The 114,659-nt window shown below is 58.3% G+C and carries 102 protein-coding genes and 1 tRNA gene (1 of these 103 running past the window's edge); 54 read left to right on the top strand and 49 right to left on the bottom strand.

Features of this window, described 5'->3' with window-relative positions; translation table 11 throughout:
* On the top strand, nt 1-499 hold the 3' portion of the coding sequence (locus ACN0VH_RS14475) for a LysR family transcriptional regulator (protein WP_278922638.1). The gene continues 383 nt to the left of window position 1, outside the view; 499 of the gene's 882 nt are visible here — the last part of the coding sequence; its start codon lies off the left edge, out of view; the stop codon is at nt 497-499.
* An 85-nt stretch (nt 500-584) separates the two neighbouring features.
* On the opposite strand, the gene ACN0VH_RS14470 is transcribed toward ACN0VH_RS14475, so the two are convergent.
* Entirely contained in the window at nt 585-1,541 is a 957-nt protein-coding gene (locus tag ACN0VH_RS14470; protein WP_417700991.1) for an NADPH:quinone oxidoreductase family protein, read from the bottom strand.
* Nucleotides 1,542-1,889: 348 nt separating this feature from the next.
* On the opposite strand from ACN0VH_RS14470, the gene ACN0VH_RS14465 reads away from it, so the two are divergent.
* The 3 genes from ACN0VH_RS14465 to ACN0VH_RS14455 all read left to right on the top strand — a co-directional run bounded on the left by ACN0VH_RS14465 (nt 1,890) and on the right by ACN0VH_RS14455 (nt 4,815).
* Nucleotides 1,890-2,258, top strand: a complete 369-nt coding sequence (locus tag ACN0VH_RS14465; protein WP_278922636.1) for a helix-turn-helix domain-containing protein — start codon at nt 1,890-1,892, stop codon at nt 2,256-2,258.
* 247 nt (nt 2,259-2,505) lie between these two features.
* Nucleotides 2,506-3,309, top strand: a complete 804-nt coding sequence (gene hisN, locus ACN0VH_RS14460; RefSeq protein WP_278922635.1) for a histidinol-phosphatase — start codon at nt 2,506-2,508, stop codon at nt 3,307-3,309.
* A gap of 138 nt (nt 3,310-3,447) precedes the next feature.
* Nucleotides 3,448-4,815, top strand: coding sequence for an 8-oxoguanine deaminase (locus tag ACN0VH_RS14455; protein ID WP_278922634.1), 1,368 nt, complete (start codon nt 3,448-3,450; stop codon nt 4,813-4,815).
* Between the two features lie 94 nt (nt 4,816-4,909).
* Here ACN0VH_RS14455 and guaD read toward each other — a convergent pair whose 3' ends face one another.
* Nucleotides 4,910-6,196, bottom strand: a complete 1,287-nt coding sequence (gene guaD, locus ACN0VH_RS14450) for a guanine deaminase (protein WP_417700990.1) — start codon at nt 6,194-6,196, stop codon at nt 4,910-4,912.
* Between the two features lie 138 nt (nt 6,197-6,334).
* Between guaD and mgtE the strand changes: the two genes are divergently transcribed.
* The 4 genes from mgtE (at nt 6,335) to ACN0VH_RS14430 (ending at nt 11,262) form a co-directional block, all read left to right on the top strand.
* A complete protein-coding gene (gene mgtE / locus ACN0VH_RS14445) occupies nt 6,335-7,726 on the top strand; it encodes a magnesium transporter (RefSeq protein WP_278922632.1) in 1,392 nt (463 codons plus the stop codon).
* Nucleotides 7,727-7,736: 10 nt separating this feature from the next.
* Entirely contained in the window at nt 7,737-8,312 is a 576-nt protein-coding gene (locus tag ACN0VH_RS14440) for a 5-formyltetrahydrofolate cyclo-ligase (RefSeq protein ID WP_278922631.1), read from the top strand.
* A gap of 120 nt (nt 8,313-8,432) precedes the next feature.
* Nucleotides 8,433-9,251 carry a TIGR00282 family metallophosphoesterase gene (locus ACN0VH_RS14435; protein WP_278922630.1) on the top strand — a complete coding sequence of 273 codons (819 nt, stop codon included), beginning with the start codon at nt 8,433-8,435 and terminating at the stop codon, nt 9,249-9,251.
* Nucleotides 9,252-9,465: 214 nt separating this feature from the next.
* Nucleotides 9,466-11,262: an SLC13 family permease gene (locus ACN0VH_RS14430; protein ID WP_417700989.1), complete on the top strand. Its 1,797-nt coding sequence runs from the start codon at nt 9,466-9,468 to the stop codon at nt 11,260-11,262.
* A gap of 273 nt (nt 11,263-11,535) precedes the next feature.
* Here ACN0VH_RS14430 and ACN0VH_RS14425 read toward each other — a convergent pair whose 3' ends face one another.
* A complete protein-coding gene (locus ACN0VH_RS14425) occupies nt 11,536-13,206 on the bottom strand; it encodes an FAD-binding dehydrogenase (RefSeq protein WP_417700988.1) in 1,671 nt (556 codons plus the stop codon).
* A gap of 115 nt (nt 13,207-13,321) precedes the next feature.
* A complete protein-coding gene (locus ACN0VH_RS14420) occupies nt 13,322-15,097 on the bottom strand; it encodes an SLC13 family permease (protein ID WP_417700987.1) in 1,776 nt (591 codons plus the stop codon).
* A gap of 227 nt (nt 15,098-15,324) precedes the next feature.
* Between ACN0VH_RS14420 and ACN0VH_RS14415 the strand changes: the two genes are divergently transcribed.
* Nucleotides 15,325-16,065: a YebC/PmpR family DNA-binding transcriptional regulator gene (locus ACN0VH_RS14415; protein WP_278922626.1), complete on the top strand. Its 741-nt coding sequence runs from the start codon at nt 15,325-15,327 to the stop codon at nt 16,063-16,065.
* A 69-nt stretch (nt 16,066-16,134) separates the two neighbouring features.
* Here ACN0VH_RS14415 and ACN0VH_RS14410 read toward each other — a convergent pair whose 3' ends face one another.
* The 3 genes from ACN0VH_RS14410 to ACN0VH_RS14400 are packed head-to-tail and all read right to left on the bottom strand — an operon-like array spanning nt 16,135 to nt 18,642.
* Nucleotides 16,135-16,983 (bottom strand): COG3904 family protein, encoded by an 849-nt coding sequence (locus ACN0VH_RS14410; protein ID WP_417700986.1) that lies wholly within the window; start codon nt 16,981-16,983, stop codon nt 16,135-16,137.
* Between the two features lie 32 nt (nt 16,984-17,015).
* Nucleotides 17,016-17,708 (bottom strand): nitroreductase family protein, encoded by a 693-nt coding sequence (locus ACN0VH_RS14405; protein ID WP_417700985.1) that lies wholly within the window; start codon nt 17,706-17,708, stop codon nt 17,016-17,018.
* A gap of 40 nt (nt 17,709-17,748) precedes the next feature.
* Nucleotides 17,749-18,642 (bottom strand): LysR family transcriptional regulator ArgP, encoded by an 894-nt coding sequence (locus ACN0VH_RS14400; protein ID WP_417700984.1) that lies wholly within the window; start codon nt 18,640-18,642, stop codon nt 17,749-17,751.
* 171 nt (nt 18,643-18,813) lie between these two features.
* On the opposite strand from ACN0VH_RS14400, the gene ACN0VH_RS14395 reads away from it, so the two are divergent.
* Entirely contained in the window at nt 18,814-19,419 is a 606-nt protein-coding gene (locus tag ACN0VH_RS14395) for a LysE/ArgO family amino acid transporter (protein ID WP_278922677.1), read from the top strand.
* A gap of 113 nt (nt 19,420-19,532) precedes the next feature.
* Nucleotides 19,533-20,453, top strand: a complete 921-nt coding sequence (locus ACN0VH_RS14390; RefSeq protein ID WP_417700983.1) for a DMT family transporter — start codon at nt 19,533-19,535, stop codon at nt 20,451-20,453.
* Nucleotides 20,454-20,536: 83 nt separating this feature from the next.
* On the opposite strand, the gene betI is transcribed toward ACN0VH_RS14390, so the two are convergent.
* Complete coding sequence (gene betI, locus ACN0VH_RS14385; protein WP_278922621.1) at nt 20,537-21,112, bottom strand: choline-binding transcriptional repressor BetI; 576 nt, start codon at nt 21,110-21,112, stop codon at nt 20,537-20,539.
* Nucleotides 21,113-21,398: 286 nt separating this feature from the next.
* On the opposite strand from betI, the gene betC reads away from it, so the two are divergent.
* The 4 genes from betC to ACN0VH_RS14365 all read left to right on the top strand — a co-directional run bounded on the left by betC (nt 21,399) and on the right by ACN0VH_RS14365 (nt 26,673).
* The gene (gene betC, locus ACN0VH_RS14380) at nt 21,399-22,907 is read left to right on the top strand and encodes a choline-sulfatase (RefSeq protein WP_417700982.1); all 1,509 of its coding nucleotides are present in this window, start codon (nt 21,399-21,401) and stop codon (nt 22,905-22,907) included.
* A gap of 62 nt (nt 22,908-22,969) precedes the next feature.
* A complete protein-coding gene (gene betB / locus ACN0VH_RS14375) occupies nt 22,970-24,427 on the top strand; it encodes a betaine-aldehyde dehydrogenase (RefSeq protein ID WP_417700981.1) in 1,458 nt (485 codons plus the stop codon).
* Nucleotides 24,428-24,636: 209 nt separating this feature from the next.
* Complete coding sequence (betA, locus tag ACN0VH_RS14370; protein WP_417700980.1) at nt 24,637-26,292, top strand: choline dehydrogenase; 1,656 nt, start codon at nt 24,637-24,639, stop codon at nt 26,290-26,292.
* Nucleotides 26,293-26,433: 141 nt separating this feature from the next.
* Nucleotides 26,434-26,673 carry an HP1242/YdcH family protein gene (locus ACN0VH_RS14365; RefSeq protein WP_278922617.1) on the top strand — a complete coding sequence of 80 codons (240 nt, stop codon included), beginning with the start codon at nt 26,434-26,436 and terminating at the stop codon, nt 26,671-26,673.
* Nucleotides 26,674-26,807: 134 nt separating this feature from the next.
* Here ACN0VH_RS14365 and ACN0VH_RS14360 read toward each other — a convergent pair whose 3' ends face one another.
* From ACN0VH_RS14360 to ACN0VH_RS14350, 3 genes are all read right to left on the bottom strand, one after another.
* Nucleotides 26,808-28,196 carry a helix-turn-helix domain-containing protein gene (locus ACN0VH_RS14360; protein WP_278922616.1) on the bottom strand — a complete coding sequence of 463 codons (1,389 nt, stop codon included), beginning with the start codon at nt 28,194-28,196 and terminating at the stop codon, nt 26,808-26,810.
* 161 nt (nt 28,197-28,357) lie between these two features.
* Nucleotides 28,358-29,566, bottom strand: coding sequence for a multidrug effflux MFS transporter (locus ACN0VH_RS14355; protein ID WP_417700979.1), 1,209 nt, complete (start codon nt 29,564-29,566; stop codon nt 28,358-28,360).
* 48 nt (nt 29,567-29,614) lie between these two features.
* Nucleotides 29,615-30,931, bottom strand: a complete 1,317-nt coding sequence (locus ACN0VH_RS14350) for a M10 family metallopeptidase (RefSeq protein WP_417700978.1) — start codon at nt 30,929-30,931, stop codon at nt 29,615-29,617.
* Between the two features lie 240 nt (nt 30,932-31,171).
* Here ACN0VH_RS14350 and ACN0VH_RS14345 point away from each other — a divergent pair, with 240 nt between their 5' ends.
* The 8 genes from ACN0VH_RS14345 (at nt 31,172) to ACN0VH_RS14310 (ending at nt 37,948) form a co-directional block, all read left to right on the top strand.
* Nucleotides 31,172-32,704: an acyl-CoA carboxylase subunit beta gene (locus tag ACN0VH_RS14345; protein WP_232404396.1), complete on the top strand. Its 1,533-nt coding sequence runs from the start codon at nt 31,172-31,174 to the stop codon at nt 32,702-32,704.
* A gap of 12 nt (nt 32,705-32,716) precedes the next feature.
* On the top strand, nt 32,717-33,139 hold the full coding sequence (locus ACN0VH_RS14340; RefSeq protein ID WP_417700977.1) for a hypothetical protein: 423 nt from the start codon (nt 32,717-32,719) through the stop codon (nt 33,137-33,139).
* 95 nt (nt 33,140-33,234) lie between these two features.
* Nucleotides 33,235-33,717 (top strand): DUF6497 family protein, encoded by a 483-nt coding sequence (locus ACN0VH_RS14335; RefSeq protein WP_417700976.1) that lies wholly within the window; start codon nt 33,235-33,237, stop codon nt 33,715-33,717.
* A gap of 214 nt (nt 33,718-33,931) precedes the next feature.
* Nucleotides 33,932-34,072, top strand: coding sequence for a hypothetical protein (locus tag ACN0VH_RS14330; protein WP_417700975.1), 141 nt, complete (start codon nt 33,932-33,934; stop codon nt 34,070-34,072).
* Nucleotides 34,073-34,141: 69 nt separating this feature from the next.
* Nucleotides 34,142-34,498 (top strand): hypothetical protein, encoded by a 357-nt coding sequence (locus ACN0VH_RS14325; RefSeq protein WP_278922610.1) that lies wholly within the window; start codon nt 34,142-34,144, stop codon nt 34,496-34,498.
* Nucleotides 34,499-34,775: 277 nt separating this feature from the next.
* The gene (locus tag ACN0VH_RS14320; RefSeq protein ID WP_278922609.1) at nt 34,776-34,979 is read left to right on the top strand and encodes a hypothetical protein; all 204 of its coding nucleotides are present in this window, start codon (nt 34,776-34,778) and stop codon (nt 34,977-34,979) included.
* Between the two features lie 140 nt (nt 34,980-35,119).
* Nucleotides 35,120-37,171, top strand: coding sequence for an acetyl-CoA carboxylase biotin carboxylase subunit (locus ACN0VH_RS14315; protein ID WP_278922608.1), 2,052 nt, complete (start codon nt 35,120-35,122; stop codon nt 37,169-37,171).
* A 276-nt stretch (nt 37,172-37,447) separates the two neighbouring features.
* Nucleotides 37,448-37,948 carry a hypothetical protein gene (locus ACN0VH_RS14310; protein ID WP_417700974.1) on the top strand — a complete coding sequence of 167 codons (501 nt, stop codon included), beginning with the start codon at nt 37,448-37,450 and terminating at the stop codon, nt 37,946-37,948.
* 4 nt (nt 37,949-37,952) lie between these two features.
* On the opposite strand, the gene ACN0VH_RS14305 is transcribed toward ACN0VH_RS14310, so the two are convergent.
* Nucleotides 37,953-38,399, bottom strand: a complete 447-nt coding sequence (locus tag ACN0VH_RS14305) for a DUF4174 domain-containing protein (protein ID WP_417700973.1) — start codon at nt 38,397-38,399, stop codon at nt 37,953-37,955.
* A gap of 180 nt (nt 38,400-38,579) precedes the next feature.
* Here ACN0VH_RS14305 and ACN0VH_RS14300 point away from each other — a divergent pair, with 180 nt between their 5' ends.
* On the top strand, nt 38,580-39,530 hold the full coding sequence (locus tag ACN0VH_RS14300) for a hypothetical protein (RefSeq protein WP_417700972.1): 951 nt from the start codon (nt 38,580-38,582) through the stop codon (nt 39,528-39,530).
* Nucleotides 39,478-41,622: a methylmalonyl-CoA mutase gene (gene scpA, locus ACN0VH_RS14295; protein WP_417700971.1), complete on the top strand. Its 2,145-nt coding sequence runs from the start codon at nt 39,478-39,480 to the stop codon at nt 41,620-41,622. The genes ACN0VH_RS14300 and scpA overlap by 53 nt, the downstream gene beginning before the upstream one ends.
* Before the next feature lie 116 nt (nt 41,623-41,738).
* Here scpA and ACN0VH_RS14290 read toward each other — a convergent pair whose 3' ends face one another.
* Nucleotides 41,739-42,191, bottom strand: coding sequence for a hypothetical protein (locus ACN0VH_RS14290; RefSeq protein WP_417700970.1), 453 nt, complete (start codon nt 42,189-42,191; stop codon nt 41,739-41,741).
* Between ACN0VH_RS14290 and ACN0VH_RS14285 the strand changes: the two genes are divergently transcribed.
* The 5 genes from ACN0VH_RS14285 to ACN0VH_RS14265 are packed head-to-tail and all read left to right on the top strand — an operon-like array spanning nt 42,190 to nt 45,232.
* Nucleotides 42,190-42,441 (top strand): hypothetical protein, encoded by a 252-nt coding sequence (locus tag ACN0VH_RS14285; RefSeq protein ID WP_417700969.1) that lies wholly within the window; start codon nt 42,190-42,192, stop codon nt 42,439-42,441. The genes ACN0VH_RS14290 and ACN0VH_RS14285 overlap by 2 nt on opposite strands.
* A 29-nt stretch (nt 42,442-42,470) precedes the next feature.
* Nucleotides 42,471-43,073: a VOC family protein gene (locus tag ACN0VH_RS14280; protein ID WP_417700968.1), complete on the top strand. Its 603-nt coding sequence runs from the start codon at nt 42,471-42,473 to the stop codon at nt 43,071-43,073.
* Between the two features lie 48 nt (nt 43,074-43,121).
* Complete coding sequence (locus ACN0VH_RS14275; RefSeq protein WP_278922601.1) at nt 43,122-43,820, top strand: molecular chaperone DjiA; 699 nt, start codon at nt 43,122-43,124, stop codon at nt 43,818-43,820.
* Nucleotides 43,801-44,796, top strand: a complete 996-nt coding sequence (locus tag ACN0VH_RS14270) for an endonuclease/exonuclease/phosphatase family protein (protein ID WP_278922600.1) — start codon at nt 43,801-43,803, stop codon at nt 44,794-44,796. Before ACN0VH_RS14275 ends, ACN0VH_RS14270 begins: the two co-directional genes overlap by 20 nt.
* Nucleotides 44,797-44,827: 31 nt before the next feature.
* On the top strand, nt 44,828-45,232 hold the full coding sequence (locus ACN0VH_RS14265) for a hypothetical protein (RefSeq protein WP_278922599.1): 405 nt from the start codon (nt 44,828-44,830) through the stop codon (nt 45,230-45,232).
* Between the two features lie 45 nt (nt 45,233-45,277).
* Here the strand turns inward: ACN0VH_RS14265 and ACN0VH_RS14260 are convergent, their stop codons facing one another.
* Genes ACN0VH_RS14260 through ACN0VH_RS14250 form a run of 3 tightly spaced genes read right to left on the bottom strand, consistent with a single transcriptional unit; the run spans nt 45,278 to nt 48,698 of the window.
* A complete protein-coding gene (locus ACN0VH_RS14260) occupies nt 45,278-46,822 on the bottom strand; it encodes a Ppx/GppA family phosphatase (protein WP_417700967.1) in 1,545 nt (514 codons plus the stop codon).
* 57 nt (nt 46,823-46,879) lie between these two features.
* Nucleotides 46,880-47,599, bottom strand: a complete 720-nt coding sequence (locus tag ACN0VH_RS14255) for a P-loop NTPase family protein (RefSeq protein WP_278922597.1) — start codon at nt 47,597-47,599, stop codon at nt 46,880-46,882.
* Between the two features lies 1 nt (nt 47,600).
* A complete protein-coding gene (locus tag ACN0VH_RS14250; RefSeq protein WP_278922596.1) occupies nt 47,601-48,698 on the bottom strand; it encodes an AI-2E family transporter in 1,098 nt (365 codons plus the stop codon).
* A gap of 263 nt (nt 48,699-48,961) precedes the next feature.
* Here ACN0VH_RS14250 and proS point away from each other — a divergent pair, with 263 nt between their 5' ends.
* Complete coding sequence (proS, locus tag ACN0VH_RS14245; RefSeq protein WP_417700966.1) at nt 48,962-50,317, top strand: proline--tRNA ligase; 1,356 nt, start codon at nt 48,962-48,964, stop codon at nt 50,315-50,317.
* Between the two features lie 139 nt (nt 50,318-50,456).
* Here proS and hemN read toward each other — a convergent pair whose 3' ends face one another.
* Nucleotides 50,457-51,812, bottom strand: coding sequence for an oxygen-independent coproporphyrinogen III oxidase (hemN, locus tag ACN0VH_RS14240; protein WP_417700965.1), 1,356 nt, complete (start codon nt 51,810-51,812; stop codon nt 50,457-50,459).
* A gap of 229 nt (nt 51,813-52,041) precedes the next feature.
* Between hemN and ACN0VH_RS14235 the strand changes: the two genes are divergently transcribed.
* Nucleotides 52,042-52,128, top strand: a tRNA-Leu gene (locus ACN0VH_RS14235).
* 406 nt (nt 52,129-52,534) lie between these two features.
* Here ACN0VH_RS14235 and ACN0VH_RS14230 read toward each other — a convergent pair.
* From ACN0VH_RS14230 to ACN0VH_RS14220, 3 genes are all read right to left on the bottom strand, one after another.
* On the bottom strand, nt 52,535-53,962 hold the full coding sequence (locus tag ACN0VH_RS14230; RefSeq protein ID WP_278922593.1) for an FAD-binding oxidoreductase: 1,428 nt from the start codon (nt 53,960-53,962) through the stop codon (nt 52,535-52,537).
* A gap of 116 nt (nt 53,963-54,078) precedes the next feature.
* Nucleotides 54,079-54,336, bottom strand: a complete 258-nt coding sequence (locus ACN0VH_RS14225) for a DUF4242 domain-containing protein (protein ID WP_278922592.1) — start codon at nt 54,334-54,336, stop codon at nt 54,079-54,081.
* 28 nt (nt 54,337-54,364) lie between these two features.
* The gene (locus ACN0VH_RS14220) at nt 54,365-57,868 is read right to left on the bottom strand and encodes an ATP-binding protein (RefSeq protein WP_417700964.1); all 3,504 of its coding nucleotides are present in this window, start codon (nt 57,866-57,868) and stop codon (nt 54,365-54,367) included.
* Between the two features lie 311 nt (nt 57,869-58,179).
* On the opposite strand from ACN0VH_RS14220, the gene ACN0VH_RS14215 reads away from it, so the two are divergent.
* The 6 genes from ACN0VH_RS14215 to ACN0VH_RS14190 all read left to right on the top strand — a co-directional run bounded on the left by ACN0VH_RS14215 (nt 58,180) and on the right by ACN0VH_RS14190 (nt 61,767).
* A complete protein-coding gene (locus ACN0VH_RS14215; RefSeq protein ID WP_417700963.1) occupies nt 58,180-58,383 on the top strand; it encodes a hypothetical protein in 204 nt (67 codons plus the stop codon).
* 51 nt (nt 58,384-58,434) lie between these two features.
* On the top strand, nt 58,435-58,746 hold the full coding sequence (locus ACN0VH_RS14210; RefSeq protein WP_417700962.1) for a hypothetical protein: 312 nt from the start codon (nt 58,435-58,437) through the stop codon (nt 58,744-58,746).
* Entirely contained in the window at nt 58,743-59,606 is an 864-nt protein-coding gene (locus tag ACN0VH_RS14205) for a hypothetical protein (RefSeq protein ID WP_417700961.1), read from the top strand. The genes ACN0VH_RS14210 and ACN0VH_RS14205 overlap by 4 nt, the downstream gene beginning before the upstream one ends.
* 139 nt (nt 59,607-59,745) lie before the next feature.
* On the top strand, nt 59,746-59,997 hold the full coding sequence (locus ACN0VH_RS14200) for a helix-turn-helix transcriptional regulator (RefSeq protein WP_417700960.1): 252 nt from the start codon (nt 59,746-59,748) through the stop codon (nt 59,995-59,997).
* A gap of 1 nt (nt 59,998) precedes the next feature.
* Complete coding sequence (locus tag ACN0VH_RS14195; protein WP_417700959.1) at nt 59,999-61,300, top strand: type II toxin-antitoxin system HipA family toxin; 1,302 nt, start codon at nt 59,999-60,001, stop codon at nt 61,298-61,300.
* Between the two features lie 269 nt (nt 61,301-61,569).
* On the top strand, nt 61,570-61,767 hold the full coding sequence (locus tag ACN0VH_RS14190) for a hypothetical protein (RefSeq protein WP_417700958.1): 198 nt from the start codon (nt 61,570-61,572) through the stop codon (nt 61,765-61,767).
* A 62-nt stretch (nt 61,768-61,829) separates the two neighbouring features.
* Here the strand turns inward: ACN0VH_RS14190 and ACN0VH_RS14185 are convergent, their stop codons facing one another.
* The 12 genes from ACN0VH_RS14185 to ACN0VH_RS14130 form a co-directional block, all read right to left on the bottom strand.
* Nucleotides 61,830-62,018: a hypothetical protein gene (locus ACN0VH_RS14185; protein ID WP_417700957.1), complete on the bottom strand. Its 189-nt coding sequence runs from the start codon at nt 62,016-62,018 to the stop codon at nt 61,830-61,832.
* On the bottom strand, nt 62,018-63,103 hold the full coding sequence (locus tag ACN0VH_RS14180) for a GmrSD restriction endonuclease domain-containing protein (RefSeq protein WP_417700956.1): 1,086 nt from the start codon (nt 63,101-63,103) through the stop codon (nt 62,018-62,020). The genes ACN0VH_RS14185 and ACN0VH_RS14180 overlap by 1 nt, the downstream gene beginning before the upstream one ends.
* Nucleotides 63,104-63,292: 189 nt before the next feature.
* Nucleotides 63,293-65,368 (bottom strand): BREX system Lon protease-like protein BrxL, encoded by a 2,076-nt coding sequence (gene brxL / locus ACN0VH_RS14175; protein WP_417700955.1) that lies wholly within the window; start codon nt 65,366-65,368, stop codon nt 63,293-63,295.
* 9 nt (nt 65,369-65,377) lie between these two features.
* The gene (gene pglZ / locus ACN0VH_RS14170; RefSeq protein WP_417700954.1) at nt 65,378-67,873 is read right to left on the bottom strand and encodes a BREX-1 system phosphatase PglZ type A; all 2,496 of its coding nucleotides are present in this window, start codon (nt 67,871-67,873) and stop codon (nt 65,378-65,380) included.
* Nucleotides 67,870-71,370, bottom strand: coding sequence for a BREX-1 system adenine-specific DNA-methyltransferase PglX (gene pglX / locus ACN0VH_RS14165; RefSeq protein WP_417700953.1), 3,501 nt, complete (start codon nt 71,368-71,370; stop codon nt 67,870-67,872). Before pglX (ACN0VH_RS14165) ends, pglZ begins: the two co-directional genes overlap by 4 nt.
* Entirely contained in the window at nt 71,370-74,915 is a 3,546-nt protein-coding gene (gene pglX, locus ACN0VH_RS14160; protein WP_417700952.1) for a BREX-1 system adenine-specific DNA-methyltransferase PglX, read from the bottom strand. The genes pglX (ACN0VH_RS14165) and pglX (ACN0VH_RS14160) overlap by 1 nt, the downstream gene beginning before the upstream one ends.
* The gene (locus tag ACN0VH_RS14155; protein WP_417700951.1) at nt 74,915-75,466 is read right to left on the bottom strand and encodes a hypothetical protein; all 552 of its coding nucleotides are present in this window, start codon (nt 75,464-75,466) and stop codon (nt 74,915-74,917) included. Before ACN0VH_RS14155 ends, pglX (ACN0VH_RS14160) begins: the two co-directional genes overlap by 1 nt.
* Entirely contained in the window at nt 75,463-76,653 is a 1,191-nt protein-coding gene (locus ACN0VH_RS14150; RefSeq protein WP_417700950.1) for an AAA family ATPase, read from the bottom strand. The genes ACN0VH_RS14155 and ACN0VH_RS14150 overlap by 4 nt, the downstream gene beginning before the upstream one ends.
* Nucleotides 76,653-80,171: a BREX system P-loop protein BrxC gene (brxC, locus tag ACN0VH_RS14145; RefSeq protein WP_417700949.1), complete on the bottom strand. Its 3,519-nt coding sequence runs from the start codon at nt 80,169-80,171 to the stop codon at nt 76,653-76,655. The genes ACN0VH_RS14150 and brxC overlap by 1 nt, the downstream gene beginning before the upstream one ends.
* A 4-nt stretch (nt 80,172-80,175) precedes the next feature.
* Nucleotides 80,176-80,778, bottom strand: a complete 603-nt coding sequence (locus tag ACN0VH_RS14140; RefSeq protein ID WP_416536967.1) for a DUF1788 domain-containing protein — start codon at nt 80,776-80,778, stop codon at nt 80,176-80,178.
* A 1-nt stretch (nt 80,779) separates the two neighbouring features.
* A complete protein-coding gene (locus ACN0VH_RS14135; protein ID WP_417700948.1) occupies nt 80,780-81,394 on the bottom strand; it encodes a DUF1819 family protein in 615 nt (204 codons plus the stop codon).
* Nucleotides 81,391-82,263 (bottom strand): BrxR family transcriptional regulator, encoded by an 873-nt coding sequence (locus ACN0VH_RS14130; RefSeq protein ID WP_416536965.1) that lies wholly within the window; start codon nt 82,261-82,263, stop codon nt 81,391-81,393. Before ACN0VH_RS14130 ends, ACN0VH_RS14135 begins: the two co-directional genes overlap by 4 nt.
* A gap of 570 nt (nt 82,264-82,833) precedes the next feature.
* Here ACN0VH_RS14130 and ACN0VH_RS14125 point away from each other — a divergent pair.
* The 9 genes from ACN0VH_RS14125 to ACN0VH_RS14085 all read left to right on the top strand — a co-directional run bounded on the left by ACN0VH_RS14125 (nt 82,834) and on the right by ACN0VH_RS14085 (nt 95,204).
* Nucleotides 82,834-83,712, top strand: coding sequence for an ArdC family protein (locus ACN0VH_RS14125; protein WP_416536964.1), 879 nt, complete (start codon nt 82,834-82,836; stop codon nt 83,710-83,712).
* Between the two features lie 625 nt (nt 83,713-84,337).
* A complete protein-coding gene (locus ACN0VH_RS14120) occupies nt 84,338-84,646 on the top strand; it encodes a hypothetical protein (RefSeq protein WP_416536963.1) in 309 nt (102 codons plus the stop codon).
* Complete coding sequence (locus ACN0VH_RS14115) at nt 84,643-84,846, top strand: hypothetical protein (protein WP_416536962.1); 204 nt, start codon at nt 84,643-84,645, stop codon at nt 84,844-84,846. Before ACN0VH_RS14120 ends, ACN0VH_RS14115 begins: the two co-directional genes overlap by 4 nt.
* Entirely contained in the window at nt 84,843-85,067 is a 225-nt protein-coding gene (locus ACN0VH_RS14110) for a hypothetical protein (protein ID WP_416536961.1), read from the top strand. The genes ACN0VH_RS14115 and ACN0VH_RS14110 overlap by 4 nt, the downstream gene beginning before the upstream one ends.
* Entirely contained in the window at nt 85,054-85,335 is a 282-nt protein-coding gene (locus tag ACN0VH_RS14105) for a hypothetical protein (protein ID WP_416536960.1), read from the top strand. Before ACN0VH_RS14110 ends, ACN0VH_RS14105 begins: the two co-directional genes overlap by 14 nt.
* 174 nt (nt 85,336-85,509) lie before the next feature.
* Entirely contained in the window at nt 85,510-86,100 is a 591-nt protein-coding gene (locus ACN0VH_RS14100) for a hypothetical protein (protein WP_417700947.1), read from the top strand.
* Nucleotides 86,087-87,895 carry a relaxase/mobilization nuclease domain-containing protein gene (locus ACN0VH_RS14095; RefSeq protein ID WP_417700946.1) on the top strand — a complete coding sequence of 603 codons (1,809 nt, stop codon included), beginning with the start codon at nt 86,087-86,089 and terminating at the stop codon, nt 87,893-87,895. Before ACN0VH_RS14100 ends, ACN0VH_RS14095 begins: the two co-directional genes overlap by 14 nt.
* Entirely contained in the window at nt 87,888-89,780 is a 1,893-nt protein-coding gene (locus tag ACN0VH_RS14090; RefSeq protein WP_417700945.1) for a type IV secretory system conjugative DNA transfer family protein, read from the top strand. Before ACN0VH_RS14095 ends, ACN0VH_RS14090 begins: the two co-directional genes overlap by 8 nt.
* Nucleotides 89,781-90,044: 264 nt before the next feature.
* Nucleotides 90,045-95,204, top strand: a complete 5,160-nt coding sequence (locus ACN0VH_RS14085; RefSeq protein WP_417700944.1) for an NACHT domain-containing protein — start codon at nt 90,045-90,047, stop codon at nt 95,202-95,204.
* Nucleotides 95,205-95,298: 94 nt separating this feature from the next.
* On the opposite strand, the gene ACN0VH_RS14080 is transcribed toward ACN0VH_RS14085, so the two are convergent.
* The 3 genes from ACN0VH_RS14080 to ACN0VH_RS14070 form a co-directional block, all read right to left on the bottom strand.
* Nucleotides 95,299-96,036: a hypothetical protein gene (locus ACN0VH_RS14080; protein WP_303704452.1), complete on the bottom strand. Its 738-nt coding sequence runs from the start codon at nt 96,034-96,036 to the stop codon at nt 95,299-95,301.
* On the bottom strand, nt 96,037-97,305 hold the full coding sequence (locus tag ACN0VH_RS14075) for a phospholipase D family protein (protein WP_303704453.1): 1,269 nt from the start codon (nt 97,303-97,305) through the stop codon (nt 96,037-96,039).
* Between the two features lie 208 nt (nt 97,306-97,513).
* Nucleotides 97,514-98,485, bottom strand: coding sequence for an HNH endonuclease signature motif containing protein (locus tag ACN0VH_RS14070; protein WP_417700943.1), 972 nt, complete (start codon nt 98,483-98,485; stop codon nt 97,514-97,516).
* Between the two features lie 264 nt (nt 98,486-98,749).
* Here ACN0VH_RS14070 and ACN0VH_RS14065 point away from each other — a divergent pair, with 264 nt between their 5' ends.
* On the top strand, nt 98,750-99,619 hold the full coding sequence (locus ACN0VH_RS14065; protein ID WP_417700942.1) for an OST-HTH/LOTUS domain-containing protein: 870 nt from the start codon (nt 98,750-98,752) through the stop codon (nt 99,617-99,619).
* Nucleotides 99,620-99,724: 105 nt separating this feature from the next.
* On the opposite strand, the gene ACN0VH_RS14060 is transcribed toward ACN0VH_RS14065, so the two are convergent.
* From ACN0VH_RS14060 to ACN0VH_RS14000, 13 genes are all read right to left on the bottom strand, one after another.
* The gene (locus ACN0VH_RS14060; RefSeq protein ID WP_417700941.1) at nt 99,725-100,723 is read right to left on the bottom strand and encodes a TrbL/VirB6 family protein; all 999 of its coding nucleotides are present in this window, start codon (nt 100,721-100,723) and stop codon (nt 99,725-99,727) included.
* Between the two features lie 20 nt (nt 100,724-100,743).
* A complete protein-coding gene (locus ACN0VH_RS14055; RefSeq protein WP_417700940.1) occupies nt 100,744-100,920 on the bottom strand; it encodes a DUF4177 domain-containing protein in 177 nt (58 codons plus the stop codon).
* A complete protein-coding gene (locus tag ACN0VH_RS14050; RefSeq protein WP_417700939.1) occupies nt 100,913-101,908 on the bottom strand; it encodes an ATPase, T2SS/T4P/T4SS family in 996 nt (331 codons plus the stop codon). Before ACN0VH_RS14050 ends, ACN0VH_RS14055 begins: the two co-directional genes overlap by 8 nt.
* A 2-nt stretch (nt 101,909-101,910) precedes the next feature.
* Nucleotides 101,911-103,227, bottom strand: coding sequence for a TraB/TrbI/VirB10 family type IV secretion system protein (locus ACN0VH_RS14045; protein ID WP_417700938.1), 1,317 nt, complete (start codon nt 103,225-103,227; stop codon nt 101,911-101,913).
* Nucleotides 103,220-103,915, bottom strand: a complete 696-nt coding sequence (locus tag ACN0VH_RS14040) for a TrbG/VirB9 family P-type conjugative transfer protein (RefSeq protein WP_417700937.1) — start codon at nt 103,913-103,915, stop codon at nt 103,220-103,222. Before ACN0VH_RS14040 ends, ACN0VH_RS14045 begins: the two co-directional genes overlap by 8 nt.
* A gap of 3 nt (nt 103,916-103,918) precedes the next feature.
* On the bottom strand, nt 103,919-104,569 hold the full coding sequence (locus ACN0VH_RS14035; protein ID WP_417700936.1) for a VirB8 family type IV secretion system protein: 651 nt from the start codon (nt 104,567-104,569) through the stop codon (nt 103,919-103,921).
* 4 nt (nt 104,570-104,573) lie between these two features.
* Nucleotides 104,574-105,353, bottom strand: coding sequence for a type IV secretion system protein (locus tag ACN0VH_RS14030; RefSeq protein WP_417700935.1), 780 nt, complete (start codon nt 105,351-105,353; stop codon nt 104,574-104,576).
* A complete protein-coding gene (locus tag ACN0VH_RS14025; protein WP_417701024.1) occupies nt 105,350-106,444 on the bottom strand; it encodes a lytic transglycosylase domain-containing protein in 1,095 nt (364 codons plus the stop codon). The genes ACN0VH_RS14030 and ACN0VH_RS14025 overlap by 4 nt, the downstream gene beginning before the upstream one ends.
* Nucleotides 106,445-106,641: 197 nt before the next feature.
* Nucleotides 106,642-109,008, bottom strand: a complete 2,367-nt coding sequence (locus ACN0VH_RS14020; protein ID WP_417700934.1) for a VirB4 family type IV secretion/conjugal transfer ATPase — start codon at nt 109,006-109,008, stop codon at nt 106,642-106,644.
* Nucleotides 108,998-109,276, bottom strand: a complete 279-nt coding sequence (locus tag ACN0VH_RS14015) for a VirB3 family type IV secretion system protein (protein ID WP_024096577.1) — start codon at nt 109,274-109,276, stop codon at nt 108,998-109,000. Before ACN0VH_RS14015 ends, ACN0VH_RS14020 begins: the two co-directional genes overlap by 11 nt.
* Before the next feature lie 7 nt (nt 109,277-109,283).
* A complete protein-coding gene (locus ACN0VH_RS14010; RefSeq protein ID WP_417700933.1) occupies nt 109,284-109,574 on the bottom strand; it encodes a TrbC/VirB2 family type IV secretion system protein in 291 nt (96 codons plus the stop codon).
* Nucleotides 109,574-110,152: a lytic transglycosylase domain-containing protein gene (locus ACN0VH_RS14005; RefSeq protein WP_417700932.1), complete on the bottom strand. Its 579-nt coding sequence runs from the start codon at nt 110,150-110,152 to the stop codon at nt 109,574-109,576. Before ACN0VH_RS14005 ends, ACN0VH_RS14010 begins: the two co-directional genes overlap by 1 nt.
* A gap of 64 nt (nt 110,153-110,216) precedes the next feature.
* Nucleotides 110,217-110,543, bottom strand: coding sequence for a hypothetical protein (locus ACN0VH_RS14000; protein WP_417700931.1), 327 nt, complete (start codon nt 110,541-110,543; stop codon nt 110,217-110,219).
* 163 nt (nt 110,544-110,706) lie between these two features.
* Here ACN0VH_RS14000 and ACN0VH_RS13995 point away from each other — a divergent pair, with 163 nt between their 5' ends.
* The gene (locus ACN0VH_RS13995) at nt 110,707-110,994 is read left to right on the top strand and encodes a hypothetical protein (protein WP_417700930.1); all 288 of its coding nucleotides are present in this window, start codon (nt 110,707-110,709) and stop codon (nt 110,992-110,994) included.
* A gap of 163 nt (nt 110,995-111,157) precedes the next feature.
* Here ACN0VH_RS13995 and ACN0VH_RS13990 read toward each other — a convergent pair whose 3' ends face one another.
* Nucleotides 111,158-111,577 carry a MerR family transcriptional regulator gene (locus tag ACN0VH_RS13990; RefSeq protein WP_203240508.1) on the bottom strand — a complete coding sequence of 140 codons (420 nt, stop codon included), beginning with the start codon at nt 111,575-111,577 and terminating at the stop codon, nt 111,158-111,160.
* Nucleotides 111,578-111,651: 74 nt separating this feature from the next.
* On the opposite strand from ACN0VH_RS13990, the gene ACN0VH_RS13985 reads away from it, so the two are divergent.
* The 5 genes from ACN0VH_RS13985 to merA are packed head-to-tail and all read left to right on the top strand — an operon-like array spanning nt 111,652 to nt 114,271.
* Nucleotides 111,652-112,056, top strand: a complete 405-nt coding sequence (locus ACN0VH_RS13985) for a mercuric transporter MerT family protein (RefSeq protein ID WP_417700929.1) — start codon at nt 111,652-111,654, stop codon at nt 112,054-112,056.
* An 11-nt stretch (nt 112,057-112,067) separates the two neighbouring features.
* Nucleotides 112,068-112,364: a cation transporter gene (locus ACN0VH_RS13980; protein ID WP_417700928.1), complete on the top strand. Its 297-nt coding sequence runs from the start codon at nt 112,068-112,070 to the stop codon at nt 112,362-112,364.
* Nucleotides 112,288-112,635 (top strand): hypothetical protein, encoded by a 348-nt coding sequence (locus ACN0VH_RS20880; protein WP_490362987.1) that lies wholly within the window; start codon nt 112,288-112,290, stop codon nt 112,633-112,635. The genes ACN0VH_RS13980 and ACN0VH_RS20880 overlap by 77 nt, the downstream gene beginning before the upstream one ends.
* Nucleotides 112,616-112,819, top strand: a complete 204-nt coding sequence (gene merF, locus ACN0VH_RS13975; RefSeq protein WP_348493588.1) for a mercury resistance system transport protein MerF — start codon at nt 112,616-112,618, stop codon at nt 112,817-112,819. The genes ACN0VH_RS20880 and merF overlap by 20 nt, the downstream gene beginning before the upstream one ends.
* 18 nt (nt 112,820-112,837) lie before the next feature.
* Entirely contained in the window at nt 112,838-114,271 is a 1,434-nt protein-coding gene (gene merA / locus ACN0VH_RS13970; RefSeq protein ID WP_417700927.1) for a mercury(II) reductase, read from the top strand.
* The last annotated feature ends 388 nt before the right edge of the window (nt 114,272-114,659 follow it).

Genomic DNA, 114,659 nt, shown 5'->3' with positions numbered 1-114,659 from the left:
CTCGAATACCCGGGATCTGAAGGCGGGTTTTGCCAAGGGCACCTATGATTTGATCCTGACCACCGAAAGCGGCGCTGGCGCTGACGGCGAAACGATCCACGAGATGCCGCTGCGCTGGGTCGGGGCGCCAAATGGGTCCGCCTGGCGGCAGCACCCGCTGCGGCTGGGGTTTTGCCGCGCCTGTATCTTCCGGCCGGTAGCCACGGCCAGGCTGGACCAGGCGGGGCTTGAATGGGACATGGCGGTGGATAGTGAATCTGATCGCACGGTCGAGGCGACGATCAGCGCGGATCTCGCCGTTGGGGTTTTGCTTGAAGGTACCATTCCCAGCCATCAGGAAGCCATCGAGCACGGTGGTGCCCTGCCAGATCTGCCGGTGCAGCATATCAACCTCTATGGGGCTGACAGTGTGCGTGCGGGCTTTGTCGAGGATCTGGCGCGGATTATTCGCCAGGGCTATGCCGCCCTGCGCCGCAGCCCGCTGCGTGCCGCAAGCTAGCAATGCCGGGGCGGGGCCCCTCTGGCTGTGCTGCTTAGCACTGGCCTGTGCAGACAGAGGGGCCGTGCCAGGCCGTGTCGGGGCGTTACGGGGTGATCACCACCTTGCCCGTAGAGGCGCGGCTGCGCAGAAGCTCCAGCCCTTCGGCCACACGCTCTAGCGGCAGGACATGGCTGATATGGGGGCGGATACGCCCGGCGCTGTGCCAATCCATCAGGGTGGTCAGCGCGCGGCGGATCACCTCGGGGTGGGACTTCATGTAGCCGCCAATATAGAACCCGATCACAGTCAGGTTCTTGACCAGCAGGTGATTGGCAGGAATTTGCGGCACCTCGCCACTTGCAAAGCCGATGGGCAGCAGACGGCCACCTGGGTTGGTGGCGCGAAAGGCTTCGGTCCAGACATCGCCGCCCACCGCATCATAAACCACGTCGGCACCTCCCAGCGATTTTACCGCCTGGCGCAGGTCTTCCCTGGCATCAATCAGGTGGTCAGCCCCGGCGGCCTCGGCGATTTGAAGTTTACCCGTTCCGCGTGCATGGGCGATGACACGCGCCCCCATCAACTTGCCTATTTCCACTGCCGTCAGCCCGACGCCACCAGCGGCGCCGGTCACCAAGAGCGTCTCTCCTGGCTGCAAGCGGGCACAGTGGTCCAGGGCCACCTGACTGGTGCCATATGCGATCTGAAATGCGGCGGCATCTTCGAAAGACATGCTGTCCGGGATCACCAGGACGCGAGCGGCATCAAACACCCCTTCCTGGGCCAATCCGCCCTGACCGCCAAATACCGCAACGCGGTCGCCGGGGGTAAGATGCTGCACGGCCTCGCCACACTGCAGAACCTCACCTGCGGCCTCTAGACCTGGGGTGAAGGGCGGCTTTGGTGTGTCTTGGTATGTGCCCTTTTGCATTAGCAAATCTGCAAAGTTCAATCCGCAGGCGCGAATTCTGATCTTCACCTCGTGGGGCGCTGGGGCTGGGCTGGGGATTTCTTCTAGAACGGGAGAGCCATCAAAGGATCTGATGCGATAGGCCTGCATATTTCTGTCCACCTCTGCTTTGGGTCAGGTGATTCGCATCAAAACCTGATGCTGAAATGTCATTTTTTGCACCTCACTATTTATGGGGAGCCATATTTGGCTAGTCAAAAGTATATAGGGCACCATCAAAATGATAGGTGAATTCATACATTTGCTGCGTTGCAATGCGATGGGGAGAGGTGTCAGGCTTGTGTTCAACTGCGAAGGTCTTACAGTTAGAGCAGAGGTTGAGCTCTGATCGTGATAGTTGAGTACATCTGCGGCAGGCTGGCAAATGACGTATCCAGCAACGAAGGTGTCATGGCTATACCCGGGCAGGGGTTATATTGATTAACTAGGAGATAGCGAATGGCTCATCCTGTAGACGTACATGTAGGCAAGCGGATCCGCCACCGTAGATGGCTGATCGGCAAGACACAACAGCAACTGGCCGAACAGGTCGGCATCAAGTTCCAGCAAATCCAGAAATATGAAACCGGTGCAAACCGCGTCAGCGCCTCGCGGCTCTGGGATATTTCGGATGCGATGGGGGTTCCGGTCAGCTTCTTCTTCGAAGGACTGGAAGAAGAGGGCAAGACAGGGGTAAGCTCCTCTGTGCCGGATGATCTGATGGGCGATAAAGAAGCGCTCGATCTGGTGCGCTCTTACTATGCGATCCCGGAAAATCAGCGCCGCCGTCTGTTTGAACTGGCCCGCGTACTAAGCGACGCTGCCTGATCCCACCGGCCAGGCCGATGCCTGCTGGCCCGGCCTGTGCCTTTGCGTGTTCTGTCCCGCGGTGGGCGGCACCCCGTGTCACTGGCGGCGACAGAAGGCGCAAGCTGCGCTTTAGATCCAAGGCGGCGCTGACGGCGAAACGATGATTTCCCTTGAACCGGAGCTGCGAGAGTGGCACCGGTTTTTCCATGCGGATTTCAAGGGGCCGCGCGGTCTAACGCGCGGTCCAAATGGTTCAGGTGAAAAAATGACACAGACAGCTTTGAATGACATGCAGGTGGCCCATCACCTGGCCGAGGCAGCCCGCGCGGTGATCCTGCCCTATTTCCGCCAGAGCAACCTGGGCGCAGAGAACAAGCTGAGTGAGGGCTTTGACCCCGTCACCATTGCGGACCGTGCCGCCGAAGAGGCAATGCGGGCGGTTCTGGCCAAGCTGCGTCCAGAAGATGGCATCCTGGGAGAAGAGTTCCCCCCGGTGGCGGGGCGGTCGGGGCGCACCTGGGTGCTGGATCCGATTGATGGCACGCGTGGTTTCATCAGCGGTACCCCAACCTGGGGGGTGCTGATTGCCCTTTCTGATGCGACGGGGCCTATTCTGGGTGTCATTGATCAGCCCTACACCGCAGAGCGCTTTTCCGGTGGGCCCGACCTGGCCGAGATGTCCGGACCGCAGGGCATCAAGCCGCTGAAATGCCGCGATCAGCAACAGCTAGAACAGGCTATCCTGTTCACCACCTTCCCCGAAGTGGGCACAACAGAGGAAGGCGCGGCCTTTGGCCGGGTGTCACAGGCGGCAAAGCTGACGCGCTATGGCATGGATTGCTATGCCTATGCGCTTTTGGCGGCGGGGCAGATTGATCTGGTGATCGAGGCAGGTCTGAATCCCTATGACATTCACGCCCCCATTGCTGTGATCAAGGCGGCCGGCGGTATTGTCACCAATTGGCAGGGCGGGCCAGCCCATGACGGCGGGCAGGTTCTGGCTGCCGCAACCCCGGCACTGCATGCGCAGGCGCTGCAGCTGTTGCAGGCGCAGCCTATGCCAGCATAGTCGGTAGCTGGGCCTGGGGTCTTGATCGGGGGCGGCCATCTGGAGTAAAAGCCTAAAACAGGTCGAGTCCTTTGCCCGTTCTCTGTCGACCCATTGCACCTCCATGAACCGAGTCGGGCCTAAATGGAGTGTGCTGTGATGGGTGAAATTCTCATTGAAAATGCCGATACCGTTCTGACAATGGACGATGACGACAGGGTGTTGCAAAACGCCGATGTGCTGATCCGTGATGGCCAGATTGCGGCCCTGGGCCATGGCCTGCGGCGGGGGGCGGACACTTCCGGGTTGTCACCGCACTGTCAGGTGGTCTCGGGCGTGGGCTGCGTGGTGACGCCGGGGTTGGTCAACACCCACCACCATCTGTACCAGAACCTCACCCGTGCGGTGCCGGGGGCGCAGGATGCGCTGCTTTTTGGCTGGCTGCAGCGGCTCTATCCGATCTGGAGCCGCTTTGGCCCGGAGGAGATGTTTGTTTCCGCCCAGCTGGGGCTGGTCGAGCTGGCGCTGTCTGGCTGCACGCTCAGCTCGGATCATCTTTATCTTTATCCCAATGGGGCGCGGCTGGAAGATACCATCCATGCCGCCGCCGAGGTTGGTCTGCGCTTTCACCCCACCCGCGGTGCGATGAGCATTGGTGAAAGCAGCGGTGGGCTGCCGCCGGATCATCTGGTCGAAGACGAGGCCGCCATTCTGGAGGATATGATCCGGGTGGTGGATGGCTTTCATGATCCCGCCGAGGGGGCGATGTGCCGGGTGGGGCTGGCGCCATGTTCGCCCTTTTCGGTCAGCCGCGATCTGATGCGTGACACCGCCTTGTTGGCCCGCGACAAGCGGGTGATGCTGCACACCCATCTGGCGGAAAACGACGAGGATATTGCCTATAGCGAGGCTCAGTTTGGCTGTCGTCCGGGGCAATATGCCGAAGATCTCGGCTGGACCGGCCCGGATGTCTGGCATGCCCATTGCGTCAAGCTGAACCCGGTTGAGATTGACCTGTTCGCCCGCAGTCGCACCGGCGTGGCGCATTGCCCCTGTTCCAATTGCCGTCTTGGATCGGGCATCGCGCCAGTGCGGCAGATGCGGGACGCCGGGGTGCCTGTCGGATTGGGGGTGGATGGCTCTGCCAGCAACGATATGGCCAATCTGATGGGTGAGGCCCGCCAGACCCTGTTGCTGCAGCGAGTGTCACAGGGTGCCGACGCGATGAGCGCCTATGAAGCGCTGCAGATCGCCACGCGTGGCGGGGCCGATGTGCTTGGGAGACCGGATTGTGGCCGTCTGGCGGTGGCGAAACGCGCGGATATTGCCATCTGGGATACCACGGGTGTCGAGGCAAGCGGCAGTTGGGATCCGGCAGCGCTGCTGCTGGCGGGGGCAAGCCAGGTCAAACATCTGTTTGTCGAAGGACGGCAGGTGATCCGGGACGGGGCTGTCACCAGCCTGGATCTGCCGCAGCTGCTGCAACGCCACCACGGCCTGGCACAGCGCCTGATGCAGGGCGGCTAAGGCTCTGTCCGGGCGGTGGTGGGGCAGGGGGCGCGGCCCAAGCCCCCCCTTGCCCAAGCCGGGGAAGGATAGGCGCGGCACTACCTGGGGCGTGTTACTGGCGTTGCCCGTTGATCCAGACCTCTGCGATGGCACGGTCATCGCCCATCATGATGGTGGGAAACAGTGCCTCCCACAGGTCGGCGGCGCAGGCGCTGCGCTGGGCAATGGCCGGGGTCGAGGCCAGATCCAGCACCACCAGGTCTGCCTCCATGTCGGCGGCGATATTGCCGATCTTGTCCTGCATCCGCATCGCCCTGGCAGAGCCCTGGGTGGCCAGCCAGATCAGTTGGGCAGCATGCAGTGGATGGCCGCGCAGCTGGCCGACTTCATAGGCGGCCGCCATGGTGCGCAGCATCGAAAAGCTGGATCCGCCGCCGGTGTCGGTGGCCAGACCAATCCGGTGGCCATCAGCCATCAGCCCCTGCATGTCAAACAGGCCAGAGCCAATGAATGTATTTGAGGTGGGGCAATGCACCAGGCCTGCATCCAGCTCGCGCAGCCGGTGGCGCTCACGCTCTTCCAGGTGGATGGCATGCCCGTAGAGGCCGCGCGCACCCAGCAGGCCAAAGGCTTCATAGGTATCAAGATAGTCGCGCGCCTGTGGGAACAGCGTCTTGACCCATTCGATTTCGTCCAGCTGTTCGCTTAGGTGGGTCTGCATTAGGCAGGTGGGATGTTCGGCCCAAAGCGCGCCAAGGGCGGCCAGTTGATCGGGCGTCGAGGTGGGGGAAAAGCGCGGCGTGATAGCATATTCGATCCGGTCCACCCCGTGCCAGCGTTCGATCAAGGCCTTGCTGTCATCATATGCTGACTGGGGCGTGTCGCGCAGCCCGTCAGGCGCATTGCGATCCATGCAGGTCTTGCCGGCAACCACCCGCTGACCACGCGCCTGGGCGGCGGTGAAAAATGCATTTACGCTCTCTGGGTGGATGGTGGCAAAACTGCAGACAGTGGTGGTGCCATTGGCGGCAGAAAGATCAAGGTAACGCTCAGAGATTTCCTGCGCATAGGCGGCATCGCCAAAGCGCATTTCTTCGGGAAAGGTATAGGTGTTGAGCCAGTCGATCAGCCGTTTGCCCCAGCTGGCGATCATGGCGGTCTGTGGGTAATGCACATGGGCGTCAACAAAGCCCGCGACAATCAGCTTGTCACCGTGGTCGATCACCCCGGCCTCTGGCAGCAGCGCCTGCATCTGTTCAAATGTTCCGGTGCCGACCACCTTGCCCTGTGAAATGGCCAGCGCGGCACAGATCTGCGTCGCCTCTTCTGGGTGGGGCACCGTAAAGGGCGAACCGGTAAAGGACAGCACGTGTCCGCGTAGGATAAATTCGCTCACCATTTTGGGGCCGTCCTTTTTCTTGCCAAATCGCGGCGCTGAGGATAGGCGCGCCAAAGGTTCCGGTAAATTGTCTTATTGTCATTGTTTTCTGGTAACTGCTTCTACTATTTTGCAACCAATCTTGGCAAAGGGCAGCATATGAGCACCAGCGACGATATCCAGCGCACCGAACAAAGTGGCGATGACGGTTATCTGCTGGATCGCAAGCTGGTCGCCCAGATCCTCTTTGCGGTGGATCGCAATGACAAACAGGGCTTGGCCGATCTGCTGGAGCATCTGCATGCGGCGGATATTGCCGACCTTCTGGAACAGATCAACACCCATGATCGCGCCCGCCTGATCCGGCTCTATGGGCGCGAGTTCGACGGTGAAATCCTGTCGGAACTGGACGAGAGCATCCGCGAAGAGGTGATTTCCATCCTGAACCCGGCGGTTCTGGCCGACGCGGTGCGCGAGCTGGAAACCGATGATGTGGTCGACCTGCTGGAGGATCTGGAAGAGCCGCAGCAGGGAGTCATCCTGGATGCGCTGGAAGAGTCTGACCGGGCGGCGGTTGAACAATCTCTCAGCTTTCCGGAAAATTCCGCCGGGCGGTTGATGCAGCGTGAGGTGGTGCTGGCGCCAGAGCATTGGAACGTCGGGCAAGCCATTGATTACATGCGCGAGTCTGACAACTTGCCGGAGCAGTTTTACCATGTGGTGCTGGTTGATCCGCGCCTGCATCCGATTGGCAATGTGACGCTGGGCCGGATCATGGGCGCGCATCGTACGACGCCGCTCAGCGATCTGGTCGAAGAGAGCTTTCAGGTGATCCCGGCGGATCAGGACGAGGAAGATGTCGCCTATGCCTTTAATCAATACCACCTGATTTCCGCCCCGGTGGTCGACAGCGAAGGGCGCTTGGCGGGGGTCATCACCATTGATGACGCCATGGCGGTGCTGGATGAAGGACACGAAGAAGATATTCTGCGTCTCGCCGGGGTGAGCGACGAAAGCTCGCTCTCGGATCGGGTGATCGAAACCACCAAACGCCGTTTTCCCTGGCTGGCAGTCAATCTGGTGACAGCGATCCTGGCCTCGGCGGTGATTGCGCAGTTCGAGGTGACAATTGCCAGTTTTGTCGCCCTTGCGGTGCTGATGCCGATTGTCGCCTCCATGGGGGGCAATGCGGGGACGCAGTCGCTGACCGTGGCGGTGCGGGCGATGGCCACGCGCGATCTGACCGGATCCAACGTCTGGCGGGTGATCCGACGCGAAGCCTTGGTCGGGCTGGTCAATGGCGTGATCTTTGCGGTTGTCATGGGGCTGGTGGGAGCGCTTTGGTTTGGCTCTGCGGGGTTGGGCGCGGTACTGGCTGCCGCAATGGTGATCAATCTGGTCGTGGCTGGACTGGCGGGAACGGTGGTTCCCATTCTACTGGACAAGTTGGGAATTGACCCGGCGCTGGCCTCTGGGGCCTTTGTGACCACCGTGACCGATGTGGTTGGCTTCTTTGCCTTTTTGGGTCTGGCCGCCTGGGTCCTTCTGTAGGAGAGAGCAGATGAGCAAGGCAGGCGAAAACCTGGCAGAGATCAAGGCAGCGGCGCGCAAAGCGGCCTTTGCCCGCCGAAAAGAGGCCTTTGATCTTTGCATCCCCGGCGCCGCCGGCCGTCTGTCCGAAGTTCTTGCAGGCTATCGCGGTGTGCCACTGTCGGGGTTCCTGCCGATCCGCACCGAAATCGACCCTTTGCCTGCCATGGCAGAGGCTGCCGCCCACGGGCTGGTTGGCGTGCCGGTCATTCAGGGCAAGGCACAGCCGCTGAAATTCAGCCGCTGGCAGCCAGATGCGCCGCTGCGTGAGGGGCCGTTTGGTGCCTCGGTTCCGGTGGTGGATGACTATTTCGAACCGGAAATACTGATTGTGCCGCTGGTGGCCTTTGATGCCCGTGGCGGGCGGCTGGGATATGGCGGGGGGTTTTATGATCGCACGCTGGAGCAGTTGCGCGCCAAGCGACCGACCCTGGCCATTGGTTTTGCCTTTGATGCCCAGGAGGCCACCGATCTGCCGCTGGAGGCAACGGATCAACCGCTGGATATGGTGGTAACGCAAAGCCGGGTCTTGCAGTTCATCGGCTAAATGCAGCGTCCGTCCGCAAAATTGGAACCGCAGCAGCCAACTGTGGCTCTGTTGCGAAAAAATTCATCTGATCGGTGCCGGGGCCTTGTCCTGCCGGGGCGCAGGCCCTAGGACAGAAAAATGCGAATTTTGTTTCTAGGCGATGTGATGGGCCGCGCCGGGCGCCGTGCTATCACCGAAAACCTGCCGCGGCTGCGTCAGGACTGGCGGCTCGACTTTGTCGTGGTCAATGGCGAAAATGCGTCTAACGGCATGGGGCTGAGCGGCGATCACGCAAAGCTGTTGCTTGATGCAGGGGCCGATTGCCTGACGCTGGGCGATCATGCCTTTGACCAAAAGGACATGCTGCAGTTCATCGAGAAAGAGCCGCGTATAATCCGGCCTCTGAACTTTGCCAAGGGTGCGCCGGGGCGCGGCTATCGGCTGTTTGACGCCACTGGTGGCCGCAAGGTTCTGGTGACACAGGCGCTGGGCCAGGTCTTCATGAAACGCGCCTTTGATGACCCTTTTGGCGCCGTCGAGGCGGTGCTGAAATCGCATCCGCGCGGCGGGCTGGCGCAGGCCGTTATCGTTGATATGCACTGCGAAGCCACCTCTGAAAAAATGGCCATGGGGCATTTCTGCAATGGTCGCGCCTCCTTGGTGGTGGGCACCCATACCCATGTGCCGACGGGGGATGCGCAGATCCTGTCCGATGGCACGGGCTATCTGACCGATGCGGGCATGTGCGGCGATTATAATTCCGTGATCGGCATGGAAAAAACTGAACCCATGCGCCGTTTCCTGACCGGCATGCCCAAGAGCCGCTTTACCCCGGCCGAGGGCGAAGCCACCCTGTCTGGGGCCTTGGTGGTGACCGATGATCGCACCGGTGCCACAAAAGAAATCCACATGGTGCGCAATGGCGGCCTGTTGCAGCCCGCCGGGCCAGAGGCCTGATCGTGCCGGTAGGGTGCTGGGCGAAAGAAATTCTTTTTCAGCCCGTGCCCTGCTATATCGCGTCCCTTTTTTCCGCCGCACAAGGGCTGCTGCCCGTCGCAGCCCTTGCCCCATCTTTTAGGATGAGGGAAACTTGGCGCTGGCAGGCGTTCACGGCTGAGGGAAATACTGCAAGACAAGACCCTGCCAAAGAAATTTGGGACTGTCGACACCTATGGATCTGATCAAATTTTCCCAGACCGTCAGCCTGTCTCAGAACGGCAGTGCGATGCTTGCCCTGGTCATCGTGGGGCTGATGTTTGTGGCATTTGTGCGCGAAATCTACCCAACCGAGGTGGTCGCCATGGCCGGCGTCTCGTTGATGCTGATCACCGGCGTTCTTCCCTATGACAGTGCCGTTTCCGTGCTGTCAAACCCGGCCCCCTGGACCATTGCGGCGATGTTTATCATCATGGGGGCATTGGTGCGTACCGGGGCGCTGGATGCCTTTACCGCAAGGGCACGCAAACAGGCAGAGGTGAACCCGAAACGCGCCATTGCCATGCTGATGGTTTTTGTGGTCGCAGCCTCTGCCGTGGTGTCCAATACGCCAGTTGTCGTGGTGATGATCCCGGTATTTGTGCAGATCTCGCGCACCCTGGGAATTTCCGCCTCCAAGATGTTGATCCCGCTGAGCTATGCGGCGATCCTGGGTGGCACGCTGACCTTGATTGGTACCTCGACCAACCTGCTTGTGGACGGGGTTGCACGGGCGCAGGGGCTGGCACCGTTCTCGATATTTGAGGTCACTCCACTGGGGATCGTGCTGGTCATCTGGGGCATGATCTATCTGCGCTATATCTCGCCCCGGCTGCTGCCGGATCGTGACAGCATGGCGATGCTGCTGAGCGATCGATCAAAGATGAAGTTTTTCACTGAAGCGGTGATCCCGCCGGAAAGCAACCTGATTGGCCGTGAAGTCACCGGGGTGCAGCTGTTCAAGCGACCGGGTGTGCGATTGATCGATCTGGTGCGCGGCGATATCTCGCTGCGGCGCAATCTCAAAGGGGTTGAATTGCAGGTTGGGGATCGCGTGGTCTTGCGGACCGAAATGACCGAACTGCTAAGCCTGCAGGCGAACAAAGAGCTGAAGCGGGTAGATCAGGTTTCTGCGGTGGAAACCAAAACCGTCGAGGTGCTGGTCACGCCGGGTTGCCGCCTGGTTGGGCGGTCATTGGGGGCGATGCGCCTGCGTCGGCGCTATGGCGTCTATGTGCTGGCGGTGCATCGTCGGAACCAGAACATCGGCGTGCAGCTGGATGATCTGGTGGTGCGGGTGGGCGACACCCTGCTGCTTGAAGGCACGCCAGGGGATATTCAGCGACTGGCGGTGGATATGGACATGGCGGATGTCTCGCAGCCGACCCAGCGGGCCTATCGGCGTGGCCATGCGCCGCTGGCGATTGCTGGTCTCTTGTCCATCGTGATTCTGGCGGCATTTGGGGTTGCGCCCATTCTGCTGTTGTCGGTGGTGGTGGTGGCCATGGTTTTGATCACCCGCTGTATTGATGCGGATGAGGCCTTTTCCTTTGTTGACGGCCAGCTTTTGGCGCTGATCTTTTCCATGCTGGCGATTGGTGCCGCCCTGGAAAGCTCTGGTGCGGTTCGCCTGATTGCCGAAGCAATTGCCCCGGCGCTGACTGGCTTGCCGCCCTTTGTACTGGTCTGGGCTATTTATCTTCTGACCTCGGTCTTGACCGAATTGGTGTCAAATAATGCGGTGGCGGTGGTGGTCACGCCGATTGCGGTGGGGCTGGCCCAGGCGATTGGTGTTGATCCGCGCCCACTGGTGGTGGCCGTGATGGTGGCAGCGTCGGCGTCTTTTGCCACGCCGATTGGCTATCAGACAAATATGCTGGTCTATGGTCCGGGCGGGTATAAGTTCACCGATTTCCTGCGCGTCGGCATCCCGCTGAACCTAAGTGTCGGGCTCCTGGCTTCGGTAATTATTCCCTTTCTCTGGCCGCTATAGGCCACGTTGAGCGGCGGGCTATGCGGGCGGAATGTCGCCAAGGTGCGGGCCCCTTGATGAAACCTTCACGTTCCACCCTATATCATAAGGGTAAGCAGGACGATGGAGGACATTTTGATGAGTTTCAGACATGGGTTTCTAGTTTTTCTTTTCACCGCAGCATCAGGTATTGCACTGATGTCTCTGGTGCTCTCCTGACGTGGAGACAGGCCAATAGTCCCGGCTGACTCCTGTCTTTGACGGGGTATTGTGCCGGGCGTTTGCTATCGTGGTTCAGGCGATCAGCCTGGACCGGCCCGCCTGGCGCCCGGAAAAGAGGCAGCCGCCCAGGAAGGTCCCTTCCAAGGCATTGTAACCGTGATAGCCACCACCGCCAAAGCCGGCTGCCTCTCCGATTGCGAAAAGGCCCGGCACTGGGCTGCCATCTGCCCCCACCATCTGGCTGTCCAGATTGGTCTGCAATCCACCCAGAGTTTTGCGTGTCAGAATGTTGAGCCGTACGGCAATCAGCGGGCCATTTTGGCGATCCAGGATGCGATGAGGCTTGGCGGTGCGGATCAACCGATCGCCGCGATAGTTGCGGGCTGCATTCATCGCAATCACCTGGGCGTCCTTTGCAAAGGGGTTGTCGACCTGCGCATCGCGCGCCTCGATCTGGCGGCGCAGGTGGGTCTCGTCCAGTGGCAGATCTGCAATCCGGTTCATGCCCGCCACCAGATCGGCCAGATCATCGGCCACCACAAAATCTTCGCCATGTTTCTTGAAGGCCTCAACCGGGGCCGGGGCCTGCCCGCGCGCAAGCAGGCGCGCGCGGATGACCTCGCGCCATTTACCAGAGGTGAGGTCCGGGTTTTGTTCCGACCCGGACAGAGCGAATTCCTTCTCAATGATCTTTTGGCTAAGGATGAACCAGCTGTAATCATGGCCGGTTTTCAGGATTTCTTTCAGGGTTTCCAGGGTGTTGAACCCTGGTAGGCAGGGTGGGGGCAGGCGGTCGCCACGGGCATCAAACCACATGGCTGACGGCCCCGGCAGAATGCGAATGCCGTGGTTTGGCCAGATCGGATCCCAGTTGCGCAGCCCTTCGGTGTAGTGCCACATGCGATCGCCGTTGATCACATGGCCACCGGCGGCTTCGGCAATTGGGATCATCCGCCCGTCCACATGAAAAGGCACCCCGGCCACCATGTTCTTGGGGGGTGGGCCTAGGCGTTCGCGCGGCCAGTTCTTGCGCACCAGATCCAGATTGCCGCCAATCCCCCCCGAGGCCACGATGACCGAGGGCGCATAGGCTTCAAATTCGCCGATTTCCTCGCGGTTGGTACGCACGCCCTGGGCAGCTGTATCGGCGGCCAGCACCTCACCCGAGACGCCTTTGACTTCGCCGCATTGCACAATGATATGGCTGACCTGATGGCGAAACCAGGTCGAGATCCGCCCGGCGTCGACATGTGCCGCAAGACGCGTGGCAAAGGGCGCAACCACGCCGGGGCCGGTGCTCCAGGTGACATGAAACCGCGGCACCGAATTGCCATGGCCCTGAGCGCTGCCGCCGCCACGTTCGGCCCAACCGACAACCGGAAACCAGCGCATGCCCATCTGGTGCAGCCAGGGACGCATTTCGCTGGCGGCAAAGTCAAGATAGGCACGGGCCCATTGCCGGGGCCAGTCGTCTTCGGCGCGGTCAAACTGGGCGCTGCCCATCCAGTCGCGCCGGGCCAGATCATGGCTATCCCGGATCCCCATGCGGCGTTGTTCTGGCGTGTCGATCATGAACAACCCGCCCAGGCTCCAATGTGCCTGGCCACCCAGAAATTGCGCGGGCTCTTGCTCTAGCAGGATCACCCGCTTGCCGCGATCACCCAGGTCGCAGGCCGCGGCCAGCCCGGCAATGCCAGCCCCGACGATGATCACATCTGCCGCGTTGTCTGTTGCACCCGCCATCTGCACCTCCCGGTTATGGTTGCAATCAGCCTAAGCGCAGCGCCGGGGCTGGGCAAATGTTTCGCCACCTTCCCTGGCGGAGCCTTGGGCCACTCCAGGCGGGGCGCAGGCCGGATCAGAGTGGCCAGAACACCAGGATCGAGGGGATGGAAACTGCAATCACCAGCACCTCAAGCGGCAGCCCCATGCGCCAGTAGTCGCCAAAGCGATAGCCGCCGGGCCCCAGAACCAAGGTATTGTTCTTGTGGCCAATCGGGGTCAGGAAGGCCGCCGAGGCCGCCACGGCCACGGCCATCAAGAACGGATCGGGCGAGACCCCAAGTGTCGTGGCCATTTGAATGCCCACCGGCGCTGCAACAATGGCGGTGGCGGTGTTGTTCAGCACATCGGACAGCGTCATGGTCACCACCATCAGCACCGTCAGCACCATCCAAGAGGGCAGGCCTTCAGTTAACCCGATCAGCCCATTGGCGATCAGCTGTGTTCCGCCCGAGGCATCCAATGCGGCGCCCAACGGGATCATGGAGCCCAGCAAAACCACGACGGGCCATTCCACATGGTCGTAGATCTCTGCCACCGGCAGCACCTTGATAAGGACATAAGACACAACCACCAGCCCCAACGCGATCGGCAGGTAGATCACCCCGGCAGAGGCTGCAAGCACCGCCAGGCCAAACAGGCCAATCGCTGCCCAGGTCTTGTCATTGGCGGTGACCGCCAGGCCGCGCTCTGCCAGTGGCAGACAGCCCAGCCATTCCGTCACATCGCTGCCGCGTTCCCGCGGGCAGAGCAGCAGCAGAATGTCGCCGGCCTCGATCTCTGTCTGGCGGATGTGTTTTGTGAGGCGTCGCCCCTGCCGGGCCAGCCCCAAGAGGACGGCGTTTTGCCGCCAGGCCAAGCCCAGAGACTGGGCCGAGCGTCCATCGATACGGGCGCCTTCCGGTACCACCACTTCGACCAGCTCCAGGCCATCGCCCGCTGCGGTCAATGTTTCCTGGCGGGCACTATCTGAAAAATGCAGCGACAATGTGGTGCGGAATTCATCCAGCGCATCGGGGCGGGCCTCCAGTACCAGGGTATCGCCCGCTTGCAGCACCGCCCCGGCGGCGCGCCCATAGTGGCGTTTGCTGTTCCGGATCAGCCCCAGAATGGCGACATCAGCCTGTTCGGCGTCCTTGTCCAGGGTGCCAAGCCGCTTGCCGATCAAAGCAGAGTCATCCGGTATGGTCAGTTCGGCAATGTAATCAGCTAGCTGCGCCTCGGAGTTGCCAGCGGCCTCGTGCCGCTGCGGGATCAGCCGCCAGCCGACCAGTGCCACAAACGCCAGCCCGACCAGGGCAACGATGCCACCAACCGGGGCAAAGTCAAACATGCCGAAGGGTTCGCCGAGCGACTCTTGCCGGATCGAGGCGATAATGATGTTGGGCGGGGTGCCGATCAGCGTTGCCATGCCGCCCAGGATGGTGGCAAAGGACAGCGGCATCAGGCTTAGCCCCGGGGCGCGTCCGGCCTTGCGGGCGGTCTGGATGTCGACCGGCATCAGCAGGGCCAGGGCGGCCACATTGTTCATAAAGGCCGACAGTACGGCGGCGACGCCCCCCATCAGGCCGATATGGCCACCAAGACTGCGTGAACTGTCCACCAGCGTGCGGGTGATCAGGAACACAGCACCTGAACGCACCAATCCGGCAGAAACAATCAGCACCAGCGCCACCACCAGTGTGGCCGGGTGGCCAAAGCCGGAAAAGGCCTCGGCGGTGGGTACAAGCCCCAGCACCACCGCAACCATCAGCGCAGAAAAGGCAACAATATCGTATCGAAAGCGCCCCCAGAGGAACAGGCCGAAGACGGCGGCGAATATGGCGAACAAGGCGATTTGGTCAAATGTCATACCGCCACTCTAGCGGCTGCGGGCTTGGGGGCAAGGCGGCTTGCAGGGAAACGCTGTTTCTGCGTGGCGGGCCTGGTGGCGGGTCTGGTCACAGCCTGGTAACGGGGCAGGTCTTGCGGGGAGGTGGGGCACCTGGAAGGGGCCTGTTGTCAGCAGAGCTTGAAAGCTGCCCCCGCCACAGGCTATATGAGCGCCAACTCAAGAACGCACGAGACAAAGGATCTACCATGGCAGGCCATTCAAAATGGGCAAACATCCAGCATCGCAAGGGTCGTCAGGACGCAGCGCGGTCGAAACTGTTTTCCAAACTGGCCAAGGAGATCACCGTGGCCGCCAAGATGGGCGACCCTGACGCTGACAAGAACCCCCGCCTGCGTCTCGCGGTGAAAGAAGCCAAAAGCCAGTCGGTGCCTAAGGATGTGATTGACCGGGCGATCAAAAAGGCCATCGGCGGTGACGCCGAAAACTATGATGAAATCCGCTACGAGGGCTATGGCCCCAGCGGCGTCGCCGTTATTGTCGAAACCATGACCGACAACAAGAACCGCACCGCCTCCACTGTGCGTTCGACCTTTTCCAAGAACGGCGGTAACCTGGGTGAAACCGGATCGGTTGGCTTCATGTTCGACCGTAAGGGCGAGGTGACCTATCCGGCTTCTGTTGGCGACGCCGACACCGTGATGATGGCCGCCATCGAGGCTGGCGCCGAGGATGTCGAATCGTCCGAGGATGGCCATATCATCTACTGCGCCGACAGTGATCTGAACGACGTTTCCAACGCGCTGGAGGCAGAGCTGGGCGAATCCGACAGCACCAAACTGGTGTGGAAACCCACCACCACCACCGAACTGGACCTGGAAGGCATGCAAAAGCTGATGAAGCTGGTGGATGCGCTGGAAGACGACGACGACGTGCAGCGCGTCACCACCAATTTTGAAGCCTCTGATGAAGTGATGGAGCAGCTCTGAGCTGCACCTGCCAATAGGTTGAAATAGCCCAAAGCCCCCGAAACCCTCGGGGGCTTTTTGCTGCGCGGTTTAGCGGGGCGTTGTCAGCACGCCCGCCCTGCGCAAGACATCCGGGCTGGGCCGCCAGAGCTCGGTTGGCGCCGTGGCATAAACCTGATTGATAAAGTCATCGCTGATGCCCTGCGAGATCAGGAAACGCCTGTCTTTCTCCTGCTCGGCCGTCAGGTCGATTTGTGGCAGGCCGCCAAAGACATCCAACGAATAGCCGTGAAAGCCAAGCTGCGCCTGCGGGGCAAGCACACGCTGGGTTCCAGCGGCAAAGATCAGGGTGCAGGCCGAGGCGCACAGCCCCAGCGCCTGGGTCGAAACCTCCTGTGCTTGAACCAGCTTGGCAACGCCGCGGGCCTCATAGATATGGCCGCCGGGACTAGAAAGACCTATGCGGCGCACCTCGGGGTGGCGCAGCATCAGGGCTTTGAGCGCCTTGGTCAGGCCAAAGGTGATCTCTCCATCAAAGACAATGGCAGTGCCATCGCTTGACAGGGCAAGACTGTAGCGCGCTGCGTGCTGCTGGGCGCGTATGTCGGCGTAGCTCGGCCCCGCAGCGGGGCGGTAGGAAATCAGCAGCGCCTGCCACCAAAGCAACAGGCTGGCCAGGATACTAAACAGCAAAATCAGATAGCCGCCCCAGATCGGCGCCATGGCACCCGAGCCACGCATATGGCTATCCGCTGCATGCAGATGGGACCTTATTGTCCAGATAAGAAACAGTGCATCCGCCGTGATCAGCCCCCAGGTCAGGGCCGCGGGCATTTGCAGCATCTGATTGGCCCCGGCCCAGAACAGCAGCGCGGCCCCGCGTGGCAACAGGATATGCCAGCAAATGCTCGCCCCAAGGCTACGCGGTTCAGTCTGCATCTGGAACGGCCCTGGGCATCACTGCAGCTGCCTCATTCCAGGATCGTCGAGATTTCAGCAAGGGGCTTTTTCATCTTGGCAACGCCCGGCACTTTGGCATCGGCGCTGGGATGGCCGACCGCGATGATCATGGTGGGCTTCTCCGACGCTGGCCGACCAAGGGCCGCATTGAGGAATTTCATCGGGTTGGGCGTATGGGTGAGGCTGCACAGCCCAGCCTCGTGCAGCGCCGCCAACAAGAACCCGGTGGCGATATTGACGCTTTCGGGCACGTAGTAGTTTTTATAGCGGCTGCCATCTTCAAATTCGCCCCAACGCTGGGCAAAGACCACGATGAGCCAGGGCGCAGTGGTCAGATGCGGCTTGTCGGCTGTGGTGCCGATGGGTTCCAGCGCCTTGATCCATTCGTCACCGCCGCCGCCGGCGTAAAACCGGCGTTCTTCTTCTTCGGCTTCTTCGCGGATCTGTTGCTTCAGCGCCGGGTTGGCAATGGCGACAAAATGCCAGGGCTGGTGATTGGCCCCCGAGGGGGCCGAGCCAGCGGTTTGGATGCAGAGCTCGATCACCTCGCGCGCGACAGGCTGAGAGGTGAAATCACGCACGGTATGGCGTTGTTGCATATGCGCCAGATATTCTCTGGCCTTTGCAAGCATCTCTGCATCGCTGTAGGCCGCACGGTGGGGCAGCGGCACAGGGGCATAGGTGAGGGCGGATTTTGCGAACATTTCGTGGCTCCTGTATCGCGATCAGCGACGGATAGGCCCCCTAGCGGGGGGGCGGGGACAGATGGTGTCTGGCGGAGCTTAGCACCGCCCGTGTCAAGGGGGCCAGCGCAGAGGCCATGGCCCGGCTTACCTGCCAGTTCAGCGCAACATCCATGGCGCTATCGGGCAGCAGCGGCACCAGCGCACCGGATTTCAGGGCGGGTGCAACCTGGGCAACCGGGATCATGCCCCAGCCCAGACCCGCCTGGGCGGCATCGGCAAAGCCCTGGGCCGACGGGATGAAATGCGCTGGCGGCGTGATGGTTTCGCCAAAATGCAGCTGTATCCAGCGCTGCTGCAGCGCGTCTTTTGGATTATAGGTCAGGCAGGGGGCCCGGGCCAGTGCCTGGGCCGTTGGGCGGCCTGCAAACCATTTCGCCATATAGGCGGGGCTGGCCATGGCCTGATAGCGCATCGCCCCAAGCGGTTGCGCATTGCAGCCAGGTACGGGCAGGGCATGGGCGGTGATGGCGGCAGAGACTTCGCCACGTTTCAGCCAATCTGCGCTGTGGTCCTGATCGTCGATGACCAGGTCAAACAACAGATCCGGTGTGGCAACCATGGCTGCGATGAACCAGGTGGCCAGGCTGTCGGCGTTGACGGCAATGCGCAAAAGCGGCGGTGCCTCGGGGCTGGGGTCCAGCGCCAGCGCCCGCGAGACCTGGCCCTCTAGCACCGCGACATCTTCGGCGTGTTTGGCCAGGCGCCGCCCCGCCTTGGTGCCGGTACAGGGCAGACCGCGTTTGATCAGGGCCCCGCCCACGCGCTCTTCCAGGGCCTTGATACGTTGCGAAACCGCCGAAGGGGTCAGGCCCAGGCTCTGCGCGGCGCTGTCAAAGGATCCAAGCCGGATGACAGCGGCCAGAGCAGAGAGGTGGTTGGGGTCAAACTTCATTAGCAACTCTTACTTCGCGTTATCATATTTAACTATGCTACGCTTCGTGCTCGGGCTAGTCAAAGCGCTGAGACCGCAGCGAGAGAGAAAGACAGGCCGATGCCAATCCCAATTCCGATGACTGCTTCAGTGACCGCGCAGATGTATGCGCAGGTGATCGCCCTGACTGGCATTCCGCCCAATCTGCTGGCGGGCTTTGGCCTTGGCTTCAGTCTGATCCTGGCGATTGGCGCGCAGAATGCCTTTGTGCTGCGCCAGGGACTACGGCGTCAGCATCTGTTCTGGATCTGCCTGGCCTGTGCCGGATCAGATGCCCTGTTGATCACTGCCGGGGTGCTTGGCTTTGGCAGGCTGGCCGAGATGATGCCCTGGTTTGAACCGCTCATGCGCTTTGGTGGCGGCGGGTTTCTGATCTGGTACGGTGGGCGTAGCCTGCTGTCTGCCTGGCAGGGCGGCGCGAGTTTGCAGGCCGCCGGTACGGCCCAGCCACCGCAGCCGCTGCTGCCGGTATTGATGACGGTGCTTGCGCTGACCTGGCTGAACCCGCATGTCTACCTGGATACGGTTGTCCTGCTAGGGGCGATTTCGGCGCAATACCCCGATCCGGCAACCTTTGGCCTTGGCGCTGTTCTGGCCAGTTTCGTCTTTTTCTTCAGTCTCGGCTATGGTGCCAGTCTTTTGGCCCCGGTGTTTGCCCGGCCGCGTGCCTGGCAGGTACTGGATGGGCTGGTTGGGCTGACCATGTGGGCGATCGCCGCCAAGCTGATCTTGATGTGACCCCCACCTGAACGTCGCGGCGGGCAGCATCCGCTTTGGAAACACATATCAAATGAGGTATTTGATATGTGAAAGGGTTGTGCCTCCTGTCGTTTGGGTGTTGTGTTGTCGGTATGAGCAGCCAAGCAGATATCACCCAGCCCAGCACCACCCCCCTTGTCGGGGTGTTCTGGATGTTTATGACCGGCCTTTGCTTTGTCGCGGTGACGGCATTGGTCAAATATCTCGGAGATCGGATCCCGCCGGCGGAATCGGCCTTTCTGCGCTACCTTCTGGGGCTGGTGTTCCTGATCCCGATGGCATCAAGCCTGCGCCGCGCGCGGGTGACGCCGAAACTCTGGCTGCTGTTCGCCAGCCGCGGCATGGTGCATGCCGGCGGTGTGATCCTGTGGTTCTATGCGATGACACAGATCCCGCTGGCCGAGGTGACGGCGATGAATTACCTCTCTCCGATCTATGTGACTCTGGGGGCGGCGATGTTTCTGGGTGAGAAGCTGGCGATGCGGCGCATTCTGGCGGTGATTGCGGCACTGGTTGGCGCGGTGATCATTCTGCGGCCGGGCTTCCGCGAGATCTCTCCGGGGCATATTGCCATGTTGTTCACCGCCTTTGCTTTTGGCGCCTCTTACCTATTGGCAAAGTTCACCGTGGATGGGAGCAGCCCGGTGGTTGTCGTTGCGATGCTGTCGGGCTGGGTCACGCTGGGGCTTGCCCCCTTTGCCGCAGCAGTCTGGGTGACGCCCAATCTGCAGGAACTGGCGATCCTGTTTGCGGTGGCGTGCTTTGCCACGGCGGGGCATTTCACCATGACGCTGGCTTTTGCATCGGCGCCGGTGACGGTGACGCAACCGGTGACCTTCCTGCAGCTTATCTGGGCGACATTGCTTGGCGCGCTGGTCTTCGCCGAGCCGGTGGATATCTGGGTCGTGCTGGGCGGTGGTCTGATCCTGGCAGCCATCAGCTTTATCACCTGGCGCGAAGCGGTGCTAAAGCGGCGCTCGATCACGCCCCCGGCAGCCGCGACCAAGGTGTAAGGCGGCGCCGATCTTGCGCGACGCTTCAGTCTGTTGAAACGGGGAGGTCTGCCCAGCGTTGCTGTCTGGGCCAGGCGGGGCGGTTAGGACAGGATCAGATCCACCACCTGATGGGCGGCGCGTCGGGCGGCGTCGGGCTGGACCTTGCGCTCAGATTGCGCCGCCTCCAGCCAGACCCCATCCATATAGCATTGCAGGGCACTGCGGGCTGTTTCCACCCGTTCCAGAGGCAGTAGATTGGTCAATTCGGCCCGCACATGGCTGCGCACGCGGGTACGGTTGATTCGATGCAGCCGGGATAGGCGCGGCGCATAGGGGGCATTGGCCCAGAACTGCATCCAGAGGCTGCACTGGGGCACAGTAAAGAGCTGATCTGAAAAATTGGCATCTGTCACCGCGTATAGGCGCTCTTTCGGGGTGCGTGCCTTGCTGTAGCCTTCGATCATGGCATGGCGCAACTTGCGCAACAGGTGCCGCATCGTCGCCTCCATCAGGCCTTCCTTGGAGCCGAAGTAATAGTTGATCGAGGCTGCAGAGGCCCCGGCCTCCCGCGCGATTTCCGCCATCGTAACAACAGAATAGCCGCGTTTATGCACCGCCACAATTGTGGCTTCGATCAGTTCTTCGTTGCGAATGTCTCTGATGCGTTTTCTTCCCATAGTAGAGTTTTGCGTTACTTGGCTGGAGGTTTCAATAGTTGATCTATAGGTAAAGAATCTTGAATGGTGATTTAAAAAAGCATTTCTGCAATCGGTTTTCTATGCTAGGCCTCCGAATGGGTGTTCTGCCATGGCAAATCACCCCGGGCGCAGACCGCATGGCGGGGCTGGCTGGGGCAGGGGCGCCATCGCGTCAGCGCCGATCAAACCGGGTCATGTGGCCTGGCGGCGCCCTATGGGCAAAATCAACTGGCTTCACCGCCAAAACACGAGGGGCTACAGGTCGATGAGCAAGCCAAATATTCTGGTTATTATGGTTGATCAGCTGAACGGAACGCTGTTTCCAGATGGCCCGGCGGACTGGCTGCATGCGCCCAATCTGAAGAAACTGGCGGCGCGTTCGGCGCGGTTTGCAAATGCCTATACCGGATCACCGCTCTGTGCGCCCGGGCGGGCCAGCTTTATGTCGGGCCAGTTGCCGTCCCGGACAGGGGTCTATGACAATGCGGCAGAGTTCCGCAGTGACATACCCACCTATGCGCATCACCTGCGTCGCGCCGGGTACTACACCTGCCTGTCGGGCAAAATGCACTTTGTCGGCCCTGATCAGTTGCATGGATTTGAAGACCGCCTGACCACCGATATCTACCCGGCCGACTTTGGCTGGACGCCGGACTATCGCAAACCCGGCGAACGCATTGACTGGTGGTATCACAACATGGGCTCGGTCACCGGGGCCGGTATTGCCGAGACCTCGAACCAGATGGAATACGATGATGAGGTGGCTTATAATGCCACCACGAAACTTTATGAACTGTCGCGCGGGCTGGAGGATCGCCCCTGGGCGCTGACGGTCAGTTTTACCCATCCGCATGATCCCTATGTCGCGCGGAAGAAATACTGGGATCTGTACGAGGACTGCGAACACCTGCTGCCACAGGTTCCGGCAATGGACTACGACGATCACGATCCCCATGCTCAGCGGATCTTTGATGCCAATGACTGGCGCAGCTTTGACATTACCGAAGAAAATATCAAACGCTCCCGTCGCGCCTATTTTGCCAATATCTCGTATCTTGACGATAAGATCGGTGCGATCCTGCAGGTGCTGGAAGACACCCGGCAGGAGGCAACGATTTTCTTTGTCTCTGACCACGGTGACATGCTGGGTGAGCGCGGCCTCTGGTTCAAGATGAGCTTCTTTGAAGGTTCGGCGCGGGTGCCCCTGATGATTTCTTCTCCAGATCTGCCCGCCGGGCTGATTGAAACGCCCGTCTCAACGCTGGACGTGACCCCCACCCTCGGGGCGCTGGCGGGGCTGCCGATGGCAGAGATCGCCCCCTGGACCGATGGCGAAGATCTGATGCCACTGGCGCGCGGCGGAGACCGCGCCAGCCCGGTTGCGATGGAATATGCCGCCGAGGCCTCCTATGCGCCGCTGGTCTCGCTGCGCGATGGCAAATGGAAATACAGCCGCTGTGCCCTGGATCCCGACCAGCTGTTCGACCTGGAGGCCGACCCGCATGAGCTGACCAACCTGGCCGCTGATCCCGCCCATGCCGACACCCTGCAAACCCTGCGCGCCAAATCCGAAGCCCGTTGGGATCTGGCGCGGTTCGATGCCGATGTCCGCGCCAGCCAGGCGCGACGCTGGGTGGTCTACGAGGCACTGCGCCAGGGCGGTTACTACCCCTGGGACTACCAGCCGCTGCAACAGGCCTCAGAGCGCTACATGCGCAACCACATGGACCTCAACACCCTTGAGGAAAGCAAACGCTTTCCCCGGGGCGAATAACCTCAATTCCGCATCCCGCCAGTTCATTTGGCCCCAAATATCCCCGCCGGAGGCATAAAATCATGACTCATCCCGCTCAACCCAAAGCCAGCCATTTCATCAATGGCGCCTATGTCGAAGACACATCCGGCACCGCCATTCCGGTGATCTACGCCGCAACAGGTGAACAGATCGCCAGTGTACATGCAGCGACACCTGCGATTGTCGAACAGGCACTGGCCAGCGGCAAGGCCGCGCAACAGGCCTGGGCGGCCATGACGGGTATGGAACGCGGCCGCATCCTGCGCCGGGCGGCCGATATCATGCGGGACCGCAATCATGATCTGTCGGTGTTGGAAACCTATGATACCGGCAAACCGCTGCAGGAAACCCTGGTGGCGGATGCCACCTCGGGTGCCGATGCGCTGGAATATTTTGGCGGCTTGGCGGCCAGCCTGACCGGTGAACATATCCAATTGGGCGAAGACTGGGTTTATACCATCCGCGAAGCCTTGGGGCTTTGTGTGGGGATTGGTGCCTGGAACTATCCGACGCAGATCGCCTGCTGGAAGGGCGCGCCGGCCCTGGCCTGTGGCAATACCATGGTGTTCAAACCTTCCGAGGCAACACCGCTTTGTGCCTTGCAAGTTGCCGAGATCCTGCACGAGGCGGGGCTGCCTGCCGGGGTGTTCAATGTGGTACAGGGTCTGGGCGATGTCGGGGCGGCACTGGTGACCGACCCGCGGGTCAACAAGGTCTCGCTGACCGGATCGGCGCCGACCGGCAAAAAGGTCTATGCGGCAGCGGCGGCGGGGATGAAGCATGTCACCATGGAACTGGGCGGAAAATCCCCTCTGATCATCTTTGATGACGCGGATATCGAGAATGCCGTTGGTGGTGCCATCAATGGCAATTTCTACTCCTCGGGGCAGGTCTGTTCCAATGGTACCCGGGTCTTTGTGCAAAAGGGCATCAAGGAAAAATTCCTTGCCCGTCTGGCCGAACGCGTTGGTGCTGCGATGATTGGCGATCCGCTGGATGAGGCGACAAGCTTTGGCCCCATGGTCAATGAGGCGCAGATGAATATCGTGCTGGGCTATATTGAAAAGGGCAAGTCCGAGGGCGCCCGCCTGATCTGTGGCGGGGCGCGCTGCGACATGCCGGGCTGGTATCTGCAGCCCACGGTTTTTGCCGATGTGACGGATGAAATGACCATTGCGCGTGAAGAGATCTTTGGCCCTGTCATGTCGGTGCTGGAGTTCGATAGCGAAGATGAGGTTGTGGCACGGGCCAATGCCACCGAATTTGGCCTGTCGGCGGGGGTCTTCACCAAAGATTTCGCGCGGGCGCATCGGGTGATCGGCCAGCTTGAGGCCGGCAGCTGCTTTATCAATTCTTACAATGACGCACCGGTCGAGGCCCCCTTTGGCGGCGTAAAGGCCTCGGGGGTGGGGCGCGAAAACTCCAAAGAGGCCTTGAAGCACTTTAGCCAGGTGAAATCGGTCTATGTGCGCATGGGCGATGTCGAAGCGGCGTTCTGATTGCCCTTTTGGGCAACGCCCACCCACCCGCCCCGTTGCCCAAAAGGGCAGGGCGCAAGGGGTGCTGAGAAATCCGCTGAAGGCGCGACGCGTCCGCAGCGGGCCAGACCAATGATGAAGCAGAGTTTTACCGGCCACAGGATAGATCGCGCCTGGCGCGCGGCCCGGTGGCCTTTTGACCCAGTGAGACTTCGCGATGGAGACATGCGATGAAAGCGGAATATGTGATTGTGGGGGCGGGCTCGGCGGGTTGTGCCATGGCCTACCGGCTGTCAGAAGCGGGGAAATCGGTACTCATCATCGAACATGGCGGCAGTGATGCGGGCCCGTTTATCCAGATGCCGGGGGCACTGTCCTACCCGATGAACATGTCGCTGTATGACTGGGGCTATAAATCCCAGCCGGAACCGCATCTGGACAATCGCGAGCTGGTGACGCCGCGTGGCAAGGTGATCGGCGGGTCGTCCTCGATCAATGGAATGGTCTATGTGCGCGGCCACGCGGGTGACTATAATTACTGGGCCGAAAGCGGCGCGCAGGGCTGGTCCTACGCAGATGTGCTGCCCTATTTCAAACGTATGGAAACCTGGGATGACCGCGGCCAGGGCGGTGACCCGGACTGGCGCGGCAGTGACGGCCCGCTGCATGTCACCCGTGGCCCGCGCGACAACCCGCTGCACGCGGCCTTTGTCTCAGCCGGGCAGCAGGCGGGGTATCCTGTGACCAAAGATTACAACGGTGAACAGCAAGAGGGCTTTGGCCCGATGGAGATGACCGTCTACAAAGGCCAGCGCTGGTCGGCGGCCAATGCCTATCTGCGCCCGGCGCTGAAGCGCGATAGCTGCACCATGATCCGCGCCCTGGCGCGCAAAGTGGTCATCCAGCAGGGGCGCGCGACCGGGGTTGAGATCGAGCGCGGCGGCAAGGTTGAGGTGATCGAGGCCACAGAGGAGGTGATCCTGGCGGCCAGCTCGCTGAATTCACCAAAGCTGCTGATGCTGTCGGGCATTGGTCCGGCCAAACACCTGGCAGAACATGGTGTGGATCTGGTCGCAGATCGTCCCGGCGTTGGGCAAAACCTGCAAGACCACCTGGAGTTCTATTTCCAATACGCCTGCAAACAACCCATCACCCTGTTCAAATACTGGAACCTGCTGGGTAAGGCCTGGGTTGGCGCACAGTGGCTGTTCACCAAGACAGGGCTTGGGGCCTCGAACCAGTTCGAAAGCGCTGCGTTCATCCGTTCGGACAAGGGCGTCGACTATCCCGATATTCAGTATCACTTTTTGCCGATTGCGGTGCGCTATGATGGCCAGGCGGCAGCCGAAGGCCATGGGTTTCAGGCGCATGTGGGGCCGATGCGGTCAGAATCGCGCGGCAGGGTCACTCTGGCCAGCGCCGATCCGAAGGACGCACCAAAGATCTCTTTCAACTATATGTCGTCCGAGCAGGACTGGATCGATTTTCGCAAATGCGTGCGCCTGACCCGAGAGATTTTTGCGCAGGAGGCCATGCAGCCCTTTGTCAAACACGAAATCCAGCCTGGCGAAGCACTGCAAAGCGATGCGGAGATCGACAGCTTTATCCGGCAGCACGCCGAAAGCGCCTATCACCCTTGTGGCACCTGCAAGATGGGGGCGCTGGATGATCCGATGGCCGTTGTTGACCCAGAATGCCGGGTCATCGGCGTTGCAGGGCTGCGGGTCGCCGACAGTTCGATCTTTCCGCGCATCACCAATGGCAACCTCAACGGTCCATCGATCATGACCGGGGAAAAAGCGGCAGACCATATCCTTGGCCGCCGCCTGTCGGCCTCTAATGCGATGCCCTGGTTCCATGACAACTGGCAGGAAAGCCAGCGCTAGCTGGCGCTTTGCCTGTGGCGCACAGCACTGTCGCGGGCTGCCGTCCAAGGTGTTAACTTTTGGGGGGAATTGATCCGTATCAAGGTGGCGCAATCGCGGGGATCATAGGTTGCGGGTGAGCGATATAAAAGGAGCGAACAGATGTCCAATACCCCGCATGAGCTGGCAGCAGAGTTTCCCGAAAAGGCCGAGGTGATCAGCCAATTGAAACAGTCTGATGCCCATTTTGCCAAGCTGGCTGATGACTACCACGACGTGAACCGCGCTGTGCACCGGGCCGAAACCAACGTCGAGCCGGTAGAAGAGCTGGCAGAAGTCGAACTGCGCAAGAAGCGTGGTGCGCTGAAGGATCAGATCTGGGATATTCTGGCCAAAGCCTGAATACTATTGGTCTGCGTCTGGTCTTCTGGGCGTGGCAGAAAATACAGCAAGGGGGCGGCGATTACGCGCCCCCTTTTTGCTGTGCACTGCGGGCGTATAGCAGATGTACCGCGATAAGGGGGCGCCAGGAGTCATCAGCTCACCTCATAGGGGAGCACCCCGCGCTGGTCGCTGTTGATGCTGAGGCGGCGTTCTAGCGGCGGAACCGAACGTTGGTGGCAGTTTGTGCGCTCGCAGATGCGGCAGGAAATGCCGATGGGTTCAAAGGCCGTATCATGGCGCGTCTCCAGATTGTCGGCATAGACCAGCGCCTCTGCGTGGCGCAACTCACAGCCCAGCGAGATGGCGTAGCGGCGCACCGGCGCGCCAAAGGCCCCACCGGGTTTTGACACATCCCGCGCCAGCGAAATATAGCGCACCCCGTCCGGCGTTTCGGCCAGCTGGCGTAAAAAGCGCCCAGGCGTTTCAAAGGCGCGGTGCACATTCCATAGCGGGCAGGCACCACCAAAGCGGGCAAACTGCAGCCGCGTGGCGGAGTGCCGCTTGGTGATGGTGCCTGCCTGATCGACCCGGACAAAAAAGAACGGGATCCCCTTGGCGCCGGGGCGCTGCAAGGTCGAGAGGCGATGCGCCACTTGCTCTATCGAGGCGCTAAACCGGATGGCGAGCCGTTCGAGATCATGGCGATCCTCTTGGGCGGCGGCCAGAAAACGGCCATAGGGCATCAGCGCTGCCCCGGCGAAATAGTTCGCCAGGCCAATCTTGGCGATGGCGCGGGCTTCGTCGCTTTGGAAGCGGGCAAAATCCAAGGTAGCTTCTAGCAGGCTGTCCTGGCTGAACAGGGCAACCTGCAATAGCAGCTGAAATACCTGGGTTGACGGCGTGGCGCGGTTTGACAGTCGCAGGGTGCGGCTCTCGGGGTCGTAGTGGCGTAGCCCCTCCATGTCGCAGATCAAAATGGTGATGCCTGCGGTTTCCAGCGCGGTGGTGGCTGCCAGCCGTGCATCTGCAGATCCGGCAAAGCGTTCGGCGGCCCGATCCACCGCGTCAATGTAGTTGTCGCAATAATGGAAGAAATCGCGCACCTCTTCCCAGGGGCTGGCCTGAATGCGGGAATCCTCGCGCCCCAGTGCCTCGTCCAGCGAGGCAAGGCGCTCATGCGTCTGGCGATAGGCGCGGTGCAGGCTAAGAAAGGCGCGCGCCAGGGCCGGCGCATTTGATGCTGTAAGTCGCAGATCCGCCATCGGCGGGGTGTCATCGGCAAAAACCGGGTCGGCCATGGCCTCGCGCATGTCGCTGACCAGGCGCTCACTGTCGCCGGTCGACAATTCGGTGACATCCATGCCAAATTCCTGCGCCAGGGCCAAAACAACCGTGGTGGAAACGGGTCGGTTGTTGTTCTCCATCTGGTTCAGATAGGGCAGAGATACGCCAAGTTTGGCGGCGAAACCCTTTTGCGTCAGGTCAAGCCGGGTACGCATTTCACGCAGTTTGGCACCTGCATAGAGTTTCTGAGTGGCCATCGGGGGCACCTTTGCAAATTCCGGGTGCCGCTACTGTATAAATGCAAATTTCACGATGCAAGCCGCCGACCGCAAAAGGTAAGCCGCCTGCCTCGGGGGGGCGTTGGCCAGCGTATCGGGCTTTGGGGAAACGGATCAGGCGGGGGGCAGGGCTGGTTCTGCTAGCGCAGGTGCTGCTCGCGCTTGATCACCATAGCAATGGAAAGCAGCCCCAGTATGGCGGTGCAGAACATGATTAGCAGCAAGGGGACAGCGGTGGTGCCGGGCACCAGAACCCAACCGGCCATGCCGCTGAGACAGGCACCTCCGCCCAGCATGATTGCGCCGCTCAGCCCCGAGGCAGACCCCGCAAGATGTGGCCGTACAGAGATCGCCCCGGCGGTAGCATTGGGGATTGCCATGCCATTGCCAAGCCCGACGATGCACATAAGGCCAAAGAAGGAATAAACCGAATCCAGCCCTGCCAGCGCCAGCGCCAGCGACAGCGCAACGCCGCAGCCATTCACGATGCAGCCCCAGAGCACCATCCGATTGACGCCGAAGCGCATTGAAAAACGCCCTGATATAAAGTTGCCAAAGAAATAGCCGACCGCCGGGGTCGAAAAGAACAGCCCCAGCATTGCCGGGCTCAGCCCATAGAGATTTGCCCCCAGAAACGGTGCCCCGCCAAGATAGGCAAAGAAAGAGCCAGAGGCGAGACCAGAGGCCAGCGAATAGCCCCAAAAGCGCGGCGAGAAGATCAGCTCAGGGTATTCGGCAAACTGTGCCGCCAGCGTCTTGCCGCTTTTGACGGCAGTTTCGCCAAAATCAAAATAGGTCAGCATGTAGACCAGCGCGGCACAGAGCGCCAAAAGCCAGAAGTTGGACTGCCAGCCAAACAGCTGATCCAGCACCCCGCCAATGGCCGGGCTGATCATCGGCACAATCGCCACCCCCATGGTGACATAGCCCAGCATACTGGCCGCCCGGTCGGTGTCGTACAGATCACGCACCGCCGCCCGGCTCAGTACCATGGTTGCGGCAATAGCCGCCTGGGCCATGCGAAATGCCAGGAAGATTTCGGCGGTGGGGGCAAAGATACAGCCCAGTGTTGCCAGGATGAACAGCAATATGCTGGCCAGAATCACCGGGCGGCGCCCCATCTTGTCTGAAATCGGCCCAACCACAATCTGCACCGCCGCATTGACAGCAAGGTAGAGCGCCACGGAAAGCTGCATCAGCCGGTAGTCAGCTTGAAAATGTTCCGCCATGCCGGGCAGGGCAGGCAGAAAGACATTCATCGCCAGGGCCGACAGCCCTGCCAGAAGGATCAGTGTCGCGATATGTGGCTTGCTCATCGTGGGATGCGCGGAGGGCTGGGGATTTTGCATGAAACTGGCTTAGATCAGCCCGGTGAGATTGTCTATTCCTAGATCGTCTCAAATGAGAAAGTATTCGCTGAGGCTGGCCAATGTGACGTCACGGAGCAGCAGGCTGCTATCTGCATCAAAGTCAAAAACCACTCCTTCGGCGCTGTCGTGGGCCTGACCCAAAATATCACTGTGGCTGCCATGGCCCATTATCTTCAGCCGATCCTCCTGGACGATAAAATCGCTGACCGTGTCGTGGCCACCGCGCCCTTTGAAGACAAAGATATCATCGCCGTATCCGCCGATCAGCAGGTCATCTCCGGCTTGGCCATCCAGCCTGTCTTTGCCGCCGTTGCCTGCCAAACGATCATCGCCGGCACCGCCCCAAAGGCGGTCACGCCCATGCCCGCCCAGCAGCTGGTCATCGCCATCATCGCCGCGTAGCGTATCCCGCCCCCAGCCGCCGGTTATCCGGTCGTCCCCGGCCTTTCCAACCAGATAGTCGTGGCCTCCGTAGCCGTGCAAAACATTGTCGAGCGCATTGCCAATAAGCCGGTCATCCCCCTTGGCGCCAATAGCCCGTTCAATCATGCTGCCAAAGGCGATGACCGCATCATGGCTGCTGTCAAAGGATGAAAACGCCCCCTGGCGCAGGTCAAGCGTGACCCCATGATGGCGTCCATCCGCATCCAGAAAATCAATGCCGCCAGTGTCCCAGATGCTGTCGACGGTGGTGGTCCGGCAGCCCGTGTAACGGGTGTCATCTTCGTTATGGCTGGCCGCGCCCCAGATATCCTGAAGGGCCAAGATGTCGAACAGCATCATGGCGTCGCTGTCTTCCCCGTTATGCGGATTGGCGCGGTAGGACATGACAGAGTAGAGATTGCTATCATATTCCTGCGGCAAGGCGTCATCGGCTTCGAAGGTATGGCGCAGCCCCATGGCATGGCCCAATTCGTGCAGCAGCAGGTCGACATACTGCCCCGAAGACAGATCCAGTGTTGCGTCATAGGCGACAAAGCCGTCCCAATCAGTGATCTTGCTGCCCTGATAACGGATAGAGTAGCCACCACTGCCGATGGTTGCCCCGGGCAGGGAAACGGCTGCAACATTCAGGTCGGGGTCATCGGTGCGTTTAACCTGCACAAATTCAACATTGAGAAAGCTTTCGATATGGGTAAGCGCGGCCTCGAAGTTGGCCTTTTCCGCCCAGTTCATTCGACGCCATCCGCTATATTCTGTTGAGGTCGGAAGATCCCCCGCTGCGCTGCCACCTGCATATTGATAGCTGATCTTGTATGGCGCGTCATTGCTGGTGTTCAACGGATCACTCAGATTGAAGCGCGTGTATTGCATGGCTGTGATGATTTCGCTGTGACGTAACATGTTGATGCCCGATTTTATGTGAACCGGGGGTGATACTGCGCAGTATCCCTTGAACGAAGAGTGAACGTAGTAAGGCGAAAATATGTTGCATTGGATCGATTTTGGAAACAGTTGTATTGTTAGCAAATATTCAACTATTCATTAACTGTATGCAAAATGTTTGCAAATTTGCCAAATTTACCTTTGGCTTGTGCGGCGCGGGCGTTAGGCTGTGGCAAAATCTATATGGGGACCCGTGCAATGAAAGATATCCTGTCCGAGCTGGAAGACCGCCGCAATGACGCACGTCTGGGGGGCGGGCAGCGCCGTATCGATGCCCAGCATGCGCGCGGCAAGCTGACCGCGCGCGAGCGTATCGAGCTGCTGTTGGATGAGGATAGCTTTGAAGAGTTCGACATGTTCGTCGCGCATCGCTGCACGGATTTTGGCATGGAAAAGCAAAAGCCTGCAGGGGATGGCGTGGTCACCGGCTGGGGCACCATCAATGGCCGTATGGTCTATGTGTTCAGTCAGGATTTCACCGTCTTTGGTGGTTCACTGTCGGAAACCCATGCGCAGAAGATCTGCAAAATTCAGGATATGGCGATCCAGAATGGGGCGCCGATCATCGGCATCAATGATTCCGGTGGGGCCCGTATTCAGGAGGGCGTGGCTTCGCTGGCCGGCTATGCCGAGGTGTTCCAGCGCAATATCATGGCCAGCGGCGTGGTGCCGCAGATCTCGGTGATCATGGGGCCCTGCGCCGGCGGCGCGGTTTATTCGCCTGCGATGACGGATTTCATCTTTATGGTGAAAGACACCTCTTACATGTTTGTGACCGGCCCCGATGTGGTCAAGACCGTCACCAACGAGGTGGTCACTGCCGAAGAGCTGGGCGGTGCATCAACCCATACCAAGAAATCCAGCGTCGCCGATGCGGCCTTTGAAAATGATGTAGAGGCCTTGGCCGAGGTGCGCCGTCTGGTTGATTTCCTGCCGCTGAACAACCGGGAGAAACCCCCGGTGCGCCCTTTCTTTGATGAACCAGGCCGCATTGAAGACAGCCTGGATACCCTGATCCCGGCCAACCCCAATTCGCCCTACGACATGAAAGAGCTGATCACCAAGGTTGCGGACGAAGGCGATTTCTACGAAATTCAGGAAGATTTTGCCAAGAACATCATCACCGGGTTCATTCGCCTTGAAGGTCAGACTGTGGGCGTTGTTGCCAACCAACCGATGGTGCTGGCGGGCTGCCTGGATATCGACAGCTCGCGCAAGGCGGCGCGCTTCGTGCGGTTCTGCGATTGCTTTGAAATTCCAATCCTGACGCTGGTCGATGTGCCCGGCTTTCTGCCTGGTACGTCCCAGGAATATGGCGGCGTGATCAAACATGGTGCCAAGCTGCTGTTCGCCTATGGTGAAGCCACGGTGCCAAAGGTCACGGTGATCACCCGCAAGGCCTATGGCGGAGCCTATGACGTGATGGCCTCCAAGCACCTGCGTGGTGATTTCAACTATGCTTGGCCCACCGCTGAAATCGCGGTGATGGGTGCCAAGGGCGCGACTGAAATCATTCATCGGGGCGATTTGGGCGATGCGGACAAGATCGCCGCCCATACCGCCGATTATGAGACCCGGTTTGCCAATCCCTTTGTGGCGGCTGAACGCGGTTTCATCGACGAGGTGATTCAGCCCAAATCCACCCGCCGTCGGGTCTCTCGTGCCTTTGCCTCTCTGCGGGGCAAGTCGTTGAAGAACCCGTGGAAAAAACACGACAATATCCCTCTGTAAAGGGTGATGGTGATGCGCCGGAGCGGTTGGCATATCCTGCAGGAAGGGGGCATATTGACGCTCTGTCGTCAGACGCCTGCGCGGCTTGATGTTGCGGTCACCGTGGCGCTGCCATCGGCAGATCCGCTGCGGTTGGCGCAGCAGATCCGCCAGGACATGTGGCGCGCGGTGCAAAATGTGCGTGGCTTTTCCCCGGTGGTGCAGGTGGAGCCACATGCCGAGGGGCTGCTGGTGACGGCAGGCGGGCGTGTCGCGGGGCGTGTGCCAGGCAATTTGGCCTCTGAAATCAAGGCGGTGTTGGAAGACGAGGTGAAGCGCAGCCGGTGGCTGCGGTATGCCCGGTCAGGCAAGAACCGATTAAAAACTGTGCAGGTAGAGGAAAAGCTGCACAAATGTACAACAGGGTTTGACAAAGAGGCCGAGACTGGACAATGATCCATCCCAACCGATACCGGATAGCGCGCGCCAGTGGCGCAGCGCCAGCAGCCCCGCCCGGAGGAGCCCAAGTTGTTGGGGGGTGGGGTTGCGGTTTGGATGGTCCGGTTTCCCCTGTTTCGACGGTAATTCTGCTTGGCTGTGCCCTGGCCTTATCGCTGGTGGTCATCCCTGTTCACGCGGATGAGGCCAATCTTTCGGGGGCCTTTGTGCCGGTTTCCGTGCCGTCTGGTCAGCGGGTTCTGCTGTCAGAGGTGCTGTTGGATGACAGCCCCGGGGCGCTCTGGGCTCGGTTTCGCTTTGTCGCGCCAGAGATTTCGCGCCAGACGGATGTGGCAGATGACGCAACGGCGGCTGCAGCCGGGCGCATGGATTATGAACGCAGCGCCGCCGACATGGAACACCTTTGCGGCTCTGTCGTGCTGGACTACCTGCGCGAACACGCGCTGTCGCCCAGCATGGTGGTGATCTCCTTTTCGGACCGTCCGGTGGAATTTGGTTTTCAGGATGCCGAAGCAACCCAGTTTTTTGAGGCCTATCGCCTGGAAAAAGATCGCTGCATCTGGGAGGCATTCTGATGTTTCTACAACATCTTGCGGCGGGCTGCGGGGCTCGGCATGTTTTTGCGACTTTGTGGTCACAGGCCCTTGGGTGGGCAGCTTTTCGATGTGAATTGGTCGTTATCCCGGCTATCCTTGGCGCGATTGGTCGCAGTACCTTTCACCTATTGAGGCTGGGGCCGGACAGCACCCCTAGTGCTGACGGCTTCGCAAAACAAATCAGGAGACAGAAATGTCCAAGAGCATCAAGTTTATCACGCTGGCGGGTCTGCTGGGGATGGTTGCTGCCTGCGGCAGCAAGCAGGAAGAGTTTGTTGTGGTTGAGCCCGAGCCCATCTCGGTCGAGCCAGCATACACCGGCAAATACAAGTAACGACAAGAGGGGTCCGGCCCTGTGGCCGGCCCCAGCCGACCCTCGGGGTGCCGGACTGGAGGCACCATCATGTTAAAGCACCGTGGGTTCCCTGGCCGTTTGCCAGGAACAGATTTCCAATTTGTCGTGCGTCGTCCCAATCCCAAAGGGGTAACAGCACTGACGCGACGCGAACGTTTTCGCGATCGCAAGCCAATGGACCGCCGCGCCGACGCTGCGTTTATGCAGGCGCTGTTGCAGCAGTTTGGCGACCAACCCTTTGAACGTGGCAACTTGGATGCCGGTCGGCTGAGCTGGCTGTTTGGGCGCGAAGTTCTGCCAGCTGAAGATCCCTTTGATCCGGCCTCATACGAGGCGCTCTTGGTGATCGACATGGAGGCAGCGCAGCTGTCATTCCCGGATGCGTTTGAAGGTAAAAACCTGTGAACGCCGGGGCGAAGCATGATGCCGACTGGTGCTGCGCCGGGGGGGAACCCCGCGCAGCCAACCTGCAGGTTTATGGCAATGCCCCGCCGCTTTCTGGCTCTGTCCGTCGGCTTGTCCAGTGCCGCACCACAGGGCAGGCAAGAGCCCGCCGAAAGGGCGTGACCCATGGGCGCGCTCCTGCTCATTTTGCGCCGTTTCGCGCGTTGCCATTGCTTGACAGTGCGGTAGCTGCTTTTTGGCTGCGAGAGAAACTCTCCCGCAGAGAAGGAGTAACATCATGCGAGCAATCATTTTTACACTTGGGTTTGGTGCCGCCGCGAGCCTGTCTGCCTGTGGCGAAACGACCGGCGAACAGGTCATTTACGGCGCAGGCGCCGGCGCGGTCGGGTCGGCCTTGCTGCATGGCAACCTGGTCACAGGCGCGGCCGTTGGGGCGGCTGCCAACCTCGTCTATTGCAAGGAAAACCCCCGTAAGTGTTAAGGCCGCATCTGCGCGCCGCTTTTTGACCTGCCTAGCCCATTCTCGGGCGGCACATGACATCCACGCAAACGCCGCGGGCGCGCCATGGGCGCAGCCGCGGCGTTTTGCATTCCGGCATATAAAAGAACAAGGGACTGCCAATGTTTGAAAAGATCCTGATCGCGAACCGAGGCGAAATCGCCTGCCGTGTTATCAAGACAGCCCGCAAGATGGGCATCAAAACCGTTGCGATTTATTCGGACGCGGACAAGCAGGCCCTGCATGTGCAAATGGCCGATGAAGCGGTACATATCGGCCCACCCCCGGCCAACCAATCCTATATCGTCATCGACAAGGTGATGGAGGCCATCCGCGCCACGGGCGCCCAGGCGGTACACCCCGGCTATGGTTTCCTGTCGGAAAATTCCAAATTTGCCGAGGCCCTGGCAGCCGAAGGCGTTGCCTTTGTCGGCCCCCCCGTTGGTGCCATTGAAAAAATGGGTGACAAGATCACCTCGAAGAAGATCGCCAAGGAAGCCGGTGTCTCCACGGTGCCAGGCCACATGGGCCTGATTGAAGACGCGGATGAGGCGGTGAAGATCTCGCAAGAGATCGGCTATCCGGTGATGCTCAAGGCCTCTGCCGGCGGCGGCGGCAAGGGCATGCGGATTGCCTGGAACGATGCAGAAGCGCGCGAGGGCTTTCAGTCTTCCAAGAACGAGGCGGCAAATTCCTTTGGCGATGACCGTATCTTCATCGAGAAATTTGTCACCCAGCCGCGCCATATCGAAATTCAGGTGCTCTGCGATGCCCATGGCAATGGCATTTACCTGGGCGAGCGCGAATGCTCGATCCAGCGGCGCCAGCAGAAGGTTGTGGAAGAAGCGCCAAGCCCCTTTCTGGATGAAGCCACCCGCAAGGCGATGGGCGAACAGGCCGTCGCGCTGGCGCAGGCGGTTGACTATGCCTCTGCCGGTACCGTGGAATTCATCGTTGATGGTGACAAGAACTTCTACTTCCTGGAAATGAACACCCGCCTGCAGGTGGAACATCCGGTGACCGAGCTGATCACCGGTGTCGATCTGGTTGAACAGATGATCCGGGTTGCCAATGGTGAACCGCTGAGCATTACCCAGGACGATGTGCAGCTGAACGGCTGGGCCATTGAAAACCGGCTCTATGCCGAAGATCCCTATCGCGGTTTCTTGCCTTCGATTGGCCGCCTGACCCGTTACCGCCCGCCCGCCGAGATTGCCGCCGGCCCCCTGTTGGACAGTGACAAATGGCAGGGCGATGCCCCGGCGGGTGATGGCTTTGCAGTGCGCAATGATACCGGCGTCTATGAAGGCGGCGAGATCTCGATGTATTATGACCCGATGATTGCCAAGCTTTGCACCTGGGCACCAACCCGCGATCAGGCGATCGAGGCGATGCGCAATGCGCTGGACGGTTTCGAGGTGGAAGGCATCGGCCATAACCTTCCGTTCCTGTCGGCGGTGATGGATCACCCGATCTTTATTGAAGGCACGATGACCACCGCCTTTATCGAAGAGCAATACCCAGAAGGCTTTGACGGGGTTGAATTGCCCGAGGCTGACCTGCGCCGAATTGCAGCCTCGGCAGCGGCGATGCACCGGGTGGCCGAAATTCGCCGCGCGCGGGTATCGGGCCGTATGGACAACCACGAACGTCGGGTTGGCACGGACTGGATGGTTTCGCTGCAGGAGCAGCACTTCCCCGTCAGCATCGAGGCCGACCAGCAGGGGGCTTCGGTCACTTTTGAAGATGGCGGTACTATGCGCATTTCCAGCAGCTGGACGCCGGGTGATCAGCTGGCGACAATCGATGTTGATGGCACGCCCTTGGTGTTGAAGGTCGGCAAGGTCTCTGGGGGCTTTCGCATCCGGTCACGCGGTGCCGATCTTATCGTACATGTGCGCACGCCCCGGCAGGCCGAACTGGCCGAGCTGATGCCGGAAAAAATCGTGCCTGATACCTCTAAGCTGCTGCTGTGCCCAATGCCGGGATTGATCGTCAAGGTCGAGGTCGAGGTTGGCCACGAGGTGCATGAGGGCCAGGCGTTGTGCACGGTTGAAGCGATGAAGATGGAAAACATCCTGCGGGCCGAAAAGAAAGGCGTGGTTGCCAAGATCAACGCAAGCGCCGGCGATAGCCTGGCGGTTGACGATGTGATCATGGAATTTGAGGGGTGACCTTTGGGGCAGGCATAGGCGCGACAGCGGGGGCAGGGGGCTTCGGTTTCCCACTCTCGCAACTGCCCAGGCAGCGCCTGCGCGTTTCGCCTGCCCCAATGCAGATTTCTGCCTCCCGGCAAAATCGGCTGGCTAACCAGTCATCCCGTCGGGCAATCAACCGACGGGCGATGGGCTTGGGCACCAAGGGGCAAAATGCCGCCGCCCAAGATCCATGCACCAAATCTTTAGCTTTTCATGCGACATCACGCGTATCGATTACTCGCAAGGTGACGTATGCTTCGTTCTGCAATTGCTCTGATTTCAACGGTTTTTGTTATCTCGGGCTGTGCCTTGGACAAGGAAGAAGATCTGCGTTTGCAGCTGTCCCAATGGGTCACGTTGGGCGAGACCTATTTCTTTCAATCCAGCAGCACATGCACGGCTGCCGTCTTCCACACCGAGTCCCCCCGCATTTCATCGCTTTTGACGGCGGCGCGATCAGTGGATACCGGGCTGAAAATGCTGGAACAGGGGCAGCCACTGGTCTTCAAGGTGGGCAACAAATCCCCCAACGCGTTGGTCGAATCCATCATGTCGCGGGATTTGCCACAGGGAATCAGTATGTTGAATTCGGGCCTGGCCGGGGTCAACTGCATGAGCGAGCTGGTCAAATCAATCTACCATCAGGCGATAATGAATCCCACCTCGCGTATGGCCTTCATTCCCGACGGCCATGGCATCATGATTGTAGATGCCCAGGCCAAGGCGGTGATCTACGTGCGCAGCAACGGCTAGCGCGTCATTTCTCGCGCCGGTCTTCCACCTCGCGCAGACGGTCGGGAAATTTGTCGATGCTGCGGGACAGCTCGCGCACCGTCCAAGGGTGGGGTTTGCGTAGCTTGACGCCGCCATCCTTGCCGACCAGCACCAGCATGAAACCGCGCGGGCGCAGCGCTTTGCGCAGAGGCGATGCTGCGCTTGGGTTGGTATCGGTCAAGACCACGACATCGCGATCCAGCAGCGCCTGCTGCTCGCTCTCCAGATATGCCATCTGCTCGCTGAAGCGCGGGTCTTCAGGGCTGTCTGCAAAGACCACCACCGGGCGTTTGTGCCACTGGAAACTGGCCAGATTAACGCCTTCGCCAGATTGGATCAGGGCTGGTTGTTCCGCTGTGTCGGCCAATGCGGAACAGCCCAGCGCGGGGGTGAGAAAACTTGATAAAACAAGGGCTAGGAATGGTTTCATAATCTCTCCTGTTGGGTTCAATATATGCGGCTGGCGCGCAATTGCGATGGGGAATTGGTCGCAGGACAGAAATAACCGCACAGGTGTTAATCGCTTTGAGAGGGTCAGGGGCTAATGATGACGCACCTTTCCCTAACCGGGGGGCACAAAAGGCCCCCTGTCCAACACACAGGAAATGCGATGCAAGTCTGTCTTCACCTCGGGGCACACCGTTGTGCCACCACTTCCTTTCAGGAGTATCTGCGCCAGAATGCGACAGATCTGGCCAAGCAGGGAATTGGGTTCTGGGGGCCGCGACGGACTCGCAACGGGCTGTTGCATGGGGTGCTGCCTACCCCAGCAGTGGGCCGCGTTGAGGCACATGCCAAACGGGCGCGCGGGCGGATCAGGATGAATTTGCACCAAAGCCGCGCCCGCGGGGTCAAAACCCTGGTGATCAGCGATGAAAACCTGATTGGCAGCACCCGTACCAACCTGCGTCTGGGCGGGCTGTATAGTGGTGTTGGCGAACGTATGGCACGCTACGCAGAGGCCTTTGACGGGCAGCTGAATACGGTTGCACTGAATATCCGCAGTCTGGAATCCTATTGGGCCTCGGCCCTGACCTATGCGGTGGTGCGCGGACACAGGGTGCCTTCTGCACAGCAGGTGCAAAACCTTGCCACCAGTCGCCGCAGCTGGCGCGATGTGATCAGCGATATTGCCTGTGCGATGCCGGGTGTTACCATCAAGGTCCTGCCGTTTGAAACCTTTGGCGGCCGCCCCGAAGTTCAGCTGTCTGTTCTGAGCGGGCAGGAGGCGCCGCGCAGCTATGCACGGGTGCGGCTCAACAGCTCCATGCGGCTGGAGGATATGCGGGCGCATCTCATGGACAGCGCCGCCGGTGCCTTGCCCAAGGGTGAGGGACGCTGGCGCCCCTTTGACGAGACCCAATGCGCCATGATGCGCGAGAATTATGCAGACGATCTGATGTGGCTGGCGGGTGGGGCCGAAGGCCTTGCCCAGCTGGTCCAGGACCCAGAACAACCGGCGGCGGGACTGAACCTGCCCCACAGTGATGTGACAAGAGGAAGACCCCATGACAAGCAAGCCCAAGACAAGCACAACCGACGATTGGCGGGCTCTGGCTGAAAAAGAGCTCCGTGGCCGCCCACTCGATGATCTAACCTGGAAGACACTCGAGGGGATCGACGTCAAGCCGCTCTATACTGCTGAAGACACCGATGCGCTGCCGCATATGGGCACGCTGCCAGGATTTGGCCCCTTTACCCGTGGCGTCAAGGCCACCATGTATGCCGGCCGCCCCTGGACCATCCGGCAATATGCCGGCTTTTCCACCGCCGAAGAATCCAACGCCTTTTACCGCCGCAACCTGGCTGCGGGCCAGCAGGGTGTTTCCGTGGCCTTTGATCTGGCCACCCACCGTGGCTATGACAGCGATCATGAACGAGTTGTCGGTGATGTCGGCAAGGCTGGCGTGGCAATCGATAGCGTCGAGGACATGAAGATCCTGTTCGACGGCATTCCGCTCGATAAGGTTTCCGTTTCGATGACGATGAATGGCGCGGTGATCCCGATCCTTGCCAGTTTTATCGTGGCGGGCGAAGAGCAGGGCCATGACCGGGCTTTGCTGGCGGGCACCATTCAGAACGACATTCTGAAGGAGTTCATGGTGCGAAACACCTATGTCTATCCGCCGGAACCTTCGATGAAAATCATCTCGGATATCATTGAATATACTTCAAACGAGATGCCCAAATTCAACTCGATCTCGATTTCCGGCTATCACATGCAGGAAGCGGGTGCGAACCTGGTGCAGGAACTGGCCTATACCCTGGCGGATGGCCGCGAATATGTTCGTGCCGCCACCGAGGCGGGCATGGATGTGGATAAATTTGCCGGTCGGCTCAGCTTCTTCTTTGCCATCGGGACCAATTTCTTCATGGAAATTGCCAAGCTGCGCGCGGCTCGGACCCTGTGGCACCGGGTGATGACAGAATTCAACGCCCAGTCTGACCGTTCCAAGATGCTGCGGACCCATTGCCAGACCTCGGGCGTGTCGCTGCAGGAACAGGACCCCTATAACAATGTGATCCGCACCGCCTATGAGGCGATGTCGGCGGTTCTGGGTGGCACCCAGTCGCTGCATACGAACGCCCTGGATGAAGCCATCGCACTGCCGACTGAATTTTCCGCCCGCATCGCCCGCAATACCCAACTGGTGCTGCAGGAAGAAACCGGTGTCACAAATGTGGTCGACCCGCTGGCCGGATCCTACTACGTCGAAAGCCTGACGAACGAGCTGATCGACAAGGCCTGGGCCTTGATGTCGGAGGTTGAGGAAATGGGCGGTATGACCAAGGCGGTTGCCTCTGGCATGCCCAAGCTGCGCATCGAGGAAAGCGCCGCGCGGCGTCAGGCCATGATTGACCGCGGCGAAGAGGTGATTGTCGGCGTCAACAAATACCGCAAGGAAAAAGAAGACCCGATCGACATCTTGGATGTGGACAATGTTGCCGTACGCGAAAGCCAGATTGCGCGTCTGAAAAAGATGCGGGCCGATCGGGACGAAACCGCCTGCCAGGCGGCACTGGATGAGCTGACAACACGGGCCAAAGAAGGCGGTAACTTGCTGGAAGCAGCGGTTGAGGCGGCAAGAATGCGGGCCTCTGTAGGAGAAATCAGCATGGCTATGGAGAAAGAATTTGGTCGTCACCGCGCCGAGGTGAAGACCCTGGCCGGGGTTTACGGTGCTGCCTATGAAGGCGACGCAGGCTTTGCCGCCATTCAGAAATCCATCGAAGAGTTTGCCGAGGAGGAGGGGCGTCGGCCACGTATTCTCGTGGTGAAGATGGGCCAGGACGGCCACGACCGGGGCGCCAAGGTGATTGCCACAGCCTTTGCTGATATTGGTTTTGATGTGGATGTGGGCCCGCTGTTCCAAACACCGGCCGAAGCCGCGCAGGATGCCATTGACAACGATGTGCATGTGATTGGCATCTCTAGCCAGGCGGCGGGGCACAAGACCCTGGCACCACAATTGGTGAAAGAGCTGAAAGCCCAGGGGGCCGAGGATATTTTGGTGATCTGCGGCGGGGTGATCCCGCAGCAGGACTATCAGTATCTCTATGACAATGGCGTCAAAGCGATCTTTGGTCCGGGCACCAATATCCCCGAGGCGGCGCAGGATGTCCTGAGACTGATCCGCGAAGCGCGCAGCTAAGCAGAGCGGTGCTGCAACAGAAAAGCGAAACCTCATACAAGAAGGGCGCAGGGTTTCCTGCGCCCCTTTTTTCTGGTCGGTTGTTTCAGATGCGAGTGCGCTTGACGCTGCAAGGATCAGGAATAAAAGTCGATCTGGGATTGTGAGCTGTCATATCCGGCCTGTTCCAATGCGGTCTGAACAGCCTGTCCCAAAGTTACCTCTCCCGGCTGGCTTCCGTCATAGGCCTCAACCGCATCGGCAATCAACTGGACAACTGCGTCATCAACCGTGGCAACCCCCTGGGTTTCTTGTGGCGGGGCCGGTGACCCGTTGCGGCGGTCAGACTCGCCAATGCCAGTCTGGGCTGCCCGCTTGGAGGCACCGCTGCCGGCGCCAGCCAGAGACGCGGCCAGATCAGGCCCTGCGGCCAAATCCTGTTCCCTGACCTGAAACACAACGGTTCGGGCATTTTCATCCAGAAGGTTGTCGCCGTCAAAGCTGGACAGAAACTCAGCGAGTTTTGCAGCTTGCTCTTCGTTCATCTTTGTCGATTTCTTATAGAGGTTCGACATTAACTCCTGGGTCATGGATCCTTGGATCATCATCAGGGCGGCTCTCCTACAGGGTTTCAACAGGCCGCGTTTCGCGGTCGGCCCAATTGAAATCGAAGCGGGTAAACAAGGAAATAGCTTTGTGCTCAGGTTGCTAAAATGCTGTGCGCTTTCAGCTGTTTTTCTTTATAATTTGATTGATATCAGGGGCTTGTGGTTAATGGCGCGTAAAGAGGGCGCGCTTGCCGCAGGCACAGCTTTCAACTTGTATGTTGCCAAAGACTGACTAGGCTGCGGCGCAAATAGGAGAATGTGATGGAACTTGATCATCTGGCCGTGGCCGGTGCCACCCTGCAAGAGGCTGTCTCACATGTGGAAGAGGCCCTTGGCGTGCCGCTGCAGCCGGGTGGGCAGCACGCGATGTTTGGCACCCATAACTACCTGTTGGGGCTGGCTGATGGGCTGTATCTGGAGGCCATCGCCATTGACCCGCAGGCGGAACCGCAGCGGCGGCCCTGCTGGTTTGATCTGGATCGCTTTGCCGGTGCGCCCCGCCTGAGCAATTGGATTTGCCGCTGTGCGGATTTGCCGGGATTGCTGGCGCAGCTGCCCGCAGGGGCGGGTGAGCCAGTGGCCCTGCAGCGGGGCGATCTGAAATGGGACATGGCGGTGCCGCAGGATGGTATCCTGCCCTATGACAACCTGTTCCCGGCGCTGATCGAGTGGCACTCTGATCATCCGGCGCCCCGGTTGCAGCAACAGGGATGTCGCCTGCATCATCTGACCCTGTCGCACCCCGAGGCGGATGCGCTGCAAGAACTGCTGCCAATTGCTGATGCGCGGGTCAGTTTTACCACCGGCCCGATCGGCTATGAGGCTGAATTTGACACCCCTCATGGGCGCCGTCTGCTGCGCTAGCCGCGCGACAGCGCAGACACAGGATGATTTTCGCGATAAGGTTTTGATATGTCTCTGTGGTCCAGAATAACCGACGCGCTTGCTGCGCTTGGCAATGGTGAAAGCCTGGCCAATGTGTTCGACCGCCTGCGGGCGCCGCCTGAACGCTCGGTGGCCTTTGCCATTGCGGTTATTGCCCTGGGGGCCAAGATGGCCAAGGCCGACGGCCAGGTCACCCGCGATGAGGTCACCGCCTTTCGCGAAGTTTTTCAGATTGCCCGCACTGATGAGGCCGGCGCGGCGCGTGTCTTTGACATGGCCCGCACCGATATCGCGGGTTACCAGGACTATGCCGCCCGTATTCAGCGAATGTTTGCCTCAGATCCCAGCACCCTGTGCGATCTGATGGAGGGCCTGTTTCACATCGCCATGGCTGATGGGTTCTACCACCCAAATGAAAATGACTTTCTGCAGGACGTTAGCCGGATCTTTGGCCAGACGCCCGAACAGTTTCGCGCACTGCGGGCGCGGTTTGTTCCGGATGCCCCTAAGGACCCCTATACGGTTCTTGGGGTTTCGGCTGATATGCCCCGCGATGAAATTCGCAAACACTGGCGGCGGCTGGTACGCGATACTCACCCCGATGCAATGATCGGGCGCGGAGTCCCGGAAGAAGCCGTGCGCCTGGCCGAAAAGCGCCTGATCGACATCAATCGCGCCTGGGATGCGATCAACGGATGTGCCAAACATGCGCCTGGTCACCTATAATATCGAATGGTTCTCGCATCTGTTTGATGGCGACGACCAGCTGATGCTTGATGGACGCCCTTCGCGGCGGCGCGGGGTGGACCGCTATACCCAGGGGCGGGCCATTGCCCATGTCCTGGATCGGCTTGATGCCGATGCGGTGATGGTGATCGAGGCCCCCAATAGCGGGCACCGTCAGAAATGCACCCGTGCGCTGGAAAATTTTGCCGCCCAGGCAGGGCTGCGTTGCAACAAGGCGGTGTCTGGCTTTGCCACGCATACCGAGCAGGAAATCGCGTTGATGTTTGATCCGGACCAGCTGCAGGTTCAGGTCGATCCGCAGTCCAGTTCGCAGGCGCCGTGCTTTGATACCACCTTTCATATTGATCTGGATGTCGATGACCGCGAGGATCCGGTACGCTTTTCCAAGCCACCGCTGGAGCTGCAGGTCACGACCAAGGGCGGCACCACGCTGCGGATGATTGGCGTCCACCTGAAATCCAAGGCCCCCTATAATGCCAAGACCCCAGAAGAGGTGGTGCGGATCTCGATTGCCAACCGGCGCAAGCAACTGGCCCAGGCCGTCTGGCTGAGTCGTCGGGTGCAGCAGCATCGTCGGGCGGCAGAGCCGGTGATCGTGATGGGTGATCTGAATGACGGGCCAGGCCTTGATGAATATGAACGCCTGTTTGACAAATCCTCGGTTGAGATTGTCATGGGCGCCGATCTGACCGATCCGAATGCGCAAAGCCTGGTGCAGCCGCGCGCCTGGGGGCAGCCCGCGACGGCGCGGTTTTATCATGCTGAAAGCAAACGCTACTTTGGTGCCTTGCTGGATTATATCATGATCTCGCCCGAGCTGGCGGCGCGGGCACCACGCTGGCGTATCTGGCACCCGTTTGAAGATGGCGCATGCTATGCAGATAGCGATCTTCGTACCGCCCTCTTGGCGGCCTCTGATCATTTTCCTGTCTCGCTTGATCTGGAACTGACTTAAAATTCCATGGCAAAGGTCATATATACAACTTATGAAACATTTTCTTGCCCCCGCCCTGATCGCCAGCTGCCTGCTGACCCCGCCGCTTGCCGCGCCGGCCCATGCTCAGGACAGCGCGGATGGATCCAGCCTGATGGAGCGCGGCGTCGAGCTGTTCTGGGAAGGGCTGCGCCAGGAAATGGCCCCCTCTCTGCAGGAACTGGAGGGGCTGATGGAGACCATTGGCCCATCCATGCAGGGCTTTCTGCGTGAAATGGGGCCCGCCCTGGCAGAGATTGCCGGCAAGGTCGAAGACTGGAGCCGCTATGAGGTGCCCGAGATTTTGCCCAATGGCGATATCATCATTCGCCGCAAGCCAGAGCCGCCGCAAGCCGAACCGGACCCGCCAGCCGAGCAGGAGATGGCACCGCTGCCCGAGGGAAGCACCGACCTGTGATCAAGCGCGGGCAACCCGTGTAGCGTTGTTATTGTTCGCCTGAGGTCAAGAGATGATCTTGACGCTCAGCTCGGCCTCTAGCGCATCGGCCAGGGATTGGAGCCGCCCCTCGGCGACCTCACCAAACAGATCCTCAATGGCGCAAGGTAGTTCCAGGCAGAGATGCCGTTTGCGCGGCTGCCATTTCAGCTTGCCAATGTCGCCGTCGACGCTGACCATCAGCATGGCGCCAAACCGCATTGCCTTGCCCAGGATCTCGGCCTCTTTCTGGCCTTTTTCATCCAGAAGATCATAGAGATACTCAAAGGCGGTGCCGCGCCGCTTGTTGCGATATCGGTGCAGCAGCGACAGGCCAAGGAAGATCCGTTCCGAATGTTTCAACCCGCCCAGATTGGCGCGGGTGGCATTGTCGAAACAGACCTCTGCGCGGTAATCGGGATGGGCGCGCCAGCTTACATCATGCAGCAGGCAGGCGGCCTTGATCAGGCGCTTTTGCGTCTGCGGACCAGAACTGAACAAGGGCAGTACAAAGTTATACAGCGTCTTGCCAAAACCGGGCAGGCGGGCATCCTTGGATTCGGCAAAGCGGCAGGATTCCACCAGGGGATCGCGGTTGCGTAGCCTTTGCGGCATTTGTTCATATAGCAACCCTTCGCGGATGCCATAGCTGGAGATGGCGATATCCTTGGGCTTGAAGGTTTTCACCAGCCGCGACAGCACATCAATCGCATAGGGCACCAGCGACATACGCGCGTTGGAAATACCGCAGGCGTTGCGCAGCTCCTCCATATCGCTTGCATCGATAAATTTCATCGTCTCGCGCACATCGCGTGCGGTCATGCGGTATTCATGCAGCACCTTAAGCGGATAGCCGCGCCGCATCATGTCGACGCGGGCAATCGCCCGCCAGCTGCCCCCCACCAGAAACAGCCGGTCGGTCTGTTTGCCCATCTCTGCGCTCAGCTCTGTCATCACCGCCGAGATATGCGCCTGTCGCCCGCGTCGCCCGCCCTTGATGTCGCGCAGTTTGAGCGGCCCCAGCGAAGAGGTCAGCCTCTTGCCGACCTCACCATCGTGGATTTCGGCCAATTCCATCGAAGAGCCGCCGATATCGCAGACCAGCCCGTATGAGCCAGGCCAGCCCAGCAACACGCCCTGGGCTGAAAGACGGGCCTCTTCGCGCCCGTCAATGACCCAGATCTTCAGGCCGGTTTCGCGTAGCACTTCGGCGCAAAAGTCAGGCCCATCCTTGGCATCGCGCACCGCCGCAGTGGCCACCACCGACAGCCCCGGCAGCCCCATGCCCTGGGCCAGGTGCTGGAAACGGCGCAGGGCAGAGAGGGCGCGCTGACGGCCCCCGGGGTTCAACTTGCCCGTTTCGGACAGGCCAGCCCCCAGCGCGCACATGATCTTTTCATTGTAGAAATAGGCTGGGCTGCGTGCGGCACCGTCAAAGATTACCATCCGAACCGAGTTGGAGCCGACATCAACCACCCCAACCCGCGACAGGGCGCGGGCGCTGGGGTCTTCAAAGACGGGTTGACCAAAGGGCCCCCAGTCGGCGGTGGGGGTGTCCTGGGCTTCGGTCATGGGCACCTCGTCGGTTTTGTGTTGTTTTGGCTAGGGTGGGGCAAGCCCAGAACCAGGTCAATCGACTGTGACTGCGACATCTCTGGTTTCTGGCTGGGTGTTGATTGGGGGATCCTGCGACATCAGCCGCACGGCAAGGGGGCGTGACAGGGTACGGCCTTCGGACAGGGACAGATTATCGAGCTGATCGACAATCAGCGCTGCGGCAGCAAAAGAACGATCCATATGGGCCACCAGATAGGGGATGACATCAGGTTTTGGCGTAACCTGCCTGTCGTTAAACAATTTCGCCAGCACCACCGCCAGCAGGGCGTCGTCTGGCGCCTGCAGTTCTGCATGGGTGGCAGCCTGAACCCGGCTTTGCAGATCTGGCAGTGTCAGCTGCCACAGGTTGGGTGCGGCGCGACCGGTGAGCATCAGCGCATGGCCATTGGACAGCACCAGATTGTGCAGATGAAACAGCGCGTTCTGGGCCTCAAGGTTGCCGGCAATGGCTGGTATATCTTCAACCACCAGCGGGCACTGGGCCAGGGCGGGCACCTGATCTTCGCGCAGGCTGCCTGCTGACAGGATGCGCGCACCGGCTTGATTTGCCCAGACATGGGCCAGATGGGTCTTGCCCGCGCCCGCTGGCCCGGTCAGCACCAGTTTGCCGCTGGGCCAGGCAAAGGCGGGATCCAACAGTGCGACGGCCATCGCATTGGACGGGGCAACAAAAAAGTCATCTCGCCCCAGCGTGGGTTTCACCGGCAAATCAAAGCTGAGTTGTCGTGCCATATTACTGCTCGTCTTGCTTGTGTTCTGCCTGCCCTTGCAGGGCCTGATAGCTGAATCCCTGGTACAGCCGACTGTCGAGATACTGCCCCACCAGAAAACGTGCAACCACACCCAGTGATGCCGCGACAGGCACAGCCACCAGCATGCCAACAAAGCCAAACAACGCGCCAAAGACCGATAGCGCCAGCAGCAGCCAGACCGGATGCAGCCCGACCGAGCCGCCAACCAGTTTCGGGGTCAGGTAATTGCCTTCCATCACCTGACCAAAGGCAAAGATGCCGGCAACGATGCCAATGGACCACCAGTCGCCCCAGAACTGAAACAAGGCCAGGCCAATAGCGAGGGCACCGCCGATCAGCGCGCCAAGATAGGGTATAAAGGTGACCAGCCCGGCAATGAAGCCAACCGCCAGGCCAAAGTTCAGCCCGACAAGCATCAGCGTTGCTGCATAGTAGCAGCCCAGGATCAGGCAAACGGTGCCCATGCCGCGAATGAAAGAGGCCAGAACCTGGTCAATCTCTGAGACCAGCCGACGGATCACTGGCGCATGATCCCGCGGCAACAGCGCATCAATCCGGGCAATCATCCGGTCCCAATCCAGCAAGAGATAGATGGCCACAACAGGCACGATCACCAGCAGGACAATCAAATTGAGCACAGAGGCCGCCGAGCCGACGATGCCCTCGGCCAGATCAATGCCCTTGCCCTGCAGGGTGCCGGCAATCGACGCGATGGTCTGCTGGGCGCGGCTGCCTTCGGTAAAGACCGATGGAAAATGCGTCTGGGCAAAGCTGCGCAGATCGCGAAACAGTTCCGGCAGGATGCGCACCAGATCGGCCAGCTGGGTAATCAGGGTGGGCAGGACAATCAGCAGCATCAGCAAGAACAGCAGTACAGACACCACGACGATCAGGCTGGTCGCGGCGGTGCGGCTCAGTCCCAGGGCTTCCAGCCGGTCAGCAACCGGGTCGATCATATAGGCAATGGCCGCTCCCAGAACAAAGGGCAACAACACATCCCCAAGCGACCAGAGCAAAATCGCCAGAACTGCGGAGGTAATGCCCCAGTACTTGAATTGTTTTTTTGCGGGCAGGGCCATCAGCTTACTCGGTCAGGGCGCGGTGCGTTGACCCCACTCTTTCCTGATGGCAGCCCGCAGCGCAAGGGCCGAGCCGTGACCCTGTGGCAAAATTTTAGCAAAAGCCGGGCTGCGTAGGCTGCCTGGGGGGCAATCGGCAGCAGGGGCTGGCCTAGTGATCGGTTTGGCAGCGGTCCTGCCTCGGCAATTGGCAAAGCATGATTGCTTGCGGGGCTGTCATGGCTTAGACCGCTGGGAAAACCCTTCGTAAGAATGAGACTGACATGCGCCTGTCCCGCTATTTCCTGCCTGTCCTGAAAGAAAACCCTTCAGAGGCCCAGATCGTCAGCCACCGCTATATGCTGCGGGCCGGTATGATCAAACAATCCTCGGCCGGGATTTACTCCTGGCTGCCGCTTGGCTTCAAGGTGCTGAAAAAGCTGGAAGGCATCGTGCACGAAGAACAGCTGCGCGCTGGTCACATGCCGATGCTGATGCCCACTATGCAGAGCGCAGATCTGTGGCGCGAATCTGGTCGCTATGACGATTACGGCCAGGAAATGCTGCGGGTGCAGGATCGTCATGGCCGCGATATGCTGTTTACCCCCACAGCCGAAGAACTGGTCACCGATATCTTCCGTGCCCATGTCAGCAGCTACAAGGATCTGCCGCTGACCATGTATCAGATTCAGTGGAAATTCCGCGATGAGATCCGCCCACGCTTTGGCGTGATGCGCGGCCGTGAATTCTACATGAAGGACGGCTATAACTTCGACCTGTCCAAAGAGGGCGCCTTGCACGCCTACAACCGCCATCTGGTCAGCTATCTGCGCACCTATGAACGCATGGGGCTGCAGGCGATTCCAATGCGGGCCGACGGTGGCCCAATTGGCGGTGATTACACCCATGAATTCCTGGTGCTGGCTGAAACCGGAGAAAGCGAAGTCTTTTATGATAGCGCGGTGACCGATCTGAGCTTTGGCGATCGTGCAATCGATTACGACAGTGTCGAACAGTGCCAGGGTGTGCTGGAGGAGTTTACCTCCAAATATGCCCGCACCGATGAAACCCATGACGAGGCCCTTTTCAACGAAGTCCCGGAAGAACGCCGTCGGACGGCGCGCGGGATCGAGGTTGGCCAGATCTTCTACTTTGGCACCAAATATTCCGAAGCGCTGGGCGCCACGGTACAAGGCCCCGATGGCAAGCCTGTGCCGGTTCACATGGGCAGCCACGGGATTGGGGTGTCGCGTCTGTTGGGCGCCATCATCGAGGCCAGCCATGACGACAAGGGCATTATCTGGCCCGAAGGCGTCACGCCGTTCCACTGTGGCATCGTCAATCTGAAACAAGGGGATGATGAGGCCGACGCCGCCTGCAATCAGCTTTACACCGCGCTGACCGCGCTGGGGCTGGAACCGCTATATGACGACCGCAAGGAACGTGCGGGCGGCAAATTCGCCACCATGGACCTGATCGGTCTGCCCTGGCGCATCACTGTTGGCCCGCGCGGCCTCAAAAACGGCGTGGTAGAGCTCACCTCGCGCCGCAGTGGCGAAAGCGAAGAACTGTCGCCCGAAGAGGCGGTGAAGAAAATTGCAGCAATCTATGCGCCGCATCAGGCCGGTCGCGGCTTCTGATCCGTCAGATCATCGGGTGTTAAAACAAGGGGGCAGCCATTTGGGCTGCCCCCTTTTTGTTTGTGCCGGGCTGGACCCGCTTTGGCTGCCCCTGGCGCGACGTCGCCAAGGTGGCAGCGGCAGGCCAGTTTTTTGCCCGCTAAGAGGCGCGGCTGAACTTGGCGTCGCTGGGCATATGGGCGTCCAGCAGGCTGGCGATCAGCCGGGTCAGGGGGCGGCCTTCGGGGGGGATTTCCAGTCTGTCATCGCTGAGGGTGACGAAATCACCAAACCGGGCCTGTATCCGCGCAAGATCGGCCTGAAGGCTGTCGGCTTCGGCCCCGAACTGCTGGCGCAGCGCCTGCCGGTCCAGGGTGAAATCGCACATGATCATTTCGATGGCGCGGGCCCGCATTAGATCTGTGTCAGTCATTTCATGGCCGCGGGATCCGGCCAGATGGCCTGCTTCGATCCGTTTGATATAGGCAGGGGTGGCAGGGGCATTCTGGACGTATCCTTCGGCAAAGCGCGAGATGGACGAGGCACCAATGCCAATGAGGCTGGGGCAGATATCTTCGGTGTAGCCTTGGAAGTTGCGCCGCAGATGTCCGGTTTCAGCCGCCTTTGCCAGGCCATCTTCGGGCCGGGCAAAGTGGTCAATGCCAATGGCCGTGAACCCGGCGGCAGCAAAGGCATCAGCCGCCTGTCCGGCAAGTGCGTGGCGTGACAGATCCCCCGGCAGCACCGTTTCGTCGATCAGTTTCTGCCGCTTTGCCACCCAGGGCACATGGGCATAGCCAAATAGCGCAATGCGATCAGGCTTGAGGCTGAGCACCTTGTCCAGGGTGTCGGCCATGCGGTCGCTGTTTTGATGCGGCAGCCCATAAACCAGATCGGCATTCAGCGACTGGATCCCGGCCGAGCGCAGATCCTCCACGCAGGCCAGCGTTGCCTCATAGGGTTGATCCCGGCCAATTGCCCGTTGCACCAGCGGGTCAAAATCCTGAATGCCGATACTGGCGCGGTTCATGCCCTCGGCGGCGAGGGCGGCAATCTTGTCGCGATCCACCAGGGTGGGGTCAATTTCGACCGAAAATTCCCAATCCGGCGTATGCGGGAACACCGCCTTTACCGCCTGGGCCAGACGGTGGATCAGCGCCGGTGGCAGAATGGTCGGTGTGCCGCCCCCCCAGTGCAGCCGCCCCATGCGCAGCCCGGCAGGCAAATCCTGCGCCAGCAGCGAAAGCTCTGCCTCCAGGGTGGTCAGGTAGCTTTCAACCGGGCTGATCGATTGGGTGCCCTGGGTGCGACAGGCGCAGAACCAGCACAGCCGCTCGCAAAAGGGGATGTGGATATAGACCGAGACCGGCACGGCTGGATCCAGCGCAGCCAGGGCGCGGCGCTGGAGGTCCAGCCCGATATCGGGGCTGAACACCGGGGCGGTGGGATAAGAGGTGTAGCGGGGCACGCGGCTGTCAAAAAGCCCAAGCGCAGCAAGGCGATCAATCTGTTTCATACATCTGTTTTGTCGGTTATCGCGGCGCTCGACCTTGCGCAGGATCAAATAAGCAAAGAAATATTTGCGCCCCGCTAGCAGAAATATTGGCCTGAGTAAGATATTGATAGAATAGGGAGTTCAGTTGGATTTTGCCAAGAATCCCTGGTCTGCAAAGTTTTTTTCTACGACGGTGCGTTTCCGTTTGACCTGCCTCTTGCATCGTCTTATACGGCCTCTCACGACACCTGCCCAGGTGGCGGAATTGGTAGACGCGCTAGCTTCAGGTGCTAGTATTGGCAACGATGTGGAGGTTCGAGTCCTCTCCTGGGCACCATTTAGTCAAGCAAGACGGGTTGGGCTAAATACCTGTTTTCACACCATCCTCTAGACCGTCTTTTTGTCACCGGCAGGTCTAATAGCCAACCGCGTGACAATTGATCTGTCTGCGCCTTATGAAGGCTAGGGCACTTTCCCACACCTATTGTGGTTACCCCCAAGAATGTAGGCTGGCACATCCTCGCGCTCCCGCTCCGAGGGTGAAGAATGTTGTCAAACCGTTGTCGCGGCAGGACTATTCCAGCACTCTGTTCAGTCCTCGTCCGTTTCACCGACCAACAGATCAACCGTCTTGATCCACTGATGCCTTGTCGTTCCACTGCACAGGCAGCCGCACTGGTCCTGTCGGAACGCATAGGGGCAGGATTGCCGGAAGGGCGCGCTACCGATTCCGCCCGACAGATTCAGTGTGATTTATTCTCGGGCGTAATGTTGTGGTTTACGCGGAAGAGGTTGTCGGCATCGTAACGTGTCTTGACCTGATGCAGGCGGTGCATGTTTCCCCGATAGGCACCGGACAGGCGTGCGGCCTCATCTTCGGGCATGAAGTTCACATAGACGCTGCCCATCGCGTACGGGGCGAGATCGTCGAACAGGGTGCGAGCCCAGGCGATGCAGCTCTCGTCTTGCGCCGGGGCTTCCCATCGGGTGTGAACGTTCACCACAAAATGGGCCGCGCGCGAGGGGAAGGCGGTTGCAGTCTCTGAGATCATTGCCATCCGGCCCCCTAAATGGGCGATAAAGATTTCCGAGGACGGATCCGGAAGGCTGGTAATTGAGGCGGTGAGCGTGCTGATGGCTTCGGAAGGTAGGCTGTCAAAATCGTGGCTTTTCCAGTAGTTGCGCATGCCGGACGTTAGTAGGGGGTCAAAGGCGGCCTGCCAGCCGGTGAACGGATGTGGACCGATGACATCGGCGATTGGGGTGCCGAGACCGCGCAACTCGGCCAGTGCCTGGGTGCCTGCCTTCATATCTCCGACATAGCAGGCCGCGAAGATCAGCACCGGCGTGCCATGCCACTTCTCTGGCAGGAAGGGCAGCGGCGGGGCCAGGCGCAGCACGCTCCAGATCGTCAGCTCATCCGGCGCCTGATCGGCGATCCGGGCAAAGGCCGGCAGCAGTGTTTCGGCGGCGGACAGCGGATGCACCACCAGCCCGGAAAGCACCTCCGGGCCGACCCGATGCAGCTGGAATTCAAAACAGGTCACGACGCCAAAGTTGCCGCCACCGCCACGCAGGGCCCAGAACAGATCTTGGTTTTCCTCGGCGCTCGCCGTCATGACCTGTCCGTCCGCCGTCACGACCCTTGCCGAAAGAAGATTGTCGATGGTCAACCCGTACTTGCGGGTGATCCAGCCGAAACCGCCTCCCAGTGTCAGCCCGGCGATGCCGGTGGTGGAGTTTATGCCGGTCGGCACCGCCAAGGCATGGGCCTGCGTTTCCTTATCGACATCGCCGAGCAGCGCTCCGGGTTCGACCCATGCGCGCTGCCGCGCCGGGTCAACCTGAACCGAGCGCATCAGGGACAGATCCAGAAGCAAGGCCCCGTCTGCTACCGCATGCCCGGCGATCTGATGCCCGCCAGAGCGGATCGCAAGCAGCAGACCATTCTCACGCGCGAATGTGACGGCCTTCTGCACGTCGCTTGCGCCAAGCGCGCGGACCACAAGCGCGGGGTGCCGGTCGCTCATCGCGTTCCACAGGGTTCTGGCCGTCTTGTAGCCGTCGCTGCCCGGAGGGCAGAGGTCGCCGCGCAGGCTGGCGGCAAAGGTGTCGACGGCGGCATCTGAAATCTCTGTGGGGGCTCCGGTGAGGGATGTGAAAACTGGCATGGGTCAAGGTCCTCCGGTTCGGGTGGAGGTCGCTTGCCTGCAATGCCAAGGGTCGTTTTTTGTTGCGCACTCAGGGTGTCAAAACAGGCTTGCGATGAGGGCCTGATTGGGCGGGATCAGGCGAACAGGCCTGGGTCTACTTTGTCTACGGGCGTAATCACATCGGCCGGGATATCCAGCCGTTTTGACGCACGTCGGATTGATTCTTCATCCGGCGCTTCATAGAGGCAGTACGTCTTGCGTTTGTCAGCGCTGAGGAAGGAAAAAATCCATTCGATCCCTTCCGTGTCGTTGATTTCCTTGATGTGCAGCTTTGCATCGTCTGAAATTTCAAGCTTCCGGGCGAAGTCTCTCTCAATCAGAAAGCGTGGCATCTCGTCCTCCAATCTGCCAGTTGGGTTTTTAGTTAACCTGCCCACGCAAGTGCGTGGTCAGGGCGGTCATGCCGTATTTCATTCCGGCCTCCATCGCCGCAACCGAAAGCAGGGTGGCTGCCTTTTCGTCCTGTGGACGCCCGCGGCGACGCAGGGCACAGGCATAGGCGGACCTTGTATGGGCCGCCCACGGTGCGGCGCGCATCCGGCTATCGAGCGCCAGTGCCGTTTCAAAATGGTCTTCCATTGCCTGCCAGTCCCCCATAAGGGCGGCCAGAGCGCCAAGCCGTCGTCCGGCAGCACCGTTGCAAACCGTGGTGACCCCCGCCATCACGGTGATGTCACGATAGGGCAGCAGCAGCTCGTAGATCTGCGCCGCCATTCGGGTCTCGCAGACCTCGGTGCAGATATCGGCAAGATAAGCGAGTGTGGTCGAGTAAAGCGCATCCAGCGGCAGGTCGAAGCCAGTGTTGGCAATTTCCACCAGAATGCGGCGGGCGGCGTCCTTGTGGCCCAGCTCCGCAGCGACCACGCCAAAACCTGGCTTCCAAGCCATCTCATCTGGGTGATCGTCGAGCAGTCTACGGATCACCGGGGCGACTTCGTGAAGTCGAGCCTGCTCGCGTCGGAGGGTGAACATCTGCATGCCATAGACGCCTTCGACATGGGTGCCATGGGTTTGGTGACCGATCTTCAGCGCGGTTTTGGCATAGGCTTCGGCACCGGCAAAATCACCGTCGAGGATGGCCAGCATGGCGCGGGCGTGCTGGCTGATCCAGTTCAGCTGCGGATGATTGCGGGTCTGTCCAACCTGGTTCAGACTGTCGAGCGCCTTCTCGGCCAGGTCACGGTCCCCCATCTCCATCGCCACATAGAACCGCAGTGATCGGTCGCGTCCCCGGTCGATGTCGCCCAGCGTGTCGGCAAGATCCTGCATGTCGGCAAGGCGGCTGCGCCAGTTGGTAACCTCTTGCAGATCGCGGGCAGCCACCGGGGCAAAGAGGCGTGACATCATCACGGCGAATTGCGCCTTGCTGTCGCCAAGGCGGCTGGCCAGGCTCACGGCCGCCTTGCTGTATTCGGCACTCTGGCTAAACCGGCCAAGGTGCATCGCGCAACGGGCCAATTGGCTCAGCAGGCGGCATCGTTCGGGTTCATCCTCAGGGGGAACCTTCTTGAGCGCATTAAAACAGGTTTCATAGGCTGCTTCTACGCCGGTGCTGAACATCAGTGAGGCGTCCGCCAGCCAATATCCTGCCTTGCTCACCAAAGCATCGAGCCCGGCGTCCTGTGCCATTTGCGCGGCGAGGTGCAGCGTATCCAGCGCGTCGCTGAGGCGGCCGGTGTTTTCATGACTGCGCCCGATCAGGATCAGGGCGGTGATCTGCTCGGATAGGGCGCTGTTGCCCAGATGCTTGGCCTCGGTAAGGCTGGCTTCGGCGCAGGCGGCGGCTTCGTCACCAGCCGAGCGGGCGAGCGCTTTCTCCGCTGCTGCGCGCCAGTAGGTGCAGGCGGGCTGGTGCTGACCGGCCTCGGAAAAATGGCGGGCTGCAAGCTCCGGCTCGCGTGCGACCAACGCGGGGCGCAGATCCAGCAGGGCCTCTGCCACCCGAAGGTGACAGTTTTTCAGATCCTCTGACACCATTGAATGATAGGCTGTGTCCCGCAGCAAGGCGTGGTGAAAGATATAGGCATCGCGACGCTGATCGCTTTCGTAAATCAGTCCGGAGCGGCACAGCTCTGCCAGCATCGACATTACCGCGCTTTCCGGGCAGTCCATGACCCGGGCCAACAGATCCGGGTAGAATTCGCGCCCGAAGACAGAGGCCATCTGCGCAGCGATCTTGGCATCCTCCGGCACCAGATCAAGGCGCGCCATCATGGCCCCCTGCAGCGAGGCGGGCACTTCCGTAGGGGCCTTGTTGGCGTTGGAGCAGACCGTGCGGGTGACCTCTTCGATAAAGAGCGGCACCCCATCGGTGCGGTTGATGATTTCGGCAATTATCGTCTGGTCGGGCACATGGGTGGTGACCTGCGCCACCAATTCTGCCGCCTGAACCGCATCGAGACTGGACAGGTGCAGGATGGTGGCATTGCTGTGCCGGGTCTGCCATCCGCTGTCCCACTCTGGCCGGTGCGTCAGCAGCACCATAATCGGAATCTCGCTGCAGGTGGCCACGATCCGGTCCATCAGCCGCGCCGTCGAGGGGTCGATCCAATGGGCATCCTCCACCACGATCAGCACCGGCTTTACAGAGGCCCGGATCCGGATCACCTCCAGCAGGGTGTGGCTGATCAGTTCCTTCTGCTCTGCTGGTGCCAGTGAGGCCACCGGAGCCGCGACCCTGGCCTGCGGTGCCGCGAGCATCGCATAGACCGACAGCACCCGATCCAGATCGGGGGTGCTCCGCCGCTCCAGCAAGTCCCGCAGCTTTGCCGCCATTTCCTCGGAAGTGTCTACCGGGGCCAGATCCGCGTCATGCGAGATGCGGTCTGCCACCGGGTGAAATGGGGTGGTGGTGAAATAGGGCGATCCGTTGAGCCGGATGATGTCGGTGTTTTCAAGGGGCACCTGACGGTCGAGGAAATCCTCTACCAGGCGCGATTTGCCGATCCCGGCCTCGCCGAACAGCACCACAGCCTCGCCGCTGCCCGCCCGTACACGTGCCCAGATCTGCTCCAGCATGCCCCGTTCATGGGCGCGACCGACGATGCGGTTGTCATAGGCATGATGCAGGCTGTGAAATCGGCTCTCTGCTCTGGTTTCGCCCAGCACCTGCAGCGCGTCCTGCGGTGTGTCGAACCCTTTCAAGTGCAGTGGGCCAAGGGTTTTGAAGGTAAAGGCATTGCCCAGCAAGGGCTTCATATCCGCCGGAATGATCAGGCTGTTCACCGGGGCCTGCGCCTGCAGGCGGGCGGCAAGGTTCATGATGTGCCCGGTCACTGCCCCTTCCTCGCGGGTGCTCTGGCCCACCAGATCGCCGACAACCACCAGCCCGCTGGCGACACCGATCCGCACAGAGATGGGGCTGCCGTCCGGGGCTTTTAGCTGTTGCGCCCGCTGCAGCGTATCCAGCCCGGCTGCAAGGGCGCGATAGGAGTGGTCCTCATAGGCGACCGGCCATCCAAAATAGACCAGAAGCCCATCGCCCAGATACTTTGCGATATTGCCGCCAAAGCGCGATACGCTGCGGGCGACGGTATCCTGATAGTCCTGAATAAGCCGTCGAATTTTTTCCGGACCATATCTGTTTGTCATCTCGGTATAGCCCGCGAGATCTGCAAAAAAAGCCGTCAGGTGGCGCCGTTCAACTGCTGCTGCTTGGCTCTGCTCTGCGGCGGTGGGCTTGGCGGTTAGATCCGTGATAGCGGCCATCAGCAGGCGGCGATGCCCGAGGCTGACGCCGAGGTGTGCCAGATCCTCTTCCATGACGTGGGGCAGGGCACGCATGCCGATGTCGTTCTTGTGGAACACATCCGCATATCGCTGCAAGCCGAGACCACGTAGCCAGCTTTCAACAGTTTTGCCCATTTCAATATTATGGCACTAAGGTGCGATTCCCTCAAGGTATGGTGCGCGCCTTTGGGCGGTTGTTTATAGGTGTCTGATGCAGCTTTTGGTTGACTGGGGTGAATCCGCGCAGACTTCTTAAGTTCAATATTCGTGAATGTATTGCCGGAAAATCCTAGGCCTTGAACGATTTGATCGTTTGATCTGTCTGGTCGAAAGCAGGCGGATATCGTGGGGGCAGGACGCCTCTGTACCGCCATCCTGGATCGGCAACTATTCGCCCGATCCAGGATGGCAGAGCCCTCCCGTGGATCGATGGCCGAGAGCAGACTTTGTCCGATACACGCGGGACGGCCGCGACAAGATTGCTGAATGCCGATCTGTCTCTGCGCCAGATCGCGGTGCTGATGGGCTGGTCGGTTCGCTACGTGGCGCAGGCAATCGAGCATTATGCGCAGGTTCGCCCGGACGAAAGCGATGCGGCCTTGCGCATGCTCAATCGAGCAAAATCACTGTCTCAAGACACAAAAATGTAAACCCCCCTGTAAACGCGGGGCATCCAACACGGCAAGGAGTGATGTAAGTGATTGCTTTTAGATGGAGGCGAGTACCGGAATCGAACCGGTGTACACGGATTTGCAATCCAGAAAGAGAAGCAGCAAAAACAACGATTTAAGGGTGCAAAACACCCTCTGACAAAAAGTGAACAAAAAGCGAAAGTTTCAAAGCCAAATTCGCCGGTTCAAAACGAAAAAGGCCCCGTCACAGCGGCAACTGTGAACCGGGGCCAAATAGAAAAAGCCTGTCAGCTTTCATTGCACATTAGCATGGGCCAGTGCCGTATCGCAAATGCTCAGTCGGCTTTTTCCTGGCCTCTGACACGTGAGGTGATCCAATGAGTTGGCGCATCGCAAACGAATGCGCCGAGCGCCGCTTTGGCAGCGCTGCACGCAAGCAGATCATCATGTTCCTGGCCGACAAGGCGAGCGATGACGGTTCAGGCATCTGGTGTTCCAAGGGGACGATCCAGCGCCACACAGAGCTCAGCGAAAGCACGGTGAAGCGCACCATTATCGACTTCCTGCGCGAAGGCATTCTGATTGAGACAGGGCGGCGGCACTGCAAGAATGGCTACACCGTCATTTACCGCATTGTTCTGGAGCGCGTGGCCGCGCTCGAACCCACGGCCGAGCCCGATATTGAGACGGGGGTCACTGTGAACCCCGTCCAGCCTGATCCCGGTACGGGGTCCACGGTGAACGGGGTACGGGGTTCACGGTGGACCCCAAACCATCCTAAAACCATCCATAAACCCCCTACGCGCAGGCGCGAGGCGGGGGAGGAGGTTGAAGACCTTGAAGCTGAGAAAATTTTGGCGGCCTATCCCGAAGACAGGGTCCGAGATCGGCGAACCAGTCTGCGCCTGATCGCAGCAGCTGTGAAGGCGGGAGTGAAGCCCGATGATCTGAAGCAAGCGATCAAAGCCTATGCCAAGGAAAGCGAAGGCTACACGCGCAGCAAGGTCTGTTTCTCGGACAATTGGTTCAAGATGCGCCGGTGGGAGAAGGGGCTTGCCCAGGTGCAGGCCAACCGCGAGAAGGCGCGAGAGGCCGAAGCCAAGGGGCGTGCCAGCCTCGCCGAGTGGATCCACGAGCGCCATCCCCTGTGCCGCCACATCACGACCCGGCAGATCGAGGGTTTGATTGCGTCAAAGCTGGTGACGCCTGAACAGGTGCGCGCTGCGGGCTTGCAGGCGTGAGAGTATTGGCGAAGTCTGGAAAACAGCTACCAATGCTGTCGAGCATTATGACGCTTAGATCATACTGCAACTTTATGACTTAGAGGTCATATTGACAATTTATGATTTAAAGGTCATATCCAGTGGCAGGAGAACCGCCATGAAGCACCTCGTTCGTACATCAAAAAACTTGGGCCACGCAATTCGCCAGGCTCGGAAGGCAAAGAACCTTACCCAGAAGGAACTCGCCTCGATGAGCGGTGTCTGGCAAGAGACAATTTCCAAGATCGAGAACGGCAGCGGCGGAGCTAAGCTGGAAACGGTATTCGATTTGATCGCGGCCTTGGAGCTCGAGATTACGGTGACCGAGCGCAGCAAGGGTACATCAGACGGGCTTGAGGACATTTTCTGACATGGGCCGCAAGCGCAGCTACACACCCCTGAACGTTTTCCTGAACTCGCGGCTCGTGGGTCAATTGGTGCGTGAGCCCTCAGGCGGCTTCAGTTTCGCCTATGCGCGTGATTGGCTCGAATGGGAGCACCGGATGCCGGTGTCGCTATCATTGCCATTGCAGGAGAACCGCTACAGCGGCGCTCCTGTGCTCGCCGTTTTTGACAACCTGTTGCCTGACAGCGACGTCATCCGCCGACGGGTCGCGGAACGTGTAGGGGCTGAAGGCGTCGATGCCTTCAGCCTGCTGTCACAAATCGGGCGCGATTGCATTGGCGCGCTGCAGTTTCTGCCCGATGGGCAAGAGCCCCAGCCAATGTCCGAGTTAACGGGAGAACCTGTTGACGAGGCGCAGATCGGGGCAATTTTGAGCGACCTCGATCTAGCACCACTGGGTATCCGCCGCGAGAATGACTTCCGAATTTCTGTGGCTGGCGCGCAGGAAAAAACGGCTCTGCTTCGCAAAGACGGCCAGTGGATTGAGCCAACCGGCACGACACCAACCACGCACATCATCAAGCCGCAAATAGGCAGACTGCCCAACGGCATGGATCTGTCCGACAGCGTTGAGAATGAATACTTGTGTCTCAAGCTGATGGAGACGTTTGGGCTTCGGGCGGCGAATGTCGAGATGGCGCAATTTGGCGACAAGAAAGCCTTGGTGGTTGAGCGTTTTGATCGGCGCTGGACGTCTGATGGCCGCTTGATCCGTTTGCCGCAGGAGGATTGCTGTCAAGCACTATCCATTGTGCCCACGCAAAAGTATCAGAACGAGGGCGGTCCAGGGGTCTCGGACATCATGGATCTTTTGTTGGGAAGTGATGACCCCAACAAAGACCGGTACGATTTTTTCAAAGCCAACGTCCTGTTCTGGTTGCTTGGTGCAACAGACGGCCATGGCAAGAACTTCAGCGTCAGCCTACTACCCGGCGGCCGTTTCCGCATGACACCGCTTTACGACGTGCTGACGGTGCAGCCGACCGTCGACGCCCGGCAGATCGAGAGGAAATACTTCAAGCTCGCTATGAATTTCGGTAACTCAAACCATTACAAAGTGGCAAATATAGTCGGCCGCCACATCGTGGAGACAGGAGTTAAATCCGGCTTGTCCCGCGCTGTCGTGCAGGGCCTGTTCGAAGAGCTGCAGGAGACTTCGCACACGATCGTTGAGGTTACGTTCAATCAGCTTCCGGCGGGTTTCCCTGAGGCGTTGCTTTCTTCGATCGACGGCGCGCTGAAGGCTAGGTTGCACCTGCTGAACTAAAGCTGGTTGCGCCTGTCTGGTGGGAAAGTGCGTCTATTCTGGTTCAAATGAAATCAGGTCAGGTTGTCGTGCCAAACTCAGATCCTCAACGCCGTGTTTCTGATTGCTGAACATAAGCGGGCAACCGGGACAGACGCGGTGCAAGCCCCGCTTCAACAAGAAAATTCCCCTGCGCCAACGCATTCCTCGCGAGGCAAGTTTCTCGCTGACAGCCCCTTGGTGCCAGCTTTGGTCATGTTCATCGAAACACTCAAAGTGAGGATCAAAAAATGGCTACTCAAACTCTGAAACTGAACGTCAAATCCGGCGAAAAAGACGGCAAGAACTTCTGGGACCGCTGCGGCGTCCTCTTCGTCAACACCGACGACGACGGCAACATCACATCGATCAACGTCAAACACAGCATGTTCCCCGATGTCGAAATGGTCGCATTTCCGCGCCGCGATGAAGAGCCGGTCACCGAGTGACCTGAGCGCCAGGGCGGGTTGCCCGCCCTGGCTCCGCATTGCTCTAAGCTCACGATCTTTTCTCAGAAGCGTCCCTTGTTCCATTCATGCTCTTCCGCACGAGAAAGGGGCTGCGATGATCCTTCTTTGCGAACGAAGAACTCCTCCTTACCTTCTGAAATCACGTAAACGGGTTTGTTCGCCCTTGTGACCTCAACATGGCAAATCTGTTTCTCATCATAGGTTGGCCAGTTGAGCTTCCAGAGCTTCATTACATCCTTGCCGATGAATACCGCAGCGACAAGGAAGAACGCCAGAAGAGCTCTTCCAGATATTTCCGTTGCTGCCCGCTGGGTGACTTGCCCGTTTTCAAGAAGAAGTAGGCAAAAGGCACGATAAGAGTGTCGTAGGGCAGAATTTGGGAAACAGGTATCCGCAATACTGTTCGGAAGTGATCGATGGTCTTCTCGATCGCAGAGATGACATCATCCCACCTTGCAATGATGTCCGCCTTGTCCAGGCCAAGGATCGTCTTTCGCTTGCACTCCTTCGACTCGCTTATGACGAGACTCAGGATTTGCAGAAGAACAGAGGGAGAAATGTTTTCGTACTTGCTGTCATTAAGCCTTTTCTGGAACTTCTCCCAACGGGCCTGCATGTCGAAATCAGCGGCTTCGTCGTAGGTCTTGGCCGACATGATTTCGAAAAGCGTGAGAACCTTTCCCCCCGTATTTATTCGAGTAAACACCTCAATGGCGGACTCGATATCGTTCTGTCGAAGGGTGACGGTTGAGAACGCATAGGTCTTAAAGGCGCTGGAATAAGCACTGATCTGATTGATTTGTGGTTTCTCAAAACCACGCTGTTCCAGTTCATTGCCCATCTGGTAATCAAAGTTCAGAACGTCATGCAGAGGTATGAAAACCTCCGCCTCGTCTTTCACGGTGACGATGTCCTTTTCCTTCTCCTCGAGGTTCTCTTCCAGGTTCACGACGATGTCTTTGTAGTCGGTCACCTTTTTCTCGGTGGGTTTTCTGATCTGCGCGCCAAGATAAGCCGCGAAGAGGGAAGTGATGCGTTGCTGCCCATCAAGGACATACTGAACATTGCGCCCTATGGGCGTCTCGGGTAGGTCAAAGCCACCAATGTTTTTTATATCATTGATGCGTTGATCCGTTTCCCAAAGGATGAAGGTTCCGATGGGATAACCTTTAAGGATCGAGTCCAGAAGCTTCGCGGTTGCCTTCAAGTCCCAGACGAAATCCCGTTGGAACTTGGGTACTTTGATGATGCCTTTTTTGACGTCCGAGATCAGGTCGTCGTATGTCTTCGAATCTGGCTTTGGCTGGTTATTCATTCGTTCGTCCGTCTAATTTCTGCGCATCTGCAATTTTGGTTCGTTCGCAAGCCGTTCCTGCAAATCGCCGCGCTCGCGCAGGTTCAAGTCAGAAAAGCGCTTCTGGGACAGGCGGGACAAGCGGTTTTGGTTCAAATCAACACGGAACATGGCTTTGCTCTTTTCTGAAATATCTACTCAGTTTCACCGTTAGTCTTGCCGCACATAGGTCACATAGAAGTTCTTCAGCATGCGGTGCTCCTGCAGGCGGTCGCCTAGGCTGAACCCGTCGCGTCGCATGGGCGCTTGGAATATATCTAGACCGCGATCTAGAACGATTTTCCAGCCGGTATCGGTGACGATATCTCTCGAGTGCGCGGTCCCTGAACCATCAAATGCCCAGGTGAAATCAACGCCCGAACCAATGCATGCCTCGGTAATGCTCTCCAGCAATTCGCGTTGCTTTTGGACGTTTCCGTCATCAGGCCCCGTGACAAGATGGATGGCCACTTGATCTTCCAACGCCTTGCGCTGGATGACCATCTCGACGAATTCCATCATGTTCTTGATCTGGTAATAATAGCGAATGTAGGGGTCTGTCACTACGATCCGCGATGCACCGTCCAGATAGGGCCCAAACAGTTTATCGTAGCTGATGCCCTTTCGGTTTTCGGCGAATACGTGGTGACCCTCTTCGGCGCGCGGCTTGGCGGCCGCTGAGGTTTCCGATGTGTCGCGCGGCTCATTTTCGACTTCGATGACGTCATCATCAACAGCATCAGTGGATTGGTCCTGCTGCTTTGGGTCTAAGGCAGGTTTCAGATAGTAGAATTGGGGGAACTCTTGTTCTTCGACGGTTTGGACGCGCCGCTTTTCCCCGTCAGAGCCAATGTAGAAGAAGTCGACATCTGGATAGGTCGCATCGATCCGAAACAGTTGGTCCTTTACGCGCTTTCGACTTTCAAGTGCGAGCTGCAAGAGCTCTTCAACGTCATCGGCTGTTTCATCTCCGGCAGGGAAAATCACCTTCAGGAAGCCCGACATGGTCTTGTAGACGGCGTCCCGATCACGGGTTGAAATCTTCTCGCTGACTTTGAAATGCAGGTCCGGCCGGTTGGAGAAGTCTTCTTGGCGCAAATGGCGAAGGATCTCGGCGAGGTAGTCGACAATGAACCCGTAGCCAGTGGTGAACATCTCGCCTCGGATCACGTCGATCTCCCAGCCAGGCAGATAAGCGTGGAGGCGGTCAATGAATGCAGAGTCATGGAACTGGGGCGGCAGGGCTTCGAACAAGTCGCTGTTCTTGAGCATGAATGGCACATTGTGGTCTGTGTTGCCGACAAACGCGAAGCTCGCTTCTGCCCCCATGGGGTTAACCCCGCGCGAGAAGGTCTTGTTTGCCATGTAGTTTTTCATGATGTCGACCAGGGCCTTGTTCGCAGTTTTCTCGCGCCCTGCAAATTCATCAAAGGCCACGACATCCCAGTATCCGACCAGTCCGATCCTCCCATTCGAGTTGTTTACAAACAGCTTCGGGATGGTCACTTCGCCGCCGGAGATCAGCTGCCCGTGTGGCGAAAACTCAGAGTAGATATGCGATTTACCCGTTCCCTTTGGGCCAAGTTCGATGATGTTGTAGTTTCGTTCCACGAAGGGGATCAGCCGCATCAGCTGCAAAAGCTTGCTGCGACGTCCGAAGGCTTCAGGATTGAAGCCAATCGACTGCATCAGGAGATCAATCCACTCGTCTTTGGTAAATCGCGCGCGCGCCTCCTTGTACCCATCGTAATCGACTTTGGCGATCTGGATGGGTTTGATGGTCTCGAGCACCCACGGAGACGTTCGCGCGTCTTCGGAAAACTCATATTGGACATCAGCAATACACCATACGCCGGTCACAAGCAGCTTTGGATGCGCTTTGACCGTGCCGCTATCCACCGCAACCTTTTTGATGCCCAAGTTGTCGAACGTGGCTTCGTAGCTGTCTGTTTTTTCGTTCAGCGAGACGCTGATTTGGTCGATGACCTTGTAGCGTCCCTTTTCCTTGATCGTGGATTGGATCAGTCCCGCTTCGCTTCTGTGAACGTAGTGCTTTCTGATGATTTCTTTGACGGTTTCGATGCCGCTCTCGATCGATGCTTCGTCGTCAGTCGCACAGTACTGCCCAAGCAGGTATTCGAGGACATAGGTTGGAACGATTGCGTTGCCTTTGACCGCTTTCACAAGATCTTTGCGGACCACGTAGCCCGCGAAATGCTCGTTAATTTTTTCGTTGAGTGCGCTCATGATAGGTCCTTAAAAGTCGAAATCTGTCGATATGCCACGACGCAGTTGGAAACGGTGGCTTGTGTAATCCTCGAAGTGGCTCGTCTTGCCGATACGTTCGCGAAGCTTGAGAAAGACGTCCTGGTTGTTGAACCGATCAGCATCGCGAGAAAGCAGGAACTTGATGGGCAGCTCCCGTTCGCGCGCATTTTGCGAGGTGTAGTCAAAGGTCAGCGGGTGCTCATCTGAAATGAGCGTGCCGTCCGAAGCGTAAATCCCAGCAAGAACATCACGTTGTTGCTGTTTCTCTGAAACCGGCTGTGTTTGATAGAGAGTGACCGCTGTTTGGCCGGAAGAGATCAGGCTTTTTCCAGTTACGATGATCTGCACTTCAACTTTTTCGACATCGGCTTCGCGTCGTTTACCAACGCGGAGTACGGGAACAATGACCTCTTGAAGCGTGGCCCCGCCATGCACAAACCGGCTTCCCGCCCCCTTGACGCGCATACGATTGATCGAATTGGGCAGTAGAACATCCAAGTTACCTGATAGACCCAAATTTGCGGATGAGAACTTCTTCATTCCAGATGTCGCATCAAGGTCTCGCCCAATGATAAATCGACGATTTTTAATAAGGATTTCCGCACCAGCAGGAACCGCTACCGAAAAATCTGTCTCGTCCAACGCGCGGTGCTGATAGATGAAGCCGTGATCGGCCGTCACAAGAATGTTGGAAAAGTTGGCGGTTGTGAGCTTGCGGACCAGTTTGGTCAGATCTTCGACAGCGACCTCTGCAGCCTCTGTCACGCGTTCCTCGGTGGCGAGCTTGTCGCCAACGATGTCGATCCTGTTGTGATAGAGGTAGAGAATGTCATGATCGCGGAACACCTCTTTTCCGTCGTCCGCCTTCAAGCTCATGAATTCATCGGCCTTCATGGCTTTGGCACGGTCTCCGGCACGCCCCATGCCCAGAACCTTTTCGCGGTTTGCGGTTCCCTGTGTAGGCAAGCCAAACGAAGACACGTTGCCGTCCTCCGACAGCTCCAGATCCTTGTTCGGTAAGAGCGCAGCCATGCCGAGTTGTGTATAGCTGGGCAGCGCTGAAATCATCGGCTTTAGGTCGGCGTCGAACCGGTTCAGCTTGCGGATCTCGCGCAGCGCTTCTTCTGCAACCTCATAGCGCAATGCGTCTGAGATAATCACCACCACCTTCTGATCGCGGCGGCGGAATTCGGCGGCCTGGTCCATATAGAAATCGGTCTGATGCGCAAAGCCCGAGATCTTCCAATCGCTCAGTCCAGCGATCTGATCCTGCCAGGTATCATTGACGACCTGAAGGAAGTTGGTCGTGTAGCGGTTTTCTACGCTCTCGAACAACGCGCTAAGCAGCGAGGCCTGACCGCTCTTTTGCATATGATAGATGAATTTGCGGTAGAGCTGGTCGATCTTGTACCAGTGCGAAACATAGCGCTTAACCCCCTCGGCGGGGGAGGTCATGGTCAGGTTCGCCTCGGCTAACGCCTGCTGGAATTCTGTGGCATAGCCTATGGCTTGATAAATATCCTCATAGGTCGGATACCAATGGCTTTGCCGCCGCTCTCGCACGGTCTTCAGCACCTCGGCCGACGATACCGTCTGGCTCGCCATTTCACGCACCAGAGAGCGAATGATCTGCCGGTCGATCTCTTCAAAATGGTCGATGGCACGCAAGGCCTTGATGTCTCGCTCTTGCACGTCTTCTGGGATCCGCAGGATTTCCTGGTACTTCCCGCTCAGCGTTTCAAACGCCTTCGCCCCCAGCCGGTTGTTCTTCCAGCGGCGGAAGACAAGAAGCGCTTCGCCGTTCAGCTTGCCATCTTCGCCCAAGGCGCGGGCATAGCAGGACTGGAACAGGGTGATCGCGAAATCCTCAAAGTCAGGCGCATCGCTGACATAGCCATAGGCATTCTCGACCTGCTTCCAGAAGAACTCTGTCAGACCGGACCGCTCCATCAGGCGCATCGCATCGTCGCGCTCGTCCGCGAGCTCGGCCAGCAGCTCCTCGATCACCGTGTCCAAGGCTCCCTCGGCCCCGGCGCAGACGGCCAGCATGCGGCGCAGCACATCGGTCTTCGTATCAGATGGGCTGATCATCTGCTTCAGCGCCTCGATGCGGCCCTTGGCACGGTAGAACTCCATGTGGTCGCGCACCACGTCTTCGAACTGCAGCGGCAAGCCCAGTTCGGCCAGCCAGATCGCCGCTTGATCGGCCTTAAAGACGCCGCAGGCGAAATAGAGATCCAGCAGCCAATTGTCGGCCATCTCGGGCGCGGGGCCGTCCTGGAAGACCAGAAACTTCTGTTTCGGCTCTTGCCTCAGCATGCGGTACTTCAGGCCGAACTCGTTATTCGCGATCTCGACCTTTTCCACACCCGGCAGATCCACAGCGTCATATTCGGTCCGCATGTCGCGCGCGGCGTCGTACCAGAAGACGATCCGCTGATCGATGAACAGCCGCTCTAGGCCCGTCTTGATCCGGTCAGTCATGACAGCCCCGCGATCTTCTTCAGCGCGGTGCCGAACTTCGGATAGTTCGCCTTCACCCCGTCATCCAGATCGATCTCGATCTTCTGCTGCGCCAGCGGGAAGATCACGTCGCGTTCCCATTCGTTCAGCTCGTCGATCTGTTTGGCCACCGCCGCCACATCCTTCAACGCCTTGGTCTTCTGGCCCTGCGTCGCCGTCGGATCATCGGCCAGCTTTTCAAGCCTCGCACGCTCGCCCTCCAGCTTGGTGATGAACTCGCGCAGGTAGTCGTTGAGCAGCACCGACACCGTGTCGCCGCGATAGCGGTGCATGTAGATCAGCGCGTTGAACGTGCCCTTGGGGGAAGAGACCATCCAGTAGATCGGGCGCTTCTTATACCGCTTCACGTGGTCGGCGTAGAAATCCTTGGTGAAGTATTTGCGGATGTCCTTGCCAAGCGCGTCTTCGATATACCGCAGGTTTTCGCGGAAATGCGCCTCGCCGAAGGTCACGCGCAGGAACAGGCGGAAGCGTTCAGTGATGTCGTCCGGGAACCAGTCGCCATCCAGCACGGGGATGACGTTGTCCTCGTCCGGCATGAAGCTTGGCTCGGGGATGCGGGCGAGGTAATCCTCCAACCGCTCGCCCTGATTGGCGAGGATCAGGCCCGGTTCGTCGAGGCTGTAGCGCCCAAACATGCAGCCCACGGCATAGCTGAGGAACTCGGCCATGGTGTCGGCGCGCAGGCGGGTTTCGCGGTCGGCCTCGGTGCCCTTCACCCCATAGCGATAGGCGGGGTTGCAGGTGAGGGTGATCTCGTTCAGCGGCACCTCGGGGGTCAGCTCGTCTTGCAGACCATAGGCTTCGATGAAGATGCGGTTGTTCTCTTCCTCCAGCCGCTGCATCTCATCCGTCACGCCCTGCCAGTGGGCGCGGAGAGTAGCGTAGCTTTCCTCCAGCGTCTCACCGCGATGACCGGGCGAGAGCAGCGGGAGCGCGGTGAAGTCCCACGAGGTTTCGTAGGCGTCCCAGTCGGATTTTGCGAGGTCGGCGAGCCGTGTTACAACTGTACCAACATCCACTGCTTCATATGGAATACGAGCGATATCGCCGACCTGAAAAGTTACTGAGGGGTTCAAAACATTAATGTATTCCTCAGCCAGCTTGCTAGAAAGTAGACCCAACACAGACAGACGCTCTTCAGAAGCCGGAAAACCGGATGAGCCTTTTACATCAAAGATAAACCCATGAGGACAAAGCCTTGCTCCGAAACCTCCTGCTTTTATGTCAGACCAAGTCACTCCTGGCTTGAAATAATACTCTCTATTGATCACTCGTCCGTTGGAACCAACTCGAGCACCATCCGTGTTGTCGATATAATCGCAGATTGTTTTGCCATCGTTTTCGAAGTTCACTAAGTATATGAAATTGCCGCTCCATTTTCGAAAAGGTCCGCCCTTATTGTAAGGAAACCATTTGGCACCAGACTTTTCAGCCTCCTCCCCTGACTGACATTCAAAACTAGCTCGATCTATGCTGATTTCGCTCCAGTATCTCAAAAACCTATCGTTATTTGTTGTAGCCATCCCTTGCCGAGGTTTGGCAACTTCACCAATCATTTCTGGAAAAGAAAAAGTTGCGCGAAGCTTCTTGCCCGCTGAATACGCAATCGGCATTCCAGGAATTGATAGGAATTCTTGGCTACTCACCCGATAAAAGTATGGCAAGCTTGGATCGAGAATTGCGTTCTTGAGTTGTGCAGATTTTTCAGATTCGGACTCACCGTCTACAAGGCGAATGTAGTCCGCTTTGTGATTTCCATCATTGAAGTTTCCAACTACGAACGCTGTTGTCGACACAACCGAACCACCGATAGTATCAAAGGCACGTTCCCCTAGATGGGCCATCGAAAGAATGGTGGAATTCGAAAGAATTTTTGCCCGCAACCGCTCAAAAGACGAAAGGAACATCCAAGATTGCATGTTTATCATAGCCGCTGCGCCGTGATGCATCGACATCTTTAGACTGCGTTCCATGAACATTCCGAAGAGGTCTGATTTACTATCAGGATAGTTGGATCTGGCGTAGTCAGAAATGTCCCCATTCATCCCTTTCCCGCCCATATACGGCGGGTTGGCCACCACCACATAATACTTTGGCGACAGCGCCTCGGCCATGCGCAGCACGGCGACGACGCGCTCCTGCACCTCCTTAAGCAGCAAATCGCCGCCGAAATCTCGCGCCTCAACCACGCGCAGCGTCTCGGCCGGGTCGCGCAGTTTCGGCACGATCAGCGAGCCGAAGTTCTTGGCCTGCTTGAACTGCCCCAGCGTCTCGCGCAGCTCGTCCGTGAACAGATCCTTGCCCACCACGGCGGCGACGTCCTGCATCTCGGCCTCGGTAAAGCTGACGTTCTGCAATACGCAGATGTCGGGCTTGGCCTCCATCCGCAGGAACCGCCGCCGCCCCAGCTTGGCCGCCGCCTTCATCGCCAGCGCAAAGGCCGCCAGCGCGCCCGCGCGGTCGTCAATTTCCACCCCTGTCAGGTTGTGCGTCAGGATCAGCGCGGGGATCTCGGTCGCGTCGTAGCCCTCTTCCTCGTAGATGGCGTAGAGCAGGTCAAAGGCATAGGTCAGCATGTGCCCCGAGCCTGCGGCCGGATCGCAGATGCGGATCTCTTCGGGCTTGGTGATGCGCAGGAAGTCCGTCTCGGGCTCTTCGGGCGCGATGTAATAATCCATCTTGGCCGCCAGCCCGCTGTGCGGTTTGTTCAGCAGCCAGAGCCGCCCCACCGAGTTTTCCACCAGGTAGCGGACGATCCAATGGGGTGTGAACAGCTGCGTCGCGGCGGGGATGTTTTCGGCCGTGATCTTCTGGTTCTTCTTGAGGCCCGCGAAGACCTGATCCTTCTTCTCCGAGATGTAGAACTGGTAGAGCCAGCCGATGATCTCGACATCCTGACAAGCGTCTTCGGTCATGACCTTGCGCAGTTCGGCGAGGATCGAGGTCTGCGACAACAGATCCTCCGGCATCAGCAGTTCGGTGTAGTCGTCGATCTGTTCAAACAGGAACGGCATGGGGCCGTGCCACTGATTGCAGGTGTGGACGAGCAGGAGGCGGTATGCTTCGGCCTGTGGGTCATGGGACGGCGTGCGCCCGTCGAGGAGGGATTGGATAGTGGCAGGCGCACCGTCCGGTAGGTTGCCCGCCATCGCCTCTGACAACAGCTCGGGCCGGGTTGCGCCGTCAGCTGGGGAGACGGTACGGACCGGCGTGTAGCCGCCCGCATCCATGAAGCGCAGGGCGGTGAAGCGGTTGAACCACGTGTAAGCGACCTGTTCGATGACCTGCTGTTTGTCGGCTTTGGCGATGGCGTTTTCGAGGTCTTTGACGGCTTTGGGGGCCTCCCGCCGCGCGGCGCTGCCTTCGGCCAGCACGACGTCGAGCTTGGAGGTGACCTGATCGATCAGCAGGTTGCGGGCGGCCTGGGCAAACTTCTTGAGCGCGTTGGTATCCATCAGTTGAGCCCCGTGATCTTCTTCAGGGCTGACCCGAATTCCGGATAGTTTGCTTTCACCCCTTTATCGAGGTCGATCTCAATTTTCCGCTGCGCGAGTGGGAAGATCACCTCGCGTTCCCATTCATTCAGTTCGTTGATCTGCTTGGACAATACGCTGACTTTTTTCAGTGCCTTTGTTTGGTTAGCTTTGGTCTCAGTCGGATCATCAGATCTTTTTTGTTCATTCACGCGTTCACCCTCCAGCTTGGTGATAAATTCGCGCAGGTAGTCGTTGAGCAGCACGGACACTGTGTCGGCTCGATAGCGGTGCATGTAGATCAGCGCGTTGAACGTGCCCTTGGGGCTGGAAAACATCCAGTAGATCGGGCGCTTTTTGTAGCGCTTCACGTGGTCGGCGTAGAAATCCTTGGTGAAATACTTGCGGATGTCCTTGCCCAGAGAGTCCTCGATGAACTTCAGGTTCTCGCGGAAATGCGCCTCGCCGAAGGTCACGCGCAGGAACAGGCGGAAGCGTTCGGTGATGTCGTCGGGGAACCAGTTCTCGTCCAGCACGGGGATGACGTTGTCTTCGTCTGGCATGAAGCTGGGCTCGGGCACCCCATTCTTTTCAAGGGTGGCGAGGTAGTCCTCCAGCCGCTCGCCCTGATTGGCGAGGATCAGGCCCGGTTCGTCGAGGCTGTAGCGCCCGAACATGCAGCCGACGGCGTAATGCAGGAACTCAGCCATGGTGTCGGCGCGCAGGCGGGCCTCGCGGTCGGCCTCGGTGCCTTTCACGCCATAGCGATAGGCGGGGTTGCAGGTCAGGGTGATCTCCTCGATCGGCACCTCGGGGGTCAGCTCGTCCTGCAGACCATAGGCATCGATGAAGATGCGGTTGTTCTCTTCCTCAAGGGCCTGCATCTCATCCGTCATGGACTGCCAATGGGCGCGGAGCGTGGCGTAGCTGCCCTCCAGCGTCTCACCGCGATGGTCGGGCGAGAGCAGCGGGAGCGTGGTGAAATCCCAAGAGGTTTCGTAGGCGTCCCAGTCAAATTTGCCAAGCTCGACGAGTCTCTTCATATCGGCGGCGTTCACTTGGACGCTGTCGGCTAAGGCTGGCAGGTTTCTAAAGTTACCAACATTGAAGTGCAAAGTAGGGTTTAGTACGGAGTTAAGCGCGCCACAAAGTCCCGAGTTCAGGAAAGAAAGCAGAAACCACTCGGTGTATTCACCCGCTGGGAATGCAGACGGCGCTGTAATGTCAAAGAGCGACCCATTCGAATATCGAAAGGAGTTCTTTCCGGTCGTCACGTCCGACCAGTTAACTGAACGCTCAAAATAGAACTTCTCATTCCAACATTTTGAATTGTTCGCTGTTATGCGGCCAGCTGCGAGGTCGTTCTTTTTTCTTGTTTTGATACTTTTTCCGTCGTCCTGCCAATCGATTACGAAGTCATCGTTTCCGTACCAACGCCGGAATTCGCCGCCCTTATTATACGGGAACCACTTTTTGCCAGAGGCGGCAGCGGCTTCGCGGTCCGAAATTCCCGCGCCAAGGCTCCGGTTTCCCACCTCATGCCACTGACGTAGGTAGAGATCGTTGTCATTGGTTTGCAGACCATTTCCGGCTTCAACCTTGTCACCTAAGCAGTCATTTTCTTTGAACAAGCTGCGAAAGCTCTCCGAAAGCCAGTATGCAATTGGCTCGCCGGGGATACTCACAAAGTCCAGCGGTGAGGATATGTAGAAAATGTCAGAGGAGCGGTCGGAGATGGCGTGCCGAAGCATTTCGTCTTTCTGTCCTTCAGACCGACCTTCGGTCAATCGAACGAATTCGGAAAGCGCTTCACGTCGCGTTTTTGCTTGGAAAACGAAAGCAGTCGTTGAGACAACCGCCCCTCCGATCGTATCAAAAGCGCGCTCCCCCAAGTGGATCATGGAGAGAATGGTATGATCAGACAGTAATTTTGCTCTCAGCTTCTCGTAAGATGAGATAAACATCCATGCCTGCATGTTTATCATTGCCATGTTGCCGCTGGATTTCGCCAGGCCCAAACCTCGCTCCATAAACATCGCAAAGAGGTCTGTTTTACTTGAAGGAAAAGCCTTTCTCGTAAAGTTTACCAACTCGGGATTCATGTTGCCCTTACCCATATACGGCGGGTTGGCCACCACCACATGATACTTCGGCGACAGCGCCTCGGCCATGCGCAGGACGGCGATGACGCGCTCCTGCACCTCCTTCAGCAACAGGTCACCGCCGAAATCCCGCGCTTCGACCACCCGCAGCGTCTCGGCCGGATCGCGCAGTTTCGGCACGATAAGCGAGCCGAAGTTCTTGGCCTGCTCGAACTGTCCCAGCGTCTCGCGCAGCTCATCGGTAAACAGATCCTTGCCCACCACGGCGGCGACGTCCTGCATCTCGGCATCGGTAAAGCTCACGTTCTGCAACACGCAGATGTCGGGCTTCACCTCCATCCGCAAAAACCGCCGCCGCCCCAGCTTGCCCGCTGCCTTCATCGCCAGGGCAAAGGCGGCCAGCGCCCCCGCACGGTCGTCAATCTCTACCCCGGTCAGGTTGTGGGTCAGGATCAGCGCGGGGATCTCTGTCGGGTCATAGCCCTCTTCCTCGTAGATGGCGTAGAGCAGGTCAAAGGCATAGGTCAGCATGTGCCCCGAGCCTGCGGCGGGATCGCAGATGCGGATCTCTTCGGGTTTGGTGATTTTCAGGAAGTCCGTCTCGGGCTCTTCGGGTGCGATGTAATAGTCCATCTTGGCCGCCAGCCCGCTGTGCGGATTGTTCAGCAGCCAGAGCCGCCCCAGCGAGTTCTCCACCAGGTAGCGGACGATCCAATGCGGGGTGAAAAGCTGTGTCGCGGCGGGGATGTTCTCGGCCGTGATCTTCTGGTTCTTCTTGAGGCCCGCGAAGACCTGATCCTTCTTCTCGGAGATATAGAACTGGTAAAGCCAGCCGATGATCTCGACGTCTTCACACACGTCAGGTGTCATCGCCTCACGCAGGTAGGCGAGGATCGAAGCGTTGGACTGAAGGTCCGAAGGCATTAGCAGTTCGGTATAGTCGTCGATGCGCTCGAACATGAACGGCAAGGCCTCATGCCAGTAGTTGCATGCCGCAACCACAAGCAATCTGTACGCCTCGCTTTGAGGGTCGGGACTGTCGATACGCCCATCCAACAAGCCTAGAACTTTTTGCCGGGTGAGATCGGAAACGATTTGCTCGTTGATACTCCCTGATTTCGCATCCGAAAGTATCTCAGGTTGAAATTGACCAACGGACGGAGACACAACGCGAACCGGAGAGAGACCGTTCACATCCATGTATCGCAAAGCGGTGAACCTGTTGAACCAGACATAGGCCACCTTTTCGACGACGTGCTCTGGTCCATGTTTGGCGACCAATGCCTCAAGTTTCTTGAACGCCTTCGGGTGTTCTCGTCGAGCCCTTGAGCCGTCGCTCAAGACGGCGTCCATCCTTGCGGCGACTTGATCAATCAAAGTGCTCCGCGCAAATTGGGCGAACTTTCTAAGCTTTGTGGTATCCATCAGTCGATGGCCTCCGCAATATCAGTCGCTTCGGCAATCCGGGCTACGGGCCAATCGGCGAATGTTTTGTTCCAGATATCAACGGACACCACCACACAATCAGCTATGTGTTGCCGTCGCCAGGGGGTGTCTGTCTCGCATCGAATATCGGCTAGAAGGCGATCTTTGAAGCCTGTAAGCAATGCCTTCTGTTGAACCGGATCGTAGGCATCGAGACCGATGAGAACGACGTATTTGAGCGGTTTAGTGTCGCGCTCCATCAAATGCAAAAACGTATATGAACTGCGTGCCTTCGGTGTCAATTCTTGAGTTAGAATCGAATTGTCCGAAAGCCTTTTGAAATATCTCGCTCGCTCATCAGGTGGAGTTCTCTTGTTCGAAGGATCCTTAATTTCAACAAGCAAAATGTCGTTCTCTCGTTCGATAACGAGATCGACAAATTTCATTTGAACCGGGAGCTTCACCCCCTGTTTATCAAGTTCATCCCATATCGCTTCATCTGGAAACGAAAACTCGAGATCAGCATTATTCTCGGCTCTGTACAGCTTCATGGGCTCGACGCTCCGAGCGCACGAGCCATGTCTTCATCGAAGAGTTCAGCAAAGGTGTCCGAGATGGCTGTCTTGGAAATAAGCGCATAGCTGTCGGCGCTTTCGACGCTCATTTTCTGCGTGGCGGGATCCTGAAAAATCGCGTGGAAACGTATATGGTCTTCTTTCCCTTCGTCCGTAAGAAGATCTAGCCACTTCAGAAGCACGTAGTCGTGGGTAGCAAGAATGATTTGTTGTCCGTTACGGGAAAGCTCCAATAGGACCTGAACCAGCTTCTTCATCAGTTTCGGATTCAGGTTCGACTCAGGCTCATCCCATAGAAGGGCCCCCGTTTTGCCAGGACTGATCGATCCGTTACATAGCAAGCGGTGAAGAACACCGATCTTGCGGTATCCTTCAGCAGTCATTCCAGTTGGGAAAGCCTGAACGTCACTCGAAACAAATCTGGTCTGGGTCGAATCTTGATATGCCTTCGCGATTTGAGCTTTGGATTTACCCTCACCATCGTCCGTCGTCGGCTTGGCTTTTTCTTCATACCGCCCGGGCTGAAACTCGAAGCCGCCGTCAATTTTTGCGCGATAGCGTCCCCCCACCAGAGTAACCAGATCGCGAATTACATTCGAGAGCCTCGGATCTTCGAGGAGATCAGATGTTTTTTCGTCGCAGCCAGGCTGCACAAGAAGTTCCGCAAGATTCACATAGCCATCATCGAAAATCATCTCGACAGTAGCGCGGTCATGTTTCGGGTGGCGAATGCCACGAACCAAGGAAAGCACCTCTTTAGTCGGGATGTAGACAGGCGTGTCGGCAGACTTGGGGTTCACGGCGTCTGAGGCAAAATCTAAGTATTGAGACCTCGCACCGAAAGTTACCTCTACGGCGGAGTCATCGCTGTTCACCAGTCGCAGCCGGGTTCGCGATTGAGCCCCTTTGGAAGAGAGGGTGCCCACCTTGTCGTCCTCAGTTGAAAAAACGCTGAGGAATTTCCCTGATGCTGAGGCCGCGAAACCTTCGTCTGAGCGATCAGGATATCTATCACCGGCGATTAGGCCTAAGCCATAGATAGCCTTTAATAGAAGCGTTTTCCCAGTCCCGTTTGACCCGATAATAACGTTGACTCGAGGGGAAAGAGAAAGATCCAGTTTTTCGAACGCGGTGAAGTTCTCGAATTCAAGATTGGCTATCATTACACAATTACTTTCTTACCCGCGCGGATTTCGGCCAGCAGGGTCTTTTTCATTTCTTCAAGGTACTGGTCGACGTCGGCCTCATCGGTCAGCAGCGTCTTGGGGGCTGCGACTTTCAGCTGCGAGGCGAGGACCGTTGTCGGAGGTTGCGGTGCGGGCGCTGGCCGGTCCGACATGCCGGGCTGCGGCTCAGGCGCAGGTGTCGGGCGCGCGAGGCGGTCGAGTTCAGTGACAACGTCCGACAGCAGGTTGGTGCGCGCGCCATTGGCACGGTCACGCAGCACAGGGATCAGCGTAACCGTATCAAGACCTGCCTTGTGGCTCTCGATGCGCGCGGTGATGCGGGCCTGTTTGTCCGGATCGAGTGCCTGGAAGTCCGGCATTTGTGCGATCTTAGCTGAAACGTCTTCCACCTCTGCGATGACGGCTTTGCGTTCCTCAAGCACCTTGAGTTCGACCTTGTTTTTCAGATCAAACAGGTCGGATTTGAGGTTCTGGATCATTGAGCCTTTGAAGCAGCCCGGATCCTCCAATGCAGCGCGCAGCTTCGCCCCAGCATCAGGATCGACATAGTCGATGTTGGCAGATTGGCTAGCGAGCATATCGCGGGCATCGTCGTAGATACCTTTTTGCGCGCCACCCATGAAGGACTTTACCTTGTCCAGGATATCCTCTTTCGCGTTCAGAAGGTCATCCTCGCGCTTGGGCGCGTCGGAAATATACCAGTTCGCCGGTTTGCCCTTCAGGCCACGCAGCAGTTCATGGAACGGCTCGAGCGCGGTCAGGAAAGGGTAGCGGTGCGACTGGCGAACAAGCCCGTCGACCTCGGCTTCGAGCGCATCAATGCTTGTAGCCCATTCCGCACCCAAACTGCGCGCATCAGTTCCCGATGAGGGGTGCGCAAAGAGCTCCTGATAAAGTTCCTTCGCCCGACGAATTTCGGCAGCGGAAAATTCCGTTTGCGGGGTCAGCAATATGTTCGGAAGCGCGTGACTGTTGTTCAACGCCTTGGCGAGATCCAGCCCTTCCTTTATCGCGCTGTCGACGCGCGCTTCGATCTTTCCTTTGGCGACCAAGCTACCCGCAAGGCAAAGGACTGCGGTTATTGGCCAACCGTAAGGTTTGGATGTGAACCGATCAGCCAGATATTTGACGGAGACCTTTACCCCGTTGCGTGCCTGCGCGTTGATGAAGCTGAGGACGTCTTGTTCGGCTTCGTTGATACCTGTGCCGTCAGAACCGAAGAGCCCGCTTTCGGACTGCACCGCTTTGTTGATATCGGCCTCGTTATAACTGACGCCGCGCAGCATCGGGAGATTGGTGTAGACTTTGTCGACCAGGGACTGGAACGCCTTGCTAATGCGCTCTTGAGCATCCTCTCCACCGATCTCCAATTCGTCACCCCTGACGAAAAGTCGGGCGCTTCCCATCAACTTGCGAAGCCGCATTTCAAGGTCCTTTGCGCGGCGGCCGTTTTGTTCTCCTTTTTCTGCGACGATACGGTCGCGGCCCGGCTGCGGAGAACCGCTGCGGGACTGACGGATGAACTTGTCCGTTTGCTTAAACAGGATCAGGTCGCGGACGAAGTTGGCATCTGGTTTCATGGCAACCGCGAGCTCTTCCCGAGACATAGTTTTCATTCGAATGCCATCGGGGCTTTCAACCTCGTCGCTGAGGGGCGAAACGAGATTGATTGCCAGTTCGTACTCGCGACCAACCGCGTGATCATCAAGCTTCCGGGTAAAAGAATATTCGCTGTTCGTTGCGAGATGCTTGATCTTGCGATGACGCAGAATGGTATCGAATGCGAGGGTTTCGAGTTCTTTCGAGAGCTCAGAAGGGTCTATGTCGAGGGCTTTGATTTCCGCTTCGACATCCTTTTCCTCATTGGTGAGGAACTCATAGACCTCACCGTTCCGCTGGATATAGGTTTCCCTTTCCAGACGGCTCAATGCTTCCTCGATCTTGCGGCGTTGGCTCGTCTGGTCCGCCTCAAACTCTGACAGGAGCAGAATTCCGATGTTTCGAACCGACGGTTTGAAGCCTTTGACGTATTTGACGAGAAACAAGGATTTCAAGACCCGAACGGCGAACGGATCGTCCAGGTTTTTTTCGGCAATCTGAATACTCTGCTGAACCGAAGATTTCAGCGCGGTGCGGATCCCTTCGAACATGAGATCGAAAGTGGCCAACCCTCCGACTTCTTTGTCTTTCAGCTTCTTCGAGACCTCTTGGAAAACGCCCAACATCGACCGCTCGCCGACCGAGCTGTGTTTGCCTTCAAATGCGTTGTGCTCCGACAAAGACGTGATCGCCATTTGAAAGAGGTCATACTGATAGGGGGGGAAAGGATAGCTTGAGATGAAGTGTTCGCGATCCCGGTAGTTTTTGAGCTTCATCGAGCCGTCAGCAAAATCGAACAGGGTCTTGAGGTTGTTTTCTTCGCGGTCATGAAGGTTGCCAAGCGTCACTTGCCCTTCCGACGTCTTGGCGAGGAGGCGGCGCTGGATCACTTCGGCGACATCGGCCGAGTTCAGCGGCATACGGTTGCTGAAGCGGGCCTGAATTTTGGAGAAGTCATTCTCTTGCTGTTGCGTCATGTCGCCGATAACCGACGCCATGTCTTGCTGCGCAGTTACTATGATCCAAGCCTGCCCTTTGCATTTGGTGTTAAGGCTCTCTGCGATGGTTTGCAGGTTGGTCATGAGCTTTACATTGTCCGCAATATATTGGCCGACTTCGTCAACGAAGAAGTTGAGCCGGAAACCCTTGGGCTGGTCATTGATCCAAGCTTTGACTGTGCCAGCGAAGTCCTCAATCGAGACGCGTGTGTCCTTCCGGTATTGGCTCAGGATGTCTTTTGCATCTGAAGGATCACCACCGGTTGCTTCTGCAAACGCTGTCGCAATATTCTTGGCTTCGAGCAGCGCCTGTTCTCGACCGCGTTCCCAGTCTTTACCGGCAGCGCTTCGAAAAGCTTCTTTGAATGCCTCGAATTGCCCACGCCCCTGCAAGTCGCGTTCGAATTGCGCGATATGAGGCTGTTTGCCATAGAATCCGCAGGCTTCGTCAAAGACCTTTTGGAAGACAGATAGAAGCGCATCTACATCCGTTTTCGAGATCACATCTGCCTTCTGGTCGATATTGAACAAGATCGATTTCGACGGGATGGAAACGGCCTTGTTGAGTGCGCCTGCCAGCATTGGCTCGCCTTTGAGCTTTTCAGCGAAGATCTCGTGAGCGGTTTTGCCGTCGACTTCACGATTTTCAAGCAGTAGAGCCAGCATCTTCAGCAAGTGCGACTTACCAGAGCCAAAGAAGCCAGAGATCCAGACGCCATTTGAAGTGTCATAATTGTTGTAGGCCTCGAGGAACTGTTCCAGCCGTTGGCCGATCTCCCCTGTGATGACGTACTCGTCGAGTTCGACGCGAAGGCTTGCCTCGTCGTCGGCCTTGATGACGCCGTCAATGGCGCGATCAACGGGTTTCTCAAAAATATCTTTTAGCAGCTGGGCCATGGGCTTAGACCTCGTAATTCAGAATGTTGAAGGCGCGGTAATACTTGTCGTCATGAAGCTGACCAAAGAGATCCAATGACGCGCCAGTCGCCAAAGCATGGGTATAGCTTCCTGGGAAGAAGAGAACGGTTGGTGCTTCTTTCGCAGTGCTTTGTAGGTTGTTCAGCACGTTGTGAGAGCGGATGTAAGGGTATACCTCACCGACGCCTGACAAGAAAATGACGTCATGCGGGAGTGCTTGGATCGCCTGTCCAATACGCGGGATCAGGTGGGCCTGTGGGTCCAAGACGCCTTGTAGAAGCTCCTTGATCTCACCCTTGCTACTGTCGGCCTCAATTTCGAGAACCTGCTCTAAGATCCCGCGCTCTGAAAGTATGTCGAGCGCGATATCGTAAAGGTTCAGGTCCAACACTTGAGTGCCAGAGTGCTGAATTCGGGCCACAAGATCTTCGCGATCCTCAACCATGGTGAGCCCTTCCTCGGCAGGAAAGGGGTAGATAAAAAATGGCACTTCATTCCCTAGGCCTTGTTTGGTCAGGAAACGTTCGCTGGTGATCACGCGGTATAGATGCTCGGCCCGCTCTTTCCGGTTTAGTTCTCGTTTCAATTTAAGCTCCCTCGACCGGAACGCTGGGGAAAATGGCCAGATCGCCGGGGTTGTGGTCTTCAATCATGTGTTTCAAACGTGTGGAAATAATCGCGGTTTGAATGCGATCATCTTCTGAAATGATCCCGGCTTCACGCATCATGCGAAACATGATTTGACGAAGTTTCAGGCGGGTCGACCGACTTAATCCGGCCAGTCCTTCATCCCATTCAGCTTTTGCCTCAAAAAGAATGTCAAAGCTTTCGAGCGGTAGATCGAGTTGGTAAGATAGGTATCGCTCTCTCACCACTTCCACCGCAAATTCACGAATGAACCGATATGCGCGGCATGTGGCGATCCACAACATCGCCTGCTGTTCGGAGCGGTCCGCCTCTTCCACAAGGTAAGCGCGTTCCTCATCCGTAAGAGTAAGCAGGCGATTAGAAATTTCGCGCAACGATCGACGGTTCGATGCTGATTTCGGTAGGCTGGTTGTGCCTTCCTCCATGGCTCTGAGAATTGTGTCTTCCCAAGCTTCACCGTTTTCATGCAAGCGCGCGACTTCCAGGCTTTCGTTCAGGAAGAGCCCGCCGGTGCTAAATGACATCTTGTAGTCTTGTCTCGCGAAAGCACTCATCGCCGTCCCCTCTCGAGAGCAGCGCGGACTTCTCCGTCATTGATCAAAACTATGTGCTGATCCTGTGGGGCGCGGATACTTGGATCAACATCAAGGCCTAGCCGCTTTAGATTGTAGAACAATAGGCACTTTCGCACTGAAAGTTCTGCCGCCCCGTCATTCATTGCATAGTCTAGCTCTACAATCCTGCGTTGGTTTTCAGACAGGCCAGGGTGCGGTGCGATTTTGAGCGTTATTGTTTGGTGCCAGTCTTCATCGGTACCGGCGTCGGCATCTGAATGTTCCCCCAATGCGCTCTTCAGTATGCGTCCGAGAACAAAGTCTTTGAAAACTTGGTCTTTTGAGCAAAGCGCTCTCGCATGCCAACGAAATCCGTCATGTGCGAGGGCATGAGGAATGATAACGCGATTTTCTGGATCGGGGGAGGACATGGACTGATAGCTTATCTGCAGCTCTTTGCGCTGTTCACAGGCCAATAAGACGTTGCGAAGTGTTAGCGCGCTTAGTCCGCGCCCAGGCACAGTGGTTGCCAGAATGTCCGGTTGGTAGACAATCCAGTCTGCAGCGGGGACTGAACCGCCCCGTGAGATCGACAGGAGATCATCAAGATACTCTGACGGATCAAGCGCAGTGTAGTGTTCTTCGAACTTCGGGCCCAGAACGTAGGTCTTGGCCGTTTTATCGTAGATGATGTGTTCGGGATGATCATTGATGTAGCTATTGAGGTCTTTCGAAGCTTGAGCCCGACTGAGGCCCATAACATCCATCAGATCCGCAAGGCCGACACGTCCACGCCAAAAGACCCTGTGCTCAATGAATGCACGGCGATCCTGCTGCCATCGTGAAAGACTATTCGATTCGCTTGTCATAGCTTAAGTCTAGTTCAACCTAGAGGATGGGTCTACATTTAAGAACCATATACTCAGCGGACTGTCTGCGATATCTTGTAATTCTGTCAGCGGGTTGAGGGATTGCTTTGGCCTTGTATCGCGCGCGGCCTGGGAAGTATCGCATGGTTTCAGAAGAACGCGCGCTTAAGCGCGCGGGCAACATCTCCCAATAGACTGCACCGAGGCTCAACGGGCCGTTGGCCCGCTCACCCCGATCCAGACATCATCAATTTTGTTTGGTCCGCCCAACATCCCTGACCGTGGCGGTCAACCTTAGTCCATCCCCAAAATCAGCCATCAATTTCCCCTGTCTCGCGGGCGAGCCATTCCTCTCGGCGCAAATTGGCGTCTGATTTTGGCGCAGACATTTTCTTCGCAAATGTGGCCGATTGACAGCCCCGTTCAGGGCCGTGGGTCGGGCTTTGCCCTCTCCCACTCTGTTCCGCCGAATACATGCGTATTCGGTCAGATCAGGTGGCCGAGGCGCAGCCCATCGGCGGAAGGGGGCACGAAGCCTCACCCGCGTCACTTTGATCGAGGAGGCCACAAATGGCACCGAAGTTTGATGTTTATGCCCATGTCACCGACACCATTATTGCAGAGATCGAGGCGGGCACGCCGCCATGGCGCAAGCCGTGGACAGGGAGCGCGTCCGGCATTGCCCTGCCGACCCGACACAATGGCGAGGAGTATCGCGGGATAAATATCCTGATGCTCTGGGTCATGGCGGCCAAGCATGGCTATGTTTCGAGCCGCTGGATGACCTACAAACAGGCGCAGGAGCTGGACGGCCAAGTCCGCAAAGGCGAAACGTCGTCGACCGTAGTCAAATACGGGACGTTCACCCGAGAGAACGAATTGGGCATTGAGGAAGAAGTGCCCTACGCGCGCGCATACCGCGTCTTCAACGCGGATCAGATCGAAGGTTTGCCGGAGGAGTACTACATCCGTCCCGAGGCCCCGCGCGATCTTGGCACGACCGAAGATCCTGAGCTTGAGGCGTTTTTCAGACGGACAGGGGCAGAGATCCTCACCAGCGACGACCCACGCGCCTACTACAGCCCCGCCAAGGATCACATCCACGTGCCGCCGATTGCCACGTTTCACGATGCGGCAGGCTACTATGGGACGTTGGCCCATGAGTTGATCCATTGGACTGGCAGCGAAAAGCGGCTTGAGCGGATCAAGAAATTTGCGAACCGCGAAGCCTATGCCTTTGAAGAGCTGGTTGCAGAGATCGGCGCTTGTTTCCTTGGGGCTCAGATTGGTGTCGCGCCGGAACTCGGCCAAAGCGCCGCTTATGTTGAAGGGTGGTTGAAAGCTCTCAAAGAGGACAAGCGGGCGATTTTTCGCGCGGCGTCCGAGGCACAGAAGGCCGCCGATTTTGTTTTAACAGCCGCAGGTCAATCGAAAGCGGCCGCAGCATGAGCGGCCCCGCAATCCTGCCCCCTATGGCGTGCCGCAAATGCGGCACGTCAAACCCAGTGATCTTTCTCGCGCCGATCATCGTGAAAGGCAGTTGCACCTGTATTTGCCTAGATTGTGCCGAGGCCCGTTCGTGGTTGGACCCGGATGGCAACTTGAAGTCTGGTGTTGAGCTTTGAGCACCTGCGCCCCGCCTGAAGTGGCGGGGCGCAGGCCTTGGGGGATGAGATGAGGAATTGTGGCCCGTGCTGCTGCGCACGGGCCGCTATGAGAAACGGACTGTGCGGAGGATCGGCTGGCTTTCAGCCCGCTCACCTCCTTCAGGCTTCTTTCAATTTGACTGGTCCGCCCAACATCCCTGTCGCGTCCCGTCAATGGGCAAGCGCCGCGCGGGCGCGTCGTCAAAGTCTGCAACCCGTGTCCTCGCGCGAAGGCGCGCTGCGGGCCGCACCAGTTGCGGGCTTTGACCCATTGACTGGCCGCTCCAGGGCCGTGGGTCAGGCTGTGCCCCCACCCACTCTGTTCCGCCGAATACATGCGTATTCGGTCAGATCAGATTGGCCGGTGTGCAGCCCATCGGCGGAAGGGGAGCCAAGCCCCAACCGCAGCACCCAAGAGGAGGCCACAAATGGCACACAAATATCAGCCCTCGAAATTCTGGACCTGCGACTGTGATCGCGCGACCGGCGGTCACATCATCGACGGGCTCTATAGCTCCTGCGTCTATTGCGGGAAGCATCGGCACGAGCTGAAGGAGATCGTTGTTCCGTCAGGTCTGGGCGGCGTGTTCTGTGTCGAGATCCTCAGCGTTGAGGATGATTGCGCCAAGGTGAAGGTGGTCAAAAGCTCGAACGGCTTTGACGCGCTGCCGCCCTTCACGGTGCCGTTCAAAGACATCGCTCCGCGTTGGAAGCACAAGGCGGGAGAAATCCGATGATCCCCGACTATCACAGCAATGATTTTTCGACTTCGCGTCTGGAAGACACAGTGAGCTTGCGAAGCGCTGCCCGCGAGGCGCGTGCCACGCTTTACGCGGTGTTGAACCGGCTTGAGCTGAACGATCTGGACGGCGAGGAGCAGCCCTATATCGACGATTGTCTTGGGGCTCTCGCAATCCTTGAGGAGGCGTTGCGATGACCTTGGAAGAGATCAAAACGGTAGTGGACGCGGGCAACCGCGTTCACTGGGTCAACAGCGGGTATATGGTGACGCGTGATGACCTCGGGCAATACCTTATCACATTCGCGCGGAACGGGTCGGCTATCGGCTTGACCAGTCGGGATGGCACCCGCTTGAACGGCAAGCCTGACGAATTTTTCGTCGGTGAAAGCGCCGAGGTTTGCCATGAAATATTCTGACATCTGGCAGGCGGCCCGAGAGGGTCGCGCCAGTGTGCACCTACATGGGTTCTGCAATCTGACCGACGGCGGTCAGGAGTATTGTGATGATCCGGCACTGATCGATGGCTGGGCGATCTATGTCCGAGTTGAGACCCCGGACGACCCGCAACAGCCCTTTGATCTGCACGAGCTGCCCGATCATCAAACCTATGCCAGCGCTGAAGGCGCGGCCCGCGCAATAGCGCTGCGATTGCTTGGCGATGCTGAGGCGTGGAACCACGATTAGTGGTGCCATGCCTTGCGCATGTGGCCGGGCTTTGCCCGGCGGTCGCAGCCTATGGCTGCTCCAAACGGAATACAGGCAGTTGATTCAATATTATAATATTGAATCAATTATGGTGAAATGCCATAACAGGGCTGCCTGTATGATGCTGGCAAGAAATAGGGGTGATTACTTCACATGGGCCGACCGCGCGCACCACGGCACAAGCGACTGACGCAGAACCAGCGTTTCGCTATCGTGCGCAAGCGTGCCGAGGGGGTGCCGATCGAGGATCTGGCCCGTGAATTCGGCGTCACGCCCCGCAGCATCTTCTACACGTTAAAGGCCGATCAAAGCCGCAAGCTCGACGCACGCGTCCGCTCCGAACTGGTGAATGTCCGGCTGACGCCAAAGGAGCTTGCGAGCTTCGATGCGGTGCTGACGCGGCATGATATCACCAGCCGCGCCGAGGGGCTGCGGCGGCTGATCCATGCTTCGAACGATCTTTTCGTTCCAGACGATGAGCTGGCCAACCAGATACAGGGGTTATCGGCTTCGCTCAACCGCACCGGCAACAATATCAACCAGATTGCGCAGCGCATGAACGAGGCAAAACGTCAGGGCAAGACGCCGCCCTATGGCAATTCTGCCCATAGCCAGGTCCGCGCCTTGGCCGGGCTGATCTTCGACATCGCTGACCAGGTTCAAGACATGGCGCAGCGCCGCCGCAGCGCGCTGTCCGGCAAGGTTGCCCGCGTACTGGGAGGTTTTGCCGATGGCCCGGAATAGCGCCGTTGCCGCCGCGCAAGAGGCCTTCTTCGATCGCGACTGGAGCCGCATTCGCGGCAGCGTTCCTCGCGCCCGTGCCAAGCAGATGGCGCGCGCCGCCATGGGGCATTCCCCCGCGATCTTCAAAGCCATTCGCGACGGCGGAACGCACAACAAAGCGCAGCTGCGCAACCAGCTGGAATACCTGACAACCAAGTCGAGCTTTATCATCGACAGCCGTGGCACCTATGACGGCCAAAGCGTTCTGTCAGCCAAAGAGATCGAACAAGTCACGCGCCGATTTTCCGCACAGTGGAATGAGGGGTTTCATCCCAAGCTAGGACATACCTCACACCTCTTGATGGCTTTCCCGATTGGCACGCGCGGCGAGGATGTTGCCGAAATTACGCGCGAGATCTGCGAGCGGTTCTTTCAGGGCGAAGGCAGCCATTTTGACTACATCGCCGCCGTGCATGAGGACCGGGATCACCCGCACGCCCACATCGTCCTGAACCGGCGCAGCAAGGATGGTGAATTCTTCTTTCTGAAAGAAGGGCACCACTTCAACTACGACAGTTTTCGCGAGGCGATGGTCGAGGTGTCGGACCGCTACGGGCTGAGGCTTGAGGCGACGCGAAAGCTCGAACGTGGCATCACGACGAAGAGGCCAAGCGACGTGGACCAACGTCGTGCGGAAACCACCGGCCAGAAGCTGGCTGAGCGCGAGCGCGTAGGGCCAGAGCTTGACCGTGCCTTAGCCGAAGTGGCGCAGAACGCGCAGCTCTATCGCGGCTTGGCGGCAGAAGCCTCGCGAGAGAACCAGCATGACATTGCAGCAGCTTTGGACAAGGCCGCGACGCTTTTGGCGCAGGGCAAACCGATTGAAGCAGATGGAAAGGTATATGGCATGGCCGAAGAACAGCATTCGTTTGATGAGGTCGTGGATGCCTTTCACGACAAGATCAACCAAGCCGAACGCATTGTAGCGGATGCCCCTGTGGAGCGGCGCGCGGCGCTCGAGCATGAGCTGAACGACATCTATCGTTCACTGTCACATCTGAGCCCCATGGGAACGCAGTCCCACATCTTGCTCGAAGACGCGTCCAATAGTGGGATCTATTCTGCCGCAAATATACGGGCCGAGGCCCAAGGCGCTTTGCAGGAGACGGCGCTCGCCGAACGTCTAGAACAGGCTTTGAAAGGCACCGGCATTGACGCGCAAGAGGTGACGTGTCGCGTTGAAATCGGCGCGGGCAATGCCGCGCTGGAGCGGCAATGGCTTGGACAGGATTTGAAGGCGATTGCCGAGAAGGAGGGTTTTGATCTGGCGCGCGCCGATGAACTGGAGAAGGCGATCGACCGTCTCGATCAAGTTCACAGCGATCTGGGCCGTGTGTTGGCCGACGCTGAGGTTCTCAAAGACAGTGGTGCGGGGGAACCCGACCGGCAGGAAGCCATAGCCGACAGGTTGCCGCCGACCACCTCAGAAATCCTGAGCCGTATGAGGGACGACCCAACCGCAGATCCATTCCGAAACGATGAGGAACGCGAGACCTTGCGTGCCGAGCTGGAGGAGCTGGTCGGTGAAGAAAACACCCCGGACTTGGCGATTAGCGATGAGACCGCGCTGGAGGAACATATTGAAGACCGCCTGGACCGGCTTTATGCGGCCAAGGCATATCTCCAGAGCGATGCCGCTCTGGCGAGCAGCGTGGCGATGGAGCACGTCCTCGACGAGATCGCCAATGAGGAAATAGATCTCCAACGCGAGCGGCATGTTGCTACCGACGGCGAAAAGGGCGTGACGCATGGGTAAGGCGCGGATCGCACTCGGCGTCATGAGCTTTGCTCTTCTGGGAGCGGTGTTGGGCTATGTTCTGTCGTCGGCCTTTCTGACGTTCCGCTGGTTCGGGGTCGGGGCGGACATAGATTTCTTGATGCTCGCGCGTGGCTACGGGGCTCTTCGAACAATCCATCCCGACGATATGCAGATCGTTCACTTGATCGTGGGGATCAGCACGGGTTTCGGTGTTCTGCTTAGTGCCGTCTTGATGAACGACACACTGACCAAGTTCGGTGAAACCCATTGGCAGCACATGTCCGAGATGAAGCGGAACGGCTTTTTCGGAAAGCCCGGCCACGGCTTCGTCCTCGGAAAAATGGGCAAGCCCAAGAGTCGCAAACCCTTCGTGATGTCCAAGGTGTTCCCCCATGCCCTGATCGTCGCCCCGACCGGCCGCGGCAAGACGACGGGTTTTGTTATCCCAAACCTTCTGACCTATCAGGGCAGCGCCGTGGTGCTGGACGTGAAGGGTGAAAACTTCGGTGCGACGGCGCGCCACAGGGCCGCGCAGGGCGACAAGGTGTTCCGGTTTGCGCCCACGGACTGGAAGGATGGCCGCTCGCACCGCTACAATCCCTTGCTGCGGATATCGGCGCTCGAAAACGTCGACCGTCAGCAGATGGAGCTGCAACTCCTAGCTTCGCTGTTCCTGCAAGCAGATAATGATCGGGTTCAAGGGCTTCTTGATGGCGGCATTGATCTGTTCGTGGCGGCAGGGCTTTTGGCGTTCGAGCGAAAGCGGCCGACCCTCGGCGAAGTCTACCGCATCACCGCATCGGGCGGGGACAAGCAGAAGGAGTATCGTCGCCGCGCCGACGAAGTGGTCAATCCAGCTGCCAAGCTGATCTTCATGCGCATGGCCTCAACCAACAACGACACGCTGACGTCTTACCTGTCGCTTTTGATGACCTCGGGCCTCAAACAATGGTCAAACCCCGCGATCGACCGTGCGACCGGAACGTCAGATTTCGATTTCCGCGACATCCGCAAGACGCCGTTTTCGGTCTATCTGGTGGTGGAGCCGCTGATGGTCAAACCCCTCGCGCCACTGATCCGCTTGTTCTTCTCGGACTTGTTGGCATCGCTGCAAGACCATGAGCCCGGCAAGGACGAGCCTTGGCCTGTGATGATCATGCTCGATGAGTTCAACCGCCTGGGCAAAATGCCGATCGTGCTCGACAGCATCGAAACTCTGCGCTCCTACCGCGCCAATCTCGCGATCGTCACCCAGACCATCCCGGCGCTAGATGAAATCTACGGCGAAAATGCCCGCCGCGCGCTGCAGGGCAACGCAGGCATCAAGCTCTATCTGACCCCCTCAGATGAAAAGACCATCGAAGAGCTCAGCAAAGCCGTCGGCAAAACCACCAAACGGGTTGTGACCCGCTCGCGCTCAGTCGGCCGAAACCCCTTCGCTGGGCGCAGCATGTCCGAACGAACCGAAGAAACCGCGCTCCTATCCGAGGATGAGGCACGGCGCATGGATCTTGATGACATCGTTCTGGTGGTCGACGCGCAAATGCCCGTGCGCGCCAAGCGGATCAAATACTATGACGACCGGTTCTTTAAGCAGATATTCGACAAGCAGACAGGCGATCTGCCATACCCCTCAGCCGGGGACCAAATGCGCGGGCTGCAAGGGCAGATCAAGGCGCTGGAGGCTAAGATTGGGGCGTTGGAAGTGCCAAGAGGGACTGCCGACAATGCCTTGGAAGGTGGTGGAAAACGGCCCGATGAGATTGAAGAATTGGCGTCCGGTAGTCAAAATGCTCAGTCAGATGAACAGGCCAGTTTGGGTGATTATCAGGCCGGAACAGAAAGGGTAGAAAGGTTTATGGAAGAAGCTGCTCGGGAATGAGGGCGGATTCCGGAGGTACGCCGCGGGCGCGAAGGGCCACCCAATCTACTGGGAATTCGGACATTCCGCCCTAAGCTCAGGCCAGCAGGTTTAGCATGACAAGTGGATTCCTGAGCTCCGTCGCATGGAAGACTTGCGTCGCGGACGGGACGCAAGTCAAAAGACCGTGGTAATTTCTTCAGAGAAACCAAGAAGGCATAACTAAGAAAACAATCGAAATAGTTCGATGTTTACGCTATCGCGTAGATCAACTGCAGGATTGATTTGAAGACGACCTACACGATGAGCCCTTCCCCCGAGGAAAGCACAAGTTCCAAACAGAAAGGCTCCAGTCCAGTCGGGCGCGGGGGCGCCGGCACCTATATTGAGGGCCAGCTTGGCGCCTATTATCTCCTGCAGATGCTCGCTGGCAGCGATGCGCGCGGCCTCCCCAATGCCAGGATCGAGCGGGTGCAGCTTCAGGGCGAAAATGAAGGCTATGCCCTCGATGACCTGATCGTGCACAGTGTTTCGGACAAAGGCACCTCGCTTCTCGAGATCCAGTCGAAACGCACAATCCGTTTTTCGCCCAAAGACACTATCTTTCAAGACGTCTGCGGACAGATCGTACGCAGCAATCCCTCTCAGAAGCCGACGGACCGCCATTTACTGGCGGTTGCGACCCAGCGAACTAGCTTTGCTATCTCTGGCCCGTATCAGGACGTGCTCGAATGGGCGCGCAGAGCGGAAAGTGGCGTCCAATTTTTCGCGCGGTTAGCCCTCCCAGGTGTCGCCAGCGAGGAGATGCGTAGTTTCGCCAAAGCATTCCGCAGCAATCTTGTGGCTCATGGAGTGGCGGACGAGGACGAAGCCGTCTGGTCCATATTCCGCAGGTTCATGATCCTTGAGTTCGATTTCGAGTCGGCTGCACCGGAGGCGAAGGCCCATGCTCTGACACTGGCCCGTCAGGTTCTCGCGCCGGACGATGCGACACGTGCCGAGGCACTTTGGAGCAATCTCATCGAAATCGTCATCGAGATGGGCAAGGCCGGTGGCTCGGTCACGCACCAATCACTCACCGAGAGACTGACGACGCGTGGCTTCCACCTAGTGGGCGATCAGAATTTCTCGCTCGCCCGCGCCAAGCTGGCGGAGATGTCGCGCCACGCACTCATGGAGATCGGTACCACTGTCGGCGGCGTCAATCTCCCCCGCCTCGGCGCGCTTGCCGATCTCGAGAAAGCACGCGACGGGCATCGCTTCATCGAGATCACTGGCAAACCGGGGGTGGGAAAATCGTGGGTCTTGAGACATCTTGCTGAGCGGATAGGCCATGAGGGCCATGTCATCGTACTTGATCCCGTAGGCACGCCCGACGGGGGATGGTCGGCGCTCGCGCAACGTCTCGAAATGCCCGGGACCGCCAAGAATTTCTTGTGGGACCTTGCGGCCGGTGGCGGCGGGGTCTTGTTCATTGACGGCCTTGAGATGTTCACGTCCGTCGAGCGCCGCCGCACAGTGAATGACTTGCTGCGCGAGGTTGCAGAGGTCCCAGGCTTCTCCGTAGTCGTGTCCAAACGACCCGATGTCGGAGTCGAAGACACTCGCTGGGTCGCCGAGGACGCGCTCGCGAAGTTGGGTACGCCCTGCGAAGTGGTCGTGGCCGAACTGAACGACGACGAGGTAGCAGCCCTGAGCACTGCCGCCCCGGAACTGCGCGCTCTGCTGTCGCGAGATCATCCGGCCGCGAGCATTGCGCGCAACCTCTATCGATTGGCCCAATTGCTCAAGGTCCCGAAATCGGCCGAAATTCGAACTGAAGCAGCGCTTGCCGATCGTTGGTGGAAGAGTGCTGATGGCGCAAAGCCAGATGATGTTCGCCCGGCGCAACGGCTCTTGGCCGAGCTAGCAGAAGCGGCGCTGGCAGGACAGGAGCTGATTGAGGCGTCGACGGACACGGCGGCACGAGCTCATCTACTGCGTAGCCTGACCCTGTCCGAACCAAGGCGCGACCGTCTCAGCTTCTACCATGACGTGCTGCGCGACTGGGCGATCGGCGCGCGTCTTAATGAAGACATCAAGTTGCTCGACAGCGTCGATCTTTCGGTGCCGCCATCGCCACGGGTGGCGCGTGGCATCGAGTTTGCCGGGCGCTTCGCACTCGAACAGGGACCGGATGGCTTGAACTGGATAGCCCTCCTTGGGGCCCTCTCGCGACCAGGCGCCCATGACGCATGGCGTCGCCAAGCTCTCATGGCGATAGTACGATCCGAGCTGTCGTCGCAGCTTCTGAACTGCTGCCGCGCTGCTTTGCTTGCCGACGGGGGCATGTTGCTCGTCGAGATTTGTACCGCCATCGTCGCGACCGAAACAATCTCGGCCGCATCCGCCTTCGAGCAGATGGCCGAGAAGGGCGCTGAGCTTCCCGTCGAGGCGCCGAGCTCTTTTCGCATCGCCACGACGCTATCGGCGCCCACGGTTCTCACGTGGTGCGCTGTGAAAGCCAGCGAGATTCCAGTGCAAGCGATAGTTGCTGTTCTGAAGCTCGTTGAAGTCCAGTTTCTAACATTGATGAGCATTCCTGAACTCGGGCAGCTTACGGCGAAGATGTTGTTTGGGTGGCTTATGCAGCTTGACCTGCGTGCATCCACCGTCACGATCCCGGGTGCTCAGGATACGCCATGGATAGAACGTTCAAGCCGCGCGACGATGATCGAAGACCTTCGGAACATGGCCCTTCTAAGCGCGTCACACGCGCCGGAAGACACGAAGGCCTATTTGAGCGCGATCGCGAAAGAGAACGATCACTACAAGGTCAAGGCAATAAGGCCGTTCAGTAAAACCTTGGCCAACGTCGCGCCGAACGAGCTTGCGGCACTTATCACGTTCAGTCTTATAGAACAGCCACGTCGAGGTCGATCACGACGGGATTCCCTGAACGGCGCGTTCGGCTTTGCGGATACCGACTACATGCCGGTGTCGCCAGCGCAGCCCCCTTTTCTCGACTTGCTCGATGCGGACCCCGAGATCGGACTCGGCCTGATCCGAACACTCGTTGACGCGGCAGTCGCGCACCATGCGGATGGCACGAAGGCGGGAACGGACGGATTCACGGTCGTCTTCGACGGGAAGCCGCGGTTCTTTCCATGGGAACGGACCTATTATTGGTCACGCTCGAGCCAAGCGCAGGAGTACGCGGTATCTTCTGGCCTGATGGCGCTCGAAGCCTGGTCGCATGAGCGCCTCGAGAAAGGCGAAGATGTCGAAGTGGTTCTGAGGGACGTCCTCGGGCCGGAAGGTAGTTGTGCCGGGTACCTGTGTGTCGCGCTCGATGTTCTCCTCTCGCATTGGCCGACGACACGCGACGCGCTCGTCCCGTTCGTGGCGAACCCCTCCCTGCTTGCCAATGATCGCACGCGAGCGGGGTTGGAGAGACTTGGAGGCGGGATGATGAAGCCGGAGCCCAAGGGCCGCGTCATGCTAGCCGATCTCGCGAAGCGCCCATCACGCTCCATAATGCTCGAGCGGCTGATCCCCTATTACATGGCCGAAGATCACGCGGGGCAGGTGGTACGCTCTTTGTTGACTGAAGCTGTCCAAGAGGCTGGCCCGTACAGCGCGGAAGCGAACTTTGGCGATCCAGCGTTTATGGGATCCTATGCACTCAACATGCTTGACCGGTCGAACTGGGTCGAAGTTGAAGGTGGCCTTGGCTACAAATCACCACCGGCAGAAGCCGAGCATCTCGAGTGCCTCGAGGCCAATCGACAGGCACATGAGCGGTCCTTCACGATTGAAACAAGAATTCAGCTGGCGATAAGTGATCCTACAAAGGGTTCGCCCAACTTGGTGAGCGAGGCCCTCGAATACGCTGCTGGCGATCTGCCTGACTACAGCGACACAGATTATCTCAAGTCACGATCGACAAGGCTGATTTCGACGGCCATGCTTGTTGCACGGGACGGTGAGGATACTCTCCTGGACGAGAATGAGGATTGGGTTCGAACCGTGATTGCCACCGCCTTGGCGGAAGAGGTCGACAGCTACGGCTCGAAAGAACGGCTGGACTACAATCGCCCGGCGCAGGGCATATGCGCTCTAATCCATCTTTGGCATCGAAGACGGCGGGTCGAGGACCGCAACCAGCTACTGAGAACCGTCGCTCGACAAGACCAGGCCGCCTTCGTTTCCATGGCGGCAGCACATGCTAGCATCAGAGATGCCGATCCGCGACTGATCAAAGCTGCAATCCGTATCGCTTTCACCTGCTGCCGTTGGCGTTGGAATCCCCATGACGAGGACGCCTCAACTCGAGAGGCTTACGAGGAGGGGAAAGCGGGGAAGGACGCTGACGCGGTTACATCCGAGATCGCTTGGCTCGATGGCGGACCTGAGCCGACTTGGCCGGAGCTTCCGGAAGATACACCGTCATTTTCGCGTCAGCCGCGTGCGATTGTCTCACCGAACAGTGAACATATTGACCTTCAGCGTGACGACGTCTCCCTGAGGCGTAGCTCCAGGGAGGCGGTCGTTCACGCCAATGACCAAGAGCTTTCACGGTGGTTGAGTCTGCTAAATGTTGAAGGATGCACTCGGCCGGGCTGGTACCTTGAGATCATTGAATCTTATGCGCCTTGGTCAGCACGAATGAATGGTCACGGCTATTCCGCTGATGCTGAACTCAGTCAGACGCCAAGCGATTGGAACAATCAGTTTTACGCCCTGGTATCATCTGCCTTGATGGACGCCGCGGAGGATCAGTTCTGGTTGTTTCTAAAGCCGATAATTGAGCTACCTGACCGGCCATTTTGCGATGTCGCTGAAACGGTCATTCATGCAGCTGATGTTCACTATTTCAATGAGCCGCACCGGCCGTCAGCTCGGGCGTCCGCTTTGCGGCAGAAGATGGTTGCGCGGGCGATTGAGCTGAATCGATGGTCTTGGGACCGTCGCCGGGTAGAACTCGGGATCGACTTACAAACCGGTCCAATGATCGGTACGTTGCTGATGAACCTCCACAACCCATTTTCTGGAGCAAAATCTTATCTCGTTCCGGCTGTCTTCGACCGGGTTGATCCGCTTCTTGAAACGCTACGCCCGATGATTTCAGGCGGTCCTACGGCCTTCATCGCACTCTGCACGATGAACACCCTGAACGTTGCTCCGACAGCACGACATCTCGATTTCCTCTTGAACGCGGTCGAAACTTGGCTCGATGCAACGAACGGCGACCGCTCGATGTGGCATGAGCTCAGTATCGGTCGAAAAGTCGCTGAATGGTTAAAGGCGGCGGCGGTCGATGATCCCTCCCTGTATGGTCAGTCTCACCTGTCACGCAGCCGCATCGATGCCATCCTTGGGCGTCTCGTCAGCTTGGGCGTATCAGAGGCCCACGAGCTGGAAGTTAGGATCCAAACGGAAGCGAACAGTCAAACCCCACCTTGATAGGTTCGCAGTCTGGACACTACGATGGTGCCGGACCAGCCGTACGAGGGGCTATTGGCCTGCCGCGAACCGCTACGCAAGTTTGTCCTGTCCGTCACGGTATTTCGACGACGAAGCCTTCGGGCGGCTTGTAAAGTAAAGATCGTTTGATGCGCGCTTCGTCGATACCGGTTCTAGCGACAATCTCGTCCTTAAAAGTGCAGAAATCTTTGTAGGACATACGAGGATCGATCATGAACTGGTCGAACACTGCATGGGGATTGAGTTCGTATTTATAGACGCCGCCGCCGTGCTTGCTGTTTTGGCCTTCGAAATAGATCAGCCGAACTTCGTCCTCGTGCTCGAAAGCATCCCGTTTCTTGAGAAGGGACCTTGCAACGGCTTCGGCGTTCAGACCGTCCTTGAACACCGTGCGCGCGAATTTCTTGAGCTCAAAATCGGGCGGATAGTCGACCTTGCCGATGAAGCAGCTATCGTTGGTCACACCCTTGTTGGCAGCGCAAAGGCTGTCGATCAGTCTGCCAACTGTTGTTCTGACTCGCACGGCATCCGTTTTCGGCGAGTAGATCCGCCACATCGCATCCGATCTCTTCTTGAGCGTCCAGCACTGGCCGTAGACATCCTCGTGGAAGGCGAACTCTCCGGTCTCGCCAGCGGCGGTGCGGACAGGCGACCTCAAGATGAAATTCTCGAACGGGTCTTCCCACATGGTCGGCCAGACCAAGGCGTTCTTCTTCTCGCCAAAGAGCTCAAAGAAGCGATTGCGCGGGAAAACCCTGTAGATGGTGGTGCGCCGTGTGATGTCGCCGATAATTGTGCTGTGTTTTGCCATTCAGGCTCCTTTCACATCGAAGCCGAGGAACCGCAATGCTTTGGCCATGCGTCCGTTCATCGGCGGGCATTCGTCGGGTTTGACAGTGCCGTAGAGTTCGAGGGCGCAGAAATAAGCAAAGCGCTTCAGCTTGATCGAGCGGTCATAGAGTACATCGTGGAAGCGTTGGATGAAATCGCCGGGGCCGTGCAGTAGGTAGGTCAATGTAGATTTTACGCGGTCGACATCTTCGTTGTTTGCCCTCCAGAATTCAGCGGGAAGGTTTTTCAGGCCTCCTTTGACGAAGCGCAGCTGTTCTGTGAAGGCATGCAGTGACATCAGGCCGTCAGTGATTTCTTCCTTGCTGGCCGCTTCGATTGCCTCGCGTGTGCCGAATGTTCGTTTCACCGTCTCAAGCCAGGCGGCGTAGTCCTCCGGCACCTTGTTATTGGCAGCATCAACCCATTCCAGCGCGTAGTGCATGATCTCCTTGCGGCGGTCTTCAGTGCTGCGCAGCGGGGCAGCCTGCCATGCCTCATCGCCGATCACATGGGTCAGTCTGACGTAGTTCAGGAAGCGGTTGGTCTCGTTTTCGATACTGACATTTGCGAGATCAGGTCGGCGATATCCATGTTCGTCGAGGATCGTCGTCACCTCGCTGAAGGCAGGGCGGTACTGTTCGTAGACTTCCTGCCTTAGGGTTTCCAAAAATACGCGTTCGCTGGATTTCTCGTGGCTTTTGACGTTGATGTTGTGTGGCTGCGCTTGTCCCAGCGCGGCCTCGATCTCCTTTTCAGGATCGGGCGTGCGCCGTTTCAGTTCATTGTAGGTTTTCTCGAAAGTGTCGAGCTTTTCCCGCGTCAGGACCTGCCCGGCATCCCAAAGCTCGATAAATAGTGCGCGGATGTCGTCGACGGCGTCGGCATCATCGTTACGCTCGAGGCGAATGACCGCTTCGCGGTTGGCGCGGAGGCCGCCATCGGTCAGGTTTGACGAGCCCAGCAGGGCAGCTTGGTCGAAGATGTAGATTTTTGCGTGGAACCGGCTGGTTAGGTAGCGGATCGCGATACCCGGCACTTCGAATAGCTTGCGCAGTGCTTGCGGGCTGGTCGCTTCGTTCAGACCGATGAGCAACTGTACTGTCTTGCCCTCTCGTGCGGCCTTCAGAAGCTGGTCGGGCTGCGTAAAATAGGGTGCTGCCAGATGCAGCCGCGATGACTCCGCAATCAGGTGCGTGAAGGGATTGATGACAAAGTCTTTATTGGGACCATTTGAGAATATCCTGCTCATACCGCTCCTCATTGAAATGCTGTTCGGGAACTTTTTATGAGCGCTCCCGTCACGTGACTACTCAATATGGCGTATATCCAGTCGGCGAAGTGTGATGCCTTCTTGCTGTGGAATTCGCGAATGCAGCGAATGGTAGGTTCGGCGCGCTGCGTCGCAGCATGCTAAAGTTCAGTCGAAAGTCCAGATTGGGCCGACTGCATGAGGCCGACTAGCAGTAGTCATCGAATGTTTCGCCACCTTCCCAGGGCAATCCTTGAGCTTCAGTCAGGGCCTTTTCCGCTCCGTCACGCATAAAAAACGTGCCCTGACTCTCATGAACAAAAAATCCGTTTTCAAAGGTGATTTTTGAGATTGACCATGGTTTGATGGCATCCTCTCCGTGTTCGCCGAGCAAGTAGATGGCACTTTCTCCACCGATCATCGCCACGTCTCCGACTTTTGTTTCTCCCCAAGGGGAAATCACTGCGACCGCTCCCTTTACCAAACGGGAAAGGTATTCTTTGAGTGGATGTTCGGTCTTAGTTTCGGGACAAAGAGGAAACTCAGCTGGCACGCGCCAGTTACGCTGAAGTGCACCAACCGTTTTGGATGCAACCAGTTCTTCAACTGGTTCTACAACCGTTTTCTGGCCCCGGCCGAAAATCCAGTCGCCAAGGCGGCCTCCTGTTGAGGTACTTTCGGACCCCGCCCAGGCAAGCATTCGCTGCAGACTTTTGTCAGCTTCTGATGGTGAGACGCTCCTCATCCACTCGAAATCCGCGGTGAGTGTGCCATTCTTCGGATTTCGCGGGTCAGCGAGAAATTCCTCGATGCTACCATACAAATTCTGGATCCGCTTCGCAGTGATCGGGTTGAGGAGAATATTCTCCAGGCGCGTGACCCATCGTAGGTTTTCAGGGCGGTTGTTTCGGCGATTCGTATCGATGTGATCTACCACATGGCTCTTGCTCGGTTGTTCTCCATGAAATGCTGTCGCAACAATCCGATGAAGTTTGTGACCCGAGATCGTCATATAGCCATCGCTTTTGCTTGGATTTCCAAAAGTCCAAGTCTCATCAAGCGGTCGCTTCCTCTGATCTTGCCGTGCACGGCGAAGGACCGAACCATTATCGCGAACGCAGTAGCTTTCCCCACGATAAATACATTCAGCTTCTGTGTTGAAAATCGCCAATCCTTCCACGATCGGGCTCCTTCTAAAGTCTTTAAGCATATCAAGCGGGCCATCTTCGACCCTGAAATCGAAATGGTGTGCTGAGATCACGGCATCAAGGTTGAAAGGCCAGTTTGGCTGCTCGGCAACGCAGCATCAAGCTCAGATTCAATGTTCGTAAGGGCCAGTAGTGCTGGGATTGGGAATGATTTCGGGTGGGCAATATAATGCTAAGGCATCGCGTATAAGGTTGAAATATGGTTGATGTCAGCGAGGCAGAGACCGGATTGAACTATGACGATGCTAGACGATGAAGACCTGCATACACTTCAGCATGAAGTTCAGCGGTTGCTGGGTCGATGCATGTTACGGCTACAACAGTATGAGCGGCTAATCAAAGCCATGGTGGCGCATCATAAGGTTTCAGGACCGTTTCATGACTTGGAGCGGGCAAAGGCAACGCAGATTGACGAAGCGGCCCGCAAGACGCTCGGCACCTTGGTTGGTGATCTCCTTGGATCGTATGTTGTTGCCGATGAGATCAACCCTCCCGAAGTGACGACAACCAATTCTCCAGAGAACGTCAATTGGTTCGCCATGCAGATGTCACTTGGCTTGCCGGATGCAGAGTTCGTCCGCGTTGAGAGCGATCTGAGAGAAATGGTACTTCTTAGGAACAATCTGGTTCATCACTTTATCAGCCAGCACGACCTCTGGAGCCCAGATGGATGTCGTGCCGCGCAAGATGCATTGATCATTGCATACGACCGTATCGACCATCACTTCGGACAACTTCGTGAATGGGCCGAAGACATGGATAAAATACGGCATACGATGTCAGAATTCTTGCAGTCGAAGGAATTCGAAGAGCTATTTGTCAATGGAATTTCTCCCGACGGAAAAGTGAATTGGGACGCCTCAGGTATAGTGAGCGCCTTGCGAGAAGCATTCGATGCGTTGGCCGTCGATGGGTGGGCACCTGCGGCTGCAGCTGGCAAATGGATTGCTAAGCGTTACCCTGAACAACTGCCCTCCAAGTATGGATGCCGCAGTTGGCGACAGGTTGTGCATAATGCACCCATCTTAGAGCTTCGGTATCTTGAAATGGATGGACAGCGCACTGCTTGTTATCGTGACAAGGGCAGTACCGCGACGTCGCGTTAAAATACGTCAGCGGCGCATGATCGCTACGCATTTTTCCATAGCAGCTTTTGGGAAGTTGCATGGCAGCAAGTTCGAAACAGTGAACGTTGAGTTCGAGCCTAAACCTTATTCTAAACGCTTCGCCCGTTCTGCCACCCGCTGAACCATCGAAACGGTAGCATTGCTTGCCTGCCGTATTCCTGCCCCCGTGATCTCAGCATTCGATCTACTTCCAAACCGTGCTCGCGCCCGTGAGCCCCTAGTGCCGATCAAGCCCTTGGCGAACCCGCCAGGACCGGGAATGCTCGGCGGTCCGACCATCATGAAGTTGCCCGAGATAGAGCGCACGATCAGCGGGGTGGCGATGATCATGCCGCCTGCGAGGAACATCATCATGAAGAAGGGCACCAGCGCGCCGATGTTGCTTGCGCCAGAGGGATCTCCGAGTTCGGTCATTAGCGAGCGTGACATGCCGACAACGGTGGAAAACACTCCCGCGATCACGAGGGGGTAAAGCGCGTAGGATACCGTGCTGGACAGCCAGCGGTGGAAATAGTCCTTGCTGACATCAAAAAGCGAAAGTGCGATCATGATGGGGGCGATGCCGATCATGAAGGCCAGCATGATCTTTGCGAAGATCAGGACAAGGCCGCAGAGTGCGCCGATGACGCCCAAGAGGAACGCGCCGATTGCTCCGATCAGGGCTCCGGCCATCCAATGCATGTTGTCACCGGCGGCGTTCAGGTAGTCGCCGAATTCTTCGATGAGATCGTCGAAGGCCCCGGCGAAATAAGACGCACCCGCACCGCCGCCGCCAAGCCCCGCCACCATGCCGCCCGCAAGTTGGTCTAGCCCATCGATCAGGGCACTGGCCACAGCGTTGAATTGGACCCAATTCATCGCAAAGAGGGAGATCAACATGAGTTTGAGGGCGAACCAGAAGGCGGTCCGCCCATCCATCGACTTGTACTGAAACACCATGTTGAGGAACACGCCAATCACGGCGAGCGTCGAAGACACGGCAATGACGCCACCAAGCTGACCGGCGACGTTGCCAAAGGTGGTTTGGGCAGCGTCTTCCAGAAAGTTGTCGGTTGTCTCAACCATCCAGGTGACGACGCCCATCGGATCCTCCTCAGTTAGGTTTAGGCGCTCGAGCCGGTGCGCCGCTTCAAGAAGGCCTTCAGGATGTGTTCGCCGTCGAAATCCGGAACGACTGAGACCAGCTCCCAGCCATCCTGGCCAAGGGCCGTCAGCTGGGCTTCGATCTTCGGTGGCTTGGTTTTGGCGGTGTTGATCTGTTCAATCTTGTATTCAAACATGGGCTGTTTCCTTTGAATGGGCCGGATCAACCGGCAGGTAGAATTCGGTGATGCCGCGCGCGCCTTCATGGCGACCGGCCTGGATGATCACATCGATCGAGCGGGTGATATAGTCGTTCATGTCCTGGTAGGTCATGGGCACATCGGTTTTCAGGGCGGCGATGGCGAGACGCTGAACCGCCAGCTGAGGTGTTTCAGCGTGCAGTGTCGTGAGTGAGCCGCCATGCCCGGTGTTGATGGCTTCAAGGAAAGTCATCGCCTCTTTGCCGCGTACTTCGCCTAGGACGATGCGGTCCGGCCGCATGCGCAGGGTGGAGGTAAGCAGCACGTCAGCGCTGCGCGTGGCTTCATCGCGGTCAGACATCAGGGTGACGACATTGGGCTGAGTTGGGCGTAGCTCGGCGGCTTCTTCGATGGTGATGATGCGCTCGTCGGCGGGCACGAAGGAGAGGATTTTGCGTGCTGTGACAGTCTTGCCGGTCGAAGTTCCGCCGGAGACGATCATGTTGAGCTTATGGGTCACACAAAATTTGATCGCGGCGTCGATGTCGCCGGTGGCCACGACATCGCGCAGCTCTGCGTTGCGCTTGCGCCTTGCACCCTCGTTGCTGCGCTCTTTTCCGAAGAGATAGGACAGCTTGATCCGCTCTAATGGTAGGTCGGCAAAGAACCGCAGGGAGATCGCATAACCGCCATCAACGGCGGGGGGCTGGATGACTTGCGCGCGGATCGGGCGGTCGCGGTAGGTGATGCTGACTGATACAATCGGCTTGGTCCGGCTCAGAGTGGTGTTCGCGGCGGAAGCAACCTGATTGCCTAAGTCTTTGATCTCGTTCGGTGAGAGCGGTCGATTGACGGACCGCATAAAGTGATCCCCCTGAAACTCGGCCCAAAGAGTACCGTCGGGGTTGATACAAAGTTCGATCAGCTTCGGATCACGCGCCTCGGGGATCTTGTCCATCGAGCTCTGCAGGTAGCTGGCCGCCATGATCAGAAGATCTCCAGATCGCGGTCGACCATCACGGTGACGCGGGCTCCTTGGTCGACATAGATCACCGGAGAGACGGAAAGATATTCGCCGATCACGCTTTGTGCGCTGTCTTGCAGGTCTTCCCCAATTCCCTCGAGCACATCAGAGGTGATCTCGTCTTCGGTGTTCTGGGCTGCCACAGCAGGCAAGGCTCCGATCAGAGATATCAGGGCGGCTGACCCGAACCGCGTGCCGAAACGGCTGTCGACGAAACCGGTCGTGCCGGAGCGTCCCAGTGCGTCGCCACCAAAAGCGCTGATTTCGACGGTCTGGTTGCTGGGGAGAATGATCCGGTCCCAGGCGATCGTCACGCGTTGCTGAGCAATGTCGAGGCCAGATTGATACCGCCCGATGAGGCGCGCGCCGCGCGGGATCAGGATCCGCGAGCCGTCATAGGCGTGGATATCTTCCGATACCATCGCGCGGACCTGACCGGCGAGCGAGCTGTCGATCGCTGTCTCGAGCACGGCCTGGATCATCGTGCCCTGAACGACCGTGTTTGACGGGTTCACGATCAACTGGGCCTGAGTCACCTCAGCAGGTTCAGCGCCGTTGCGGACAAAGTCTGTGTCGCCATCAAGTCGCCGCTGCTCGGCGGCGGTATCATTATTGCCGCTTCCAGTGCCGCCAAAGGCGATGATCGGGCTGGCGATACGGGCTTGCAGCTCCTCAAGTTCGGCTTGCCGCCGCCGCTCCAGCTCCTGAAGACGCAGTTCTTCGGCCGTAGGGCCGGTTGGAGCAGGCGAGCGCGGTGTTTCCAGGCGTGCAAGCTCTAGATCGTTCTGCAGTCGCTGTATTTGCCGTGCACGTTCTTCCAACTCTTCGCGCAAAGCGGCTTGTGTTGCTGCTGCCTCGCTACGCAGGGCATCGATTTCTGCGCTCAGGCCATCCAGCGCTTCAGTGTCGACGTCCGGAGCCTCAGGTTCTGGTGCGTTACGCAGGGCTTCGAGCTCGGTGCGCATGGCGTCCATTTGCGCGCGCAGCTCGTCTGTTTCGTTGTCCGGTTCTGACTCTGCTGGAGGTGGCGATGTGTCAATCGGTGCAGGGGTTGGCTCAAGGTCTCCAAACCCTGGTCCCGCTGCTTGGAATTCATCCGGTGAGGCGGTTTCGAGGCCTTCAGGTTCAGAACCGCCAGAGAAGAATAGAAAAAGGCCACCAAGGGCAGCGATTGCCGCAATGCCTAGGGCAATAGTGACAACAGACGGACGCGCCTTCGGGTTTTGTGTTTTACCTTCAATCGCTTCGAGGCGTTTCTTAAGCTCAGCTTTTTCACTCATTCTGGCTTGCCTCGCTCATCTCTTGGACGCAGATCTCATCCTCGCCGAGCCGGAGAACCCATCGATCGCTGACACCTGAAACGCGGATCACGCCATCAGGTCGGGCCAGAGCATTCACGCTGCGCTCATTGCCAGCCGACCAGCGAAATATCGCGGGCAACGGCGCATTCGCGGCAAAGCGGAAATAAGTGAAGGTGCCGTCATCCCAGATTTCGCGCGGGGTGATCTCGGAACGTGCGCTGACGCCATAGGCGTGGTTGGCAGGTTGGCTTGCCGCCACGCGCGATTGCTGGGGAGCGGACTCCGGATAGGTGAAGCGGATGACATAGAAAGTCGGCGAACTCGCCTCGGTCACGTTGAAATAATAGCTGCGCCGGTTGGTATAGACGGTGATGTTGGTATGCGCGCCGCGCGAGACTGGCTTGATAGCAAAGGCCTGGCCGCCGGGCACGCCGTCCAGAAGAAAGCCTTCAGTATCGCCCGCAATGATTGAGCGAATGGTCTCGCCTTGGCCGAATTCAATACTGGTCACATGGGTCAGGCTGGTGCGGATGCGGTAGACCTGCCCATCTTGATAGGTGGCCAACCGGACGCGGGCATCATAGGGGCCTTGGCGCGGCTGGGTTTCTGCATGGGCGATGCCAGCAAGCGGTACGAGGAAAGCAAGGATCAGGAACAGGCGGCGCATTGGTTACTCCAAACGATCCGAGCGGATCGCGTATTCGGTGACGGTGAAGCCGAAAGGGTTCTGCCAGACGTCGTCGATCGACCGGCTATTCTCGGGCCGAAACTCAAACATCAGCGTGGTGGTGAAGAGCCCGTTCTGCGTGCCACGCGGCGAGCTCAGCCGCTTGCGCAAGCGCACCTGGGCACGATTGGCGCTGATATGGGTGATCGAGAGCACCTCGACCTCAAGCCGCGCATCTGTGCCGTAGCTGTCGGGCGGATAGGCCTCATGGCCACTTGTCCAAAGTGCGCGCAGTCCTGCGGCCGCAGCTCCGTCCGACTGGTCCAGGACCCGCCGCACGCGCACGTCATTGTCGAGCTGATTGTAGGTCTCTCGATCAATCACATAGCGGTAGACCTGTGCCTCGATGATAGCGGGGCGTTCCGTGAGTGAGACCGCTTCAACCATGGCATTGGGGAGGGCCATGCCGGTTTCGCTATCAAAGGGCACGATCATGGGCGGCGGGTCCACGTCGAACAGAGCGACAAGAGCAGCGGCGAGGCAACCTGCCATGCCAAACGCCATGCCTGTCAGCCCCAGTTTCTGCCACATGAGCTCGCGTCGTCGTGCGCCGTAGACGAGCTCTTCTTCGATGATTTCTGCCTCGCTGTTCATGGGATCAATCCGCGCGCAGGTCTGGCAGGGTGAAGTCCATATAGCGGCGCTCTTCGGCCAGCGTGGCAGCATCCACCACGCCGGATTGGCCCGCGCCGACGGTCTGAATGGCTTCGAGCTCCCACATGCGGGTCATGGCAATGGCCAGTTCGGCCGTGACGCGGGTGTTGTGATCCACCGCTTCCTTGAGCGTTTCCATGTCCGGGATCAATGAGACCAGCTGTTCGACCCGTTCGAGGGATTGCGCGGCCTCTTCATAACTGTTCTCAGCGGCCGCCGACATCACCGCCCCGGTGCCCGCCTGGCTGGCGATGCGCTCAGCCCCTGGATTGCCGCTGCTGGCCATGTCGGAGAGGCTGTCTTGGTCAAAGCCTGCATCCTCCAGCGCTTGTGTCATGCGCCCTTCCATCTGAGGGGCGGCGTTGCCAATGAGGCCACTGAAATCGCCGCTCTGGATTTGCCGGATGGTGCCAAGGAGTTCACCGAATTCCTGATCGAGTAGGCCATCGAGATCACCACCCATGGCCATTTCGATGATGTCTGTCGCGCCGGTCAGGGCCGCGTAGGTCTCATTCAGCGTATCCAGTTGCTGTTGCACCAGATCGAGCTGTTCGAGAAGCGTGTCGAGCTGGTCGGTCTGGATCCCGAAATCCTCCAGCATCTGCTGCAGCTGACGAATTTCTTGGGCGATGTTGCGCGTGTCGACGGTCGGCACGCCTTGGGCGAACAGGGGTGAGGCAACCAGAAAAGCGCATGTGGCAACGGTTGAAAGAAAACGGATCATCGGAGTGCCTCCAGATCGAATTGCATGAACTCTTGTTCGCGGGCCTGCGCGGCCGCCATGGCCAGCTCTGCGGCGCTGAGCGGGCGGGTATGGGCGGCCTTGAGGCGCGTGCGGATCGCGATCAGGCGAGCGAGTTCGGCCCGCGCGTAGGTGTTGAGCGACATGGCCGCGTGAATGTCATCGGTCTGACCAATACGCCTGATGATGTCCTGCGCGCGCAGCGCGGCCGCTTGCACCGACACCAAGGAATAGTCGCCGTAGACCCCTGCGCCGAAAGAGGTCAGGCTCATAGTAGAATTGGCGAGCAGAACCGGGTCGATGGTGCCGAGTGCGTCAACGCCGCCGACGCGTGCAAGGTAGAGGTTGTAGCGCTCGGGGATGACCTGAACGTAGTGCTGGGTCTCGGCAAAGGGTGGCACGCCGCTGTAGCGCTGCACATTCCCCGGACCGGCGTTGTAGGCCGCCAGCCCGTGAATGATGTTGCCGTCAAACATGGCCAGCATCTGCGCCAGATAGCGTGCGCCGCCGGTGACTTGGATGTAGGGGATTTCGTAATAGGCCGGGTAAATCCCGAGATCTTGGGCCGTACCGGGCATAATCTGGGTCAGGCCGAATGCTCCAACAGGGGATCGCGCGCCGATGGTGAAACGGCTTTCTTGCCAGATCAGCGCTTGCAACAGGCAACGCCATTGCTTGGGCGACAGACCCGCCGCGCGCACACCGGACATATGGTGCGTTTCCTGAGCCGCGCGGATGATCAGCTGTTCAATCGATCCTGAGGCATCGCCGAACATCTGTGGCGCGCCGGGGTTTGGGTCGACCGAACCATAGAGCGTGTCTGCGGCGCTTTCAGGTGATGACCCAGCTTCCAAGCTCGCGACCAGTGTGCCTGAGTTCCCGCTGGCAAGCGTCGTGGCATCGAGGATGTCTTCCAGTGCCTGGAGTTGTTCTTGCTCGAGCGCTTCAAGCTCTTCCTCTTTGGTCAAACGATCCCGCTGCAAAGCCAGATCTTGTTCGCCTTGTTGCAAGACGCGCTCACGCTGCAGAAACATGCCAGCATCAAAGGTCGGCACGCCTTGGGCATAGGCCATTGGCGCGGCGAACCACACCAAGCCCGCAAAGATATGCAGGCGGTGCTTACTCACCGAGACCACCAATCGGGCCGAGCGGTTCGAAATTGCAGTTGCTGCGACTGACCTCAGCAAACGAATTGAAGCATTTTGCTTCCGACGGCCGGTATTCCGCGCAGGCCGTCAGTGTCAAAAGGGTGAGGGTCAGCACGCAAAGTCTACGCATCAATCTGTCTCCAAAATTCGGGGTTCTGGCGATAGTCTGCGCCAACCAGCGCTTCGCCTTTTTCCATGCCGCCTAGGATCGTGAGGTAGGGGCCAAGGGCACTCAGATCGGCGTCGATCACCACCGAGCCTTGATCATCGCGCACCAGCGCCAGACGGGAGTTGCTGCCGGTGCCGAGCAAAACGCTGAGCTCTTTTTCGGTAAGGCCCAGCATGGTGTAATCGCTGGCCGAAGCGCGAATGTTGGGAAGCAAGAGCTGCGTCGGCACAGCCTCGATAATCGTTTTGCCGGTGCGTGTTTTCTCAAGCTGGCTTGCATATTGCGTCATCATCACAACGACCGCGTTCTGTTTGCGGGCGGTGACAAGCCAGTTGCTAAGGCGGTCCGCGAAGTACGGGTTGTCGAGCGCCTTCCAGGCCTCATCGATTATGATCAGCGTGGGCTTGCGATCCTCGATCACGCGCTCCACCCGCCGAAACAGATAGGACAGCACGGCCATGCGCTCTTTCTCGCTTTCGCTGTCGAGAATGCCGGTCAGATCGAAGCCCACGATATCACCATCGAGCGAAAAGGTATCCTCAGCGCTTTGCCCGAAGATCCAGCCATAACGGCCATCTGCGGTCCATTCCTGTATCCGTTCGAACAGATCCCCTTCATCTGCTCCAGCCACAAAAAGCGAGGCCAGATCCTGCCAGTTGCGAAGGGCGGCATCGCTCGCCCCGGAGTTCTGGCGCACCACTTCCTGAATGCGGTTGATTTGGACCGGACTCAGGGGCTTGTCGGAGCGATGCAAAAGGGTGGCCAACCAATCAGAAAGCCAGGCTTGCCCGCGCCCGTCGATTTCCGTGCGGAGCGGGTTCAGACCGGTTGCCTCGCCCGCCTTGATGGCGCTGTAGCGCCCGCCATTGGCGCGCACGGCCATTTCCATGCCTGCACGGTAGTCGAACACGAACACGCGCGCGTCGCAGCGGCGGGCTTGGGTCATGAGGAAGGCTGACAACACCGATTTGCCGGAGCCAGGGCGGCCAAGGATCAAGGTATGCCCACCGGTTGGTTCTTTGTCCGGTTGACCCATCTCATGATAGTTGAACAGGAAGCCAGAGCGTTCAGGCGTCGGGAAGAGAGTAATCGGCTTGCCCCAAGGCACGCTATCACCCGGCTTGCCCAGTTGACCGCGATGCAACGCTGCGAGGTCGGCAAAGTTCGTATTGGTGATGGCGGCCTTACGGCTGCGCATCTGCCCATTGCCCGGATGCTGCGCGAAATAATGCGTCCGCGCTGCAAAGCTCTCGTTCACCAGATTGACGCCTTCACTGGCCGCGATGTTGCGCACCTCGGCGGCGATGGCTTCCAGCTTTTCCTCGGTCTCGGCGAAAACCGTGACGGACATGTGATGATCGCCAAAGCAGAGCCGTTTAGATTCCAGATCGTCCAGCGCGTCGACCAGTTCTTCTGCGAGAGAAATCGCGCCGTCATCGCTGGCCTTCATCAGGCGCTGTTGCCGCTTGATGCGGCTGGCCATGATGTTGCTGTTAATCGGCGTGAAGGAATGCGTGACCACCATGTCGACAGGCAGGTTCAGCTCATCAAACATGGTACAGCTGGTTTTGGCTGGATAGGTCTTGATCGCAAAGCTCGTACCAAACCGCTTGCCCGCCGCCCCATCGTCGAGCGCAAAGCCTCGCCCCTGAAACGTGACGCGGGTGTTGGCCACGTCCTCGGCAATGATGCCAAAGCGGGATTTTGCGAAGAGCGGTCGTTCCTGGCCAATGTTGAGCGCCCCGAGGAACCCGAGTAGCTCGCCATTTTCGGCCCCAAGCAAGCGTGGGTTCATCTCAGAGAAAGACGATCTGAGAAACCCGACGACCTCCTCAAGTTTGCGCAGGTGTTTGGCTGTCTGGTCTTTCATCTGAGCGATCGAGTCTGAGCGCTTCAGGCGCAGCCGAGCGCCGAGGGGAGGACGTTTCAGGACCGTGAGTGTGAGCGTCTTGTCCCGCAGCCCCGCCCGCGCAATGGCCAGCTGCCAGCGGGTGTCCAGCGCTTGAGCAAACCCTTCCTCGCAAACCGGTGGCAAAGCAGTCTCGATCGCTTTTGAGACCTTGTGCACGTAGAAACTGTACTCCGGCCCGATCTGCGCGATGATCGCCGCGAAGAGCGCGCGGATCTTCTCCAGATGCGCGTCATCGCTGGTCATGCTGTTGACGCCATCAAGGCGGATGCACTGGAACAGAGCATTGCCGCGCGTGCGGATCGTCACATCATTCACCAGGCTGACATAGGGCAGCATGCTGGCCATCGGGCGCTCTTTGCGCGCCCAGTCTGGCAGCGTTGCAAGATCATCCGAAGGATCACGGAGCATAGCTGTCCCCCGAATGGATCTTGCGATTTGGCGTCGGGGGCGTTTCCTGCAGGGCAGTGACCATCACTTCAAGAAAGGCCGGGTCCCAATCCGCCGCTTTCCAAAGCGCGGGATAGGCCAGAGCGGCGATGATGATCACCGGCCAGCTCTGGACCCACAGAAACAGCAACACAAACCCGAAGAGCCAAACCATGGCATACATGATCGGCAAGCCGATGAGCTTTGGCGGCCGGATCAGACCGAGGAAGAGGCGGGTTTGCGTTGCCATGCCGAATTTATGCGCCCCAGATGGCGGTCACGATGGTCGGTGCAGCTGCGATCCCTGCAATGGCGACCAGAACCCAGAGAGCCTGGCGGAAGTCGAGAATGCCGAAGAGCCAGGAGAGGAACACACCGATCAAGGCCAAGGTGCCGATGACTATGCCCAAGGGGCCGGTGATCGTGTCGACGATGCCTTGGAGAAGGTTCTGCACCGGTGAGAGGTCGATACTTTGCGCGAGCGCGGGATTGGCAATCATCAAACTGGCCAGAGCCAGCGACAGGATCGTGCGGAATTGAATTTGCATCAGGAGGCTCCAGTCAGTCGATCACGCACGGCCGTGACCCGGCGCACGTGATTTTGGGTTTCTCGGTAGGGAGGAATGCCGCCATAGCGCGCGACCGCGTCTGGTCCCGCGTTATAGGCAGCGAGCGCGAGTTCGGGCGTGCCGAACTGCGCCAACATCATCAGAAGGTAACGGGCAGAGCCATCGAGGTTTGCCTGCAAGTCATGCGGATCCACGCCGAGTTCTGCGGCCGTCGCTGGCATCAACTGTCCGAGGCCAATCGCACCTGCAGAACTGCGTGCATTCGGGCGATAGGCGCTTTCGATCTCGATATTGGCTTGGAAGAGCGCCTGCCATTCCGTCACCGACAGACCTGCGCCGCGCAGAGCAGGGTGCCCGCCATAGCGATGCGCGGTGCTTTCAATGGCAGCGAGGATTTCGGGGCGGGGAACTGCGCGGGCGGGTGCAGGAGGGGGAGCTTCAAGCTCTGGCGCTGCAAAAACGATCAGCTCTGGTGGGTTTGCACCAATCCCGTCGACATAGCTTTGTGCAAAACTGGATTGAGGTGGCTTGGTCTCCAGCTGGCCGTTGGCCCGCATGGAGAGAATGAAGCCTTCACAATAGGCGGGGGCAGCAAGGAATGCTGCGAGGACGGCAAGTGGCTTAGCCCGCGTCGTCCAGCTTGTGCGAGGCGATCTTACCTTCGAGCATGGGGATCGAAACGATCGAAACACCAAGGCCCGCAAGGAAGCTAGATAAGCCATTGATTGTCTTGAATTCCCGAGCGGCCATGTTGTTGCGCGCGGTGACAAGCAGGCGGCGTACCTCACCGTCGGGCGAGACGCAATGCACGGTCCAAACTCCGGACCACTGAGCACCTGTACGTTTGGGCGTAATCCGGCACACAACATCCGCCGAATGACCCTCGGCAAGCAGCGTGCGCAGCCCGTCTTCACTGACAACATTGGGGGCGTCTTGCATCAAATTCATAGGATCGAGCCTTACAGAATTGTGCATTGGCCCGGCAGTCCCTCATGGACTACCCAACCGATACAATATTATAATCTTGCAATCAATAGGTGCAATTTGAGTTATTGCGCCCTTCATGCGTTGAAACGAATTTACTGCAACGGAGTGGCTGAGCCAAGATAATATGGGGCTTTTGAAACAAACATGGGCGGTTATGGTCGTTTTGAGCTGGGGGTCTGCCGTGAATGCGGGCAGTTGCTTGCCGCCTGTGCAGCCCTGGATGCCGACTAATGCGGATGACGTGCAGGAATATGCTGATCTGTTAAGGCGCGATGCGGAGATCTACTTTGCTGATGTCGAGCAGTACTTTCGGTGCTTAGATCAGGAACGACGTGAGGTTTTCGAGCAGGCGCGCGAGATCAGCGAAGAGTACGCGCGCGTCTTGGAGCTTGTGGAGGGCGTGAGGAAATAACGCCCGTCCTCACGTTGAGAAAGCTGCCGTTCAATAAGACAGCGGCGAAGGTTGCCAGTGCGGGACAAGGACGAAGCCGGAAATTGGCTCTTCGTGTTTCAAGGTTTTCTTGCGTCGTACTCCATATTGCGAATTTGGTTGCTCACGGTATGGAACTTAGCTTTCACCGCGCTTCGAACAATGTCTCCAGAATAGGGCAGTCGGGAACGTCACCTTGGCTGCACTCCGCTGCCATACCCACAAGTGCCTTTTCCAACTTGCGCAGCCCTTTGATCTTTTCACGCACAGAAGCCAAGTGCCCGATGGTCAATCCATGTACCTCGCCACAGGTAAAGTCTTGCCGGTCAACCATTTCCAACAATTCTCGAATTTCATCAATGCTGAACCCAAGCTCTCGCGACGTCTTGATGAAGGACAGCCGCTTGAGTTGATCATGATTGTACTGCCGGTTGCCGCCCGACGTGCGATCCGGTTTTGGCATCAGTTTGATACGCTCATAGTAGCGGATCGTTTCAATGTTCACGCCGGTACGTCTGGACATCTCGCCGATTGCGTAGCCTCGCGTTTTTGTGACCTCAGGCATTGAAGAATCTCCTTGCATCTGTAGCCCCTACAGATCGCATGTTACACCTAGAAACCGGAATTGCGAGCACTTGAATGACTGACACAACAAACGCTGACCTGAACAAACACGACCCTGAAAGCCGCAAGGCTCGCATGATTGCGGCGGGCGGCATTCTTGGAGCCCTTGCGGCCTCAACCTGCTGCATTGTTCCGTTGATCTTGTTCAGCCTTGGCGTATCCGGCGCATGGATTGGCAATTTGACGGCGCTTGAACCTTACAAGCCGACCTTCATCGCAATCACGCTTGGGTTTCTTGGCTACGGCTACTGGATGGTTTACCGCAAACCTAAAGCCTGTGCGGATGGAGAGACTTGTGCCCGACCACTTCCCAATCGGCTGGTCAAATCTGCACTTTGGGCATCAACCATTCTCATTGTGATCGCGTTATTCTGGAATTGGATTGCGCCGGTCGTCGCCCCCATTCTTCTTGGTCTGTGAAAGGAACCATAATGAAACTCTACACACCAGTTTTGGCCTTGATTGGCTTCATGGCCGCCGCTCCTGTGTTTGCGGCTGAGCAGACAGTGACATTCTCGGTCCCAGGTATGACCTGTGCCAGCTGCCCATTCATTGTTGAATCGGCGATGAGCGGCGTCGAAGGTGTTATACAAGTGAGCGCCGATGCAGACACTCGAACGGCTGTTGTGGTCTTTGACGACGCCATAGCCAATGCAGAAGATATCGCGTTTGCGTCAACGGCTGCGGGCTACGAAGCCGAGCTTGTTTCTAACGACAGCAATTCCTGAGCCTAAAATGAAAGATAGCTCAACAGGAGGTTTGCTGGCCTTCATCGTGACTGCCCCGGTTGTCGTCATCTGCTGTGGTGGAAAACTGGCTCTGGTTGGAACTGCGCTTTTCGGAACCGCTGGTTTTCTATCTGGCGCCAATGTGCTGACCGCATCCCTCCTGGCAACACTTGGCGGAATCGCGTTTCTGGCAACACGATCCTTCATGCGGTTGCGCAGGCAAGATCGAGATTTCAGAGAGGGCGACCGAGGTGAACGACAGACTTCTTAAACTCGGCATCTTTGGCACGGTGATAGCCGCGCTGTGTTGCTTCACGCCAATTCTCGCTGTGCTTTTCGGGATTGTGGGGCTGTCGGCCGTAGTTGGCTATCTCGATTATGTCCTATTGCCCGCTCTCGCTGTGTTCGCGCTGATCACGATTTATGCTCTCATCCGCCGTGCGCGGAAAACCTGATACCGAAAGACCAAAAATATGTCCGACTGTTGTTCTTCGAATTCGGCAGATGCCGATACATTTGACCTCGCTGTAATTGGCGCTGGATCTGCTGGATTTTCTGCTGCGATCACGGCCGCCGAAGACGGTGCCCGCGTGGCGCTCATCGGATATGGAACCATCGGAGGCACTTGTGTCAACGTCGGTTGTGTTCCGTCCAAGGCGATGATCCGCGCAGTGGAAACACTGCATTCAGCCAAAACCGCTGACCGGTTTGATGGTGTGGAAGCCACCGCAAAAGTGACCGATTGGGCGGCCCTGGTCGCCCAAAAGCAAGCCTTGGTCGATGATCTGCGGGCCGCAAAATACGTTGATGTTTTGCCGAACTATGAAAGTGTCAACTACATCGAAGGCCAGGCAAGTTTCGCAAGCGATGGCTCTCTAGAGGTTGGAGATCGCACCATTCGTGCGCCAAAAATTATCATCGCAACGGGGTCTTCGCCACATGTGCCAGATATCCCCGGAGTGGATAAGGTCGAATGGCTGGACAGCACCTCAGCACTTGAACAGTCAGAACTTCCCAAGTCACTCATGGTGATGGGTGGCGGCTACATCGGCGTTGAGATTGCTCAGATATTTGCCCGCGCAGGTGTCGAAGTAACCATTGTCACGCGTCGTGGCTTGCTTCCAGAAGCCGAACCAGAGGTCAGCGAAGCTCTAACGAAAGCCTTTGTCGATGAAGGCATCAAGGTGCTGGACGGGCTATCATACGACAGGTTCGAAAAAACGGGAGGGGTTGTCACGTTGCACGCGACACATAACGGCGTGGCGGTCAGGATCGAAGCCGAGAAGCTCTTGTTGGCGACGGGTCGCATCCCGAACACGGGTTCTTTGGGGCTTGATGTCGCTGGGATCGACATCAACGCGCGTGGCGGAATTGTCATCGACCCGCAGATGCGCAGTACCCGAGACGGGGTTTATGCGACAGGCGATGTGACCGGGACTGATCAGTTTGTCTATATGGCGGCCTATGGCGCGAAGCTCGCCGCCAAGAATGCGATGAATGGAAACACACTCAGCTATGACAACAGCGTCATGCCCGCTGTTGTCTTTTCTGATCCACAGGTCGCCAGTGTCGGCCTTACCGAGGCGCAGGCCGAGTCCGCTGGTCATGAAGTGGCCACATCGGTCTTGGGCCTGGAGCACGTGCCTCGTGCGTTGGCTGCCCGCGACACGCGCGGTCTTATCAAACTGATCGCGGACAAGGACACTAAGCAGCTATTGGGCGCGCATATCATTGCCCCGGAAGGAGCAGACAGTATCCAGACCGCAGCGATGGCTATCAAAATGGGAATGACCTACGACGATCTGGGCGCAATGATCTTTCCCTATCTCACAACAGTCGAGGGGCTGAAGCTAGCCGCACAAACATTTGATAAGGATGTAGCCAAACTGTCCTGCTGTGCAGGATGAAGGCGGTCATGGCGCGAAGCAGCTATCTCGACTGGTCAGTGGTGTCTGATGGGTATGTTGCCAAGGCTCTTGAGGCGTTAATGACAGCGGAACGGATGGCAGATCGATGGGATGGGATTACTCCGCAAGAGCTTGCCATTCACCGACTGGTGCTGCTCGGTTTCGTCAGGGCTGGAATGCCCCCAACATTGAACGACCTCAAGATGTCCACTGGGCAAACATTGGTGGATTTAAGATCATCACTTCGGAGCCTGTGACCTGAGCCCCTGAATTTCCTCCAGTTTTGTGTAGAGTCCGCCCAACCGAAGGACGGACAAATGAAGACGAGATTCACGGACGAACAGATCATCCAAATGATCAAGGAGCAGGAAGCTGGCGAGAAGACGGC

It is taken from the genome of Pseudophaeobacter sp., assembly GCF_048267565.1.
GTDB lineage: Bacteria > Pseudomonadota > Alphaproteobacteria > Rhodobacterales > Rhodobacteraceae > Pseudophaeobacter > Pseudophaeobacter profundi.
The sequence above is the reverse complement of the archived record's forward strand: the minus strand, read 5'-3'. Positions and strand labels throughout refer to the sequence as shown.

Coding starts and splice junctions, on each gene's coding strand:
- ACN0VH_RS14035 (WP_417700936.1), bottom strand. CDS start 104,569: ATGAACAGCGAGGCAGAAATCATCGAAGAAGAGCTCGTCTACGGCGCA.
- brxL (WP_417700955.1), bottom strand. CDS start 65,368: ATGAGCGCACTCAACGAAAAAATTAACGAGCATTTCGCGGGCTACGTG.
- betB (WP_417700981.1), top strand. CDS start 22,970: ATGACTCATCCCGCTCAACCCAAAGCCAGCCATTTCATCAATGGCGCC.
- ACN0VH_RS14050 (WP_417700939.1), bottom strand. CDS start 101,908: ATGGCGGCCAGCTACCTGCAGAGCTCGATGGACAAGATCCCCGAGGCG.
- proS (WP_417700966.1), top strand. CDS start 48,962: ATGCGCCTGTCCCGCTATTTCCTGCCTGTCCTGAAAGAAAACCCTTCA.
- ACN0VH_RS14010 (WP_417700933.1), bottom strand. CDS start 109,574: ATGCAAATTCAATTCCGCACGATCCTGTCGCTGGCTCTGGCCAGTTTG.
- betA (WP_417700980.1), top strand. CDS start 24,637: ATGAAAGCGGAATATGTGATTGTGGGGGCGGGCTCGGCGGGTTGTGCC.
- ACN0VH_RS13980 (WP_417700928.1), top strand. CDS start 112,068: ATGAAACTCTACACACCAGTTTTGGCCTTGATTGGCTTCATGGCCGCC.
- guaD (WP_417700990.1), bottom strand. CDS start 6,196: ATGGTGAGCGAATTTATCCTACGCGGACACGTGCTGTCCTTTACCGGT.
- ACN0VH_RS14350 (WP_417700978.1), bottom strand. CDS start 30,931: ATGTTACGTCACAGCGAAATCATCACAGCCATGCAATACACGCGCTTC.
- betC (WP_417700982.1), top strand. CDS start 21,399: ATGAGCAAGCCAAATATTCTGGTTATTATGGTTGATCAGCTGAACGGA.
- ACN0VH_RS13990 (WP_203240508.1), bottom strand. CDS start 111,577: ATGCCTGAGGTCACAAAAACGCGAGGCTACGCAATCGGCGAGATGTCC.
- ACN0VH_RS14185 (WP_417700957.1), bottom strand. CDS start 62,018: ATGAAGCTCTGGAAGCTCAACTGGCCAACCTATGATGAGAAACAGATT.
- ACN0VH_RS14075 (WP_303704453.1), bottom strand. CDS start 97,305: ATGAGCAGGATATTCTCAAATGGTCCCAATAAAGACTTTGTCATCAAT.
- pglX (WP_417700952.1), bottom strand. CDS start 74,915: ATGGATACCACAAAGCTTAGAAAGTTCGCCCAATTTGCGCGGAGCACT.
- ACN0VH_RS14020 (WP_417700934.1), bottom strand. CDS start 109,008: ATGCTCCGTGATCCTTCGGATGATCTTGCAACGCTGCCAGACTGGGCG.
- scpA (WP_417700971.1), top strand. CDS start 39,478: ATGACAAGCAAGCCCAAGACAAGCACAACCGACGATTGGCGGGCTCTG.
- ACN0VH_RS20880 (WP_490362987.1), top strand. CDS start 112,288: ATGCAGAAGATATCGCGTTTGCGTCAACGGCTGCGGGCTACGAAGCCG.
- ACN0VH_RS14250 (WP_278922596.1), bottom strand. CDS start 48,698: ATGGCCCTGCCCGCAAAAAAACAATTCAAGTACTGGGGCATTACCTCC.
- ACN0VH_RS14270 (WP_278922600.1), top strand. CDS start 43,801: ATGCGCCTGGTCACCTATAATATCGAATGGTTCTCGCATCTGTTTGAT.
- ACN0VH_RS14275 (WP_278922601.1), top strand. CDS start 43,122: ATGTCTCTGTGGTCCAGAATAACCGACGCGCTTGCTGCGCTTGGCAAT.
- betI (WP_278922621.1), bottom strand. CDS start 21,112: ATGGGAAGAAAACGCATCAGAGACATTCGCAACGAAGAACTGATCGAA.
- ACN0VH_RS14040 (WP_417700937.1), bottom strand. CDS start 103,915: ATGCGCCGCCTGTTCCTGATCCTTGCTTTCCTCGTACCGCTTGCTGGC.
- ACN0VH_RS14435 (WP_278922630.1), top strand. CDS start 8,433: ATGCGAATTTTGTTTCTAGGCGATGTGATGGGCCGCGCCGGGCGCCGT.
- ACN0VH_RS14000 (WP_417700931.1), bottom strand. CDS start 110,543: ATGAATTTGATGCAAGACGCCCCCAATGTTGTCAGTGAAGACGGGCTG.
- ACN0VH_RS14440 (WP_278922631.1), top strand. CDS start 7,737: ATGAGCAAGGCAGGCGAAAACCTGGCAGAGATCAAGGCAGCGGCGCGC.
- ACN0VH_RS14110 (WP_416536961.1), top strand. CDS start 84,843: ATGACCTTGGAAGAGATCAAAACGGTAGTGGACGCGGGCAACCGCGTT.
- ACN0VH_RS14060 (WP_417700941.1), bottom strand. CDS start 100,723: ATGGGCGTCGTCACCTGGATGGTTGAGACAACCGACAACTTTCTGGAA.
- pglZ (WP_417700954.1), bottom strand. CDS start 67,873: ATGACTGACCGGATCAAGACGGGCCTAGAGCGGCTGTTCATCGATCAG.
- ACN0VH_RS14115 (WP_416536962.1), top strand. CDS start 84,643: ATGATCCCCGACTATCACAGCAATGATTTTTCGACTTCGCGTCTGGAA.
- ACN0VH_RS14230 (WP_278922593.1), bottom strand. CDS start 53,962: ATGCCAGTTTTCACATCCCTCACCGGAGCCCCCACAGAGATTTCAGAT.
- ACN0VH_RS14355 (WP_417700979.1), bottom strand. CDS start 29,566: ATGCAAAATCCCCAGCCCTCCGCGCATCCCACGATGAGCAAGCCACAT.
- ACN0VH_RS14225 (WP_278922592.1), bottom strand. CDS start 54,336: ATGCCACGCTTTCTGATTGAGAGAGACTTCGCCCGGAAGCTTGAAATT.
- ACN0VH_RS14205 (WP_417700961.1), top strand. CDS start 58,743: ATGAGTTGGCGCATCGCAAACGAATGCGCCGAGCGCCGCTTTGGCAGC.
- ACN0VH_RS14345 (WP_232404396.1), top strand. CDS start 31,172: ATGAAAGATATCCTGTCCGAGCTGGAAGACCGCCGCAATGACGCACGT.
- ACN0VH_RS14330 (WP_417700975.1), top strand. CDS start 33,932: ATGTCCAAGAGCATCAAGTTTATCACGCTGGCGGGTCTGCTGGGGATG.
- ACN0VH_RS14465 (WP_278922636.1), top strand. CDS start 1,890: ATGGCTCATCCTGTAGACGTACATGTAGGCAAGCGGATCCGCCACCGT.
- ACN0VH_RS13985 (WP_417700929.1), top strand. CDS start 111,652: ATGACTGACACAACAAACGCTGACCTGAACAAACACGACCCTGAAAGC.
- ACN0VH_RS13995 (WP_417700930.1), top strand. CDS start 110,707: ATGGGGCTTTTGAAACAAACATGGGCGGTTATGGTCGTTTTGAGCTGG.
- ACN0VH_RS14405 (WP_417700985.1), bottom strand. CDS start 17,708: ATGTTCGCAAAATCCGCCCTCACCTATGCCCCTGTGCCGCTGCCCCAC.
- ACN0VH_RS14430 (WP_417700989.1), top strand. CDS start 9,466: ATGGATCTGATCAAATTTTCCCAGACCGTCAGCCTGTCTCAGAACGGC.
- pglX (WP_417700953.1), bottom strand. CDS start 71,370: ATGGATACCAACGCGCTCAAGAAGTTTGCCCAGGCCGCCCGCAACCTG.
- ACN0VH_RS14455 (WP_278922634.1), top strand. CDS start 3,448: ATGGGTGAAATTCTCATTGAAAATGCCGATACCGTTCTGACAATGGAC.
- merA (WP_417700927.1), top strand. CDS start 112,838: ATGTCCGACTGTTGTTCTTCGAATTCGGCAGATGCCGATACATTTGAC.
- ACN0VH_RS14255 (WP_278922597.1), bottom strand. CDS start 47,599: ATGGCACGACAACTCAGCTTTGATTTGCCGGTGAAACCCACGCTGGGG.
- ACN0VH_RS14390 (WP_417700983.1), top strand. CDS start 19,533: ATGAGCAGCCAAGCAGATATCACCCAGCCCAGCACCACCCCCCTTGTC.
- hisN (WP_278922635.1), top strand. CDS start 2,506: ATGACACAGACAGCTTTGAATGACATGCAGGTGGCCCATCACCTGGCC.
- ACN0VH_RS14190 (WP_417700958.1), top strand. CDS start 61,570: ATGGCTACTCAAACTCTGAAACTGAACGTCAAATCCGGCGAAAAAGAC.
- ACN0VH_RS14100 (WP_417700947.1), top strand. CDS start 85,510: ATGGGCCGACCGCGCGCACCACGGCACAAGCGACTGACGCAGAACCAG.
- ACN0VH_RS14280 (WP_417700968.1), top strand. CDS start 42,471: ATGGAACTTGATCATCTGGCCGTGGCCGGTGCCACCCTGCAAGAGGCT.
- ACN0VH_RS14065 (WP_417700942.1), top strand. CDS start 98,750: ATGACGATGCTAGACGATGAAGACCTGCATACACTTCAGCATGAAGTT.
- ACN0VH_RS14180 (WP_417700956.1), bottom strand. CDS start 63,103: ATGAATAACCAGCCAAAGCCAGATTCGAAGACATACGACGACCTGATC.
- mgtE (WP_278922632.1), top strand. CDS start 6,335: ATGAGCACCAGCGACGATATCCAGCGCACCGAACAAAGTGGCGATGAC.
- ACN0VH_RS14005 (WP_417700932.1), bottom strand. CDS start 110,152: ATGCGGGCCAACGGCCAGCTGGAGACCAAGCCACCTCAATCCAGTTTT.
- ACN0VH_RS14200 (WP_417700960.1), top strand. CDS start 59,746: ATGAAGCACCTCGTTCGTACATCAAAAAACTTGGGCCACGCAATTCGC.
- ACN0VH_RS14305 (WP_417700973.1), bottom strand. CDS start 38,399: ATGAAACCATTCCTAGCCCTTGTTTTATCAAGTTTTCTCACCCCCGCG.
- brxC (WP_417700949.1), bottom strand. CDS start 80,171: ATGGCCCAGCTGCTAAAAGATATTTTTGAGAAACCCGTTGATCGCGCC.
- ACN0VH_RS14410 (WP_417700986.1), bottom strand. CDS start 16,983: ATGCAGACTGAACCGCGTAGCCTTGGGGCGAGCATTTGCTGGCATATC.
- ACN0VH_RS14125 (WP_416536964.1), top strand. CDS start 82,834: ATGGCACCGAAGTTTGATGTTTATGCCCATGTCACCGACACCATTATT.
- ACN0VH_RS14400 (WP_417700984.1), bottom strand. CDS start 18,642: ATGAAGTTTGACCCCAACCACCTCTCTGCTCTGGCCGCTGTCATCCGG.
- ACN0VH_RS14365 (WP_278922617.1), top strand. CDS start 26,434: ATGTCCAATACCCCGCATGAGCTGGCAGCAGAGTTTCCCGAAAAGGCC.
- ACN0VH_RS14055 (WP_417700940.1), bottom strand. CDS start 100,920: ATGTTTGAATACAAGATTGAACAGATCAACACCGCCAAAACCAAGCCA.
- ACN0VH_RS14320 (WP_278922609.1), top strand. CDS start 34,776: ATGCGAGCAATCATTTTTACACTTGGGTTTGGTGCCGCCGCGAGCCTG.
- ACN0VH_RS14030 (WP_417700935.1), bottom strand. CDS start 105,353: ATGATCCGTTTTCTTTCAACCGTTGCCACATGCGCTTTTCTGGTTGCC.
- ACN0VH_RS14300 (WP_417700972.1), top strand. CDS start 38,580: ATGCAAGTCTGTCTTCACCTCGGGGCACACCGTTGTGCCACCACTTCC.
- ACN0VH_RS14080 (WP_303704452.1), bottom strand. CDS start 96,036: ATGGCAAAACACAGCACAATTATCGGCGACATCACACGGCGCACCACC.
- ACN0VH_RS14105 (WP_416536960.1), top strand. CDS start 85,054: ATGAAATATTCTGACATCTGGCAGGCGGCCCGAGAGGGTCGCGCCAGT.
- ACN0VH_RS14420 (WP_417700987.1), bottom strand. CDS start 15,097: ATGACATTTGACCAAATCGCCTTGTTCGCCATATTCGCCGCCGTCTTC.
- ACN0VH_RS14015 (WP_024096577.1), bottom strand. CDS start 109,276: ATGGCAACGCAAACCCGCCTCTTCCTCGGTCTGATCCGGCCGCCAAAG.
- ACN0VH_RS14260 (WP_417700967.1), bottom strand. CDS start 46,822: ATGACCGAAGCCCAGGACACCCCCACCGCCGACTGGGGGCCCTTTGGT.
- ACN0VH_RS14155 (WP_417700951.1), bottom strand. CDS start 75,466: ATGAAGCTGTACAGAGCCGAGAATAATGCTGATCTCGAGTTTTCGTTT.
- ACN0VH_RS14325 (WP_278922610.1), top strand. CDS start 34,142: ATGTTAAAGCACCGTGGGTTCCCTGGCCGTTTGCCAGGAACAGATTTC.
- ACN0VH_RS14150 (WP_417700950.1), bottom strand. CDS start 76,653: ATGATAGCCAATCTTGAATTCGAGAACTTCACCGCGTTCGAAAAACTG.
- ACN0VH_RS14315 (WP_278922608.1), top strand. CDS start 35,120: ATGTTTGAAAAGATCCTGATCGCGAACCGAGGCGAAATCGCCTGCCGT.
- ACN0VH_RS14360 (WP_278922616.1), bottom strand. CDS start 28,196: ATGGCCACTCAGAAACTCTATGCAGGTGCCAAACTGCGTGAAATGCGT.
- ACN0VH_RS14195 (WP_417700959.1), top strand. CDS start 59,999: ATGGGCCGCAAGCGCAGCTACACACCCCTGAACGTTTTCCTGAACTCG.
- ACN0VH_RS14415 (WP_278922626.1), top strand. CDS start 15,325: ATGGCAGGCCATTCAAAATGGGCAAACATCCAGCATCGCAAGGGTCGT.
- ACN0VH_RS14130 (WP_416536965.1), bottom strand. CDS start 82,263: ATGACAAGCGAATCGAATAGTCTTTCACGATGGCAGCAGGATCGCCGT.
- ACN0VH_RS14045 (WP_417700938.1), bottom strand. CDS start 103,227: ATGAGTGAAAAAGCTGAGCTTAAGAAACGCCTCGAAGCGATTGAAGGT.
- ACN0VH_RS14265 (WP_278922599.1), top strand. CDS start 44,828: ATGAAACATTTTCTTGCCCCCGCCCTGATCGCCAGCTGCCTGCTGACC.
- ACN0VH_RS14470 (WP_417700991.1), bottom strand. CDS start 1,541: ATGCAGGCCTATCGCATCAGATCCTTTGATGGCTCTCCCGTTCTAGAA.
- ACN0VH_RS14090 (WP_417700945.1), top strand. CDS start 87,888: ATGGGTAAGGCGCGGATCGCACTCGGCGTCATGAGCTTTGCTCTTCTG.
- ACN0VH_RS14095 (WP_417700946.1), top strand. CDS start 86,087: ATGGCCCGGAATAGCGCCGTTGCCGCCGCGCAAGAGGCCTTCTTCGAT.
- ACN0VH_RS14425 (WP_417700988.1), bottom strand. CDS start 13,206: ATGGCGGGTGCAACAGACAACGCGGCAGATGTGATCATCGTCGGGGCT.
- ACN0VH_RS14285 (WP_417700969.1), top strand. CDS start 42,190: ATGGATCCTTGGATCATCATCAGGGCGGCTCTCCTACAGGGTTTCAAC.
- ACN0VH_RS14310 (WP_417700974.1), top strand. CDS start 37,448: ATGCTTCGTTCTGCAATTGCTCTGATTTCAACGGTTTTTGTTATCTCG.
- ACN0VH_RS14290 (WP_417700970.1), bottom strand. CDS start 42,191: ATGACCCAGGAGTTAATGTCGAACCTCTATAAGAAATCGACAAAGATG.
- ACN0VH_RS14120 (WP_416536963.1), top strand. CDS start 84,338: ATGGCACACAAATATCAGCCCTCGAAATTCTGGACCTGCGACTGTGAT.
- ACN0VH_RS14025 (WP_417701024.1), bottom strand. CDS start 106,444: ATGGCCTATGCCCAAGGCGTGCCGACCTTTGATGCTGGCATGTTTCTG.
- ACN0VH_RS14220 (WP_417700964.1), bottom strand. CDS start 57,868: ATGGGCAAAACTGTTGAAAGCTGGCTACGTGGTCTCGGCTTGCAGCGA.
- ACN0VH_RS14135 (WP_417700948.1), bottom strand. CDS start 81,394: ATGAGTGCTTTCGCGAGACAAGACTACAAGATGTCATTTAGCACCGGC.
- ACN0VH_RS14340 (WP_417700977.1), top strand. CDS start 32,717: ATGCGCCGGAGCGGTTGGCATATCCTGCAGGAAGGGGGCATATTGACG.
- hemN (WP_417700965.1), bottom strand. CDS start 51,812: ATGAAACAGATTGATCGCCTTGCTGCGCTTGGGCTTTTTGACAGCCGC.